This is a genomic window from Henriciella marina DSM 19595, assembly GCF_000376805.1.
Taxonomy (GTDB): Bacteria; Pseudomonadota; Alphaproteobacteria; order Caulobacterales; family Hyphomonadaceae; genus Henriciella; species Henriciella marina.
In genome coordinates this window covers 1,311,629-1,426,971 of sequence record NZ_AQXT01000002.1, presented here as the reverse complement: position 1 = coordinate 1,426,971, position 115,343 = coordinate 1,311,629, and the positions used below count along the sequence as shown (strand labels likewise).

Below are 115,343 nucleotides of genomic sequence, written 5' to 3'. Positions count from 1 at the left end.
GAACAACCGCGCCGAGAAGAGCCACTTGCCATTGCGGCGACGAGAGCGAGCAATGTTGAGATTCAGGCGAATGTCGAACCTGCAGAAATTCGCTTCGACGCACGCCTCGTTCCATAATCACTTTAACCTCGAGCGCCACATCAACCACCGCCAGACTTTCAAATTACGACGCGACGCTGCCCTTCTCGAATGGCGCCAACTTGTGGTTGGATAGGGCAGCGTGCGGCTAGCGATGCTGGAGACGGGTTCGCATTAGACTGACAGCACCGCCAGCCAGTTTCCCGAAAATCAGTGAATTCGAGAAGTCTCGGAATAGTTTCGACATTTCCGGGACTTGTCGGCGCTATCAGCGACTGATTTCGAGATTTCCCGTCTCCATTCCGGAGCAATTGTCGCCTTTCAGGCAAAAGTCTCCGTACCCGAATTTTTCAGTCAAGTTTGGCGGCAATTTCCCTGATAATGGGCGATTTACAGGGAATTTCGTCGAATTAACAGGGATTGTACGATTTTAGCTCCTCCAGACCGCCCGCCACCATTGGGGTTTTGCGGCGAAATTCCCCAAGCGCAGGAACAGGGAATTTAATTTCAGGAACAGGGAATTTTTCCGAGCATAACAGGGAATTTCCGCCGGCGTATCAGGGAACCCAATAGTGACGGGCCTTATCTCGGTTGCGGGTACATGGTTAGGTTTTGTGAGCGTTGGAATTAGCCGATAGAAAATCGGGATCGTTAACCTGACCGGAGGGCCAGCGAGATGTTCGAACATCGTGCTGGTACGGGCCCGATCGAGGTGATCAATCGGCGTTCGCCCTGTATCGCAGCGGGCTAAGTCATGGGTTAGTCATAGGCCAAGTCATACCTTAGTCATAGGCTAAGTCATATGACTAAGGTATGACGGATAAGGATGTCCGAGGTCCGCAGAGCACCGTGTTGAAGGTCTTGCAGGAAATGAAACGAGCGATCGCGCGGGAAGCTAGGGTAGGAAAATCGCGTCCTGCTCGGCCCATTTCACCGGGATCGAAATCTTTGAAAGCTGGTAGGCCGAGATGTGCGGAGCCTGCCGTCCTTCGCTGATCGCTTCGAGAATTCGAGGTGACAGGAAAGCCAGGTCCAGATTGTGCGTGATGTAAGACGGCGAGACGTTTTGATCATTGGCAATGTCGCCAATCGAGCGTCCGGCTTTGATGGAATCCAGCCAGTCCATGGCCTGGACGATACGGCGGACCAACACTTGATCAGGTTGTCGGCGAGTGTTCTGTCTGTCCAGAACGAGCTTGCATTCGACGCCGCGCCGGCGTTGCGAAAATGGTGTGCAGACGGGCGGCGTCTCCTCTTTTCCTGCAAGATGGATTGCGAGCTCGCCCGAGCCGACGATTAGACGTTCGACCTCGTTCAGCGTTTCGCGTTGTGATGGCTCGCCGGTGCTCGGCTGATGCTGGACTTGCAGGCGATTGACCAGCGCATTGGAGACAACCTGCTCAAGCTCGCTCGCTGGCAGACGGACCTGATCATCTGAGGAGACGTAGTAGCGATAACGTCGCTGCCCTTTGCGGGCATGATGCGCGTAGAAAGACCGGCCCTGATCATCGAACACCTTTCCAGCAAGCGGCGACGGGCTGGCGGCGTTTTTCCGGGTCTTTCTAGCAACCCGATTATGCGCCATCGTGTCTTGAACCCTTATCCAGAGCGCCTCTGAGATGATCGCCTCATGCAGGCCATCATAGACCTGGTCGCGATGCTTGATTTTGCCGCGATAGAGAGGGTTGGAAAGAAGCTGATAGAGATGGCCAGTCCTGAAGGGCTTGCCGCCCGTCACCCGGGCTGAGGCAAACGCATGCTGCTTGGTTCTAAGACCCACGACATCGGCATAGTCCTTCAGTTTCCGGACCGTGCCAAGATCGACATATGCCTGGAACAAGGTCCTGACGATTTCGGCTTCGGCTTTGTTGATCACGAGGCCTGCATCGGTCTTGTCGTAGCCAAGCGGCAGCACGCCGCCCATCCACATTCCCTTCTTCTTGGAGGCTGCGATCTTGTCGCGAATACGCTCGGCTGTGACTTCCCGCTCGAACTGGGCGAAGGAGAGCAGCACGTTTAGCGTCAACCGGCCCATGCTGGAAGCTGTGTTGAACTGCTGTGTCACCGAGACGAAGGACGCGCCTGTGGCGTCGAACCGCTCAACCAGCCGGGCGAAGTCTGCAAGCGAGCGCGTCAGGCGGTCGATCTTGTAGACCACGACCATGTCGATGCGACCGGCTTCGAGTTCAGCGAGCAGGGACTGCAGGGCAGGGCGGTCCATGGTTCCACCGGATATCCCGCCATCATCATATCGCTGCGGCAGAAGCTTCCAGCCTTCATGGCGCTGCGAACGAACATAGGCCTCGCAGGCTTCCCGCTGCGCGTCCAGCGAGTTGAAGGCCTGGTCGAGGCCCTCATCGGAGGACTTCCGCGTATAGATGGCGCAGCGAACCTTCTTCATGTCTGCACACCGAAGAAACGGGGCCCGGACCATTTCGTCCCGGTGATCTCCTTGGCGATAGCACTGAGCGATCGCCAGATCTTGCCATTCCAGAAATAGCCAGCCTCGGTGATATCGACTGTGTGTTCGACGCCGTTCCACTCCCGCACCAGGCGCTGACCGTTGCAAGCTGGCACCGCGCCGCCGGTCGTCTCTCCCACCAGCCGCCTAAGTTTTTTCACCAGGGCCGCACGAGGTTGGCCAGAGACCTGCCATTGCTGCTCGCATGTCAGGACCTTCACCATCATTGGCGAGCGAAGTTTGGGTGGTGGCGCTGAACCGATCATCTCGGTCCAGCACTCGATGAGTTCGTCTCGTGAGAGGCTGTCAAAGTGGACTTGGCTCACGCTTTGTCTCCCCGAAGTTTGAACCGGGCAGGGGACTTGTCGGTCTTTTCGATCCGATCAATGACATAGCCGCGCTTGCGGAGCCGGGTCATCGCGGCGCGGACTGTGTGCGGCTGCCAGGCAAGCAGGGTCGAAAGCTGCTTCAGCGTCTGGCCCTTGCCGGACAGGGCCTCGACCAGGCGGGCTTCCTTGGTGCCGTCTTTGGCGGCGTCGACTGTTTGTTGGTCGGTCATGGCTTGTCTCCTTTGGATGCGTGGGCGCGATCGTTCGCTCCCACTGAGACAAGCCCGGGCTGGACCGGGCGGCGCTTTATTATTGTCGAAGACAGCAATGCTCGGAACGCGCCTGAAGTCCAGCGGCTCGCAAAAAAGCTGCGTGGACTGTTACGGCGAAGGCGCGCCAAGTGGCCGACATGGACGAGCTAGACCCAATCCGCGAACTGGTTGTTGAAGCGATGGCGGAGCTGGAGCGGGCGCTGAATGACGGGCTGCCGGCTCAGGCGCCTCGGTCAGGGACGCAGGAGATCAAGCTTGGATTGGCGGCTCTGAAGCAGCGGATTGAAGTCGCTTCTCGCAAAGTTGAAGAGACTGAGCGCCGTCTTTCGGACGTCAGCTAGATCCCGATTGCAGACATGTGCGACGGGTTTTGAAATTCCTATTAGGAACAGTTGAAATGGCTTGGCAGCTCGATTGATAAGAGACGGAGACGTGGCCGTTTGCTAGCCTTCGCGACGGCGAGCAATGTCAGTGCAAACTGAAAGGCACGATCCGTCCATCATGCGGTCTCTGGGCGGAGGCGACTGGTGCGGCCCATTACCGAGCAGTCCGGCAACATGTTCACAGGCTTCTCGGAAAGCCGAAGGCAACCTGAATGAGGATCAAAGATTTTGGTAAATCCATTTACTAAACACGCAAGCCTACGATAATCGGCAGGAAAGCGGGTTTTCAGTAGTATAGAACACGGCTATCGAGATCAAATATCGCCTGAGGGTTGAGTATGTATAAACTCGGTAAGCGCGTGATTTCTCAGTACATCCGCACAGGATGTAAAAGGCGTCTGCGCCTTGATCTTTATGACGGACGACGCTCAAGAGCCGCCGCCAATGTTCCCGAAAAAGACGCGGCCCGGCCGGGGCTCGCACTTATCACTCAACAAGGTCGCGACTACGAACACCAAAAGTACGCTGAGTTGCAGGTGTCGTTTCCCGATTTGGCTATTGCCAATTCTGATGCAGCAGCACTACCTGGGACACCAGCGGCATATCGAACACTCGATTTAGAAACGGTGTTAGCAGAGGCACCGGAGAACGGTTTCTTGCTTGAGGCCGAATTTCCCGTGACTCAAACCTTTATTGCCGCCCACGATCTGAATGGCCTGTGCGGTGGAGATGGTCCCCTTATCGCGCTGGCGCAGGTCAGACCGGATATAATCCATTTGGTGCCATCAACTGGGAGTGCACGGCGGACAATTGCTCCGGATGGAACGCTGCAAACAATCGGAGCCGATGATGATCGCATCGGATTGCGAATCATTGATATCAAAGTCTCTGGTCAAGCCAGCCCCGCACATTTTTCCGAGCTTGCGTATTACGGTATGACGTTGGCAGGCTGGCTGGTCGATGCCGGCCGGTCTGAAGAGTTTGTTGTATTAGCGAATGCCGCCATCTGGCCTGGAAAGCATGAAGCTTCTAGCTTGCATGAGTTGGAAGAAACCGATCGGCGGAACTTAGTCTTTGATCGAGATCTCGGGTATTGTCAGGAGAACTGGGCGATTGAGCCGATAGCGCAAGGACGCTAGCATCGCTTGATGTCCCGCAATCCGTTCCGCTACTTCAAAACGTCGCCCGAGATCATCCAGCTTGCGGTGATGATGTATGTCCGGTTTCCGCTCTCGCTCCGCAATGTCGAAGACCTCCTTCATGAGCGTGGGATCGACATCTGCTATGAGAGCGTGCGGCTGTGGGTTGATCGGTTTGGGCCGATGTTTGCCGGTAAGATTCGCGTCCGCCGAGCGAGCTACATGCGCCAGATTACGCAATGGCAGTGGCATCTGGATGAGGTGTTCGTGAAGATCAATGGAGAGACCCATTACCTCTGGCGAGCCGTCGATCACGAAGGCGAAGTGCTGGAAAGCTATGTCACCAAAACCCGAGATAAATCAGCGGCTTTGCGTTTCCTTCGGAAGGCGATGAAACGATACGGTGCACCGCGGACAATCGTCACGGACCGGCTAAGATCGTACGGCGCTGCGATGAAGGAGATCGGGAATATCGACCGCCACGAGGTCGGTCGCCATCTCAATAATCGGGCTGAGAATAGTCATCTGCCGTTCCGGCGAAGAGAGCGCGCTATGAGCCGGTTCAGGCGAATGTCGAACTTGCAGAAATTCGTCTCGACCCACGCCTCTTTTTATAATCATTTCAACCTCGACCGCCACATCAACCGCCGACAGACGTTTAAAACACAACGCGACGCAGCCCTTCTCGAGTGGCGCGGGCTTTTGGCTGGCTAGGGCAGAGTGCGCCTGGCGATGCTGGAGACTGGTTCGCGTTAGACTGACAGCACCCACTCGAGGCAATCAACCGCCGCTCGTCCTTTATCGCAGCGGACTTAAGTCATGGGTTAGTCATAGGCCAAGTCATACCCTTAGTCATAGGCTAAGTCATATGACTAAAGGGTATGACGGATAGGGACATGCCAGGTCCTCAGAGGGTCGTGTTGAAGGTCTTCCAGAGAATGAAGCGCCTGATCGCGCCGGGAGCTAGGACAGAAAAATCGCGTCCTGCTCGTCCCATTTGACCGGGATCGAAATCTTTGAAAGCTGGTAGGCCGAGATGTGCGGGGCCTGGCGTCCTTCGCTGATCGCTTCGAGAATTCGAGGTGACAGGAAAGCCAGGTCCAGATTGTGCGTGATGTAAGACGGTGAGACGTTTTGATCATTGGCAATGTCGCCAATCGAGCGTCCAGCTTTGATGGACTCCAGCCAGTCCATGGCCTGGATGATACGGCGGATCAGCACTCGATCCAGTTTCCGGCGCGTGTTCTGTCTGTCCAGAACGAGCTTGCATTCGACGCCGCGCCGGCGTTGCGAAAATGGTGTGCTGATGGGCGGCGTCTCCTCTTTTCCTGCAAGATGGATTGCGAGCTCGCCCGAGCCGACGATTAGACGTTCGACCTGGTTCAGCGTTTCGCGCTGCGATGGCTCGTCTTTGCTCGGCTGATGTTGGACTTGCAGGCGATGGACCAGCGCATTGAAGGCAACCTGCTCCAGCTCGTTCGCTGGCAGACGGATTTGATCATCTGCGGAGACGTAGTAGCGATAGCGTCGCTGGTATTGTCAGGGAAACTGGCCGATTGAGCCCGTCGGCCGTCTTGGCTAGCATTGCCGGATGCCCCGCAATCCATTCCGATACTTCAAGACATCACCCGAGATCATCCAGCTCGCGGTCATGCTGTACGTGCGTTTCCCGCTGTCGCTCCGGAACGTTGAAGACCTGCTGCATGAACGCGGCGTCGACGTTTGCCACGAGAGCGTTCGGACATGGGTGGACCGTTTCGGGCCGATGTTCGCCGGCAAGATCCGCGCACGCCGTACAAGCTACATGCGGCAGTTCACGCAATGGCAATGGCACCTGGACGAGGTCTTTGTGAAGATCAACGGCGAGACGCATTACCTCTGGCGCGCCGTTGATCACGAAGGCGAAGTTCTTGAAAGCTATGTCACGAAATCTCGTGATAAATCAGCGGCATTGCGGTTCTTGAGAAAAGCCATGAAGCGTTATGGCGCTCCGCGCACGATCATCACCGACCGGCTGAGATCCTACGGCGCCGCAATGAAGGAGATCGGGAATATCGACCGTCAGGAGGTCGGTCGCCATCTCAATAATCGGGCCGAGAATTCGCACTTGCCGTTCCGGCGAAGAGAGAGGGCAATGTCCCGGTTCAGGCGAATGTCGAACCTACAGAAGTTCGCTTCGACACACGCCTCGTTTCACAATCATTTCAGCCTCGACCGCCACATCAACCATCGCCAGACCTTCAAAACGAAACGAGATGCCGCTCTCCTTGAGTGGCGTCAGCTACTGGCTGGATAGGGTAGGGTGCGCCGACAGTTGCTGGAGACTGGTTCGCATTAGACTGACAGCACCCCCTCGAGTCATGATTGCAGCCTCACATCGCAAAGATTGGTCTGCCCCATCAGCGATCATTACGCCGAGCATCATGCGCTCAATCCGATACGACCTGGTAGCGTTCAAGCGTCCGGGTGACGATGCTCCAATCGGGACGTAGCGTCCGCGCCAATTGCAGGTCGGCATACGCCAGCTCGATGTGCTCCATACGTTCATAGGCCAGTGCCCGGTTGTAGAGCGCTTCCGGCATGTGCCGTGTTTCCAGGTCAATGCTATGCGTCAGCGCCGCAATTGCGTCGTCCGGACGCTGAAGAAAAACAAGATTGGCACCTCGATTGAGATGCGCCTCTGCCAGCTTTGGTCGAAGTCTGATGGCCGCATCGAAAGCGTCCAGAGACTTGAGGTGGTCGCCGCGGCGCATCAGCAGAATTCCCATATTGACCAGAGTGGACGCCCGGTCGGTGCCAATCAGGGCGCCTGCGGACAAGGCTCGCTCGCACGTGCTTATCGTGCCGGACGAAGCCGTGTCGCCGGATTTGGCGCTCATATAGCAGTCATAAGCATCGCCGGTGCCGACGAACAGCTGGGCGTGTGCGGCACTGGCAGTGGCCGACACAAGCGCCCCGGCCAGTATTAATGGCTTCAACATCTTCTCATTTCCCTTTGTGAGTCCGGTTATCGGGGACGCGTTTCAAGCCGCGCAGCATGGTTCGTAATGTGCTCTTTGCTGCGTTCAGCGATTTGGCGTGTTGCGCAGAATCAGCAACCGTATGGGCCGCCTCGATGACCGCCCCGAGCAGGATCTGTGAGGTTATGTCGGGTGCATCCGTGATGATCAGCTTGGCCTCTGCCAGATCGCGCACAGTCGCCTGCATCAGGCCGAACGCATAGCGCACCTCGATCTCCCGCCATTCCCGCAAGCCGATGACAGCCGGAGCCTCGCGAAAGACAATTCTCATGATGTCGGGGCGGGCGCAGATGTCGAGCGTTTCGAGAACGGCCGTTTCAAACAGGTCCCAGGCGTCGCCCGTTCCGCTGACCCGCCTGGACACCTCGTCGAGAATTTCTTGCTCGAGGCTTTCAGCAGCCGCCTGGAAAAGGCCTTTCTTGTCTGTAAAATGATAATAGACCGCGCCGGTGGTCACGCCTGCCTTCTGGATAATCTCTGACAGGGCCGCGTCGGCGTAGCCCTCCCGGGCGAACACGTCACGCGCCGCCTCGATCATACGCGCCTGCGTCTGCTGGCTCTTGCTGCTCTTATGGTCGGTCATAGCGTCCATCGTCGAAATTATTCGGGCCAAAATCCATCTTGTCTTGACATAACATAATTATGTTATCTATTTCAAGTCCCGACAGAGAGGACCTGTAAAATGCCGCCCATCAATCGACGCGACCTCATGAGCAGCGCGGTTGCATCCATGCTTCTGGCCGGCTGCCGCGATGACCTTCTCGGTATCGCGCGCGCCACATTGCAGCCCCGTCACAGCAATTTGAGAGAGCCTGAAATGATTCCGTACGCTGACTTTTCCGCCGTCCGCAAACTCGCAGACACACCTTTCGGCAAGATTGCCTATGTTGAGATGGGCAGCGGCCGCCCCGCCCTCTTCCTGCATGGTCTCGGATTGAATGCCTATTACTGGACCGGACAGCTCACCGGCCTGTCTGGAGACCGCCGATGTATCGCGCTCGATCTTATGGCACACGGGGAGACCGAAATATCAGCGGAGCAGGATGTGACATTCACCGCCCAGGCTGAAATGGTCCTCGCCTTTCTGGATACGCTGGGCCTTGAGTCGATTGACCTGATCGGCAGTGACAGCGGCGGCGCGATTGCGCAGATCGTCGCCGTCAAGGCGCCGAACCGGATCAACTCGCTGGTACTGACAAACTGCGATGTGCACGACAACTGGCCGCCCGCTGCGCTCGAGGCGCTACGCGCTTCCGCGCCGGCGGGCGGACTGGCCGAGAGCTTTGCGGCCATCACCGGGACTCCGGGCTTGATGCGCGCCGAACAGGGTCTCGCACAGATGGTCTTTGAGAATCCGCAGGCTGTTACCGACGACCTCACCCGTATATTCCTGACCCCTCTCACACGGACACCCGAACGGCGCGCCGCATTCAACAAATATGTTGCCCCTCAGGATACAGCGCAGTTAACCCGGATCGAGCCGGACCTTCGCCGTCTGCAGGTGCCCTGTCTCATACTCTGGGCAACCGATGACATCTTCTTTGGCCTCGACTGGGCCTACTGGTTGCAAGACGCCCTGCTGAACGCCCGCCCGGTTATAGAATTCGACGGCGCGAAACTGTTTTTTCCATTCGAGCGGCCAGCCCGCGTCAACGCGGAAATCCAGTCATTCTGGACAAGCCTGTGAAACGGTAAAGAGCTCGATGTTCTCGTCACACAAGTGGTCGCAATGCACTGCGCCGGGCAGATTATGCGCTTGTCGCCTGCTGGATTTGTCCGTTGACCTCGCCGCTTGCGCGCCGTATCACCCGGCTTTCCGAGACCTAGAATGCCCAGGTGGCGGAATTGGTAGACGCGCTACGTTCAGGTCGTAGTGATCTTACGGTCGTGGAGGTTCGAGTCCTCTCCTGGGCACCATTCTATACTCCCAAGCAATCCAATAAACTCCATAAGCCCTTCTAAAGTAGGCGTTTTTAGAGATTACCGCTGTTCGCATCGTCCGATGCGGTGCGGGTATGTGCGTTGGCATGCGGGTGTTTTGCGGGTAGATTTGAGGGTATCGCGGGTATTTCTACCCGTTTTGCTGATCGAGATACCCGCAATGCCGCTCACCGATATTCAGGTTCGCCAGCTAAAATCGCGCGATAAGGACTATAAAACCGCTGATGGCGGCGGGCTCTATGTCCATGTCAGCAAGACGGGTTCGAAGCTTTGGCGGCTGCGTTATCGCTTCGATGGCAAGGAAAAGCTGCTGGCCTTTGGCGCGTATCCTGCGATCAGCCTGGCGCGGGCGCGTGAGTTGCGGGCCGACGCAAAGGCGCTGCTAGCTGAGGGCATAGATCCGGGCGCACATTCCAAAGCTGAGAAGCAGAAGCATGCAGCCCTCACCGAGCATACCTTTGCGAAGATCGCTGCTGAGCTGATCGAGAAGCAGCGCAAGGAAGGGAAGGCCGAAACCACGCTTAAAAAGAAGGAATGGCTTCTGGCTATGGCGAACGCCGACTTTGGCGATCGCCCAATTACCGCGATTTCCGCAGCTGACATACTGGTACCGCTTCTGAAAATTCAGGACGCGGGCAATTATGAAACGGCGAAGCGGCTGCGCTCGACCGTAGGGCAGGTGTTCCGCTATGCGATCGCCATGGCGCGCGCCGAAAACGATCCAACCTATGGCCTGCGCGGGGCGCTTATCTCTCCCAAAGTATCGCACATGGCCGCCATTACAGACTGGAAGGGCTTCAGCGCCCTTCTGAGGGCGATCTGGACCTATGAAGGTGGCTCACCATCGACGCGCGCTGCACTCAAGCTGATGGCACTGCTGTACACACGGCCCGGCGAATTGCGGCTGGCAATATGGGAAGAGTTCGACCTGGAGCGGGCAGTGTGGACGATACCGGCGGTGCGCACAAAGATGCGGCGTGAACATCAGAAACCGTTGCCGCCGCTGGCTGTTGAAATTCTGAAGGCGCAACGGGCAGAGACCGGCAGTAACTACCGCGTCTTTCCGTCTTCCATCGCTCGCGACAAGCCGATCAGCGAAAACACGCTCAATCAGGCGCTGCGGCGCATGGGGTTCGACAAGCATGAGCATACCTCGCACGGTTTCCGGGCGAGTGCCTCCAGCCTGTTGAATGAAAGCGGCCGCTGGAATGCTGATGCGATCGAGGCAGAGCTAGGCCATGCAGGCGCGGATGAAGTGCGCCGGGCCTATCATCGTTCGCGCTATTGGGAGGAGCGTGTAAAGATGGCAAACTGGTGGGCAGGGGAGATTGCGAAACGATGACGGATACGCCGGAAAACATCGTTATTACCTTGGGTGATAATCTCTATCAGCCGTCCACAGTGCTTTGGTTGTTGGCGGAAGAGTTGACGATCACAGAGGCCAGTCTTCTTTTTCTCAATCTTGATCCTGGAAAATACCACAGTGTTGAATATCAAAACGTAGACCAACAGCCTGCTGGCTACAGGGCAATTAGGCAGGTTCTGATAGGTGCTTTGCGCAAGCAAAAGATCAGCGGCCTGATTGTGCCGAATATGACTTACGAAGAAAATGAAAGGCCGATTGAGAACTCTGTCGATCCAGACCGTTCAACGGTCGATATGGATAGTCTTCGCGAATGGCTACGTTCAAAGAGAGTCGATATCAACCATCTATTCGAGCTTGTTGAGATACAACCTGACTATCTCAACCCCGATCATCCGCACTATGCGCCGAAGCTAGCTGCCACGATAGCTGCATGGGAGCATGTTAGCGCTAATCCTGACGAAAATCGCACCGTGAAGGATCAAGTTAAAGATTGGCTGACCGAGAATGCTTCCAAATTCGAACTTGTAGACGATGAAGGCAAAGTGACTGACCAGTTTCTCAATGACGCAGCTCGCATAGCCAATTGGAATCCGGGGGGCGGGAGGTTGGCCGCAAAGGGGGCGGATTCGTCGGCCGAAAGCAGTGTCAATACGACTTCAGTTCTCGCTCCCCGCAAGCTACGGTTGACTCCGTCAACAGAAGCGAAAGGGCTACAAGGTCCAGATTTTAATACGAATTTTGATGAGGAAATTCCATTTTGAGGTTCGCGGACCATAAAGGTCTTCACTAGAAGGCCGCAACCTATCCAAGAAAAAACGTAAGCTAACCATCTATTTTCACGATATGTTCTAACGCACCTTGTCACCGTCCTAACGACGGAGACACACCATGTCCTACATTTCAGAACTTCCTGAAACAGGCTTTCTGCGCCTGAAGTCTATTCTTGCGCCATACGGACCGATCCCTGTCAGCAAATCGACCTGGTGGGCTGGCGTCAAAGACGGACGCTTTCCGCAGCCGAAGAAGCTGGGCGCACGTGTCACTGTCTGGCGCGTGGAAGACATTCGCGAGCTGATCGAAAACGGCGCGGCATAATTTGCGGCGTTAGATCAGATGTCCCAACCCACATACCCTAGCAGTCGCCATGATCGACCTCACGCAAGGATTTACGATCACTGGCTAAAGCATCCAGCCTGGCTGAAGCTGTCACCTCCTGCCTTCAAGATCATATCGCTCCTGCTGGCGTCCTACCGCCCCGATGGCTTCAACAGGTTTCCTGTGGGGGAGCGTCGTATGGCTGAACTTTGCGGGTGTTCTCCAGCGAGTGCGAAGCAGGCCATAAATGAGCTGATTGCTGGCGGCTTCCTCAAGGAGGAACGCAAGGGCCGCAATCGAGGCAATGCGAGAAGCCGTGAACGTGTCGTGTCGCTTACCCGATACGATACAGAAGCTAAGGCGGGCGACCCAAATCTTCCAATCAAGCTTTGGCGAGAGAGCAACAAATCCGAACGCCTAAAATCTGTAGCATGAACGCCTCAAATCTGATGCGCCCGGAAAAGAGCTCGGACACTCCAAAACCTGAGAAAACCTCAATGTTGGCAGACGCCTACGCCGGATGCTGCCGGACGCGGAAATTCCCCGTCCACCCATATAGCGTTGCAGTAGACATGCTGAACCTAGCAAAACCTGATGCTGAGCCCAACGCCGCCCCGCCGCTCACACGAGCGGGGCAAGGCGGGCGGCGTGTCCGGCAGGCTCCGGCGCTGTCCACTTTCCACATGATTGCGAAAACGAAAGGCCGAAGTCATGGGCGGCTATGGATCAGGGCGGCATGCACGCGGGGCGGCCAGAAGCGATCAGTTTCACAAGCTGGATCTGGCGGGCTTTCCGCGTGAATGGTTTCACCGTCACCGCATCGGCACGCTGACCTGGTCGAGAGGCGATCACAAGACTGGCAGTGTCGGCTATCGCCTGTCACCCGATCGCATGGTTCTGCACTATTCGATCCCGAAGAGTGGCGAGCGCCAGCATATCGAAGAGAGCTTCGTCATGAGCGCCACTGAACAGCCTTTTGGCGGGCGGCGCTGGTGGATCGAATGCGGGGGCTGCGGGCGGCGCTGCCGGGTACTCTATGGCGGCGCGTACTTCCGTTGCAGGCGGTGCTACCGCCTCACCTATGAAAGCCAGTATGAGCGCATCTATGCACCGGGCGTGACGCGGGCGATGCGTGTGCGCCAGAAGCTGAAGGGCGAGATGGGCTTAATCCATGCGTTTCCTGACCGGCCAAAGGGCATGCACTGGCGCACATGGCTGCGCCTGCGCGATCAGGACTGGGATGCGGCGGCGCGTCTGGACGCTCTGTTGATGCAGGATTTTTTGAAGATGGGCAGGAAGAGGGGTTAGGGGGGGCGAACTTCAGCGTATTGTATACAGATACCGGCGGCAGACCTGATTTTTCGTGTCCACAGTTCAAGCTATAGCGGGGGCGAGCATATCTCTGGAGCATCTTTCCCCCCCGCCACTAGCGACCTTGTATCAAGAAAACGCTAACTCAGTTTTCTCGCGCGCGTGCGCAAGCGACGCAGCTAACCCGGAGTTTCAGGCTTGATGCCGCTGCCCGAATAGCCTTCGATGTGCCTTCAGGGATGGAATCGACTATGAGCGAATTTGTGAACGGGTGGGCGCCGCAAGCGCTGCTGACGATGGGCGTTCGACAATGTCACGCCTGACCGATCTAATAGCACAGACCAAGGCAAAGGATGAAGCGCTAGGACGTGAGCTGGAACGCGAGTTCAAAATGCTCGCTTCGCGCCGGTCTTTTGGCTTGAATTTCGAACGGCACCGCCCCGAGAGTGTAGAATTGCCGGGCCGCCCTGTTCGGCGGGGAGACAAGGTGAGAGTGTTGCCGGTACGCGCCGATACGTCGAAAGGCGATTCGCGCCTTTGGAAGGTTATTCGAATAGAGCGGTCCGCCAGCAAACGCCTAGCTCATTTGCAGGTATTAGATGGCGACGATGAGAATCTGTGCACGGTAGATGCTGCCGATCTGTGCGTGGTGGCAGAGTTTCGCGACTACATTTATCCGGGACTGGTCAGCACTGGCAAGGTCGAGCGCGGCGGCGACAAGCCTTTTCACACGGTGATCAATGGCGAGAATTTTCATGCGCTGGAAGCGCTGACTTATACGCATCGCGGCAAGATTGATGCGATCTATATCGACCCGCCATACAATACCGGCGCGAAGGACTGGAAATACAACAACGATTATGTCGAGGACGATGATCTCTATCGACATTCGAAATGGCTCGCCTTCATGGAGAGGCGGATCCTAGTCGCGCGGGAACTACTGAATGCGGAATCGTCGGTCTTGATCGTCACGATTGATGAAAAGGAATATCTGCGGCTTGGTTTGCTGTTGGAGCAGACTTTTCCCGGCGCACGCATCCAAATGATATCCAGCGTAATCAACCCGAACGGCACAAGCCGCCCGGATTCGTTTAATCGTGTCGACGAGTATATCTACTTTGTTAGGATTGGCCGCGCTCCTATTGCTGCTGATGTGTTTCTGGAAGAGAAGCCCAAAGAAGTTAGGTGGGATACTTTCCGCCGGCATAATCCAGCCAATACTCGAGATTCCCGACCTAATCAGTTTTATGCGATCTTCGTAGATCCGTCGGCCAAAAAAATTGTCCGGGTAGGTGAACCGTTGCCGCTTGACGTCGACCGTCATTCAATAACCGCCCCGGAAGGACTGGTCGCCGTTTTTCCCGTCCGCGACGATGGCACGGAAATGATGTGGTCTACGAGGCCAGAAGTTGCTTGGCGGCGAGCGCAGAAAGGGTATTTGAGGGTTGGGGCTTTCGCTCCTGATAAGCCTCAAGCATTCTCAATTGCCGGTATGTATGGCGGAGGAATTTCGGACATTGAGAACGGACGTGCCGAAATAACGAAGCGAATGAAAGATGGGTCAGTGCGGGCTCATTATACAAAGGGAAAAGCGCAATTACCGACCACAAATTGGACCCGGGCTTCTCACAATGCACGCACAGGAGGGTCCGACTTTTTGGCGGCCATGCTCCCAGGTCGTCGGTTTCCTTTCCCTAAATCTATTTACGCGGTTGAAGACGCTCTTAGATATTTTCTCGCTGAGAGGCCGAGAGCTATGGTCTTAGATTTTTTTGCCGGATCTGGCACCACGGCCCACGCGATAATGCGCCTGAACAAGCAGGATGGCGGAAGGCGGCAGTGCATTTCTGTTACCAATAATGAGGTCGCTGCCGACGAGCAGAAGGCACTGTGCGAAGCTGGCTTACGTCCGGGCGACACGAATTGGGAGACATGGGGTATTTGCGATCATATCACCAAGCCGCGTATCGCGGCGGCGATCACCGGCAAGACGCCGGACGGCAATCCGATCAAGGGTGACTACAAGTTCACCGACGAATTTCCTATGGCGGATGGGTTTGAAGAGAATGCCGAGTTTTTCACGCTGACCTATGAAGCTCCGATCTCCGTCGGCCATAACAAGGCTTTCGCCCGCATTGCGCCGCTTCTCTGGATGAAGGCAGGCAGCGAAGGCCGGCGGATCGAAACGCTGCCCGAAAATGGATGGGACGTTGCCGATACGTATGGCTTGCTGACAGATCTCGATCAGGCGGATGCTTATTGCGCGACGATCGGTAACAAGAGCGCGATCCGCATCGCCTATATCGTCACAGATGACGAGCGCCGCTTCCAGTCTGTCGCCCAGGACCTGCCCGACGGCGTCGAGCCTGTGCGTCTCTATGAATCCTACCTCACAAATTTCCGCTTCTCGATGGGGCGCTAGGCCATGAAGTTCACACTGAAAGACTATCAGGAAGAAGCGGTCGCTGATGTGCTGGTCAATTTGCGCAAGGCGCGCAAGCGCTGGCATGAAGACCAGGATAAGCAGGCATTCTCGCTGACGGCGACAACTGGCGCTGGCAAGACGGTCATGGCGGCGGCGGTTATCGAGGCGCTTTTCCACGGCAGCGCCGATTTCGAGTTCGAGCCTGACCGGGGCGCCGTAGTGATCTGGTTTAGCGATGACCCGTCCCTGAATGAACAGTCTAAATACAGGCTGATGGAGGCTTCCGACAAGCTGACCGTTTCTGATCTTGTGACGGTGGAAAGCAGTTTCGGGCGTGAGCGATTCGAACCTGGCAAGGTGTATTTCCTGAACACGCAGAAGCTGTCGAGAAACAGCCTGCTTGTGCGCGGCCATGATGACGATGAAAACGCTATTGTAACAGATGATGGGCGGCGACTGCTGCCCGATGCACGGTCTCATACGATCTGGGACACAATCCAGAATACGATCGAAGACCCGGAGCTGACGCTCTATCTTGTTCTGGATGAGGCGCATCGTGGTATGCGGGGAACAGCGACAGGCCGTCAGACGATCGTGACGCGGCTGATCGGCGGACAGGGCCGCGTGCCCGGTATTCCGGTTGTGTGGGGCATTTCCGCGACCGTGGAGCGCTTTGATAATGCGATCCGGGATATACCGGGCCTTTCGACCTTGCCCAACGTAGTGGTGGATTCAAAGAAGGTGCAGGATTCCGGTCTTCTCAAGGACACGATCAATCTCGATGTGCCGGAAGAGTCGGGCGATTTCTCGACGGTCTTGCTGCGGCGGGGCACGGCCAAGCTGCGCGAGATTTCGAAAGCTTGGACTAATTACGCCAAGCTGCAGGATGCACACAAAGCGATTAAGCCGTTGATGGTGCTGCAAGTGCCCAACAGCCCCGACCATGATGAAATCGGGCTCTGGCTGCAGACAATCTTTCATGAGTGGCCGGAGCTTGATCCCTCCAGCATTGCGAACGTGTTTGGTGAACACAAGAATGAGGGTTTCGGGCCATATGCAGCGCCTTACATTGCGCCGGAACGGGTGCAGGAGGCAGATTGGGTGCGCATTCTGATCGCCAAGGATGCGATTAGTACGGGCTGGGACTGTCCACGTGCGGAAGTCATGGTATCGTTTCGTGCGGCGTCTGATGACACGCATATCACCCAATTGCTGGGACGGATGGTCAGGACGCCGCTGGCGCGCCGCATACCTGGCAACGAATTGCTCAACTCAGTCGATTGCCTTCTTCCGCATTTCAACCGCAAGACGGTCGAGCGCGTAGTTGACCTTCTCATTCATGGCGGTGAATTGGGCGGCGATGGAACAGGTCGCAGAGTCCTGATTAATCCCGTCGACATGCTACCCAATCCGAATATCTCGGAAGCAGTCTGGCAGAAACTGGAATCGCTGCCGTCTCAATCGCCGCCCAAGCGACAAGCCAAGCCGGTCAAGCGACTAACGATACTTGCGCATCGGTTGGCAGTTGATGGTCTTCTGCCGGATGCAGGCAAAGAAGCACACCGCCGCATGCACAGCGTTCTGGATGGCCTCGCTGTGACGTACAGTGCGCAAATCCAAGAAGCTCGCGATTCTGTGTTGCAAGTGGAGGGGGCAACGCTGGTAGCCGATGTGTATACGCAACAGCGCAGCTTTAACGACTTTGTCGAAGATGCTGACTTTGCTGTAATCGATGACGCCTACAGGCGAGCCAGCCGCGCAATCTCTCCTGATCTAGCCAAGACCTACAGCGAACATCTCGCGGCGAAAAATGAAGACGCTGAAGACGATGAAGAAGCCTTGATCGAAGCGCACACTCATGTTGCCGCATTGGGCCTTGTCCCGGATATCAAGGCCAAACTCGACGCAGCCGCCGATGAACTGGCCGAACAGTGGCTCACGCAATACCGGGTCGCAATCAAGAGCCTGAAGGATGACCGGCAAGACGCGTACAGGGACATTCGGGCGATGAGCACCGATCCGATGGATATCGACCTGGTGCGCCCGAAAGTCTGGCAACAACAAACGAAGGCAAAAAATCCGGACGGTCAAACGGTTGATCTGCCGAAGTATGAAAATCATCTTATGTGCGATTCCGACGGACTGTTTCCGGGCGATTTGAACGCGGATGAAGTTTCGGTTCTTACGACAGAGATGAACCGGACAGGATTTGTGGCTTGGTATCGCAATCCGCCGGTAACGAATCAGCAGTCGCTAGGCATTTCTTACGAGATTGACGGCGTCGCCAAGATTGTCCGGCCGGACTTCATTTGTTTCTCCGAGATTGCTGACGGATCATTGGTTGCTGATATCGTAGATCCGCACGGCACATATTTGAGTGATGCTTTGCCCAAGCTTCAGGGGCTTGCCAGATATGCCGAAAAACACGCGGGCATGTATCGCAGGATCGATTCGATCGCTAAAATGCCAAGCGGCAATTTCAAAGTGCTCGATATGACGGAAGCTAGCGTACGGGATGCAGTTTTAACGACTTCGTCGGCGCGGAATGTATTCGCCAGCCCTGTCGCAAGCGACTTCACGGGGTAAGTGAACGCATGTGATTGCGGGTATATTTGCGGGTATTGCGAATAATCACTTGAAAAATAATCAAATATATCAAGGGAATATAAGGCTTCTTTGATGCCTCTCCTGGCACCATCTCATTATCCCAAACAATCCAATAAACTCCATAAGCCCCTCTAAAGTAGGCGTTTTTAAAAGCTGACCGGAGTTCTTTCGTCCGATCGGGTCCGGCGTAGTGTGTTGGTGTTCTGCTTAGATGTTGGTATTTGTGTTGGTAGTTGCCGTTTTTCGGGAGCCATTCATGAGGGCGGTACCAACAAAACGCCGCTAACAGACACGAAGCCGCGCGCTGGCACCGCAAGCTTAATCATACCGAAAAGCCTATGGTGGCGGGTTATTCATTGGTTGCGACCAAGGGATCCAGGCTTTGGCGCATGGCCTATCGCTTCGACGACAAACAGGAGCTACTTGCCGCTTGGGGCTTGTCCATCGATCAGCCTGGCGCGAGCCGAAGCAAGGACATTGCTGGAAGAAGGTATCTGCGAAGTTTATGGGTGATTTTATTCAATCAGATCGGCGGAAATCTTCTTAATTCTGTTCCAGTCTTCAAGGGTATCGAGTTCCGACCAGCTCATTCCCTCAATTGAGCAGGTGCCAATCGTCTCGCCAGATTTCGCCAGCGCATCTATCGCTTTCAGGAACCAGGCGGAAATACCTTCCTGCGTACGCAGCATCTCTTCTACCGTGTGGCGGAAGAGCGCCGCGCCGTCCGCGTCGAATTTGAGAAACCCGATCGACTCGGCATTGGTCTGTTCTGGCGGCAGCCGTTTGCCGATTGCCATCAGGCGTTCGCCGTCCAGCGTAACCTTCATGTCGTCCGCGTCGTAATCTTCCTTCCGGTCGACTGTGACCGAGACTGACCAGTCGTCGGCGGCCACCACACGGTCGACAATTGGCTGGCTGACCAGTGTGTCGCCATTGAGGAGTAGGAAGCCGCCCTCCATCGTTTCGCGGGCCATCCAGCAGCTCGCAAGATTGTCGGCCACCTGAAAAAATGGATTGAAAAGTGTCGATACTGACATGCGACCGTCCCACTTCCCGATATCTTCTTCCACGAGATCTGGAAGGAACCCGGTCACGACTGTTGCATGGTCGAGCCCAGCTTTATCCAACGCCGAAAGCTGGTGACGCAGCACGCTCTTGCCTGAGACTTCGAGCAGGCATTTGGGCTTGGTCTCGGTCAGCGGCAGCAGTCGTGAGCCGCGTCCGGCGCTCAATATAATGGCTTTCAAGTGTTATCCTCTAAGATGGTCGCCTGCGCGCCCGGCAGGTTTGCCTGGATCAGATCGAGATCGGTAATAGAAAGGCCGTTCTGTCGGGCCAGGTCTCGTAGTGCTTTCGACGGGTTAGCCGCCACGCCTTGGTTGGCCAAGATGAGCAACTGCAGATCGGAGACGTGGTCGCTATAAATTGTAAGTGGCCGCTTCACGTCCCCGCGCGCCAGCGCCGCCTGGATGCAGCGAAGCTTTTCCGCGCCATAGCAGTTGCGGCCATCGATCATATGATTTGTAGCGGCGCTCGTCTTCCAGACGGTCTGCGTGCAGAATACGCCGTCCACCCCCAGCAGGTCTGCGATGGGGTCTGCAATAAAGTCGCTGGCGGCGGTGGCGAGATAGATGCGATCACCCACGCCGCGATGGCGCACGATAAGGTCTCGCGCGCCGGGTCGCAGGCCAGTCTCTATTTCGCGAACCGCGAAGTCCCGGCCAGCGCGTTCAACCTGCTCCCGGCTGGCCCAGCCAAGGGTTGCAAGGAAATGGTTCTTGATCGCGGTTCGATCTATCAGGCCGGCCTTGTGCGCAATCGCGCAGCCGGCAAGCCATGGGATCTGAAACCAGAAGAGCGGTCTGCGCCGGTTGAACCGCCAGACGAAACGCAGCCATGTCGGCTGGCGTGTCAAAGTTCGGTCCAGATCGAAGATCGCCGTCCCGGCCACGCGCTACCTGTCCATCCAGGACGTGACTGGCTTCGAGGCGGCGAAGGCCTGCCCAAGCCGCACCCCGTGAAAGACAAAGCAGACGAGGGTCCATGTCGCGACGAGCAGGAAACCGGTCTCTGGAAAGCCTACCACCACAGCCAGCATGAAGATGAGCAGGTTTGGGTTTCGCCTTGCCGTGATCGTCCGCATGAAGGAATCGACGGGACGCCAGACATGAATATGGAAACCAAAGCGCCGCATGAAAGCGAGCTCTTCCAGCCTGTTTAGGACATAGATCAGGAGGATGATCGCGAGCGCGCCTGTCAGCCAGACGGAGGGATAGGCTGTGCTATCGCGCATCAGTCCGACATAGATGGCCCAGTACCAGAAGGGCGGGTGGATGAGGTCAATGCCGTGATCATAGACATTGCCCCACTTCGAATAGGTCATCGTCGTGCGGGCGAGTTTGCCATCGACCGTGTCGAGAAAGGTCATCGCCCAGCCTGCCATGATCCCCGGGATCCACGCGCCGGCCCAGAAGAGCTGGAACGCGACACAGACCAGCACCAGGCTGAGCGTGGTCACTGTGTTCGGCTTCATGCCGACTGCGGCCGCCCAGCGCGTGACGTGAAAGGCAGGCCAGGGCCAGGCATATTTCGTGACGATGTCTGTCACACCCTTATAGGAGCCCTCGAACTGGCGCTTTTCGATGACCCCCGGCGCGGTCGTGAAAATGGAGAGGGCATAGGGCGCCTCAGTCTTGCGTAGCGCCTTGTTATAGTTCGAAGCGAGGTCTTCTATCGAAACGGGTTCCAGGCCGAGCGTGTTGAGGGCGTCCATATCGGCTTGCTTGCTGATGAGCGCACTTGCCGCGGCGCGGTCTAACTTTGCCTCCTGAGGCAGATGGATCGCGGCGACGCGCTCATCGCCCGTATCGTCACGCACGATCAGCGCGGCCCCTTCATTGGCAAGCAGGCCCGATTGCAGGGCAGGGGAAAAGACCCAGTCGGTCCCCACCAGCAAGCGGCCATCGCGGCTCAAGCCGGCGGCGCCAATTTTCTGCCAGGCCCGGCGCTGCCATTCGCGCAGGTTGAGGCCCCACAGCTTTGCGGGTACGTCGCCGATCAGGGCCACTCTTGGCGTGGTTTCACTCATGCAGATTTCACGTATGCTTCTTGCTGATTTGAAGAGGCCTTACCGGGCAATCCGGCGGGCCGAAAGGAGGCAGGCATGCAAAATGACAGAAACGCAACATTTTCAAAGTTTGGTGGGCCAGATACGCTCATCGCTGACTATGAGCACTGGTGCGTTCTCGCGCGCCCCAAACAGGTCACGCTCGGCGCTATGGTTCTTATCTCCAATAGCGACCACGAACACTTTCCTGACCTGCCCGCAGCAGCCTTTACTGAACTTCAGGCGGTCACCAGCGACATTGAGCACGCGCTCAAAAGCCTCGTGTCCCCCGAGAAGGTCAACTACCTCATGCTGATGATGGTCGACCCGCACGTCCATTTCCATGTGCTGCCGCGTTATTCCGAACCGCGGGCGTTTTCAGGTGAGACCTTCCCGGATGCGGGTTGGCCCGGCCCCCCCGATCTTGCTTCAGGCATTAGCGGCGAGTCTGCGGTGTTGGCTGTGTGCGATGCGCTCAAATCGGTCTGGCCAGCACGCTGAAGGCATCTCAGCGCCAATGCCATGACCATGGCGAGCGCCACGAGTTCGCCGCCAATCGCGGCCCAGCCAAGTGCGTCTATGCCAAGGGGGCCGGAAAGCGCTGGCACGAGCGCCAGAAACAGAGCGATCCCGCAGATCCGGGCCGTAAGCGCGAGGCCGGGCCGCTTGCTGGCATAGAGAATTGGGTGAAATGGCATGGCCGCCGCCATGAGGCTCGCGCTTGCCAGAAGCAGCACGATGAGCCACGGCGAGCCGCCATAGTCGGCATTCAGCAGGCCTGCCAGAATGTTGGCCTGTGACAGCGCAAGCAAGGCGACGATAGAGAGACCGACGCATAAGAGGATGAGGCTGGAGCGCAGGACCAGCCGTGTCACACGCCCCGGTTCGCCATCATTCAGAAGCCGCGCGATTTCCGGGTGAATAACCTTGTCGAACTGGCTGACACCGCGCGCGAAGAGGTCAGCAATCTGACGCGATACGCGGTATATGGCGGCCGCGCCCGGTCCGAACAGCGCGCCCGCCAGTAGGGTTGGCAGGTGCTCGGCCGCCGTCTTGACGGTGGAGTCGAGATTGGACAGGAGGGCGAAGCGCCACATTCCGGGCTCGCTTGGCTGCATCCAGCGCCCGCCTCTGAACAGGCCGCCGATCAGTCCGCTGCGTGAAAGCTGTTTCAGCGCCAGAGCCGGAAGCGACACATAAGACAGGAACGACGCGGCGAACCAGACAATAATATAGCCAACAAGATCCGTGCCGATCAGGGCGCATATGATGACGCCGATGAGCCGGACCGCAGGCATCACCAGGGCCTGCGCGCTGAGCAGGTCGAAACGGTCAGACAGGCGCAGAAACCCCGTGGAGGCGGATGTCTGCCTGAAGAAGATGAGGGCGCAATAAGCCATGGCGGGCAGGAGATAGCCATCGGGCATGCCGATCGCCTTGTAGGCAACAGGCATCAATATCACCGCAAGGGCGGCCGCCAGCGAGGCGCCAAGGCAATCGAGCGATATTGCAAAGCGCATAAGGCGTTGCACGGCTGGCCAGTCGTCCCGGCCGAATGGAGCAACGCCGTAATTCACGACCATCTGCCAGGAATTGAAGCTCGCCAGTCCTGCGAAGGAGGCGGCGTAGGCGTGCAGCAGGATCAGGCCGCCAAACTGGGCAGGCTCAAGCACCTTCCCGAGAATGATAAGAACCAGCAGGCCGAGGAGCGCCGCTGTCAGTTTGCCGCCAAACAGCATGCCCGTATTGCGTGCGATACGCCCCGACAGGCTGCCGGACCGTGCCATTCGCAGGTCTGCTCTCGTCTGCGCGTCCTTCATCCTCAGCCCCTTGCGCGGATGATCTCGCGGACAAGCGAAAGGTCGTCCGGTTTGTCGACGTCGATCGCCGCTTCGGCAAACGGCATCATGACCGGACCGACCGTACAGTCCAGTCGCTGCGAGAGTATACGGAAAACGCCTTCAAAGCTCATGCCCGGCCGTAATACTCTAAGCATGCTGGGAAGGCCAAAGCGTCTTGCTATACGAACGGGGTGCTTCCTGTCCGCTTCCGCCTGGCGCCAGAACCGAACCGCTTGGAGGGCAGCCGGTGACCTCGCCAGAAAAAGATTACAGCCGGACACCTTCCGCCCACCAATCGGATAATATGTGCGCGAGGCGCGCGGATAGGCCGCTTCGAGAACGCCTTTGGCAGCGAGGCCTACAGTCAGGTCGGCGCCTGACGATAGCGAAGTCTCCGCAAAGGTGTCGATCATCTGGGGCGTCAGCAGCGGGTGGTCGCATGTCGTTATGAGGACAGGGTAGCGGTCGATCTCTTCCAGACAGGACAGAACAGTGGCGGCCGGGCCTTCGCGAGCGGGTAGGTGGGCGATCTCGCCATACTTGGCTGAGCCTGCAAGGCGCTCGCGTGTGATGGTGTGGGCGCCTGCTATATAGCAGGGTCCGACGACCTGGCTCGCCGACAGTGCATCAAGCACGCGGTCCAGCATGGCAATGCCATGGATATCAATTTCAGCCTTGCTGGGGACGCTCTCGGCCTCGCGTAGCGGGCTTGGGCCTTCTCGTTCTCCGGCAAGAACGAGGGCCACCATATCGCCCCCGGAAGCGCTCACAGCCCCTCCAGGCGCCGTTCATAGATGCGGTAGGTCTTGTAGCGCTCACAGTTCTGAAGACGCGTCAGACCGATGAGATCCTCATTATCCTCCAGCACCCAGGAGAGTTCGATGTCCCGCACGCCGCGCGCGTGCTGGGCGGCGATGGCTGCGTCAGAAGCGGCGGCAAAGGCAGCAAGCCCGCGCCTTGTCTTGTGATAGCTCTTTCGGACCCCTGCCAGCGGAATGCGTGCCGACGCCGGTCCTTTGAGCTTCAGCCGATGCAAAAGCTGGACCCAGCCGAAAGGTAGCAGCCGCCCGTCGAGGCCATCCACCACCTCGTTGATATTCGGGACGATCAGTGTGAAAGCCATGGGGGTATTGTCGACAGACGCAATCCACACACTGTCCTCGCGCAGGAGCGGTCGAAGCTCACCGGCCATGTGTCTGATCTGTTCGTCACCGAAAGGGACAAAGCCCCAATTGTCCGACCAGGCGTCGTTGAAGATCTCGAGGACCAGCGCGACCTCTTCCTTGAACCGCGAATGTGAAATCGGACGGATGGAAATGCCTTCGTCGCGCTCGGCAAAACGAACCATACGCTCCGTCAGCGGGAAGCGATCATAGACCTCGCCAAGGCGGCAGATATAGGCATGCATGTCCTTCGCCTTTCGGAAGCCGAGAGCCTCCAAAGCGTCGGCATAGTCCGGCCGTCCATGACCCATCATGATCATTGGCGGGGTATCGAACCCTTCCACAAGCAAGCCGCACTCTTCATTGACACTGAAATTGAACGGGCCGGCCATGTCTTTCATGCCGCGCATTCTCAGCCAGTCTGCCGCAGTTTCTATCAGTGCTTTAACCAGATCTGTGTCCGGCTCCAGAGTGTCCAGGAAGCCGAAATGCCCGCATTCGGGATCGTGGCGCTCCAGATGGGCACGGTTCACCAGCGCGGCGATCCGGCCAACAGGCGTCTCGCCGCGCCAGGCTACGAATAGCTGATGGTCCAGTAGGTCGAGGCCCGGATTGGACTTGGGATCAAGCTGCGCCTTTCTCTCGAAGCGAAGCGGCGCCCGCCAGTTCTCCATGCCGCGATAGGCGTCATAAGGCAGATCCACAAATGCCTGGCGCCCGCGTGCACCGGTGACCGGCTCGATCCTGATATTCGATGAAGCGTCAGGGTGAACTAGTCCTGCCGAGCTCAAAGCATTCATTCGCGGAGGTCCAGCGTCACGCGTCTGCCTTCAACGCCGACATCAAAGGCGGCGTCCTCGAAATCGGGAAAGCCGAAAGAGAGTTCCTTGTTGTTGGAGAGCGCGAAAGGCTCTGCCGGCATCCGGTTCCATTTCTGGTCCAGGTCGCGGTCCGCATCCTTGTCGTGATAGGCCGCGATCGCATAGGTGCCAGGCTCTGGAATATCGAAACAGACGGTCTGGCGCACATTGCCCGCAGCGACGCGAATGCGGTGAAGGCGGGATTCCTTGCGCAGGAAGTGGCGCTTGCTCGGCTCATAGAGTTCAACTGTGAGAATGCCGACGGGCTTAACGCCGGTGACCTCGACCTCGATCTGCATATCGGACGCACCGCACTCGGCGCTGCTCTCATAGGGACGAATGTCGAGGCTTGGCGCTGGCGACCCAATCGCTGGGAGCTGCACGATGGCGAGGGTCGATATCGCGAGAAATGACACTATCATTGCGACCTCTTGTTTCACAAATCTGTCGCGAGTCTAGTATGTCCCCGGTAAATGCTACAGGCAGGGTTGCAGTTGAGTCTGCGTTCAAACCTGTAGCGACGGTCTTTGACACAGTAGTAGCAAACAAATTCCCAGTGGGGGCGTCGGTATCAGCGGCCTGATTCACAAATACTTGTTCACCGAATGCGTGAGGCTGTTTGCGAGCCTGTGCGGGCTTGTGCTGTCCATTCTGCTGATCGAACGGCTGATCCGCATCGTCGAGGTTGTCGCTGACACGGAAAACGGCGCACTGGTCGCCGTCAGCATCATCGTCAATCTTATCCCGCACTATCTCCAGCTAGCGATTCCCGCAGCGCTGTTCCTGGCGATGATCATCTCAATCGACCGGCTGAGCCGGTCCGGCGAGCTGGTAACGATGCTGTCTGCAGGTCTGTCTCTGAAACATCTTTCGCGGCCCTTCTTCATTCTTGCGGGCATTGCGGCAATTGCCAGCCTGATCATCTCGGGCTTCCTGCAGCCACTCGGGCGCTACAGTTACCGTCAGACCGTCCACGGCATCCAGACCCAGTCCTTTGAGGCCGCTTTCCAGGAAGGGCGCTTCGTCCAGATCGACGATTACACCGTATGGACCGAGCATAGGGAGTTTGGTGGCGGCAAGCTCGGTAGCACCTTCATACTGGAAACTCCGCCTGATGGCCGCGAACGCTATATCTCCGCGCCGTCTGGTGCGTTGCTGGAATCCGAGCAAGGCACGGTGGGGCTTATTCTGGAAAACGGGCGCGGCGCCACGTTGCTGCCGCCTGACCGGCGCGATGGCACGGAGTCCCCCAGCGTCTCATTTGATCGCATTCGATGGCCTATCGAACCCGAGACGGCAAGTTTTCGCGCCCGGGGCAATGACGAGCGAGAGCTTACAGTATTGGAGCTGGGCGACGTCTCGGCTTTTCCGCGCGTTGAGCAGACAGCTGCCAGCGCATTGCTGCATGACCAGCTAAGCCGCGCCTTTCTTATCCTCATTCTGCCAGTCCTCGCCTTCCCGCCCGGCGTCAATCTTGGACGGCGGCCGCGTGCGGGCGGTATCGTGCTCGGCGTCATTGCGCTGCTCATTGTTCAGAAGGCGCTGGAATATGGACTGCAGACCGCCAGCACCGGCGCGATACCGGCGTGGGCGGGCTCCTGGCCAGTTCTTGTCGTCACGCTCTGCGCCGGGGGGTATGCATTCTCTCGGGTTGCCGGGGAGTCCATCCTCAAGCCCGACCGGGCGCCCAGCGCCCGCAATGACGACCTTGCCTTCACAGCTTCAGGTCAGGACGCATGAACCAAGTCAGCCTGTATCTCTCAAGGCTCTATCTAGGCAGACTTGCGGGCGTCGCCTTTGCGGTGCTCACGCTGGTGAGCCTGCTCGATTCGCTCGGCAACAGCGAGCTTCTGCCAACCGATGCAGGCCTTGTCGACCGGCTGCGCTTTGTTGTGCTGCGCCTGCCGCTCATCTTCGATAGCACTTTTGCCATCATCATCTTCCTGTCCGTGCTGGTGACTTATCTCTCGCTCATCCGGCGCAATGAAATTGTCGCCTTGTTTGGGACCGGCATGTCTGTCTTCGGGCAGCTGCGGGCCCTTGGTCCCTGCCTGTTCGTTGTCGGTGCGCTAAGCGCCCTGATCGTGACGCTGGTCAATCCACCCGCCGCGCGCAGCCTGACCGACTGGTTGGGCCCGGCCGCCCTCATGGAGCAGGCGGGTGATGAGCGGGCGGTTTGGGTGTCGGAAGCCGACCAGCTCGTGCGCATCGGGAACATTAGCGAGAATAACGTTGAGGACCTCACCTTCTTTGTCCTGTCGCCCGAAGGCTATGTCGAGTCGGTCAGTAAAGCAGCGAACGCCACCTACGAAGCGGGCGCCTGGGCACTTGCAGATACCGAAGTGCTGCACTCCCTGGATGGAGAGACCGTGGCTCCCCGGCTGTGGACGACGCGGCAGACGCCCGACAGCTTGTTCAAGCTGCAGACCTATCCTCGCTTCCTGTCGATCCCGGACCTCTTGCAGCTCTATGATCTTCGCGGCTCTGGCAGCCGGCCTTCCAGTGCTTATCTCGTCTGGCTGATAGACCGGTTCAGCATGCCCATCGTTGCGCTTGCCCTGCTTCTTCTGGCCGTGCCGCTGATGCAGCGCGCAGGACGCCGCGAAACCGGAGAAATCTCCGCAATGATCGCGCTCGCTATAGGTTTCGTCTACCTGGTCGCAGACGGCATCTTCACGACGCTGGCTGAAAGCGGTGCCTTTAGTGGATGGGTGGGGCAGCTGGTGCCGCTCGGTACGCTGATCTTTGTGGGTCTATGGCTGACATTGCGCACTGAGGAAGCCACGTGAAGGGCGGTGCCGCCCTTGTCGTCAACCAGCGCAGCCATCTCGTTTCCCGCAAGGGCTCAAGGCTGGAAGTGCTGGCGCGCCGCGACCCATCCCTGCCGCTTGTCCAGTTCGAAGCTGCACCGGCATTTGATGAGGCAATTGGAAACGTCTTACGCAAGGGGCGAGACACCTTCCTCATTGAGGGCGGCGATGGGACGGTGCTGGCGGTCCTTACCGCCTGTTACGCTTTCGACCCTGATTGCCTCTCCCGGCTCAAATTTGGTATCCTGCCCGGCGGCAGCACCAATCTCGCGCATGAGCGGCTCGGCCTCCGCAAAACCAGCTTGGACGACTTGGCGCGCCTTGCTGCTGCGGCCCCGGGGCCAGACGACCAACAACAGAGCCTGACCCGGCAGACAGCCCTGATTGTCGAAGGCGGCGGATTGCCTCGTCCACAGGTGGGATTTCTGCTCTCCACCGGCGCGCTGGCGCTGGCTATGGACCACGTTCAGCAGCATATGTTCGGCGAAGGTCAGCGCGGCCCGTTAGCGATTGCGTCGTCCCTCGTAAGGCTTGCTGCACGGCCCTACCATTTTCTGGCAGAGGATGGGCAGCCGCTGCTGCGGCCATCCCGCCTTTCGGCGGGCGAAAGGCATGCGGAGCTACCAGACGGCGAGCATGGTTTCCTGCTCGCCTCGACGCTCGACCGGCTTTCGCTGGGCCTGTCGCCATTCTGGGGCGATGATGGAAAAGGCGGGTTGAATGTGACTTATGCCCCATGGCCGCTGGCGGGTTTGCGCCGGGCACTTCTGCGGGTCGCGTCCGGCTGGGGTCTTCCAGCGCTGCAGGGGCGCGGCTATCGCAGCTTTGCCTCCTCGTCGCTTAATTTTACCGTCGACAGCCCCCTCATGTTGGACGGGGAGCTCCTTGCGCTGGACCGGCCCGCGTCTGTCCGTGTAAAGACGACTGAAGAAATCCAGTGGTTACGATGAACGAGACTGAAGTCCGGCCCGCGCTGAAATGGCTGATAAGGCAAGAGCAGGAAGTCCTGCCGCCAGCCGCGGCACAAATGGCTGACGCCATTCAGGCCAGACATGGCGGCTGTGTCAGGGCGTTCCTCTACTATGGGTCCTCACGCCGTGAGGGGGATTTGCCCACCAAAATGCTCGATTTTTATGTGCTGGTGGACGCCTACCGCGATGTCCATGGGCGCGGCCTCAAGCAGCTTGCGAGCATTCTGGTCCCGCCAAGCGTCCATTACCTGGAAATACGTACGGAGACCGGCGAGTTGCTGCGATGCAAGTATGCCGTGATGAGCGAGCGGGCCTTCCTCCGGCGGACATCTGGCGGCGCATTCGAGTCGATGCTCTGGGGACGTTTTGCTCAGCCCGTCCTTATCCGGGCCGACACCGATGCGCGCTACGAAAGACTGCTCGATACACTGGCGAGCGCCTGCTTTCACCTTGCCCGGGAAACATTACCTCTTCTACGCTCGTATACCGAGATTGATGATATCTGGGCACGCGGATTTTGTGAGAGCTATCGCACAGAACTCCGCCCCGAAGCACCGCTGGCGCGTTCGCGCGAGCTGGTCGCCTGTTTTGACAGGCGCTATGCCGCAATGACAGACGCTATTTTCGGCGTTGGACAGGAGACACGGAAAGCTGCGATCGCGCAGACCAGCTGGTTCGGCAGGCAGATAGCGCGGCTTCGCTGGGCCGCGCGGCGGGTCGTCGGCAAGGTCATGGCGGCAATCCGGGTCCTGAAGGCGGCTTTCACCTTCGATGCTGGGCTCGACTATATTCTCGAAAAGATCGAGGGCCACTCGACAGCGCGGATCAAGGTTACCGAGAATGAGCGACGTCATCCGGTCCTGCATTCGCCTGTTCTGGCCTGGAAGCTCTTTTGTGCGCGGGCCCTGCGCTAAGCTGGGCTGGCTTTAGGCGCGTTCGAGGCGGGCAAAAGCCTCAATGATCTGCGAAATATCGGCTTCGGAATGTGCCGCAGATACGCTGAGCCGCAATAGCGACATGGCTTGCGGCGTCGCTGGAGGAATGGCGAGGTTCACATAAATCCCGTCACGCAGCAGCTCATTCCATTGCGCGATTGCGGTTTCCTGATCTGGCCGGGGCAGGGCGATCACGGGGCCCGGCGCCGAAGCTGGTTCGAACCCAAGGTCTTTGAGCCCCGCATGTAGCTGGTTCGCGCGAGCCCAGAGATTGGTCCTCAGCTCTTCACGCGTTCTGATCTCATTCAGCGCCGCGTGGGCCACGGCGACATTCGACGGAGACCCGGACGCTGTGAAGAGATAGGGCCGGCTCATCAGACGGATGACCTCAAAGGCGTCATGGCGCGAGACGCAAAATCCGCCAATCGAAGCGAAGCTCTTGGAGAACGTACCGGACAGGAAATCGATCTTGTCCAGAACGCCCTGCGCTGCGGCGACGCCGCGGCCTTCTTCGCCGTAACAGCCGACGGAATGGGCCTCGTCGACATAGAGATAGGCGCCATTGCGGTGGGCGACGTCGACGAATTCGTCCAGCGGGGCGACATCGCCCAGCATTGAATAAAGCCCTTCCACGACAACCAGACGCGCGCCATCCTCGGGCAATCTCGCCAGTCGGCGCTCGAGATTTTCAGGGTCGTTGTGCCGGAAACGGATTGTTGTCGCTTCGCTCAGGCGGCAGGCATCATAGATGCAGGCATGGCTATCGGCATCGATCAGGAGATGATCGCCCTTGCCCGCCAGCGCGCTAATCGCTGCTAGATTGGCTTGATACCCGGTCGTAAAGATAAGTGCGGAGGCGGCACCGAAATAGTCCGCGAGCTCACGTTCGAGCGCCTCATGCAGGCCATAGGTGCCATTGGCGAGCCGGCTGCCCGTTGTCGCTGTGCCATGTGTTTCGAGGGCGCGATGCGCGGCATCCAGGCATGGCTCTGAATATGTCAGGCCCAGATAGTTGTTTGACCCGGCGAGCAGGATTTCCTTGTCGCCGATGCGCGCATGGGTGGCAGAGATGACTTCGTCAAAGCGAAGGCCAAAAGGCTGCTCGCCCGCTGACATGACCGCTTCCCGGCGTGCGGAAAGGGCGTCGAACTTGCTGAAGATCGAGGGCGCATTTTTGATCTCATCAAACATCAAGCTGTTGCTCCACGGCGTCTGCAAGGTCGCCGATTGTCTGGATCTCCGATGTGGTCTCCATAGGCAGGCTGATGTCGTAGAACTCCTCAAGCTCCATCACCATGTCGAACACTTCGACCGAATCGATCTCGATATCGGATCCGATTTTCATGTCCTCGGTAATGATTGCGTCGGACGGCAGGAATGGCGCCATAGCTTCGCGGATACGCGAAATGATGTCTGCCTTCCTCGTGCTGACTTTGACCCCAGTGTGGTTCACGCTGGCTCCCTCATATATGTCATTGCCCTTCGATCGACTTCATGTCGGCCTGTTTTCGCCCATTTGCAAGAAACAGCGACTGAGCGTTTCGTGCAATGGGGAGGGCACATCCACAGGCGTATCGCTCAGCCATTCGTCCTGAAGAAGCTCATTTGCCTTACCTTTAGACAGGATCAAGGGCTTGCGGGTGACTTTTGACACCAGACTGGCACAAAGGCCTGCAAATCTGATGAGCGGCGCGGACAGCCCTATACACGTCACCGTGCGTCCGCCCGCCTCCTCGCCAGCAGCTGCGATATCTGCCCAGCTAGCTGACCGGCCGCTATAGGGGGAGACGTCCAGTCGCTGCCCATCGGGGGGCGACTCAATCAACTGTATTGTAAATCGCGCAAGGTCGTCGACGTCGATCCACGAGAACGCGGTGCCGCGGGCACCGCCTGGGCAGGGGAGCCAGCCTCGTTTCAGAAGTTGCATGACATCTCGCGTTGCGCTGTCGGCCGGGCCGAGGACTGCGGATGGGCGAAGAATGATGAGCTTCATGTCCCCGGCAAGCGCCTGCGCAGCTGTCTCGCCGAGCGCCTTGGACCAGGCATATGGTGAGACATCGGGGCGGCTCGCAGCCAGCGATGAGACGAGGAGAAACGTCCGCACGCCTGCACGTCTGGCGGCAGATACGAGCATTGCAGTAGAGCGGGTATTGGTCGTGTGAAACTCATCGGCGTTGAGCGCGCGTGTCAGTCCCGCCAGATGAACCACTGTGTCCGCTCCGGCCACGAGGGCCTCGAGATCATTCCGGTCGGTCACGTCGCCCGGCACCCATTCAATCCCCGCCGCTTTGCTTGGTGCGCGACCCTTCTTCCTGCGTACAAGGCACCGCAGGCCGTAACGATGGGGCGCTCCGGCCAGCCTCTCGACAAGAGCGCGACCAGCGAATCCAGTCGCGCCGGTGATGGCGATTGTCTGCATGAGGCCGCGTATCAGGTTTCGGCGGGCGCGACTTCGAACCCGTGATCCAGGAACTTCGTCCGCGCGGCGGACCGGCTGAGCTTCCCTGAGCTGGTTACGGGCAAGGTCCGGGGCGGAACCAGCACGACTTCTACCGGCGCGCCGGTTGTGGTGCGGGCAGCGCTTGCAATATCCCGGCGAAGCGTTTCGCGATCATTTTCGTCGCGGCCGCGAAATTCTGCCAACAGAACGATGCGGTCGCCGATCACAAGTTGTGAGGCGTCGAAAACGACACAGCGGGATATTTTGCCGTCCGAAGATTCCTGGACGGACCATTCGACATCCTGCGGCCAGACATTGCGGCCATTGATGATGATGAGATCTTTCCAGCGGCCGGTCAAAACGAGTTGCCCGTCGAGCCAGTAGCCAAGATCGCCGGTATCGAGCCAGCCATCTTCATCTGTGAGAGGAATGACGCCAGTGCCGGCCCGATAGAGGCCTGCAGCTATGCTGGGGCCGCGAACTTCGATCGAGCCGATCTTGCGGTCTTTCAGGCTTTCGCCGCTGGCGGATCGAATACGGACGTCATGGCCCGGAATGGGCTTTCCGCACAGCACAAAGTCACGGACCTTTTCGGCTTCACGGTTGGGCGATGCGCTGCGAATCTCGTCATCAAAGCGAAGAGCGACGGCGTCCACACGGTCGCGCCGGCATCCTTCGCCAAGTGGCGCGAAAGACACCGCCAACGTGGCTTCGGCGAGACCATAGCTTGCAACAAATGAAGCGGCATCAAAGCCGACGTTCGAAAAGGTCTCGGCAAAGGTCTCAAGAATTTTTTCCTGCACCATGTCTCCGCCAATACCGGCTGCGCGCCAGCTGGAAAGATCGAGCTCTTCCCCGCGATAACGCCGAGCGCAGAGATCGAAGCCGAAGCTTGGGCTATAGGAGAGTGTGGCGCGGCGCTGGCTGATAAGTTTCAGCCAGGAGATTGGTCTGCGAGCAAAGTCAGATGTTTTGAGATAGTCCACCGACAGCTGAGACATCAGCGGGGCGATGAAGAAACCGACCAGGCCCATATCGTGATAAAGTGGCAGCCAGGATACGGCCCGATCACCATCGCTTACCTGTAAGCCATGGCGCGTTATGGCCTGGCAGTTCGCAACAACGCTGGCCTGGGTCGCGTAGATCCCTTTTGGCTCCGAGGTGCTGCCGGAAGAAAACTGGATGTAGCATGGGCTATCAGCGCTCCAGGGCCTAAGTGGCCCATCAGGCTGATCAGACCACCCGGAAGCCTTGATGGGCCGAATGGATTGGTCGTCTTCAACGCAAGCATCATAAATTGAGAAAAGATGGGACGGGGCTAGGGTAGCCGTCAGAGAAGCCGCCTCGCGCATACGCTTGAAGCGCACCTGATACGTTTCTTTCCCCCCAAAAGAAGGCGGCAGACTAACCGGTGCTGGTACAAGACCGGCATATTGGCATGCCATGAAAGCGATGACGAAATCTGGAGTGGTCTCCGCAACCAGGCCGATATGTGCGCCCCGGGGATATTCGCCCGCTAAGGATTTGGCAAAGTCCCGCGCCTGCTCCCGCAATGCGGTGTATGAAAGCAGACTTTCTATTTCGCCATGGGGCGTGTTGAAGGTCAGTTCACCGCTGCCAAGTGCAGCATAATCAAGGGCTTCAGTTAGCGTTCCAAAAGTCGCCAATCGTCTTCGCACTAAATACCCCTCATAAATGGCGCGGCCCATGTCTCAGGCGCTCTCCATCTTCCTTAAAGGCGTAGATTTGTGGTGACGTTACAAAAATGTCAAATTCGTCCATGAGCTGGGGAGCAACATCTGATACGGAAGCGTGAGGAAGTGGGTTGATCACTTCGATCCATGTCCCGTTTCACAAGCACTCAATCTCGACCGCCACGTCAATCGCCGCCAGACCTTCGAATCACAAGGTGAGGCTGATCTTCAGGAATGGTACCAGCTTCTGGCTGGATAGGGCGAGGCCGCTTAAAGATGCTGGAGACGGGCTCGCATTAGGCGGACAGCGCCGTTTTGACCTGGACCTGCGTCGGGCGCTCATTTCCGCGCCCATACAAATTTACCTCCAGCCGGGAGATGGCGTGGACGAGCGCGTTTGGGCCGTATTTTATATCGCCCGTGAACTCTATGTTCGGGAACCGCGCGAATAATTGCTCATATGCGACGCGCAGCTGCATTTGCGCCACGCGTGAGCCGAGACATTTGTGAACACCATGGCCGAAAGCGATATGCTTGCCGACATTGTCCCGCGTCATGTCGAAGACGTCCGGTTTCGGGAAAACTTCGGGGTCCCGATTGCCCGCACCATACCACATGACGACTTTCTCATCCCTGGCAACGCGCTGGCCGTTGATCTCGGTCTCTTCCAGAGCCGTGCGCCGCATGTGTTTGACCGGAGAGACCATCCGAAGGGCTTCTTCGGACATTTGCGGGATCATGGATGGATCATCCAGAACCATCGCCCGCTGATCAGGAAACTCGGTCATCAGCTTGATCGTCCCAGAGAGCGAGTTGCGGGTGGTGTCGTTGCCGGCGAAAATGATGAGCAACCAGGAGCCGTCGAGGTATTCCTGCGGCAGGTCCTCACCATCAAGCTTCGAATGAGCGATAACCGTGAGAAGGTCTTCGCGCGGATTGGCGCGCCGGTCAGCCATGACGCGAGCGCCATAGTCGAACATTTCCTCCACCACTTTCTTGAACCGGAACGGGAAGAGCGGTTCGCCGAGGAAGGTTCGGAGTGGATTGGACAGAAACTGACTGGCCATTTCAAGATAATGCATCCAGTAGACGATTTTCGGCCGATCTGCTTCATCCACGCCGAGCATTTCGCAAAGCGTGTAAAGCGGAAGTTCGTTTGAAAAGAGTTTGACGAAATCGACGACCGGGCCGTTTTCCTCCAGTTCATCACACAGGCTGTCAACTTTGGCCCGAACCTTCTCTCGAAGTTTGGCAACGTAAGCCGGAATGAAAAAATCCTTCTGCTGGATCCGCATCTGCATGTGCTGGGGCTCGTCCATGCTGATCAGATTATCCATCGAGGCACGGATCATGATTTCAGGCTTCCAGTGCTTGCGCTCAGGCACGGCGAGATTGATGCCTCCGCGCGCGGAAGAGAAAACACCCGGTTGAAGCTCAACAGTCTTGATGTCTTCATATCTTGAGACTGACCAGAACCCCGAAGCTGGGCTACGCATTTTCGACCACATGACCGGCGCCTCTCTGCGCATCCGCTCGTATAGTTCGTACGGGTGCCCGCGCTTCCAGGAGTTGGGATTCCATAGCTGGAAGTCGGTTTCGATCTCGGGGTAAATCGCCGGGAAGGCGGGTGTGGTCTTGCCTGTGTCTACGGCAATTTCGTCGCTGATCAGTTTCATTTTTACCTTCCGGATCATTCGCAATCGATAAGTCTCTGCCTCACCTTGGGGAAGTCAAAGGGTTCTTGGTGCCGATTAGGCAGGTGATGTGACAGGGGGCAAAGAACATGGCCGGCAAGGTTGGCCGCGAACGATAATCCTGAAGCAGGCAATCAAGCGTCCTCTGTGCCTCAGGGCCTTTGGCTGCCGTCGACTGATCGGCGCTCATAACCGGCTGTTTCAAACCAGACCTCGGAAGAGCCCATATGAAACTTGTCATGAAAACCCTCATCGTCGGCGCCGTTCTTGCTACTGACGCGGCCACCGCTGTCGCTCAGGCAGATCACCGTGTGAAGGCTAAGAAATAGGCAGAGTTTGTATTTCGAACGCTCGTTTTGCTTCATTTAGGCTTGTTTCGCCTCGACTGATGTCGAAGAGATAGTCAGGATGGGTTTTGCGGGGATGGCTTAGGGGATGCAGCAACAATCGCGGCTGACGGCCGTCATGATTTGTGGAGCCGGCCATTCCGGGTCCACTCTTCTTGGCATGATCCTCGGTAGTCATACCGATACCTTCTACATGGGCGAGGGCGGCAAGGCCCGCTACCTGGGGGATGGCAGCAAACCGCTGCGCAAACGGGTCTGCAAGATCTGCGGTGAAATCTGTCCGGTATGGGGCGGGTTCGACTGGGATGGCATCTCGCCGCTTTATGAGGCCGTCGCTATCCGTGTCGGCAAACAGGTGATCATCGACTCGACCAAGGATGAAGCCTGGATCAGGGCGCGGGCCGATGAAGTCCGGCGGGTAGGCGGAACAACCATATTGCTATTCCTGAGCCGCGACGGGCGAGCCGTCGTCAATTCACGCCTCCGCAAGTATCCGGACCGCGAGCCTGGCGCACAAATCCAGGCATGGGTCGACAAAATGGCGAGCGCCCAGGCGCTATTCGATGATTTCGAAGGTCTGAAGATGCGCGTGCGATATGAAGATCTGGCTGAGAACAGTGCAACCACGATTAAAACGCTGTGCGCACTGATCGGAGTCGACTACCAGCCCGCCATGGCTGATTTCACCGCCGCCGAGCACCACGTCCTTGGTGGAAACAGCGGCACGCAGTTCGTTGCCGCACGGTCACGGTTTGAAGACCCGGACGCAGCATTCGTCAGCCTCGGCCCGCGCACACGCGACTATTATGAAAATCATTCAGGCGGGATCGAGCTCGACCTGCGCTGGAAAGACGAGATGACGCGCGAACATGTGGCCTTGTTCGCCCAGATGGCCGGAAAGGCCAACAAGCCATTCCAGTGGGGGGAATAGACGATGGCGAAAGTAGATTTGGTTTTCCGGCAGATCGACGAGCGCACCCGAGACGTCGCGCTGGAGCTCGCGATCGAGAACATCCAGCCAGATTCCGTCCATATCATCGATAATGTTCGCCCGTTCACCGAGTGCGTCGCGCAGATGCTCCGGATCGACCATGATTGCGATTATGTCGTCTACGTCGATGCTGATTGCCTGATCCTTGAGAATATCCGCCCGTTTATCGACGGCTGCGACGCGCCTTATGTGGATGCCTATGTTTCCGACCGGTTTCGGGGGCGGCTTCACTGCGGTGTGCATATCACCCGCATCGACCTTGTCCGCGCCATGGCGGCCGTTGAAGTACCTGCAGATGATCTGAAATACGTGCTGCGCCCGGAATCGCGTCTGCGAAACCTTGCGATGAAGCCGATGGGCTCAGCCAAGCAGTTTCGCAACTTCGACATCCTGCATGACCATTTTCAGTCCTATCATCACATCTTCATGAAATACGCCCTGCGCCAGTTGCGCAGCCGCACCAAGGAACAGCGCCAGCGCCTGACCCGCTCCATGAAGAAATGGACGACGACGGACGGGATCTTCTGCGATCTCACAGTTGCGCGCCACGCCGTCGACTTTGCGCGTCGCAAGGTGCCGGAAACGGCCACGACTGATGAGGTGCATGAGTTCATCGCCGCACTCCCGCAACATGCCGAGGCGGAACTGGCAAAGCTCGGCCTCGATGGCGCCGAAGAGCCCTTCACGCAACAAGATCTTGATGACTGGCTTCAGGCCAATTGCGATCGCATCGCCTATGGTCAGAAGGCCGATAAGCCAAAAGTCTTCGGGCTTGGCCTGTCACGCACCGGCACGCGAAGCCTGACTGCGGGGCTTCAGATGCTGGGCTTTGATTGCAGTCATTATCCGATCGACGAGGACACCTATATCGAGATCGCCAATGCCCAGTATGACCTGACGCTGCTGCGCTATTTCGATGGTCTGACCGACATTACGACCATCCCGATCTACCAGCAGCTCGACAAGCAGTATCCGGGGTCGAAATTCATCCTTACCCTGCGCGACAAGGAAAGCTGGCTGGGCTCGGTCTCGCGTCATTATTATAATCGTCCGGCATTCAAGGATGTCGGCGATCCTGACGAGGAAGTGCATCTTCGTATGCGCCAATTCCTCCGCGCGGCCGTCTATGGTTGCTACAATTTCTGCCCTGAGCGGTTTTCCTGGGTCTATGCCCAGCACGTCCGGGAGGTGATGGCCTACTTCAAGGACCGGCCGGGTGATCTGCTCGTGATCAATATCTGTTCGGGCGAAGGGTTCGAGAAACTGGCGCCTTTCCTGGATCGCCCGGCGCCGGCAGAAGTCTTTCCTCACAAAGGCGCCGTCCTGTCGCGCCGGCTTGCCGAAGAGGCCGCCGCCCAGAAAGCAAAGGTTGCCTGACAGGCTATGCCAGACATCGAACCGGAGCGCACGCATGAACCGGTTCCGCCCTGGCGGGACAGGGCATCAGCGGCTTTCCGGACGCTGGCGATTATCGCCCGGACCCGTCCGGCGTTAGCCGCCTCAATTGCCGGGCTAACAATTCTTGCCGCCCTGCTGCCGCCAGCCGCGCTTTACGTCTCAAAGCTGTTGATTGATGCCGTCCTGGCCGCAATCGATAGCGGTCTTGAGGCTGATCGGTCTGCCGCCCTGGGCTGGGTTATTGTGGAAGCCGCTATTCTGGCAGTGCTTCTCGTACTGCGCCGTTTACTTGTCTTCCTGAAGGCACGGCTGCACGCCGAGCTTGGCTATACCGTGGCAAGGCTGATCCTGGACAAGGCCAGCCACTTGTCGCTCGCCCGGATAGAGGAGCCGCATGTGCAAGAAATGCTTATCCACGCAAAGCAGTTCGCGGCGGCGCGGCCCTACAGCCTGGTCATGCGCGGTTTCGACGTCCTGCAGTCGTCTGTCACGCTTCTGTCGATCATCATTCTGCTTGCGGCGGCTGCACCATGGCTCATCATCCTCATGCTGGTGGGCGGTCTTCCAGCCTTCATCGGCAATTTGCGCTTTTCCGGCGACGCCTACCGCTTTTACACAGCCCGCTCGCCGCAGATGCGAGAGCGCAACTATCTGGAAAGTCTGGTGACCAATGAAGCAGCCGCGCGCGAGCGGTTGCACTACGGTTTCGGTGAGGCGTTGCTGGGCCGGTTTTCGCAGCTTTTCCATGACATGCATGATGGCGACCGAAAGCTGCAGGGGCGCCAGGCGGTCATTGCTTCCTTGCTTGCCATTCTTGGGTCGGTGATTTTCCTCGGCGGCAAGCTCTGGATTGTGTGGGTAACGATCGCAGGACGTTTCAGCCTCGGCCAGATGACGATGCTGATCGGTCTCCTGAAGCAGGGCCAGAACGGCGTCAATTCGCTCCTGTCGGCCGTGACGGGCAGCATTGAGGATGTCCTCTATGTCACGCGGCTTTTCATCCTGCTGGATCTGGAAGACGGGCGGCCGGGTGGCCAATCCACCTGCGGTCCGGTTCCCGGCGATGGGCTTCGCTTTATCGATGTTAGCTTTCAGTATCCGGGCGCAGAGAGGCCTGCGGTCGATAGTGTCAGCTTTCATTTGCCGCCGGGCACACGTCTCGGGCTGGTCGGGGTCAACGGTTCCGGCAAGACGACGCTCATCAAGCTCGCCGCCGGTCTTTACCAGCCTGACAAGGGAGAGGTTCGGCTGGACGGACTTAGCCTGACTGAGTGGGCGCCAGAGGCAATTGCAACGCGGGTTGGCGTGATGTTTCAACCTCACGTCAATTTCAAATTCTCGGTTCGCGACAATGTCGAAGCCGGGACAGGAATGTCCGCCATGTCGACCTCTGAGATGAAGAGGGCGCTTGAGGCGGGGTTTGCTACTGAGCTCGTTGCTGAGCTGGAGAGCGGTGTCGATACACGCTTGTCCAAACGCTTTCCAGAAGGGGTAGACCTCTCCGGCGGGCAGTGGCAGCGCCTGGCCATTGCCCGAGCCCACGCCAATGCTGATGCAGATATCCTGATCCTCGATGAGCCAACGGCTGCGCTGGACGCGGAGGCAGAGGCGGCATTCATGGCACGCCCGCTCGCGCCGGGCCGATCGCTGATCTTGATCAGTCATCGGCTGTCTAACCTTCGAGCCGCAGACATGATTCTCCTGCTTGAGAAGGGCCAGATTAAGGAGACTGGCACCCACAAAAATCTGCTAAAAGCGGGCGGCGCCTACGCTGCTATGTTCGCGTTACAGGCCGAACCATATCGCGAATAATCTGCATGGCGAAATTCAGAACCCAGTCTGGAAGGCTTCGGGCATAACCTCATTCTTGCGCAGTTGCCGCAGTGTCGGCGGCAATGCGGAAGCCGATATGGTTTGTGGGAAGGCTGGCTTCCTGGCCCTGGCGCGCAGGTGGACGATAGCGTCTGCAGAAGTTGGCCGCGCAGAGATAGGAGCCGCCTTTGACCACCATGACCTGATCGGCCGTTTGCCGGCCGACCTGTTGGTAGGTGCTGGCTGTCCATTCCCAGACATTTCCGGTCATATCATGAAGCCCCCAGGGGTTTGCTTCAAAACAGCCAACGGGCGCGCGGCTCCTGAAACCATCTGCGCCCGTGTCGGCGACCGGGAAAAGGCCCTGCCATGTATTCGCCTTCGGATCGTCAGGCGTTGGCGGTGTATCGCCCCACTCATAGCGGGTCGCAGGACGCCCTGCGCGCGCAGCGTATTCCCATTCAGCTTCGGTCGGCAGGCGGGCACCTTTCCATGATGCATACGCCTTGGCATCCGCTAGCGAAACCTGGACAACAGGGTGGCTGTCCCTGCCATCTATGTCGCTTGCCGGCCCGTCGGGATGGCGCCAGTTTGCACCCGGAATATAGCGCCAGTTGCCTGCAGTGGATCCGTCCGGTGACAGAAAGACAGCCGCGCCCGGTTGGCGAAAACTGGAAGGGCTGTTCTTGGGCAGGAGGGCCGGATCAGGCGACTGTTCTGCCGTGGTCACATAACCGGTGGCCTCGACAAAGGCGGCAAAATCGCTGTTCGTGACTTCCGTGGTGGCGATCATGAAATCTGCGACCGCCTTTCGGTGTTGAGGCGCCTCCTCACGGTAATCGGTATCAGACCCCATCAGGAATTGCCCGCCGATCACCGGAACCATGCCTGACTGCGCCGGACCGCTGCATTGTTCAGACTGAGAGGGGGGCGGCATTGGAGATGGGGCGCAGGCAGTGAGGCCACAGCCTGTCAGAACGGCTGCAAAGCAGAGGCCTGATATCGTCCTGACACTCTTGGCCATTCACCACAATCCATTCAAATAGAATTGACACTATACGTGCCAAATTATACTCTCTACCGAGTAAGGGATCAATCGTCACGTGTCGTTGAAGAGCTTCATATCGGCCCACGTGAGTTCGCGATTGGCCGGCCCCAGAAGGCTGCAGCAGCGCAGGGTTGCAGCCGAAAAGAAGCGCGTACGGGAGGGACGGATGAGACAGGTTGAGTATTTTCATGATGTCGCCGATCCCTATTCCCAGTTGACAGCGCAGATATTACCAGAGTTCTGCAGGCGTTATGATGTCGAGCTGGCGCCTCGATTGGTGTCGCCCCCGCCGGACTGGGCTGCGCCTGACCGGGAAAAACTGATCAGCTATTCACGAAAGGACGCCGCGCTGCTTGCTGCGAAAGCCGGGCTTGTCTTCGAAGACCGAGGGGCGCAGCCGATCGATGACAAGATCGAGGTCGCGCTTGGCGCTCTGGCTGCAGCCATCGAGGCAGATCGCTTCGCAGAGGAGGCTGCCGCGATCGGAAGCTGGCTCTGGGCCGGGGAGGGCGAGGCGCCCAGCGGGTGGGCAAAGGCCGCGGACCTGGTTGAAGACGGGAATGCCCGGCGCGACAAGCTGGGTCATTATCTCGGCGCGACCTTCCATTATCAAGGCGAATGGTATTGGGGGCTCGACCGGCTTCACTATCTTGAAGCCCGCCTGCAAGATGAAGGGGCTGACCAGGACGTCAGACACGGGGAATTCCTGTTTGCTCCGCCAGCTGTGCTGGAAGCGATCCCTGTAGGCAAATTCGGTGGCAAAGCTGAGCTTCACTTCTACCTGTCATTCCGAAGCCCCTACACGGCAATCGCGGCCAAGCGCGCCAAAGCGCTTGCTGAGGCCTATGGCGCAACCCTCAGGCTCCGGTTCGTCTTGCCGATGGTGATGCGGGGCCTGCCAGTCCCGCGCATGAAGGGGCTCTATATCCTTAAGGACACGGCGCGCGAAGCGCGGCGCATGGACATTCCATTCGGAAAGGTCTGCGACCCTGTCGGCACGCCTGTCGAGCGCGGTTACGCAATCCTGCCTTGGGCGATCAAAGAGGGCAAAGGTTATGAGTTTACACAGAGCTTTCTAAGCGGGGTCTGGGCCGAGGGGCTGGATGCTGGCACTGATAAGGGTCTCAAGCAGATCACCGAACGTGCCGGCCTTCGCTGGTCGGACGCAAAGACGCTGATTGGCGGTGATCATTGGCGGGCAGAAGCAGAGACCAATCGTAGCGAGATGATGGCGCTCGGGATCTGGGGTGTGCCGAGCTTTCGGGTTGGCGATGGTTCCATCTGGGGACAGGACCGGCTCTGGGTAATCGAGGATGCTTTGAATCGCGCTCTGGACGTTTCGAATGCGGGTGCGATTGCAGGCGACAAGCCTGTTTGAGAGAGGGAAACATGGACGTCACCAATGAACTGATGCCGAGCGACTCCAAACAGGTCGAGGCCATGATGCAGCCAGGTCCGGACGGCCCGATCTACATGCTCAACCTCCTGAAATTCCGGGAGAAGGCCGAGTATGCCGATGGCCGAGAATCCGACCTATCGGGGCGCGAAGCCTACCAGATCTATGGGCGCGCCGTTTCAGAAATCCTGAAAGACTTTGGAGGCCGGGTTATCCTGGCGCTCGATGTGAATTTTCTGTCGCTCGGCCGTGTCGAAGAGCTTTGGGACGAGATTGCAATCGCCGAGTATCCGCGCCGGTCCGACATGGTGGCCATGTCCATGTCCGAAGCCTGGCAGGAGGCAGCGGTTCACCGGGCAGCGGGCCTGAAAGGTCAGTTGAACATCGAATGTGTGCTGCCGCCAGATCTTGGCGATGCCGATTGGGCGCGGCGTCTGTTGGCGAGGGATTGAGCGATGAGATGGGTGGTGCGGGGCGCGTTCGGACTGGCAGTGATCGGCCTTATCGCCCTCGCGGGGCTCTGGCTGTTCAGGATGCAGATCGGCGGGCATGTCTATGAGCGGATGGCCGGGCAGCTGGTTGGGGTTGATCAGAGCGAAGATCTGGACGACGGCCTCCATGTCTATCTCTGCGGGACTGGCTCCCCGTTGCCGGATGCGGACCGCGCAGGGCCGTGCGTCGGTGTTCTGGCGGGACGGATGGGATTTGTTTTCGACACAGGCTCAGGCAGTATAAGAAACTTGGCGCGGATGGGGTTTCCGGTTGGTGAGACCGAGCATGTCTATTTCACGCATCTGCATTCTGATCACATTGACGGTCTCGGTGAGTTGATGCTGCAGGCCTGGGTGGGGGGATCGCGGTCCAGCCCGGTCGAGATTTCAGGCCCGGTCGGGATAACCCCCGTGGTTGATGGGTTTATTCAGGCCTACCGCACCGATGCGGGCTACCGGATCGCCCATCATGGCGAGGACATTGCCAACCCGGCTGGGTTCGGCGCCGCCGCGACCGAGCTTGATCTGCCCCCGGATGGCAGCTCCCGGGTTGTGTTCGATGCTGTCGGCGCACGCGTTTCAGCGTTCCTGGTCGATCACAGCCCTGTCTCGCCGGCTTTTGGCTACCGCGTCGATTACGCGGGAAGGTCGGTCACAATCAGCGGTGACACGGTCAAGAGCGAGGCAGTTGCAAGCGCTGCGGCGGGCACTGACCTCCTCATTCACGAAGCCCTGAACCGGGAAATGGTGGCGACACTGGCGGATGCGGCGGCCTCGAATGGCGATGCATCTCTATCCAAGATCTTCAGGGATATTCTCGATTATCATGCAAGCCCTGTTGAAGCCGCCGAAACGGCCCAAGACGCGGGCGTGCGGGAACTGGTGTTCACCCATATGGTGCCGCCTTTGCCGAACAAATTCTTGCATGCCCCTTTCCTGGAGGGCGTTGATGATGCGTTCAATGGCCGGGCCGCGATTGGCGAGGATGGCCTCATGATTAGCCTGCCAGCGGGCAGCGATCGCATCGTTCGCCATAAACTGCTCGACTGAAGCGCTGCCAGCTCTAGAACACGCTGCATGACAGAGAAGCCAGATATCAGACTTGTCAGCGACGACACCTCCGGTGACGGCCGCAAAGCGCGTAGCCAGCGCAGCCGCGAACAGATCGTCGACGCGCTCTTCGCCTTGATCGAGGCGGGAGATATGGATCCGAGCGCCGCCAGCGTCGCCGAAGAAGCTGGCGTCGGGCTGCGGACGGTTTTCCGGCATTTTGACGACATGGACGGCCTCTACCGCGAAATGTCGGAGCGGCTTGAAAGAGAGATTTTGCCGATCGTGATGACGCCATGGGAAGCGCAGGGCTGGCGTGAGCGTATTCATGAATTGATTGGGCGGCGGGCCAGGATCTATGAGCGCATCATGCCCCTGAAAATCGCAGCAGGCCTACGGCGGTTTGCTTCGCCGCAACTTGGCTATGCCTATCGCCATTTCCTGATCATGGAGCAGGCCGGTCTGAAGAACCTCCTTCCGCAGAGTATCCTCGACGATGAGACGCTGCTTGGGGCACTTGAGCTTTTAACAGGGTTTCAGGCCTGGCGCCGCTTGCGACAGGACCAGGAGCTGTCGGCAGATAAAGCTGAGAGAGTGCTCACTCGGTCTGTGAATGCCCTTTTGAGGGACGTTCCTGACGAGGCCTAGTTTGGCCAGTAGATGATCTCTTCGCCCTGGCGAAGCTCGTCGGCGCGCGTGCTGTCGATCGCAACCGGGCCTTCCAATGTGTAGGGATAAAGCGGTGTCCGGGCGGTGCTCTGATGATCTTCCAGAAGGTGTTTCAAAATCTCGACCTTGTCGGGGCGCTGGCTCGCGAGATTCATGCGCTCGGTCGGGTCGTTTGAGAGGTCATACAGCCAGACCTTTTCTGGCCGCTCACTCACCTGAAGCTTCCAGTCCCCCTGCCGGACGACGCGGTAATAGGCGCTTTGCCAGAAGATGGGGTCATCGGCGCCGGGCACCGCTTCACCGGTCGCAAGACCAAGAAGATCCCGTCCATCGATCTCGACATTTGGGGGCAGCGAGGCCCCGCAGGCAGAGGCAAGGGTTGGCAACAGATCGATATGCGCGGCTGGCGCGGAAACTTCGGTGCCCGCCGGTATGCGAGCGGGCCAGCGCATGAAGAGTGGCACGCGGATACCGCCCTCGAAAAGCGTGAGTTTCCAGCCGCGGTAGGGCGCGTTGATGTCGGGCAGGCCGACATAATCGGCGCCGCCATTGTCACTGGAGAAGACCACGATCGTATTCTCAGAAAGACCCTCTTCCTCAAGCGTGTCGAGAATGTCGCCGACACTACGATCCAGCGCGCGGACCATGGCGGCGTAGACGCGCAAGCGGTGCGGTTCGATATCGCCCACGGCTTCATAGTCTTCACGCGTGGCCTGTAACGGCGTGTGGGTGCCCCAGTGGGCAAGATAGAGGAAGAATGGCCGGTTCTTATTGGCCCGAATGACAGACTGGGCTTCCTGCGTCCAATAGTCTGTCAAATAGCCCCCCGGCTCGAACCAGTCGCTTTCATTGTAACTGGCGGCGTATTGCATCCGCGCCCAGAGGAATTTGTCGATGGGGTCGAAATCCAGCCTTGCGTTGACAACGGAAGGATCAGATTCGGGCAGGTAGAGACCGCTCGCCATGAGAAGGCTTTCATCGAAGCCCTGTGCGTTCGGCCCAAATTCCGCCCCCCGTCCAAGATGCCATTTGCCGATATGCACCGTGTGATAATCGGCGTCGGCAAGGATTTCCGCAACGGTGACCTCAGAGCTTGGCAGACCTTGCTGGTTGAAGGGTGGCGAGCTTTCGGCTGCCGCCTGGTTCCACTCGATTGGGGGAAAGCTGTTGCTTTGGCCTCTTGAAACCATCGAAATGATGCGGCCCATGCCATCTGGCGTCGGCGTGAATTCAAAGCCAGTACGAGTTGGATAGCGCCCGGTCATCAGCATGGCGCGGGACGGGGCGCAACTTGCTGTCCCGGAATAGGCGTTGGTAAAAATCACGCCCTCGCGCGCCAGCCGGTCTATGTTCGGGGTCTGAACCGCTCCGCCAGCGACCCCGCCACCAAATGTCGAGATATCATTATAGCCAAGGTCATCGGCAAGGATAAAGACGACGTTGGGCGGGCGGTCTTTCGCGCTGAGGGCGGCTTCAGCCGGGCCCTGTTGCCAGTTGATTTCTCGGTTCGCCCCAACATCCTGTTTGCCTGAATGCGTAGCGATGAAAAGGACCACCGACTCGCGGTTGAGCCAGGCAAGTCCGATACATGCCAGGACGACTATGACGACGCCCAGAACGATTTTCTTCCACATGGCTCGGCACTCTCTGAAAAAGGGTCAGGTCTGTTGGGTATGGCGTAGGCGCCGCGCCAGACGCCATGCGCCCCAGAGCAGGGCCAACAGGAAGATCAGCAAGACAACGGGCACCCACCAATAGGTGCGCAGCTGACGTAGCTGTGTATTGCGGGTCAGGATGGCATGGCTGTCATAGCCTTCCGGCACGGCGAGCACGCCCATACCTTCGGCGTAGACGTCATAGTCTGCGAGCATGCTAGCCATCAGATCCGGCCGGGCTGCTGCAAGGTTGGTTGTTTCGCCGGGATCCTGCCTGAGATCGTAAAGACGCCATTGCGCGTCGCCCCAGGGGCGCTGATTGCGGGTAATCTTGTAATTGCCGCGAATAAGGGCCGAGTTGCCCGACACTTCGATGCCGATCGGTTCATCCAGTCCATAAACGGTCTCAGTGGTACCCGTCAGAAGTGGCAAAATACTGCGTCCCGTTATTGCGACGCCATCTGATGCGGCGGGGGCACCCGCCATCTCCAGGAATGTTGGCGCGATATCGGTGACCTGAACCAGTGCATCCTGTCTTATGTTTTCGGGCAGTCCCGGCCCGGCCATGATCATTGGCACATGGATGCCGCCTTCGGCTCCATAGAATTTGAACAGGTTTCCCGGCGACGCGGCCGCCATGGCGAATTCTGGGCCGATGAAAGCCCAGCTCCCCGCCTCACCAATACCATCAAGGCCGATATGATAGCCGTGCATCGCCATCCAGAGGCGAAGCCGCCAGTCATTGTCGCCGCGTGTCGGCTCTGGCCCATTGTCCGAGGTGACGAGGAAGACAGTGTTCTCATAGTCTCCAGACGCTTTCAGGTGATCGATAAGCCGTCCTATATGAACATCCATCGCTTCCAGCATGGCGGCGTTGACCGCCATCCGCGCCGCATAGAGCGCCTGCTCCTCCTCGCTAAGGTTTTCCCAGAGCCGCATATCGGGAGGCATAGGGGCAAGTGGCGCGCCGACCGGTACAAGCCCTAGCTCCTGCGCGCGCTGCCAGCGTGCCTCCCGCAAGGCCTGCCAACCATCCTGGTACGTGCCGCGATATTTTGCCGTGATCTCCGCGGGTGCCTGGAGAGGAATGTGAATAGCCTGAAATCCGAGATAGGCGAGGAACGGTGCCGTCTCGTCTGTTTCTTCCAGATAGCTGATCATCCGGTCGACGATGAATTCAGACGAGTAGAAGTCGTCCGGCAGGTCGGCGGGCGCGCCATCCTCATACCAGGGAGCGTCGCTATAGTAGGGCATGTAGGACTTGTCGTCCCAATTGTCCGCGCCGGATGCATCGAGGGCGAAAGACCGTTCAAACCCGTGATCCGAGGGAAGGGCGCCTTCACCGCTGCCAAGATGCCACTTGCCGGTAAAGAGCGTTCGGTAGCCGAGCGGCTTTAGTCTGGCCGCGATTGTTTGGACGCCAGGCTCCAGCTCCATTGTATAGCCAGGCTGACCGATATGTTCCGGCGGCAGGACCTCCGGAATGGTCGCAACGCCTGTGAGATGATTATCGACGCCCGTCAGCAGCATCGCGCGCGAGGGCGCACAGAGCGGCGAGGTATAATAACGCGTGAACATCACCCCGCGTGCGGCAAGCGTATCTATGTTTGGTGTTGCCGCCTCACCGCCATAGACGCCAAGGTCCATAAAGGCCGCGTCGTCGATCAGCAGGATGACGAAGTTCGGTCGGGTAATTGTTGCCTCTGGAGAAGGCGCCATTTCCGGTTGTGCTTGCCCGGAAAGCCCGCCGAAAAGACAGACGCCCGAAACAAGCACAACCAACCATCTGACCAACCGCATGCGCTGCCCCAACTTATGACACTTATAATGCCACAAGTAAGGGCCGTGGCAAGGGCTGAAGGCGGCCAGTGGATATCACCACGGGGCGGGGTAAGTTTCCTTCGAAAGGCCGATTCAGGAAGGTCGGCCAAGCCTAGCAGCGCCATCACGTCCACTGAAGTTCAGTTTGCGAACTCCTTGATTGTCACTTTCGAAATATTGACAGTGATGGGGTTGCTCGTTGGATTATGAATTGACGTTCGAACGCATTCAAAATCCTTGGAATACTGGTGTGAAATAGAACAGGACTGGCTGCCGTTGCTGGCCATGCAGTGCGTTTTCGTGAATTCAGGGTCGTTGGCCACGCCGCAATGAGCCATCAGGAATAAATCCAGTCGCCCTTCCGGGAATGACATCTGAACGGTCGTTTCGAGACGGTCACCGCCTTCAACGGGTAAATCTTCGAAAATGAAATGGATTAGACCACCTGCGGGCAGGTCAGCTTTGAGTTTCTCGGACCCTTTAACCTGATATTTCACGTCTGCATCTGATGGGACGATCCTGTATTCGCGGTCAAATACCACCGTAGGTCCACAGGCTGAGAGAGCGATAAAGCCCGCAAGCGCGCCGCAGCTTACGACTTTGAAAAGCGGTGCTTTCAGAGGTCTGTGCAGGCCCGAATTGGGGGAATGAGCGTTCAATTTCATTTGCATTCGGTCGCATCCGTTAGGGCGGATAGAGCCAGTCCGCCGTAAATGACGATCGGCCGGGTGTCCGCATAGCGTGGATCGCCTTGTTCCGCGATTACGAAATCTGCTGACGCCACATCATTATCCAAATTGAGCTGGGCCATCTGCGGGGCGTTATCTGTGAGGTATCCATCGGTATAGATGGGATGCAGCGGTGCCGTCTGCTCGACGACATACGCGGCCCAACCCCATTGTTGATGTACCGGATTGATGGAGACGATCAGGCCGCACGCCTGCCGCGCCTTGGCGGCTTCGATTATCGGCCTGATATCGAACTGTCTCTCTTTTTCGAGGAACGTCACGTAATTTGGATATTCATTCGAAACTGTGGTGACCGTTGCAACACCTCCAAACGTCGCGATCGCGCCCAAAGAGGCGATTGGTGCGATTGATAGAGATCTGACGGTAGCCGGATTGAAGTGGTGACGAGGGCTGGCGCGCTGAACTTCATTTGTGACCGCTGACAGCCAGACTGAGATGAGAACGGCCATGAATGGCGCCGCGATAGGCATACCTTTTAAAACGTAATACGGGTCCGGAAGCCAAACGCCATAAAATGCGACGATAATGCCAGCGCACATCAATGCATATGGAAAACGAAGAGCTGCATAGCGCCGAAGGAGCGTCAGAGGAGCCAGTGAAATCAGAACAAGGGTCGTAGCGAATGAAATCGTCCATTCGAGACTCGCGCCGATCCGCCAGTCGATTCCGGCGCCGCGAATGACACCATCAATCCATGCAAGACCGACTGTTGCCGTCATCAGATTCTGAAGCATGAATTCGTGGGTCGGATAATCCCCGATCGAGGAGTCGACGGAGGCGGCCAGATTCAGCTGTGCCATGAAAACCGCAATGTTATGAAACAGCTGATTTGAGAGAAGCAGTATCCCCACGGCTACGCCTATGGGCAAGCAGAACGCAGCAAGTGCCGGCAGGGGGCGGCTTTCCATTTTGGCGATGCTTATGAAGGCGGCCAAAAGCAGGGCGGCCAAGGCAAAGGGAAGCATCTCGATATAGGCGATGAACGTTGCGGCATAGAGGACCGAGATCGAGCCCAGGGCGACGATGGTCTTCGGCAATGCCTCCCGAAATCCCCGTTCAGACCCCGTTAGCCTCTCCCAGACGGACGGCCATATTGCAGCAATCGACAGCAGGAGTGGGAGCACGTGTGCCGTGCTGAAATTTTCCCGGTCAATGGCAACGAACTGCCAGTAGCCAGTCGCGACAGCCACGGATGCGAGCGCAGCAAAACGTGTTCCTGCACCCATGACGCGAGCCAGCGAAAATGCGGCGGCGGCTGAAGCTGCGCTAGTTACACCGCCAAAAATCCAGAGAATACTGGAAACGGGGAGCGATGTGAGATGTGCGAACCAGCCAAGTATCGAATAGGTGCCCAATCGCAGGCGATCAACAAAGCGAGCAGAGTACAAGCCGAGCGGATTTCGTTTTACCAACTCCGTTGCCGCAGGGGTTTGCCCGTCGGCCAGCAACTCTCCTCGGCCCGCGGCACGTAGCAGGTCGCGGTCAGCAACGCGTGTGTTTTCCGAAAGTGTCACATACATAAAGGCGTCGGATGAATCCGCGCGAATGAACACGGCGTCTGGACCAGACACAATCGGCGGCGTGGCATAGATGGCGGCGACACAAGCAATAGCGGCAATACCGAGCCCAGGCTTGAGCGAAACCTGAGAAGACTTTCTCTGCTTCCATAGCATGCGGCCTGCTAAAACCAGGGCGAGAACACCTGCAATTATCGTTACTGGCCAGGCCCAAAGCTGGGTGGCCCCCAGGTAGAAATAGCACGCCACCACAAGAATGGTGGTCACCGCGAGGCCAAGGGCAGGCGCACACAGAACCAGACTAGTGGCCGTCTTTGCATCTGATCGAGACGCTTCGCGAACAAGCGGGACAATCGCGACAAGCCCCAGCGCCGTGAAGAATCCAAAGAGGACGATTCCCGTAAAAACCTCGTACAGCATAAATTATCGCCCTAAGTTTACGGCTATGAATTCGCAGCCACAGTATTGGTCCGCCCGACCATGATCGCGAACGTATAAGGAATGGGGCTTAAATCCTCATGGACGTGTATTTCGACATCGTCGAATACGCTGCGCATGATGGCTTCATAAGACTTTTCGTCGCGAACGTATTCGCCGCGATCAAGGTCGAGCAGGACCTTCGCCAGACGTGACTGGCCTTGCTTGTAACACCCGTCGAGTGTGAAGACCAAACCGGTGTCGCCAATCGCTTTCTTGGCGGCCTGAAGGACGCTCAACGCGATCTCGTCATCCATATGGTGCAGGACACCATTGAACATGACGACGTCAGCCGGGCCGAACTCTTCGGCGGCAGCAAGATCGAACTCGCGGCAATGGAAAGTGTGCCGTCCGGCAAAGCGTTTCTGAGCCGATTCAATGTATGCGGGCTCCAGATCGAACCCGTGATAATCCATGTCGTCTGGAAGGTACTGGATGATGTTTCCCGGGCCGCATCCAATGTCGAGAACCCGACTTTTTGGAGGGATCGACAAGTGACGGTCGAAGGCTTTCTTTCTCGCTTGCGCGAAACCCAGTCGGGCCTGAAATCCTTCATACATGGCGGGGAGTTTCAAAAGGGATCGCATCAGCGCTCGCCTCCACTTTGCCGCGAGGTTTCGCGCGGCCTGTTTGAAAAGATGAGGGCCATCGACAAATAGCTGACGACGGAAATGGTGAGAATGACGCCAGCCCCGCCCACGAGCACTGGCGCCCCCAGCTGGTTTACCAGAACCGACATGGTGAGACCGGAGATAGCAATATTGACGGCCTGAAGCAGCAGATAAGGACCGATCTCCTGAACGGGCTTGTTCGTGGAGCGGAAGGTAAAGAGCTTTTGTCCAAGAAAGTTGGCCGGGATGGCGGCGCAATATGCAAGCGCACTGGCGAGGCCTGGGGAGATGCCTGCCAATTTCGAGAAGATGAAGACGGCGACGAAATAAACGGCACCGGAAAAACCGGCCACCATCCCAAAGCGAATAAAGCGGGCTTTCGTCAGAAAGTCGAACCATTCTCTGGCTCTGCCGAATACACCTGGGTTTTGTGCACTTTGAGCCATGCTCATGAGCCTGTTCGGCGGCCGGCGACATAATACTGTGCACCGAGGCCGATCCAGGACAGCATCTGGTCAACGCTTCGCAGCGCAGATCCGGCTGCTGGGATCGACAGAATGTGTTTGCGGCGCCAGATATCGAGACCGCTTTCGGTGATCAACCGCGAGGTTTCCTTAGAATTCAGGAGAACCGCATCGGCATCGAATGGGCAGTTGTTGACGACCCGCATTGTCAGCGGATTGCGCGGATTGTGCTCAAAGATGGCAACAAGACCACCGGCGCGCACAACGCGCGCCATTTCGGAGAAAAAATGCGGCCAGCTTTCCTGTGGTACGTGATGTACGACGCAAATCGCGAAGGCGAGATCAAAGCTCCCATCTTCGTAAGGGAGCGTCGCGCCGTCATAGGATTTATAGTTGACCGATGGATTGGATTCCTCGGCGCGCTTAAGACAGGCCTCGGACACATCGCAGCCGTGAAGGGCCTTCAGTTTGGGGGCGAGCATGCCGTGATAGACCCCGACCCCGCAGCCGACATCGAGGACGGTTTGCTGATCAACGGGGCCCAGCCCATCTTCGATCAGGTCGACGAGGTAGGCTTCTTTGACCTTTGTGAAGAAATCCGCATTCAGGGACGAGAATGCCAGTGCATCGTCGACGGCCGATTTGTAGTTTTCCTGATAGCGGTCAAACTCTTCAGCGACGGCTCTTTGTGCAGGATCCATGATTTACCAGACCTTCCAGGGGGCATTGCCGCTTTCCCATAGCGTTTCGAGTTCACGCTTGTCGCGCAGCGTATCCATAGGACGCCAGAACCCGGAGTGTTCATAGGCGGCAAGTTCGCCATCGGCCGCAAGTCTCTGCAAGGGTTCGCGCTCAAAACTCGTGGAATCGCCGTCGATATAGTCAAAGACGCTCGGTTCCAGAACGAAAAAGCCGCCATTTATCCGGCCGACTTCATCGTGAGGCTTTTCGCGGAACTGCTGCACAATTCCAGACCCGTCTGTCCCGAGCACGCCAAACCTGCCAGGTGCCGGAACAGCCGTTACAGTGGCTTTTCGTTTCATTTTCTTGTGGTGCGCGATCAGGGCCTTGATATCGATATCGGCAACGCCGTCTCCATAGGTCAGGCAAAAGGTCTCACCGTTCAGGTACTCGGCGACCCGCTTGACCCGGCCGCCAGTCATCGTGTGAAGGCCTGTGTCGATGAGAGAGACCCGCCAGGACTCCTGCGGCTTGCCATGAAAATCGAGAGTGTTGCGCGCGAGGTCGACGGTAAGATCGTAATTCTGCACAAAATAGTTGGCGAAATACGACTTTATCATCGAGGCCTTGTAGCCACAGCAGATCACGAACTCATTGAAGCCCGCCGCAGCGTAGACCTTCATGATGTGCCACAGGATTGGCTTCCCGCCGATTTCAACGAGGGGCTTGGGTCTGGCGTCAGTTTCTTCGGCCAGGCGCGTACCGAAACCGCCTGCAAGGATGACGACTTTCATGTGCGGTTCCCCGTCAAATCAGCGGCGCTCTCTGTTTGATCGCGCCCATTAACATGCTCTACGCGGTCTGTAATTACCGCCATAGGCAAGCCGCGGGTGTTATTGAATATCCGGCCAACGTATTCGCCTAACAGGCCGATGAAAAGAGAATTCAGACCAAGTGACGCAAGTCCGATTAGTATCAGTGTCGTGAAGCCGTCCGGCGTTCTTTCTGCACTGAATATGAAATTCGCAAGGTAGGCAAAGGCCGCCAGAATTGACGCGAAAGACACAAGGAAGCCGAACAGGGTGACGAAACGAAGCGGGCGGGTCGACTGGCTGGTAATGCCGTCGATCCCGAATTCTACCAGCTTCGCAATGCCGAATTTCGATTTTCCGGCCGTTCGTTTGTCGCGGTCATAAACCACGCCCGTTTGTGCATGTCCCATAGCGGCGATCGCACCGCGAAGATAAGGCGACTGCTCCTGCATGAGGCGCAGCTCTTCAATAATCGCACGGTCAATCAGCCGGAAATCACCCGCGTCCTTGGGAAGATCGGTCTCGCTGAGCAAGGTCACGAGGCGATAATACAGCCGCCGCCCCCACCGTTTGAGAAAGAATTCAGGCAGCCGGCGACGAACTCCGTAGACAACCTTGTAGCCAGTCTCCCACGCGCGGAGGAATTCGCTGATTAACTCAGGAGGGTCTTGCAGATCGGCATCAATCTGGACCGCGGCCTCGCCCCTGCAGTTGAGATAGTTGGTCAGAATCGACTTCTGAAAGCCGAAGTTTCGCGAAAACCGAAGCACCCGAACGCGCTTGTCCGCCACTGACAGCTCGCATAGACGCTCGAACGTGGCGTCGGTACTTGCGTTGTCGGTAAATAGAAACTCGAAATCGTAGCCCGGTTCCGCCTCGGTCATTGAGGCCAAACGCTCAACGAGGCGGTCAACATTCTCGGCCTCGTTGAAAACCGGGATGCAGATACTGATGAGCTTACGCGGCGAGGCCGCTTTTGAAAGATTAGCACGCTCCGTCATTGGAGGCTCTCAGAGTTTGGTGCTGCCTGCATGGCCGCGACCTTGGCCAGTCCTTCAGAGACACTGTGTCGGGCGGTCCACCCCAAGAGTGAAAAGGCCTTTTCTGGCGAGCCGACGATATAGGGAAGGTCGTCTGGCCGACGGCCGATCGTACCGAAAGAGAGTTGTTGCGGGGGCAATCCAAACGCGCTGGCAGCGATTTCAGCAAACCGGCGGACACTTGTCCCGTCCCCCGAGCAGACATTCACCGCCTCGACCAGTCCTGAACGCTGCCTGTTGGCCAGATGAGCAGCGGCGACCAGACTTTCGACCGCGTCTTCGATATAGACAAAATCTCTCACCTGAAGCCCATCTGATAGCACTGCTTTGTCGCCGGTCCTAGCTGCTCGCGCGAGGGTGGGCAACAGCCGATGCGCGGCCTCCCCATGCCCGTAAGTATTGAAGAGCCGAAGGTGAATATATGAGCAATTAAGCTGGCGGGCTGTAGCGCTCGCCCCTAGCCAGGCGGACGCTTTGGAGGCGCCATAAAGCGCCTGCGAACCGATTGGATCGGTCTCCTGAATCTGCTGCTCTACAACGTTGTTCGCCGTGTACTCGCTCTGCGAACCAACGCCAACGACCGCCGCTCCGAGGGCGCTCGCGGCCTGGACGATCGCGACTGGCGCCGCTGCATTCACATTAAACATGGCGACAGGGTCGCGCCTGTCCGGGCTCACACCATAGGCGGCAAGATTGATGATAATGTCAGGTGCAACCGAATTGATGACGTCGTGCACTTCGGTGCGGTCGGCAAGATCTGAAAGCCTGGTGGCTCGAGCTCCCTCAAACTGAACAGAATTAGGCGCGCGTATCGCCGCGACGGTTTCAACGGCGTCATCAGCCGCCAATCGGCGCGTCAGCCATCGACCAATAAACCCGTTTGCACCTGTGATTAGAACGCGCACTTTAGCTACCTGCAGCCGCAATCGCGTCTCGGTAGAAATCGATTTGCGATTCAGTCAGAGCCCGCGCCGAGCTGTCGTCTTTGGCATAACCCCGATACCATTCCGCTGTCAGACGAGCGGTATCTTCAAACTTCAGAGGTGGCACCCAGCCAAGGTCGCGGTGCGCTTTAGAGGAATCGACGCGAAGAAAACCAGCTTCTGGAAACCACCCTGGCTCCATGTCTGTGCTTACTGCGGGCCAATTCTTGTTGAGGGCATTGATCAGCTCGGCAACCGTAAACCCGCGTTGATCTGATGGTCCGAAATTGTAGGCGCCAACAAACTTGTCTCCGTTCTCGCCTATCAGACCGGCCGCCAGTGCGAGGTAGCCATGACAGAGAGCGAGCACGTGCTGCCAAGGCCGCACTGCGCCCGGGTTGCGGAGTGGAAGTCTGGATCCGCTAAGATGAGCGCGAACGAAATCTGGAACAATGCGATTATCGGCCCAGTCCCCTCCACCAATGATGTTTCCGCCGCGGGCGGTCGCGATGCGGACCCCGTTCCCTCGGCCAGAGAGTGTTTCCTGATAGGAGCGCGTGATGATTTCGGCCGCCGCTTTGGAGGCGCTATAAGGGTCCTTGCCGCCTAGCGTATCACTTTCACGATAAGCCCACGGCCAGGATTGCTCGTGGTAAACCTTGTCGGTCGTGATGCAGACGACAGCTTTGACGCTCTTGGACAGACGGGCTGCTTCCAGAAGGTTTGCAGTGCCAAGCGCATTAACGTGAAACGACTCAAGCGGGTCTTCAAAACCGCGCGAAACAATGGGCTGCGCCGCGAGATGGAAGATAATTTCCGGCTTTTTTTCGTCTACGAAATCGCGAATTTTCTCAAAATCGCGAAGATCGATCAGCCGGTCGTCGACTGCTTCACCAACCGATGCGGCCTCGTAGAGATTGGGCGTGGTCTGCGGCGCAAGCGCAAATCCCGAAGGCGCAACGCCGATCTTATTGAGCCAGACTGAAAGCCACCCGCCGGTGAACCCCGTCTGGCCTGTGACCAGGCATTTCCTGCCGCGAAGTGTGTCTTCGAATGATAGCACTTAGGCTTCCTCGTGGATTTCGATTGCAGGCAATTGGGTCAGAACAATTTTCCCAAGCGTGAATCGATGGGACTGATACCGCAACCGGAATCCTGAGTCACCCCGCCCTTGGAGACGTTGTGGTAGAGGCATGTTCGGAGGCATCCATCCAGCCACAAAAAGGCTATTGTTGCTTCTGTGAGCTTCGCCAGTTGGCCGGTGTAAACCTAAGCACGCTCGAAACCGGCCAGCGCGAGAGAGGGGCAGGGGATTGCGTCCGGGCTTGTGGTTTTGGCGTCCTTGCTGAAGGCGGCCTGTACGCAATCGAGGTCGAGGTCCTCCATCGCGTCATAGGTGTTGAGGTAGACGTTTCCGCTCAGCTCTTCGAGGAAGTGCGAGCGCTTCAGCCGGTCCATGACAGGGCCTTTTACTTCCGAAAGATGGAGGTCGACATTGGCGTCGCGCAGGCGTTCATTGATGGCTTCAAGGCTTTCCAGGCCACTCGCGTCGATCCTGTTCACGGCAGAGCACATGAGGACAAGATGTTTGAGGTCTGGCCGATTGCTGACGACGCAATAGACGGTGTCTTCTAGAAAGCGGGCATTCGCAAAATAAAGGCTTTCATCGATGCGGATGGTGAGAGCCGTGTCAGAGATAACAACGCGGTGACGGTTCACATTGCGGAAGTGATGGGTGCCGGGCACCTGACCGACCAGGGCAAAGTGCGGGCGGCTGGTATTATAGAGGTGCAGGAAGAGCGACAGGGCGACACCGGTCGTCACGCCGAGTTCGACACCTGCAAACAGGGTGACGAGGATGGTCGCAGCCATCGCGCTGAAGTCTGACTTCGAATAGGACCAGACCTGCCGTATGGCCTTGAGATCGACCAGGGAAAGTACGGCGACGATGATGGTCGCTGCCAGGACCGCTTGCGGCAGGAAAAAGAGATAGGGCGTCAGGAAGAGGGTCGCGAGGGCGATGCCGACGGCGGTGAAGGCGCCCGCGGCAGGTGTTTCTGCCCCAGCATCGAAATTGACCGCTGAGCGCGCGAGGCCGCCCGTTACCGGGTAGCCGCTGGAGACGCCAGCTGACAGGCTGGCGACGCCAAGCCCGATAAGCTCCTGGTTGGGGTCGACGCGCTGGCGTTTCTTGGCGGCCAGCGTCTGGGCAACCGAGACCGATTCTACAAAGCCGATGAGGCTTATCAGGGCGGCGGAGCCCATGAGCTGAAGCCAGATCTCCCGGTTGAATGCTGGAAGACCAAGCTCGGGAAGGTTGCGTGGGACGTCGCCGAGAATGCGTACGCCTGCCTCGTCAAGCTGGAGAAGGGCGACCGCGAGAATGCTTGCAATGACGGCGATGACCGGCCCCGTCCGCGCGATGATGGTGGCGGCCTTCTCGGATAGTCGGGCCCTGATCAAGGCAGGTTTAAGGAAACGGCGCGAGCCGAACAGGAAGATGAGGGAGGCAAGACCGATAATGACGGTCGCAAGGTTCATACTTCCAAGATTGCGGACAAGCGAGACGATGATTTCGAATAGATTGTGGCCGCCTGCATCAATTCCAAAGATGTGCTTGAGCTGCGAGGCAGCAATGATAATTCCAGAGGCGGTGATGAAACCGGAGACCACCGGGTGGCTCAGAAAATTGGCGAGAAACCCCGCTTTCAGCAACCCGAGAACTAGCAGCATGGCGCCCGACAGAACCGCAAGGATAAGCGCGGCCTGGATATATGCTTCGGTTCCCTGTGGCGCGATTTTACCGGCCGCCGCAGCGGTCATGAGTGAGAGAATGGCAACCGGGCCGACCGCGAGGGTCCGGCTGGTGCCAAAGATTGCATAGGCAATCAGCGGCAGGATGGACGCGTATAGCCCGATCTGAGGTGGCAGGCCCGCCAGCATTGCGTAGGCGAGCGATTGCGGGATCAGCATGATCGTCACGATCACCGCCGCGATCAGGTCATTGACCAGCGTATCGCGGCGATATTCGCGGCCCCATTCGAGGATGGGGAAGTATCTGGCGGGCCGGAATGCCATGGCTGTCTCAGGCTGCCTTGTCGAGATTTAAGTCTGGCTTGGCGAAAAGCTCATTACCAGACAGCATCATGTCGAAATAGATGCCAGGCAACATACGCTCTTTCAGGAACCAGGCTAGGCGGGTTGGTTTGGTGCCATCCAGCATCCAGGTCGGCATGGTCGGCTGAAGTTTTCCACCGTATCCGAACTCGGCCAGAACGATCTTGCCACGCTCCACGGTCAGAGGGCATGACCCGTAGCCGTCATAATGGGCGTTAGGCTCAAGCCCCTGCATCACGCGCAGAAGGTTATGTGAGACAATCGGGGCTTGCTTGCGAACCGCTGCAGCTGTCTTCGCATTCGGCGTCGATCCGGCGTCACCAAGTGCGAACACGTTTTCGTACCTGATATGGCGCAGAGTTTCCGGGTCGATATCGATCCAGCCTGCATCATTGGCAAGCGGGCTTGCGGCCACGAAATCGAGCGCCTTTTGAGGCGGCGTAACGTGCATCATGTCGAAGTCACGTTCGGTGCGAGATACATCGCCGTCTTTGCCAGTTACTTCAAATACTGCCCGCTTCGCCGGACCGTCCACAGCGACAAGTTTTTCACTGAGGCAGAGGTCGATGCCGTATTTCTCGACATAGCTCATCAAGGCGGGAACGTATTCCTGCACGCCAAACAGGACGCCGCCGGCATTGTGAAACTCCACCTCAATATCCTTGAGGACGCCGCGCCGCCTCCAGGCGTCGCAGGCCAGATACATAGCCTTCTGAGGGGCACCGGCGCATTTGATCGGCATGGGCGGTTGCGTGAAGAGCGCGCGGCCCGATTTCAGTTCGCTCACGAGTTTCCAGGTGTAGGGCGCAAGATCGAAGCGATAATTTGATGTGACGCCGTTACTGCCGAGCGTTTCGAAAAGCCCTTCAACGCCATCCCAGTCCAGTTTCAGGCCTGGAGCTGCAACGAGATACTTGTAGCCGATCTGGCTGCCGTCGCTGAGCGTGATCGTGTTCTGCTCAGGCTGAAAGCTTTGGCAGCCTGCCTTGATCCAGGTAGCGGCCTTGGGCATCAGGCCAGCCATCTTGCGAACAGTCTGTTCTGGTTTGAACACACCGCCGCCTACCATCGTCCAGCCAGGTTGGTAGTAGTGATCCTCGTTTGGCTCGACGATAGCGATATCCAGCTCGCTGTTACGCTTGAGCAGGCTCGAGGCAGTCCCGATACCTGCTGCCCCGCCGCCAATGATGACGATGTCGTGTGTTCTGATGGCCATTCTATCCTCCGATTAGCGCCCTTTTTGTTGTTTACCCGCTCACAAGGCGTTGATCGGGATCTTCATGTAGCGTTTGCCGTTTTCTTCGGCGGGTGGCATCTGGCCAGCGCGCATATTGATCTGGACGGAGGGCAGGATCAGCTTCGGCATCTCGAGGGTCGCATCGCGTTCCGTCCGCATTTTGACGAACTCTTCCTTTGAGATGCCCGTGTGAACATGCTTGTTGTGCGCCTTTTCCTCAGCGATGGTCGTCTCCCACACATACTCGTCGCGCCCGGGCGCCTTGTAGTCATGGCAGAGAAAGACGCGCGTCTCGTCCGGCAGGGCGAATAGCTTCTGGATGGAATCGTAGAGCGTACCGGCATCACCGCCCGGGAAGTCGCAACGCGCGGTGCCAAAATCAGGCATGAAAATCGTGTCGCCGACAAAAAGTGCGTCACCGATCAGGTGGCTCATACAGGCCGGCGTGTGTCCGGGCGTGTGGATTGCGCGGGCATCGATGTTGCCAACCTCGTAGGTTTCACCATCCTTGAAGAGATGGTCGAACTGGCTGCCGTCCGTGTGGAATTCCTGGCCTTCATTGAAGATTTCGCCGAAGACCTTCTGCACGGTGGCGATATGCTCACCAATGCCGGTGCGCCCACCAAGCTGGCTCTTGATATAGGGGGCCGCCGTAAGGTGGTCGGCATGGACGTGGGTGTCGATAATCCAGTCAACCTTCAGTCCAGCCTCCTTCACGAAGGCGATCATGAGGTCCGCTGACTTCGTCATCGTGCGTCCCGATGCCTGATCGAAGTCTAGCAACGAGTCGACGATTGCTGCCTGGTTGGTGGTGCTGTCCCAGACCACATAGCTGATCGTATTGGTGGCTTCGTCAAAGAAGGCTTTCACTTCTGGTTTTTGCATGGCTTGGTCTCCAATTAATCAATCGAGAATGCGGGCAAATTGCCCAGCACCCTCAGTCAGGTTCTTCTGTAGAAAAGCATTGCGGGCGACGCGTGATAGCGGACGTGAGCCGGGCACCACCTTGTCGAGCATGACGACACAGAGCGCATCAATCATTGCGCCCACGCGTGAATTGTCAGCGAGGCTGTAAAAGATGGACTTCGCTTCACGGCGGGTTTCGACGAGGCCTTCTTCGCGAAGCTTTGCCAGTTCGCGCGACAATCTCGGCTGGCGTATGTCCAGCGCGCTTTCGATTTCGCTGACGGACATTTCGCGGTCACGCAACTGGCAGCAAATCATCAGCCGCGCTGGGTGCGAGAGCGCTTTCAGCAGCCCTGCGGCCTCGTCGGCCAGCGGCTCCATCGTCTCTAGGGTCTGGGTCATTGCGGGCTGCCTTTCGGCGTCAGATACCAGGCCTGCCCGTCCATTGCGGCGCGCTCGTCGACTTGGCGCATATCCGTCGGTGCCGGAAGCACGGCATCGTCGCCCGGGCGCCAGCCTTCAGGCGTCGAGACACCATCGGCCTCAGATGTTTGCAAGGCGGCGAGAACCCGAAAGATCTCCTCGACCGACCGGCCCACAGCAAGCGGATAATGTATAAGTGCGCGGATAATGCCGTCCGGGTCGATGAAGAAGACAGACCGCACAGACGCGGTCGAACCAGACGCTGAGTGGATCATGCCGTAGGCGCGGGCAATCGCCATGGAGATGTCTTCGACGATCGGAAAGGAAATCCGGACGCCAAATCTGGTTTCGATGTCCTTCACCCAGGCGAGATGGGAATAGAGGCTGTCGACGGATAAGCCGAGCAGGTCGCACTCAAGATTGCTGAAGGCGTCGATCTGTTTCTCGAAGGCGATGAATTCCGATGTGCAGACCGGCGTGAAGTCTGCCGGATGGGAAAAGAACACCAACCACCGGCCCCGATAGTCCGAAAGGCGGACATGGCCCTCAGTTGTGCGGGCATCGAAATCCGGCGCGGCTGAGCCGATCTGTGCGACCTGATTGTTTGACGGAATGTCCGGCATGATCAGTCCTCCCAAATTCACTTGCTCTTTTATATTATACGTTTTACAGAAACGTCAATTGTAAATGATCGGGAATATGGCGTATGGAAAACTTCACACCTGTCAGTGCGAGTGTCGGCGGGGCCCTTATCGGCCTCTCCGCTGTCCTGCTCATGGCGTTTCATGGTCGGATCGCCGGAATCAGTGGCCTTTTCTCAGGCACGGTGTTCGCAGATCGCGGCGACCGCCTCTGGCGCGTCTTCTTTGTCGCGGGACTTCTTGCCGCGCCGCTCGTTTACTGGCTCGTTGCGGGTGAACGCCCGGCTTTCGACATGCAGGCAGGCGTGCCGCTGATCATTGCAGGCGGGCTGTTCGTGGGGTTTGGAACCCGTCTCGGATCAGGCTGCACCAGCGGCCACGGCGTTTGCGGTTTATCTCGCCTCTCGCCGCGCTCAATGGTGTCAGTTGCCCTCTTCATGGCAGCCGGAATGGCGACTGTTGCCCTCATCAAACCCATGATTGGAGGATAGGCCCATGGCACGAAACCTGATTGCGCTTGTGGCTGGTCTTGTCTTTGGACTGGGCCTCGTCATCTCGCAGATGATAAATCCAGAAAAAGTCATCGCTTTCCTCGACCTGTTTGGAAACTGGGATCCGTCGCTCGCCTTTGTCATGGGCGCGGCATTGATTGTTACCGCAATCGGCTACCGCCTCGTCTGGACACGCGCACGGCCCGTTCTCGCAGACCGGTTTCAGGTGCCGGGCAACAAGAAAGTGGATGCCCGGCTCGCGGTCGGCGCGGTTCTCTTCGGGCTCGGGTGGGGGCTTGTTGGCCTCTGTCCGGGGCCAGCCATCGCGGCGCTAACGGTTGGCGGCATGCCGGCCCTGTTGTTTCTCGCCGCCATGGCAATCGGGATGCTGGCGTTCGAGCTTTTTGATCGGCGCTTTGCCCGAGCCGCCTAACGGCGCTCAAAGTGAGGGGGCGTTTCTCAATAATGCTCGCCACGCCCCCCTTTTGACGCACTATCATCAGCGCGCTACCAGCCGATGCGGGCCTGGAGCTTGCCGGCCGAATGGCCATTGGCGTGGGCCGCAGTCAGGCCGAAGGTCCAGTTCTGGTTGGCACGGACCGCTATCGCCGTACCGAAGCCGATATTGTCATCATATCCGCCTATACTTGCCGCCGCCGACATTTTTTCCCCTTTTTCAAGATAGAGGTCCGGCATAGAGGAAACAGCCGCAAGCCCGCCTTCCACGTCGCTTATTCTGCGCGTTGTCGCGCGAACCGAGTCATTAAGCATGACGTACTGGCTTTCCAGCGAGCTGATGCGCAATGAATTCCCCTCGATTCCAACCGAATTCAGACGAATGGCGTCTTCATTCTGACGGATGGAAGACGTGTTCATATTGATTGCGCCGACGATTGTTCGTTGGGACGCATTGGAGGCCGTCTCAGAGCTGGGGGCTGAATGACCCATTTCCGCCCTGGCTTGCTGGCCGTTTCCGCCGACCTGCACCGGCGCACTGACCTGAGGCAGGTCGCGAGGCGCGACCGCTGTTTCAGTGTCTTCAGGATCGTCGAACACGTCGAGGTCTCCAACGTCGCCCATTGTCCCCTGGATCAATGTGATTTCATTCACGATAGTGGTGACGGTCTCCACGATTTCGGCATTGTCACCGGGTGGTCCCGGCGGCCCGGCGGGGCCGGCCGGACCTGCTGGACCCGCCGGGCCTGCTTCGCCATCCTTACCGTCGGTCCCGGCAGGGCCGGCTGGCCCCTGCGCGCCATCTTCGCCGTCCTTCCCGTCGTCACCATCTTCGCCATCCTTGCCGTCAGCTCCCTTGGCGCCATCCGCGCCAGCGGGTCCGGCGGGACCTTGCGTGCCTGGCGAACCGTCAGCGCCAGCCGGGCCGGCTGGTCCTTGCGCGCCCGCCGATCCGGTCGCTCCTTGCGGACCCGCGGGCCCGGGAGAGCCGACCGGACCTGCTGGTCCTTGAGCACCTGACGCGCCCGTTGTCCCTGCAGGGCCAACTGGGCCTGCCGGTCCTGCTGGTCCGGCGCTTCCAACGGGGCCACGCGGTCCAGCCGGCCCGCGTGCACCGTCGTTGCCTCGTGGTCCGGCGGGCCCTTGAGGCCCTTGCGGGCCGGGTAAGCCATCGTCACCGGGGTCGCCTTTTGGGCCTGGTGGTCCCGAAGGGCCGGTTGCCCCATCATTACCTGCTTCGCCTTGCGGTCCTGTTGGGCCAGGCCTGCCGGGCGCACCCTCTTCACCGGGGTCGCCTTTTGGGCCTGGTGGTCCCGAAGGGCCGGTCGCCCCATCATTACCCGCTTCGCCTTGCGGTCCAGTTGGGCCAGGCCTGCCAGGCGCGCCCTCTTCGCCGGGGTCGCCTTTTGGGCCTGGTGGTCCCGAAGGGCCGGTCGCCCCATCATTACCTGCTTCGCCTTGCGGTCCTGTTGGGCCAGGTCTGCCGGGCGCACCCTCTTCGCCGGGGTCGCCTTTTGGACCTGGTGGTCCAGATGGTCCTTGCGGTCCGGGTGGCCCTGGAGGTCCTGGAGGCCCTGGGGGGCCGACTTCCTGTGCATAGCCCTTCATGAAGTCACAAGGCAGAAAGAAGGGGACGACGGCGATGGCCGAAGAGGCAAGCAGGGTCCGAAGGACAAACCCGCCCTTGCGTTCGCTGCCCCTGATGTGAGTTTTCTTAACTTTGTCTGCCACGCCTGTAGGCCCCCCGGTTGCTCTGGCAACCAATGCTGCCGTCGATGGAGGGGAGGCTAGAAAGAAATTCCGGCGCTGGCGTCACCCGAAAGGGTGAAGATCGGAATGAAAATTTTGTTTAAATTACAGGCATATCCGGGTCTTACTTTATATATTGGTGTAGGTCTGCCCTGTCTGTTCGTCCTGCGTTCCGTCAGCTCGTGGCCGTATACGGACGGTCAGGGAGAGGTCTCGTTCTCGACATCCCTGACCCGCAAGACACCTACTCGGCCGCCTGCCCACTAACATTTGGCAACGGCGCCTCTTTCCTGTTTGACACGACCTTGTAAGGTAAAGAATTAGTTGCGTTGAGATTGGGGGAATCGGGTTGTTTAATCCAAGTTCGGTGAGACTTTGGGCTGGTCTGACAGCTCTGGCTGCAGTGGTTTCGGTTACAGCCATGCCTTCGAGCGCGCAGAGCCAAACTGGCGATCAAGCCAGCTCGGTCGACATATTCGACAAGTCGGAATGTCAGGCTGCGTCGGACCCGATCTGGGTTGTTCCGAATACGCATGGCACGGCGACGGGCTGGCTCACCGGTTTTGCGTCCGAGCGAAACTACATGATCAACAACTATATCTCTTTCCTGGATTCCGGTGATGAGTCCGGCTTCCCATTCTCTTTCTCAGAGGTCCCAACGGCAATTGCCCTTGAAAGCCTGGCGCCAAATGATTTCGAGAGATTCAGGTCCGCATTGGCTGCGGAGAAGGCATCAATCGCCAACGCATTTACAGTGGAGTTTGAGCCTGCTCTTGTTCAAGCGGCGACCGCTCTAAACATGGGGCGTACTGCGCGCGGATGGTATGGCGCGGCACTCGACGAGCAGCCGAGCAACGCCTGGTTCATCGACGTGCTTGGTATCACGCCCAATATGGCAGAGTTGTTCGATCTGGTTGGTATCGACAGCATGGTTCATATTCGCAACGCCGAGACTTTGGATCAGCTCTATATATTGAAAGCGGCAAGCGGTGCCGAAACACTGGTCGCGTCGATCGCGAATTATTCCAAGTGGCGCATCGCGTTTCGTGAGACGGGCCCACTTCCGGAGCACTGGGTAGACCACCTTTTTCTGGAGATCGTGCCCGAGCTTGTGTATCAGCCTGACCTCCCGTTTCTCTGGGGCGTCGGCGGCCATGACTATGCACGAAAGCCTGACGACCCGGGCCGGCTTTTGGAGATAGCGCAGGAAACGACTGCCAGAACGGGCAGGATAGCTTGCCTTGGTACACTTGACGATTACTGGGAAAGCGTTCGATCGGTTGACCTCGCTAATCATGATATCGAGACGATCACGACCCCGAGTCTATTCGCTTACAATGCGTTCTGGGGAAACCTGCCGCAGCTCAAGCAATCTTTCAGATCCACCGAGTCCGGTCTCATCGCTACTGAATTAGGGGCTTCAGTCCAGTCTCTATCAGGCCGGATGGACTACCCATCACAGACAATCGATGATGCCTGGTGGCTTGTTCTTCTGAATGCAGATAGGGCACTTCAGTGGGGTGCTGGCGCCGGGGACGTGTTCACAGGCACGAAAGACTGGAATTACATCGACCGGGATATTCTCACCCGAGAGAAAACAGAAGAAATTCAGCTTGCGCAGGGCGAAGACAACGCTTTCGACCCGGTCGCTTGGCAACGCGGCGAAGCGTATTTCTGGCTGGATGTCTCAACCCAGCCGGACACCGCGGTGTGCGAACCAGCGATGACCGAAGCCGCATTATGGTGTGTTGGCGGGCTTACTCCTTTTGCAACAGAGCCGCTTTCTACTAGCAAGGCGATACAGGCTGAAGTCGAACCGTTTACTGGACGCGTTGAAGCAGACGACCTCATTGTTGAGTTCGATGAACGCACAGGCGACATCCTCTCTATTGGCTTTGCCAATCATACCAGCGCAGTCGAGGGTCGGCTCAACGAGCTGGTTTGGATGGTCGACCACGGCGTTCCAGCAGCGAACTTAAGTCTGACCGACATTCTCTCGCCGCCTAATCGCAGAGAGATTATTGGTCGGACATCGGAATACGAAGCTGAGTTGACCCAGTTTGATGGCCCGGTCTTCACGACGGTGAAAGCCGTGACGTCGACCGCTGAAGGAATTGAGATTGAGCGGTGGGTCCAGATCCCCAAACAGGGCGAGCGGATCATCTTTCAAACGCTCACGCGAGGTATACCAGATGGCTTGCTTCTCGTCGCACGCCATGACCTTGGCGGCGAACTGGCTCAATCGTTGAGGGGAACGCCATTTGGCTTTGACCGCGACTTGCCTCGCCCGCCGCGAAAGCTCGAAGACGTGCGCGCCTCGCATGATCACAAAATGCTGGGTCTGAATAACGAAATCGCGCCGGCATCGCTCTGGTCAAGCCACCATACTGAAGATGGCTCAGGAATTGTCCTCATCGACCAGGGAATGCCCGGACGGGAGTGGGTTGATGGGCACATCGATCATTTCCTGATGAACGCCCAACCTAATTATCGAGGCAAACCCAATCCCCTCTATTCGGGGATGCCTGTCCGTCGATTCAGTTATGCGATTCTGCCATCCGATGCCGAAACACCTGCGCGCTCAGCACGCGCCGCCAAGTCGTTCAATTACTGGCCTTTTGAGGCTGGGCAGGTTGAAGGTGGCTTCGCGGTTTCCGAGACGTTGACGATCGAAGCGTTTTCCCGGCAAGGCGACACCGCCCGCATCCTTGCGCAGAATATGGCTGACGAAGAGGTTTCTGCGGAAATCACTGTGCCTTGGACGCACGAAGGAGCGCGGATAGTCGGGTCTGAACGTCAGGCTGATGGGACGCTCGCGCCTGCTGAAGTCAACGGCGCCAGCAAATATTCGTTCAAACTCGCCCCGCGGGATGCCTTCGAGTTGCTACTACGCACGCCTCAATCGGTCGCAGAGGTGCCTGTGCGCTATTCGTGGGAGGATCTGGTTCCTGCGGACAAACGGGACACGCTTACACTCCGTGACGAGACGCTCATTGGTCATCCGCCTGAATGATCTGAAACAGAAAGGCAGCAATGCTCGTTGCTCGCGACGACCGCCCTACCGCCCCTTAAAGTTGGGTGGGCGCTTTTCGAGGAAACTTGCGACGCCTTCCTTGTGGTCGTCGGTCTGCATCAGGGCGCGGATCGTCTCGATGGCCCAGGCGCCAAGCTCGCGCGGATCTCCATAGGTGCCTTTTCGGATGCCTTCCTTCATATAGCGAAGGGCGAGCGGCGGGTTTTCGGCGATGCGGCCGGCGAGGGCGCGGGCCTCTGCCATCAGCTCGTCATGCGGCACGGTCCGGCTGACCAGTCCAATGCGCTCAGCTTCTGCGGCGTCGATGACATCGCCGGTAAAAAGCAGCTCGGCCGCCTTTGCGGGGCCGACGATTGAGGGCAGGCGATAGAAGCCGCCGACATCGCAGACCAGGCCCCGCTTGATGAACATCTCGGAGAATTTCGCCTTGTCGGAGGCGAGACGGATATCGGCATAGAGCGCCAGCTCCATTCCCCAGCCAATCGCTGCGCCATTGATCGCGGCGATCACTGGCTTGTCGCATTCCAGCGCCGCCATGGCGGCCGGGGTCGGATGGTGGCGCACCGTAGGCGAGCGAGGTTCTGCATTGGCGGGCGTCGGCGCCGCCATGATTTCTCTTACATCGTCGCCCGAACAGAAGGCTGGATCTGCGCCCGTCACGATGACGCATCGCACATCCGCGTCCGTCACAGCGCGCCTCAGCGCCTTTTCCAGCCGGTCATAGGCTTCGAAGTTCAACGCATTGCGCCGATCGGGCCGGTTTAAGGTGATCGTCGCGATATGGTCTTCGACCTCATAGAGGACGCTGGGCGTGGCTTCGGCATCGGACATTGGATTTCCTTCCCTTGTGTCGGTGTGCACTCTTTCGGCGCATCTGACATCAATCGCTAACCGGGTGACGCTAGGACGGGTCAAGCCGGAACTGACTGAAGGGATATCGCTGGGGCTCTGGCAGCACCTAGCTGTCGCGGAAGAAAGCCGCGTCGCTGACATAACCCGCAAATGCTGTTATCTATCAGGACGATCACGCTTCTGCTCCTTGCCGGCCCCTGATTGCTTTTGAAGTCCGGATCCTCAATGTCGCATGCCTCTGTACTGATTGAAGACATAAAGCCGCTGCTCGACGCAGCCGGCGAGTATGGGCTTGATCCGGAGTCGCTTTTGCAGGGCGCTGCAACCGACACGGCCACCGATGGCCGCGCCATGATCTCAATTGCCGACTATTTCAGGGTGCAGCGAACCATTGCGCTGGCGTCCGATGATCTGACGGCGGTTCTGTCCAGCCGCAAACTGACCTTCAAGACGGGCCAGTTCCTGATGTCGCAAATGCAGAATGCCAACTCTCTTCTGGCGACGATCGAGACGCTGGCCGAGCACATGAACATGATGCACGGCGATGTGTACAATACGGTTCGCTATGGCGATGACCGCCTGTCGCTGATCGTCGACGACAGCCATTTTCCCTACAGATCGCGCGAGAATGCTGAGTTCGTAGAGCTGGTCGGCGACTGTCTCATCATCAAGATCCACTGCCTGCTGGACAGCCTGACCCATGGCGTTGCGGAAACCGCGCTGAAGCGGATCAAGCTGACGCGCAAGCGCGGCGAAAGCAGGCGGCCGCAGAACAGCTTCTGGTCGGTGCCGCTGGAATATGGCGCGTCCGCCTATGAACTCGTCTATGATTTCGACCGGGCGTGCCAGCCGACGAAGATAGGCGACGAGATCGATCTCAGCGCCGATGGGCTGTTCTCGCGTTTATTGTCCTACCTTGAGGCACGTGAGCCATCGACGGCCGGGCAAAGTGTCACCGCGCGGACGCTCGACCTGATCGATGACGGTCTGACTCGTCAGATGGATATTGCCCAGAGGCTGGATATGAGCGTCGCGACACTCCGTCGGCGGCTCTGCGAGGAAGGCAGCCATTTCCGGGACCTTCTGCTGAATGCAAAGCTCAGGCGGGCTGAGGCGATGCTGAAACGTGGTTGCTCTGTCGCGCAGGCAACCGAAGCGCTCGATTACTCTGATGTGCGCGCCTTCAATCGCGCGTTCAAGCGCTGGAAGGGCAAGACCCCTGCCGCGTTTGCGCAGGAATTTCAGTCATGAGATCCTAGGCTTGAGCGAAAGTGTTCACTCTGCCTGACGATAAGTGTCATGGCGGCACCTGAATGAAATGAGACACCTGCCTGCAATGCGCAAAGATGCATGAAGGGAGGAACTCATGAAACTCTATACCCCGCATTCCGTTCGCCTGGCCCTTGTTTCGGCCATAGCTCTCACAGCTGGCACGACTGCCTATGCTCAGGAGACCACCGAGGCCGAGGAGGCCCAGGATCAGCGCCGCTTCAATACCGTCACCGTGACGGCCCAGCGCCGCGAGCAGAGCCTGGTCGATGTGCCGCTGTCGGTGTCAGCCTTTGATGGTGAGCTTCTGGCTGACCTCGGCGTTGCCGATCTCACCGAGATTGCGAAGATTACGCCAAACGTCACGCTGGAGGTTTCCCGCGGCACGAATACGACGCTGTCCGCGTTTATTCGCGGTGTCGGTCAGCAAGACCCTGTGGCTGGCTTTGAAGCCGGCGTCGGCATCTACGTCGACGACGTCTATCTCAACCGCCCGCAAGGCGCTGTTCTGGATGTTTATGATGTCGAGCGCGTTGAAGTTCTGCGTGGCCCGCAAGGCACGCTTTACGGTCGCAATACAATCGGCGGCGCGATCAAATATGTAACGCGCGGCCTCTCCGATGAGCCGACCTATGAGATCAACCTGAAGGCGGGCACCTATAACCAGCTTGATGGTGTCGTGACGACATCGCTTCCGGTGACTGACACGTTCCGGGTTGGCGCCGCCGCCGCGAGCTTCAACCGCGACGGTTTCGGTGAGAACATCGTCACCGGCGACGAAAATTACAACAAGAAGCTCTTCGGCGCACGTCTGTCAGCAGAGTGGGACGCTGCGGATAACTTCCAGCTTCGTGCCGCCGCTGATTATTCGCTCGACAAATCCAACGCCCGCCAGGGACACCGGCTCATCCCGGACCAGTTCCCGCCATTTACCTATCCTGTGCTTGGCGATGTCTTCGACACGCGGGCTGGCCTGGAAGCGGTTGAACAGCGCGTTGAGGCTTTTGGCGGCTCTCTTGTCGCTGAATGGGACCTCAATGACAATTGGACCATCAAGAACATCCTTGCCTATCGCGAAGATGAAAGCACCTCGCCAATCGACTTCGATTCCCTGCCTGAAGCCGACCTCGACGTACCGGCGATCTATGAGAACGACCAGTTCTCTGAAGAGCTCCAGTTTCTTTATTCGAGCGATAATCTGAATGGGCTCGTTGGCCTCTACTATCTCGATGCCAATGCCTCGACCGTTTTTGACGTTCTGCTTGCAACGACGGGTGCCGTTCTTGGGCTTCCAGGGCTCAACGCACAGACCTTTGGCGATGTCGGCACGGAGACCTGGTCCCTGTTCGGTGATTTCACCTACGACCTCACCGATCAACTCTCTGTCTCTGTCGGGGCGCGTTACACCGAAGACACCAGAACATCGCAGGTCCTCCGCCGGACCTATATTGGCGGGTTCTCTGAGTTCTTCGGTGGCAATCCGACCCTGATCGCGACGACGTCAGACTTCAATGGCGAGGCCGATTTCGACGATTTCAGCCCGCGCCTCTCTGTAGGCTACAAGGTGACGCCGGACTCGAATGTCTACGCAACCTATTCGCAGGGCTTCAAGGGCGGCTCCTTCGACCCGCGTGGCCAGACCACTGCGGCGCCTGACCTCAATCAGGACGGCACGGTTTCGAATGATGAAGTCTTCACCTTCATGCAGTTCGATCCTGAAGAGGTGGATTCCTACGAGGTTGGTTACAAGGCCAGCCAGTTCAACGGCCGGATCAATTACAGCCTCGCTGCCTTCTATTCCGACTACAAGGATGTGCAGGTTCCAGGCTCTATTGGTGTCGATACCGATGGCGACGGGGTCAACGACTCCTTCTCGGGTGTGACCACCAATGCCGGTGCCGCCACAATCCGCGGTGTGGAGTTCGAAGGTACGGCCACGGTTGCCGAGGACATGGCGAATGCCGGAGACCTCCTCAATATTGGCTGGTCGCTCGGTTATCTCGACGCAGAGTACGATGAGTTCATCGATGCTTTCGGCAATGATGTCTCTGACCAGCGCGTCATCCAGAACACGCCAGACTGGACGGCCAATGGCCGGATCTCCTACGACACGCCATTTGCAGGCGGTAATCTGCTTCTCAATACGCAGCTTTCCTATCGTGGTGAGTCCAGCCAGTTCGAGGTGCCTAATCCGTTCCTGGATCAGGAAGCGTATACTCTCTGGGATGCGAGCGTCCGCTGGGAAACAGCAGACGGGCGTTGGGGCTTCAGCCTGACCGGCAAGAACCTCACCGATGAAGAATACATCGTCGCTGGGTATAACTTCGTGACCGTCAATCCGAACGGTACGTTCACGCCGACGCTTGGCCTGGAAGGGACCCTGACGGGGTTCTACGGTGACCCGCGCACAGTGACGGCCGGTATCGACTACAAGTTCTAGCTTGTCATCATTCCTCCCATGGGGTGCGGCCCGCGTCTTCGAGACGTTGCCGCACCCCGTTTTTTGAGGCCGGGCAGAACATTGACCGACATTCATTATACATCCGCTGACGGACTTGATCTGTTCGCCAGATCCTATGGGCCTGAAACTGCTGAGCTAACTGTGCTCTGCATGCATGGGCTGACGCGAAATCATAAGGACTTCGAGCCTATGATTTCGAGACTGGGCGACCGCTACCGGTTTATTGCGGTCGATGTGCGCGGGCGGGGGCGGTCGCAGCGCGCAGACAAACCAGAAACGTATTCGCCGCAGATCTACGCGCAGGACATGTTCGCGCTCGCCGACAAGCTTGAGCTCTCAAAGATGGCTCTGATCGGCACGTCGATGGGCGGGCTGATGGCCATGATCATGGCGCGCATGTCGCCTGAGCGTATCGGTGGACTGGTGCTCAACGATGTCGGGCCTGTGGTGAACCCGGCAGGCCTTCGCCGGATCGCGTCTTACTCCCAGGACCCGCAGCCCGTGGACAGCTGGCAGGCCGCGGCGGAAAAGGTAAAGGCGGCCCAGTCTGAAGCATTTCCGGACTTCGAGGCTGACGACTGGATGGAATTTGCCAGGCGCACCTGGCGAGAGACCGACGACGGGAAAGTCGTCGCCGACTATGACCCCGAGATCACAAGGTCGCTCGGTGAAGCGAAAGCCGGTCTGATGACCAAATTCGCGATGTGGCGGGTCTTCGGCGCCCTGAAGTCTCACCCCATGCTGATCGTCCGGGGCGAGACGTCCGATATTCTTTCAAAAGGCACAGCAAAGCGCATGGTCCGGCGCCATCCTGATGCGCGTCTCTTCACAGTGCCTCAGCGCGGCCACGCGCCTCTGCTCGATGAGCCGATCGCGATCGATGCAATTTCCGACTTTCTCGAACGACTGGAGACATAGTCATGACCCAGCAGACCCAGACCTCGACCATTCCTACCGTGCCGGGCCGCGCTTGGGTCCTCGCTGTCCTGACGCTTGTCTATACATTCAACCATGTGGATCGGCAGATCCTCGTCATCCTGCTGGAGCCGATCAAGCTTGAGCTTGGGCTTCGCGATAGCCAGCTTGGCATGCTGACCGGGATCGCATTTGCCGCTTTCTATGCGACGCTCGGCATTCCTGTGGCGATGTGGGCTGACCGAGGCAACCGGAGAAACATCATCGCGCTGGCGCTCACCATCTGGTCCGGCATGACCGCGCTATCGGGGATTGCCCAGACATACTGGCATCTTCTCTTTGCGCGGATGGGCGTCGGTGTTGGCGAAGCTGGCGGCACGCCGCCCGCGACCTCAATGATCGCAGACCTCTATCCGCCGCAACAGCGCGCGACGGCGCTAGGCATCTATACCACCGGCATCGGTCTTGGGATTCTCGCTGGTTTTGCGCTGGGCGGGTTCATCTATGAGCTTTATGGCTGGCGGGTCGCGTTCTTCGCGGCGGGTGTACCGGGCCTCTTACTGGCGCTCATTGTCAGGTTCACCCTCAAAGAGCCAGTCCGGGGCGGGTCTGATGCGACGATCGATGATGGCGACGCACCCAGCCTTGGCGAGACGCTGCGTTTCATCTTCGGTCAGACATCCTATCTCTGGCTGCTCGCCGGGTGCCTCTTGATCTGCATATCGGCGAACGCCTTCCTTGTTTTCACCTCAAGCCTCCTGCAGCGGACCTATGACCTGTCGCCAGGCGATGTCGCCCTGCCGCTCGGCCTGCTGATTGGCGGTATAGGCAGCATTGGGGCTGTTGTTATCGGCGCGGTCTGCGACCGGCTGTCGAAGCATGATCTTCGCTGGCGCCCGCTTATCATCGCAGCCTGCGCAGCGATCGCGCTGCCGTTTGCCTGGATGTTCCTGCGCGCGGATACGGTCTGGGGGGCCTATGCCTGGAATGTCGTGCCGAGCTTCGTGGGTCTCATCTATGCTTCGATTGCCTATACGGCCTCTCAGGAGCTGGTGATGCTCCGCATGCGTAGCTTTGCCTCCGCCTTCATGCTGTTCTGCCTGACGCTGATCGGCATTGGCTGTGGCCCGTGGATTGCAGGTCTGCTGAGTGACTGGTTCGCCTCATCCGGGACCGAACGGCCGCTCGCAAGCGCGCTTCAGGTGATACTTCTGTTTAACGCAGCGAGTATCGGCTGCCTCCTGATGTCGGCGCGTAATTATCGCCGTGATGCAGCGCGGGCAACGAAGGCGAGCCGGCCGGCCTAGAGGTGGTTGGTCGCCTTGTAGGGGAGGGGTCTGGACTCCGATGAAAATCAGAGGTTAGTCTGATCGCTTAAAGGGAGGTGGGGACCTTGAAACTTGTAATATCGGATGGCGAAGCTGTCCTTCTGAACATCGAGGATCACCGGGTCGATTTACCCGATAGTGAGAGCGACCGCGCGACGTCGATGCTGCTTTTAAGCGAGGCACTCGTCCTGCTTGCGAATGCTTGCGAGGCGGATGCGATTGAAGATGCCGCGTCCGAAATGAGCGATTCAATACGCGCCAGCATGACCAAGCGCATGCTTTCGGCGCGGTCGCGCGCCGAAGTGCAGCACTAGCCAACTTCGTGAACTGTGATGACCGCACTGCTCTGCAGTGCAGGCATCGTCTTCCTTCACACAAGACAAAACGGGACCGGTTTGAGGCCGGTCCCGTTCTCATTTTCAGACTAAACGCGCTTAGTAGCGGTAGGAAATTGTCGCACCATAAGTCCGCGGACGACCGGCAAAGCGCATGATCACGTTCGCATTCGATGTGATCTGCTGCCAGTAATACTCGTCCGTGAGGTTCTTGCCCCAGATCGAGAACTCCCAGCCATTGTCCATCGAGTAGAGCCCGATCGAGCCATTGAGCAGACCATAGCCATCAATGTCGTAGAGCTCATTGTCCGGGTCGCCAGCGGTCGAGTCGCTCTGCCAGCGTCCATTGAGGGCAGCCTGGAAGCCGAGGCCATTATTCAGCGGACGATCATAAAGGAAGGTCAGGCTTGCAGCGGTTTCCGGGCTGTAGAGGAAAGGATCGCCCTCAACATTCGTTGGAAGACCAGCAAAGTCGAACGTCTCGAAGCTGGCATACTCGGTATTGAGCAGGGTGAGGCCACCAATCGCGGTGAGCTCATCGGTCAGGAGCCAGGTCACCTCGGCATCGAGACCGTAGGCCTCTGCCTCAGGCGCGTTCTGGAGCTGTGAGAGCGCCGTATAGATCGGGTCCGGGAAGAACTGCGCACCCTGCTTGTCGGTGTAGTCATAGTAGAAGAGCGCGGCGTTCGCCTGCATCCGTCCGTCAAGCAGACCAGCCTTCATGCCGACTTCATAGGCCAGCAGGCTTTCCTGCGTGGCCGGGAAGTTCTGTTCCGCCTTGGAAGCTGCGTTGACCGGCGTTGCGGCCGATTTGTAGCCCTTGGAGACCGAGGCGAAGAGGAGGAGGTCCTGGAACCGGTCCGGTGTATAGTTGGCCACGACCCGCCAGGAGACATTGTCTTCCGTAAGATCGCTCACGACGGGACCGAATTCGTTCGTGATATTGCTGTAAGTGTTGCAGCCATTTTCAAGAAGCGGCGCCGGAGGCTGCGTGACGTTCGGATAGAAGTTCACGAAGAAGAACCGGTTGAAGACGTTGACGTTCGGCTGCATCGATCCGTCGATGTCTGCTGAACACCCCACATACTCCTGATTGTCTTCAGTGTAGCGGACGCCCGTGATGAGTTCCCACTCCGGGGTCAGGCGCCAGTTCGCATTTGCAAAGATGCTCGCGCTGGTTGATTCAAATTCGCCAATGTCGCGGTACTTCTGGAACGAACCGATGAGCTCTGCCGGAGAGTAGGGACGGCCCGTCTCAGGATCGACGTTGAGTCCGGCAATAAAGGCCTGGGTCTGCGCGATCAGGGCAGGCGGCAGGGCGCTAACCGGCACGCCGTTCAGAAGCGCAAGCGTATTGGCGGTATCATAGGCAAGACCGGTCGCCACACCGCTGATGAAGTTGCTGTTGGCGTTGTCGCGCAGCAGCGTCTGGTTGGAGTCGGTAATCTCATCTTTGCTGTAATAAGCGCCGACCATCCAGTCGAACTGCTCGTTTGAGCCTTCGAGGCGAAGTTCCTGGCTGAACGAATCGATTTCCGCATCGATGTCCTGAAGCAGGATTGCTGCCGGGGCACCGGACCAGTCGAGAAGTGCTTCGCGTTCGAGCTGGTTGTAGCCCGTCAGCGAGACGATCCGCAGACCATTGTCGAGGCCCCAGTCGATGCCGAGCTTGTAAGCGTTGAAGGTCGAGTCTTCTTCCAGTGGGCCATCAAAACCTGTGATGCCAAACTGGGTGCTCGCGCGTGCAGAGGTCGGGGCCCACTCAGCGGTTTCGGCGCTATTGGGGTTGTTGTTGACGACATAGTCGACGACGCCCGGCGCGTTGGCCCCGGCAGCGCCGCCGGCAAACGGGCTGAAGGGGTTGGTCGCCGGGGTAAGTCCGATGGCCTGCCCGCCAATCGAGTCCGACTTATTTGTCCAGCCATTCCAGGAGAGGTCCACGTCGAGATTGCTCGTTGGCTGCCAGGCGAGGGCGGCGCGGTATCCTGTCTTGTCGATCGTCCCACGGTCCTGGCCGGTGAGGTCAGATTTTTGCCAGCCTTCGTCACTGCCTTCGTGGCGCGCAGCGAAGCGGGCCTGCAGTGTGTCGGAGATCGGGATGTTGATCATCCCCTCATAATTGACGGTGTCATAGTTGCCGACATCGAGCGCGACGCGGCCTTCAAACTCGTCACCTGGCTTGTTCGTCACAACGTTGATCAGGCCCGCGGTCGTATTCCGGCCGAACAATGTGCCTTGCGGACCTTTGAGGACCTCAACACGGTTCACGTCGAAGACGGGTCCCGAATTCATGAACGGGAAGGGATAGGCGACTTCATCGACATAGGTGCCGACGGTAGATGTGGCCGAAACGTTGATCGTGTTGAAGCCGATGCCGCGCAGCGTGTAAGTCGGCACCCCCTGATAGGATTGTGAGACCGTGAAGCTCGGGATTACGGACTGAAGGTCGTCAACGCTGTTGACGCGGAGGTCAGCCAGCTGGTCCTCACCGAACGCCTGAATGGACATTGGAACGTCGAGAACGGACTCCTCGCGGCGCTGGGCTGTGACCTGGATCGAGGTCAGGCGGCGCTGGCCTTCTTCGGCTGCTGGAGCCGGAGTGGACGCTGCGGGCTCATTTGCTGGAGCCTCCTGCGCGAAAGCAGGCGACAGTCCGGCACCGAGTGCGATGGCTGTCGTCGAGATGAGGGTGTGACGTAGTGTGGCGCGATGGATCAAATTTTCCTCCCTGGGGTACCGGCTTTTTGCCAGTTGTTTTGTCCAGGGAGGGTCGCCAAACCGGCATGCCAAAACAAGCTATCGAAAGTGACAGGGGATGCAGATCCGCAACAGTCGCTACAGGCTCAGAAGCAGCTTTGCCATCACGTTTCTTTGCACCTCATTCGACCCGCCATAGATCGAGGCGGCCCGGTTGTTGAGATAACGCGGCATGGCGGTGAGGCTGTGGGCCGGACCAACTGGCTCTACGTTGGAGCCGGGCTGGCGTGCGCCCATCTGATCGACATTGCCATAAAGACCGGCCGTCTCAATGCCGAGCGTATCAATACGTTGCAGCATTTCGGTGCGCGCGGTTTTCAACATTGAGGAAGCGGCGCCGGGGTTCTGGCCGCCAGCGAGGGCCGAGGCTACGCGCTGTTCGGTCACGGTGATGGCTTCGAGGGCAATCTTCGTGTCCGAGAAACGGCGCATGAAGGCCGGATCGCTTGCGAGCGATTTGCCGTCTGAGCCGGCTTCGGCATGGGCCATGACCCGGATGCGTTCGAGTGCCGCCTCGATACCCGCCGAAGATCCACCGCCCCGCTCGAATTCGAGCAGGTATTTGGCGACCGTCCAGCCATCATTTTCGTCCCCGAGTCGGCCCGATTTCGGCACGCGGACATCGTCAAAGAAAACCTGGTTCACTTCATGCTCGCCAGCCATGGTGATGATCGGCTCAACGCGGATGCCGGGCGTTTTCATGTCGAGCAGAAGGAAGGTGATCCCCTGTTGCAGCTTGCCGTCGGTGGAGGTGCGGACAAGGCAGAACATCTTGTTGGCGTGATGGGCCTGCGTCGTCCAGATTTTCGATCCGTTCAGAACGTAATCGTCGCCATCAGAAACAGCACGCATCTGAAGGCTTGCAAGGTCAGAGCCTGACCCCGGTTCTGAATAGCCTTGGCACCAGTAGTCTTCGCCGCGAAGGATGCGCGGCAGGTAATAGGCTTTCTGCTCCTCGGTGCCGTAACCCATGATGCAGGGACCAACCATCTGAAGGCCCATCGGTGAGAGCGGCGGCGTGCCAGCCTTGGCGCATTCGGACGCGAAGATGTATTTCTGCATCTCATCCCAACCGGTGCCGCCGTATTCCTTCGGCCAATGCGGCGCGGCCCAGCCTTTCTCATTGAGAATCTTGAGCCAGGGAAGATTATGCTGCGGCTCGCTGAAGGAGCTGGTCGTCAGGCGGCCTGCCTCGGCGAGCTCCGGCGGCAGGTTCTCTTTCAGGAATGTGCGCACTTCCTCACGGAAGAGCTCGTGTTTCTTTTCCAGTGCCAGCTTCATCCCTTATGCCCTCTTTTTTTATGACCGGTGACGGCTTGTCTCTGCGGTAAGCTTGCAGAAAACAATGCGGGGGGACAAGCTGATAGTAATAATAGGTCAGAAAATGCCCGATACATTATCCTCCCAGCCGCTTGAGCAGAACCTGCTCGACCTTGCCGATACCGTCGCCGAAGCCGGCAAGCGGATAGGCTTGCCTTATGTTGCGGTGAGCGCAGATATCAGCAGCCCGCAGCCCATGTGCGATGCCGAAGGCCGTCCTTTTGCAGAGACAATTTTCCGATGGATCGATCCCGAGCTTGAATACTGGAAGGACAGGATGTTCGCGCTTCGCTCCACACTGGTGCATGCGACGCGCACATGCGCCGAGCCTTTTTACTATTCCGGGGGAGAGGTTTTGAGCTGGCGGCGCAACGATGCGCTCGTGGCAGCGACCGACCCGAAGCAGTATGAACAGGCAAACATTGGCGCAGCGATTATATCTCCGGTTCACTTGCCCGGGGGTGCAATTGGTGCAGTCGTGTGGGCTTCAGCCGAAGCGATCAATCTCAGAAGCGCTTTCGCGGCCGAGGCGGAACACCTTCATGCGCTGGCGCTGAAATTCATTGCGACCTATCAGGATGCGCGCGCGCTTGGGCCTCAGGGGCCTGCAGTCTATCTCACTCGCCGCGAAATCCAGTGTCTGAAATGGGCGTCGGCTGGCAAGACCGACGCGGAGATTGCGACAATCATGCACATCTCGGTGCCGACCGTGCGCTTTCACATCACCAATAGCGCGACCAAGCTTGGCGTTGCGGGCAAGGCGAGAGCCATCCAGCGTGCCTCAACACTTGGTTACATCGGTCACGACTGACGGCGCGGCGCGGAAGCCTGCGAAGTCAGACGATCACACTTTCTCGCTTAGCCGGTCGCGCAGTTCCCGCTTGAGGAACTTGCCGCTCGCATTGCGGGGCAGGGGTTCATCGAGGATCCAGATGTAGCGGGGCACTTTGTGCTTCGCCATGATCTCAGAGCAATGCGCGCGAATGTCGTCTTCGGTCAGCGTGCGTCCGGGCTTGGCAACGATGGCGGCAGCCACTTCCTCGCCGAGGCGCTCATCAGGCAGGCCAAACACTGAGCATTCAGCGACGTCATCGTGGCGGTAGAGCGCCGCTTCGACTTCCGCGCAGTAGATGTTCTCACCGCCGCGCAGCACCATGTCCTTCTTGCGGTCCACAATATAGATGAAGTCGTCCTCATCCATGCGGGCGATGTCACCTGTATGGAGCCAGCCGCCATCGGTGATGCTTTCAGCCGTCGCGTCGGGGCGGTTGATGTATCCCTTGATGACGGAGGCCCCGCGGACCCAAAGTTCGCCGCGTTCGCCGGTTGGAACTTCATTGCCATCAGGGTCGACACATTTGGCTTCGTAAACCGGCATTGCCGGGCCGACGCTGTCAGGCCGGTCGACATAGAAATCGGCGGCGACGGACGTGATGATCCCGCATGTTTCGGTCATGCCATAGCCGGTGTTTGGACGTGCGGTGGAGACTTTCTTCTCGATCGCAAGGACGAGGTCAGGCGGCACCTGCGCGCCGCCGCCGCCAAGGGCGAGCAGGCTGGACGTGTCGGTTTTCTCGAAGTCTGGGTGGTTGATGATTTCACGGGCCATGACCGGCACGCCGCTCACCGTCATGATCTTGTGCTTCTCAATAAGGCGCAGGGCTTCGCCAGCGTCCCATTTGTACATCAGCACCATTGCGCCACCGGCCGCAGTAACGGCATAGGCCGCGCAATTATTGGCTGTGACGTGAAACAGTGGCGTGTTGATTAGCGTAACCGGTACCGGTGGGGGGTCTGGCGGCGCTTCCCCGGTCGCTGCGTGCACGGCCAGGGCAGACGAGGCGCGCGCGTACAGCATGTTCATGAGGTTGGAGACGCAGCCGCGATGGGTGAGCTGTGCGCCTTTTGGAAAGCCTGTCGTGCCTGAGGTGTAGAAGATGCAGGCGTCACTGTCGGGGTCGATGGCGACCTCCGGCATGGCTCCGCCGCCCGCGATCACATCGCTCCACGGCGTTACGCCTTCGGCATCTTCCTCAAACCGGACGCCAACCAGTTTCGCGCCCTTGGCCATTTCAGGATTCTGGCGAACGCGTGCGAGGCGCTCTGAGTCGAGGAAGAGAACGGCGGGTTCAGAGTCCTTGAGGGCGTAGGCCATCTCTTCGGCGGTCCACCAGGCATTCATGCCGACGACAGTGATACCGACCGAGCAGCAGGCCCAGTAGATGATCATCCATTCGGGATAGTTGCGCATGGCGATGGCGACGCGGTCGCCCGTCTTGACGCCCTGAGCGAAAAGCCAGTTGGCGACGGCACCGGTCAGCTCATGGGTTTCTTCATAGGTGAGCTTTTCGTCGTGATAGATGAGGTAATCGCGATCCGCGAATTCACGTGTCGCCAGCCATACCTCGCGAACGCTTGGCGGTGCGTTCTTCCACGTCCGGATCTTGTTTCCGAGGACGTCCCCAACAACGATTTCAAAATCGCCGCCCGGTCCGGTGAGTTGCTTTTTGGCCTGCGCAAGTTCTGCGTAATACATGTTCCGCCCTGTCGTTTCTCGTTGGGCGCATCCTTACACCGACTTTTTCGTCAGAAAACAGTGGACGCGGCGTCAGCCACCAAATGCATTGTACACCTGAACCCGTCTGCGAAGAGCTTCATAGCGTGACTGTATCTCACCATCCTGGGACGAAAGGGTCTGGCGTTGGGCGTCGATCAGGCTGAGCAGGCTTTCAGCGCCTTCGCGATAGCGGATTTCGATGAGGTCGCGGGACCTTGTCGCTGAGGCAAGGGCCGACGCGCGAAATGCCGTCTCCTCCACCGCATAATTATAGGAAAGAAGCGCCGCGTCTGTTTCAGTGAGCGCAGAAAGGACGGCGCTCTCAAATCCGGCCCGCGCTGCCTCGACATCGGCCTCGGCCTGATCGATCTGAGCCCGTGTAAGCGGAAGGTTGAAAATGCCCCAGCTAAGACGCGGCCCGAAATTGTATCCGAGCGCATCTGCGCTGAAGAGCTCGCCCGGTTCATTCGCCGTAAAAGTCCCCTGACCTGAAAGTGTCAGGCTGGGATAAAGGTCTGCGGTTTCCACGCCCACCCTGTAAGTCGCCGCGGCCAGCTGGCGCTCTGCGGCGCGAATATCAGGGCGCCGACGCAAGAGATCTTTCGGTGACCCGATCTCTACCGGGCCAAACGCCTCAACAGGGTCGAGACGGTCCGACGCGAAGGGCTCCAGCGACGGGTAGGCGTCATAGAGGGCGGGCAGGGTGTGGCCGGTGAGCTGCGCGAGGCCAGAAGCCGCCTCACTGCGCGCGGCCTTCAGCGCGCTAATGCCGGCCCTGGTTGTCTGCACAAGATTGGTCTGGCGCTCGACGTCTATGTCGGCGACCTCTCCTGCTTCACGCAGCTGCCGGGTGAGATCAAGCACGTCGCTCTGGCGCTCGACATTCTCTTCATTCACGGCGATCCGGGCATCGAGTTCGCGAACGGTCAGATAGGTCCGGGCGGTTTCAGCGAGGATCGCTCGCGCGGTATCTGCGGCAACAGCCGCGCGTCCGCCGAGCGCCGCTTCGGCTTGGGCAAGGCTGTTTGCGGTGCGCCCGAAGAGATCAGCCTGCCAGCTTATTTCGGCGCCTGCCGAATATTGTGTCTGGGCTTCAAACTCGAAAGGCACGTCAGCGCCGAGGCTCGCGGCGGATTGTTTCTGCCGAACCACTGCGGCATTTAGCGCGCCCATTGGAAAGCCTGCCGCGCGGGCCGCATTCACGCTCGCCTGGGCATTGGCGACGTTTGCCGCGGCTTCCTCAAGGCTCGGATTGCGTATCAAAGCATCACTGACAAGACTGTTCAGGAGCGGGTCATCGAAGGCGGTCCACCAGTCAGAGCGGGGCAACTCGCCAGGGCCAAGCACAGAAACATCACCGGCGACCCAGCTATCCTGATATATGTCGATCTCAGGAGTTTCATAGTCCGGGCCAACGGTCATACAGGCCGCAAGGGACAGACTGGCCGCCGCGGCGATGTGCATTCGAAGCATTAAATTCATTTTATCAGTCCCGGCGGCTCGATAGCGGTCTTGATTGTACCATGTTGACCTTTAACCACAGGGAACAAGACATTCCTGCTAGGGATTCCATACATCATGCCTGAAGATTACGCCCACAAGCAGGATTCAGATAGCCGCCCGAGCTGGATATGGATACTGGCCGGCATCGCGGCCCTCGGTATCGGTGTCGCCATCATGATGATCGCTGGCGCTGGAGGCGGCCCGGAAGAGGGCGCTGAGGCACAGGAAGACAGTGTCCCATACGTAGAGACGATCCAGCCGCAGCAGGCCGGGGCAACGTTTCCCGTGCGGGCGCCCGGCCGGATACAGCCGCGCGAACGTCTCGATCTTGTCGGCGAGGTGTCCGGCAAGGTGACGGGGGTCAATCCGGACCTGCAACCAGGTGGACGGATCGGGCGCGGCGAAACCATCCTGCAGATCGATGATGGCGACCTTCGTGCCGATCTTGAACGGGCAGAGGCCCAGCTTGCCACCGCCGAGGCGCGGCTAAGTCAGGCCGAAGCCGAACGCGACCGCCAGATCAATCTGTCCGAGATCGGCGCGGCACCGGAGAAAGCCGCTGAGCAGGCTGTCGCTAATTTCGAGGACGCAGAAGCCGGTGTCCGTCAAGCGCGCTCGCAGGTGACGATCGCCCGGCGAAACCTGCAGAAGGCTTCGGTCGTCGCGCCGTTTGACGCCATCGTGGTATCGGAGAATGTCGCGCCGGGCACATTCGTGTCACCTGGCCAGCCGCTTGCCCGCCTGATCAGTGCAGGCGAGGGCGAGATCCAGGCAGGGCTGCCGTTGAAGGATATTGCGGCCGTAAGAAATGCGCTCGCCGCACGCGGGGATGAGCGGCTTCCTGTGCGCGCCGTGCCGAACTCCAGCTCGCTCGGCAATGTCGAGCTTGAAGGCTATCTGGCTGAGCTTTCGCCTGAGATCGACCAGCAGTCCCGCACAGCCACCATCATTTCTGTCTTCCCGCGTGCGTTTCTTGCCGAGAACCAGGGCAACGTCTTTGCTGGCGACTATATGGATATCCTCATTGAGGGGCGCTCCGATATCCCGATGTGGCGTATCCCGGACGGCGCGGTCCGCCAGGATGACTATGTCTGGGTCGTCGGCTCTGATGAGCAGATCCGGAAAGTGGAAATAGACACGGTCGACCGGACCGAAGATGGCGTGCTGGTCCGTGCACCGGGACTTTCCGAGGGCGACACCATCATGTTGACGGTGCTGGCCGAAGAAATCGACGGCATGCGTGTCCATGTAGAGGGGAAATCGCCTTGATCCGGATGATCGAAGGCGTTCTAGGCAACCGGGTCGCAGCGAACCTGCTGATGATCTTTCTTGTCATCTCTGGAATCGCATCGTTGTCGGCTCTCAATATCCGCGTCTTTCCACCGATCGACACCTACAAGATTTCCGTCACCGTGCCTTATCCGGGCGCGACACCTGAGGATGTTGAAACATCGATCGTTCGCCCAATTGAGGAACGTCTGGAAGGGCTTGAGGGCGTTGAGAAGATCACAAGCCTTGCCGCCTCCGGCGTCGGAAACGTCATCGTCGACATCCCCGAAAGCGAGGATATGTCGGAGATGCTGGACGAGGTAAAAAACGAGATCGGGCGGATCACCGTTTTCCCCCAGGCGTCCGAAGCGCCGCAAATCGCCGAAGTGGAGACGGATGAACTCGTCACCCAGATCGTCCTGCACGGCGATGTCGAGCGCCGCACGCTGAAGCAGACCGCAGACCGTGTCCGACGAGAGCTCGCCGCCAAGGAGGGGCTGTCGCTGGTCGAGATTGGCGGTGTTGCCGACTACCTCATCGAGATTGCGATCCCTGAAGAGGAACTGCGCGCGAGAAACCTTACCCTCACATCAATCGCGCAGACCATTTCCCAGCAAAGCCTCGATCTTTCGGCGGGTGAAATCGAGAACAACCGGCAGCTTCTCAGGGTACGCGCCGTCGGTGAACGCCGTTCAGGCGCCGAGTTCGAAAACATCGTTGTCGGGGCAGGGGCGAATGGATCGCCGGTCTATCTCGGCGATATCGCCGAAATCCGCGACGGTCTCTCTGATGCTCCGGTCGAGGCGAACTTCAAAGGGGAGCCTGCGGTCACGGTATCGGTGTTTCGTGTGGGCCGCGAGAAAACCCTCGATAACGCCGAAATCGTAAGGGAATACCTCGACACCGAAATCGAAAATGCCTTGCCTGGAAATGTCGAATACGTCCTCTGGCGCGATGAGGCCGTTAATCTTCGTTCGCGCATCGACCTGCTTGTCAGGAATGCGATCCTCGGCCTTGTTCTTGTAACGCTTTTGCTTCTGCTCTTCCTTGATCTCAGGATCGCCTTCTGGGTCGCGCTCGGTGTGGGCGTGAGCTTTGTTGGCGCTTTTTTCCCGATGCTCATTTTTGGCATCACGATAAACCAGTTGTCGCTTTTCGGGTTCATCCTTGCCATTGGCATAATCGTCGATGACGCCATCGTCGTGGGTGAGAACATACACGCCAACTGGCGGAAGGGGGCCGGACCGCTGGAGTCCGCCCGTCTCGGCGTGACGCGTGTTGCGCGGCCTGTCCTCTTTTCCGTATCGACCACAATGACGGCCTTCGTGCCGATCCTTCTTGTGCCGGGGCTTTTCGGACAATTCCTTGGACAGGTCTCTGCCGTCGTCATCGTGCTTCTCTTCCTGTCGCTGGTGGAAAGCCTCTTCGTCCTGCCAAGACATCTCTCTCATCTGAGCGATGATCCGCCGGGGCGTTTCTCACCAAGGCGTCTCGCCGACCCGGTGCGTGACCGCGTTGCCGCAAGCCTGCGACGTTTTTCAACCGGCCCTCTCAAGAAGGCGATGCAATTTGTCGTGCTCCGGCCGGTCATGGTGCTGCTTATTGGCTTCGGCATCCTTTTCGCCGCGCAGTCCCTGACCGCCAGCGGATATGTGAAGTTCATCTTCTTTCCGGCGGTTGAGGGCGATTATGTCACGGCCGAACTGGAGCTGGCGGAGGGCACCTCCGAAGAACAGACGCGCCGCTTTGCCCAGCAGATTGAGAATGCAGCAGCAAGCGCCATCGAGGATGTGACGAACCGCGAAAGTGGCCTGCAAGGCGTGCTCTGGCAGATCGCGGAGCCGCTTGGCGGAAATGAAGCCAATGCCACAGGGGGCGCCGCAGGCGCGTCCTCCGGCAACAAGGCCTTCATCGTTGCGAGAATGCAGGACTCCAGCGCACGTGACTTCTCGGCCCGACAGTTTGAACGGGCCTGGCGTGAACGGGTTGGCCGTATACCCGGCGCCGAGAAGCTGACCTTCACATCTGATCTCGTAAGCCCCGGCGCGCCGATCCAGCTTCAGATTTCAGCGCAGACTGACGAGCGAACCCGCGAAGCCGTGCTTGAATTGCGCCGTGCCCTGGAGAGCAGGCCGGGTGTCTATGATGTGCGCGATGACCGGTTCCGCACTACCGAAGAAGTCCAGATCAAGCTAAAGCCGCTGGCGCGCAATTATGGCCTCACCCAGGGCGATCTCGCCCGCGAGGTCCGTGCGGCGTTTTTCGGGGCTGAGGCTGTCCGAATTCAACGCGACCGCGAGGAAATTCCGGTTCGTGTGCGACTGCCGGAGGGCGAGCGCTCTTCGCTCGAAACGCTGAAGCGGCTGCGGGTGCGTGTTGGCGATGGGTATGTGCCAATGCGCAATCTGGCCGATCTCACCATCGCCCCGGCGCCTGCCGCGATCAACCGTGTGAATGGACGCCGCATCTACTCGCTCAATGCCTTCGTTGATGAGGATGTGACGACGGCCGATGTTGTCTCGAGCTACATGTTCGACGATGTCCTGCCAGAGCTACAGGGTGAATATGACGGTCTGACCATGCAGGTCTCTGGCGATCAGGAAGACCAGGCAGAGGCCCAGCCGGTCCTCGCACGCAACTTCATGCTTGCGCTGATCGTGATCTACAGCCTGCTGGCGCTGAACTTCCGTTCCTACAGCCAGCCGCTCGTCATCATGCTGGCCATACCGTTTGGATATGTCGGCGCATTGATCGGCCATGGCCTGCTCGGCGCTGACCTTACCCTGCTATCCTTCTTCGGGATCATTGGCCTCTCAGGCGTGATCATCAATGCATCGCTGATGGTCACCGACTTTCTCAATGAAAGGCTGGAGAACGGAGAGAAGCCGGTCGATGCGGTTATCGCCGCCATGCTGGACCGGTTCCGTGCCATCCTTCTGACGACGCTGACCACATTCCTGGGCGTGACGCCGATCATTCTGGAAACCAGCATTCAGGCGCAGTTCCTTATTCCGACCGCCATTTCGCTCGGTTTCGGCATTCTGATCGGCACCTTCCTGCTGGTGTTCATGCTGCCTGCGCTGCTCACCATACATCTGCGCATCTTCGGGCCACCAGCGGTGAAAAAGCCGGACACGCGGAACTCGTCGCCGCCAGCGTCTTCATAGGGCTTCGTGCTAGTTTCCGAAGCCGTCGCCGACACCGAAATCACGCCGCGCCGAAACGATGCTCACGATCACGCCGACCATGACATCCATCAGCGTCATGATGGTGAGTAGAAAGAAGGTGGCGGTCGCGAAGTTGGCGAACAGAATGAAGCAGATGAGGCAAGCGAGTAGGACGCCCATCGAGGCCATGTGATTGACCATCGCGCTGGAGCGGGAGCTGGTCGACTTCATGATCTCAATCGATAGCAATATTAGCGACAGCAACAGGATCGAGTCGCCGACGCTCATTCGCCAGCTGACGTCTGAAACCATGGGCACAGAAAAGAGGATCGTGTTCAGGCTGCCGGTAATCGCGGCCGCATCGCCAAGATGGTTTCCGCCAGACAGGACAGCGATGACGACATAGATGATGAGAGGGAAGACAAGCAGCGGTGTGATTGTCTCGATACGCCGGAAAAGGCCCATCTGCTTGCGCGACCCGCGCCGTGTTCCAGATTGATCGCTCATCGTGTATTCCTTTTTATGCGACGGCGTCCCCTGCGCAGTCTTGGCTCTACTCTAGTCAAACTTCATGAAACCGTCGATTCATGGTTTTTCGGTGGCGCGGTTCTCGCAGGTGAGACCTGACCATCCTGGTTTGCACCTGGCTGGAATTATGGTCTTCGCTGGAGGCCAAAGCGAACTAAGTGAGACGCTGAAGCAGAATGCGAAAGTTGGGGCAGTTTCATGGCGGAACGCGAATTCAAGGGATTTGGAGGACTGACGCTTCGCGCCGATGTGCGCGGCAAATCCGACGATCCATCCGTGCTTCTGCTGCATGGCGGCGGTCAGACACGCGCTGTCTGGACCGACATCGCAGACGCTCTCGTCAAGGCCGGCCGACACGTCATCAATCTGGATCTTCGCGGTCATGGCCGGAGCGACCGGTCTGAAAATTCCCGTTATGAATTCGATGCTTGCGTCGAAGATCTCAGGGCGGTTCTGGCGCAGCTTGCCTCGCGGCCGGTCGTCATCGGCGCGGGTCTTGGCGGGTGGGTTGCCGTCGCCGCGGTCGGCGAAGACGGCGCGCATCTGGCGTCCGGGCTGGTGCTTGCAGACGCCCCTCCGGAAATCGATATCCAGACCGCCCGCATCCTCGCAAAGACCCTGCGAGATACGCCTTGCCGGCCTGAGGACTTTGATCCCGCCTTTCCGGCGGCGATTGATCTTGAGGCAGCAAGCGAGCGTATTTCTGCCGCCGCGACGGAGCTGAAAGTTCCGGTCCTGTTTGTCCGGGGCGCCCTCAGCGGCCTCGGTGACCGTGACGCTGCCAGCCGCTTCGTCAGGAAGGTCGCCTCAGCCGAGTTCGCAGAGATTGAGGACGCAGGCCACCTTGCCGTCTTTGACCGCGCCGATGCGTTCAGCGCCGTCCTTCTGGACTTCCTTGAGCGGCGCGTCCCTCGCATGCTGCCGGACTATAAGCAGGGCTCGGATGCCCGCACCTTGCGCGATGCGCTCGGTTGCTTTGCGACAGGTGTGACGGTCGTTACGACGATGACGCCAGAAGGAGCGCCCGTTGGCCTCACGGCGAACTCGTTCACGTCGGTCTCGCTGGATCCGCCGCTGCTGCTCGTCTGTATCGCGAAGAGTTCGTCGAGCCTCAAAACGCTGGAAAGCGCGGAACGGTTTGCGGTCAATGTGCTCCATATCGGCCAACAGCCGGTCTCCAACCTTTTCGCAAAGCCGGGCGAGGACAGGTTTGCCGAAACACCCTGGGAGCCGGGCCAGCATGGCTCGCCGCTTCTATCTGGGGCGCTTGCCAATTTCGAATGCGCGCGTTCCGACATGCATGATGGCGGGGATCACATCATCCTCGTCGGCAAGGTGGAGCGCGCCAAGTACGAACCCCGCCGCGACCCGCTCCTCTATTTTAAAGGCAAGTATCGGCGCCTGCACTTTGCGTGAGGCCTAGCGGTAGTTTTCCAGAACCGGGCCGAGCGCGTCTTTCAGCGGACCAAGATGCGGCTCGAAATTGCGCCACTGATCCAGACCAGACCGGCTGATTGGCTGACGCACCTGTTCGGAGCTCGCGGTTCGTACCGCCCGGTCGGTCTTGTGGAAATCGACGCAGGCTTGCTCAAACGGCAGGCCGCAATAGTCCAGCAGACGGCGAACTTCGCCTTCCAGATCGTCGATGACGTCTTCATGCTGGACCCGTAAAATACGCCCTGGCAGCACTTCGTCCCAGTGCGCAATGAGGTCGATATAGCTGCGATAATATTGCCCGATATCCTCCAAACTGTAGCTGAACTCCTGACCTTCGGCGAAAAGCTGTTTGTAGCCTGAAAAGCAACACGCCATCGGCTCGCGGCGAGCGTCGATGATCTTGGCGTTCGGCAGGATCAGGCTGATCAGCCCGATATGCCTGAAATTGTTCGGCATCTTGTCGGTAAAGAAGGGCGCGCCGCGGCGATGGATCGCCGTATTGGTTATGTAGTCCTCGCCAAGCCCCTTGAGCTCTTCATCCGGTAGATCATGCAGGATGCGTGGATAGCGGTGTCTGTCGCTGACCTGCTTGCGGCCCCTCAGCCGATGAGCGAGCGACAAGATGTTCGGCAGCTCCAGCGTCCCGTCTACCTGGCTATGGGAGGCAAGGATCTGCTCGATCAGGGTAGAGCCGGCGCGCGGCAGGCCGACGATAAAGATAGGGGCAGGGTCTTCAAAGCCGGTACCGAGACGCTTTTCAAAGAGATCGGCGGTGCAGTGTCGCTTCTGGCCGGCAAATTCCTCTCGCATCTGCTCAGTGGTGTAACGGACCTGCTGTTTCTTGAGCCTGTTGCCCTCTGCGTAATTGGCGAACGCTTCGTCGAACGCCTTTCGGTCCTCGTGCGCCTTGCCGAGTGCAAAGGAAATATGGATGCGGCCCATATGGGAGATGTTTGGATCGTGAACGGCTGCCTGCATGGCTTCGACTTCACTCTCGTCGAAGCGATACGTCTTCAGATTGGCGAGGGCGTACCAGGCGTCTCCGTGAAGCGGGTAAACGTCGACCGCGTGGCGGTAGGACGCGATCGCATCTTCGCTACGGCCAGCCGTCTTCAGGGCATGTCCTCGTGAGGTCAGAGTGGCCAAATCGTTTGGCAGGGTTTCGAGGACGGCGTCGAAAATTTCCAGCGCTTCGTCGTAATTGCCGGCCTGCATACTTTCGATCGCATAGAGCGATTTGAACATCGGGTTGTCGGGCGCGCGTGCCAGCAAGGCCTGCGCCTGCTCAAGAGCTGCCGCGTATTTCTGGCGCTTGCGCAGGACCTGTATGTGGTCAATCCGCAGCTGGAGGTTATCGGGCTCCAGTTCGATCGCTGTTTCCAGAAGTAAATCCGCATCCTCATGAACGCCAAGCCGTGTCCCGATATCGGCGAGCAGGCGCATGCCTTCGATATGGCGCGGATTCTTCTGCATGAAGGCGCGGGCGAGCTGTTCGGCCCGAAGGATCTGGCCTTCGTGAATATAGTTGGTCACTGCAAAGAGCTCGCGTGGCAGCGTTTTCAGGCGCTCTGCCTGCGCGAGTGCCTCGTCTGCGGCGGTCGCGTTCCCGCTCGCCCTCAATATCTCAGCCTGCGCGACCCAGCTTGCTGAGAGGGCGGGGTTGTATCTTGTGGCAAGCTGGAAGGCGCGGAGGGCGCCAGCCATGTCGCCCATCTTGCGGTGCAGATGGCCTTCTTCCTGAAAGGCCCGGCCAAAGTCGGGCGTGACCCGTTTAAGCCGCGTCAGCAGGTCCAGTGCTTTATCATGGCGATCAAGATAACGCGCGCAAACCGCCGCCATATAAAGCGCGTCGCGCGAGTCCGGATGATCCTCCAGCAAGGTCGATAGCGCGCGTGCCGCCTGTTCAAATCTGCCGCCCTGAATATCCACCTGAACGGACTTCAAGGTTTTGCTGATTGATGTCTCTGGCTCTGTCATGCGGATCCCAACATCAGATAAAAAGGCAGCGCCCCGCATAGCAGGGCGCTGCCGGTTTCCCAAACGGGGTGAGCCGTGGCTAGTAGCTGTAGCTCAGGCGGACGCCGATTGTGCGCGGACGCAGCGGGGTGACGCGCTCGCGGTCGAAGACGAAGTCGCTCGAGATTTCCGCATACTCGTTCGTGATGTTCGTCGCGAAGAGTTCAGCGCCCCAATTGTCGCCCGTGACACCGGCCGTGGCGCCAAGCGTCACATAGCCTTCGAGATCGGTCTTGTTGATCTCGACGATGTCGCTGACCGAGTCGTCAGAGAAGACGAGCTGCGGCATGACGTGAGCCGTCATACGCTGACCGGCGATCTCGCGCTCGAGATCCCACTCATAGCGCACGCGCAGATTGCCCTGGAAAGACGGCGCGAATGCGAGCTCGGAGCCTTCGACAACGTCATTGGTCGGTACCAGAACGTCCGTGATCTCGGAATCGAGGATCGAGAACGCGCCGGCGACCGTCAGGCCGTCCACGCTGGCGGGTGCCCAGGTGAAGTCGCCTTCGATACCCATCAGCTCTGCATCCGCGGCATTATCCGAGAAGAACAGGTTCACGATGGACGGATCGAAGATGGTCGTCTGAAGACCTTCGATATCGATGAAGAAGGCTGCACCGTTGAGGCGAAGCGAATTGTCGAAGAGTTCGGTCTTCCAACCGGCTTCGTAATTCTTCACTTCGTCGGTATCGACTTCAAACGGCACCGTGTAGCTGCCAGGACCGTTTGCGCCGCCTGGACGGTTCAGCAGACCGGCCCGGAAACCTTCCGAATAGGTCGCGTAGAACAGGAGATCTTCTGTTGGCGTCCATTCACCGGTTAGCTTGTAGATGAAGCCGTCGGTCTCAGCCTTGTCAGGTGCACCGAACGGATTGTTGGGCGCATACTGGGCCGAGATGTTCGTCCCAAAGACCTGCTGGTCGGTGTCGGCAAAGAGGTTGAAGAAGGACGAGTTGGCGCTGCCTTCCAGATCAACTTCGATGTCGTAGTAACGGGCACCGAAAGTCAGGGCGAACGTGTCGCTGACGTCGAATGTCGTCTCACCGAAGAAGCCAAGCTGCTTGTCCGTGCGAAGCACGTCATTGCGGAAGATAACGCCAGCCGGGAATGGGCCAGGCTCACTGAAATAGCCCTGGGTTTCATTGCCGACATCGCCTGGCGTTGCCTGGGCGTTTGTCAGCGGGAAGTTCGGTGCGAAACCGACCGAGCCATCTGTGTAAACGACCTGCGTCGACCCTGGATAGACGAAGTCATTGCGCTCAGCGAGCTCAAGATCGCTGTAGAAAGCGCCGAAAGTGGCGCGCCAGCGGTTCTCTGACGGTGTGTTGAAGCGCAGCTCATGCGTCTGCACCTCGGTTTCGGAATGTGAGTTCACCGAAAGATTTGGTGCATAGCAGGTACCTGCGGGCGCCGCCCCCGTTGGATAGGTCACATCATAGTCGCAGATGTAATAAGGCAGGTACTGGCCAACAAAGAGATAGTCGGAATAGTCGACGATCTGGTCGGTCGTCCGCTCCGTGTAGGCGCCGGTGTACAGCGCTTCCAGAAAGCCGATCCGGCCTTCAAGCGTCCAGGCGGTCGAATGGAACTCGTCTTCGATTTCTTCTGGCGTGAAGCGGACGATGTCATAATCGTCGAGCTCGGGATCGGCGAAGAAGACGCCGTCGGACTCGATCGACTGCTGTGAATGCTGGATCAGAAGATCCCAGTCCTGATTGAACTCATAAAGCCCGCTTAGGCGGAAGCCCTGATAGTTCGTATCGTTGATATCATCTTCAACGATCGTGCCATTGTTGGCCGCGATGAAGTTGACGCCCGACAGATCATCGCCGGCCTGGAAGCCTGCGCGGTCTGAATTGACCGGCACGCCGTTGGCGCGGACGGTACCTTCCGCACGGAAGCGAGCCGACTGGCGCACGTCCAGCGTGCCGCCGACATTGTCGATATAGCCGCCCTGGGTGTCATTGTAGACAACGCCGCGCAGCGCGAAATTGTCGGTGACGGGGATGTTGAGCATAGCTTCGACGCTATTGCTCATCTCGCCGCCTTCGGTGAACGAGGTCGACGCCTTGAAGTTGGCATCGAACCCGGCAAGCGACGGCTTGTTGGTGATAAGGCGAACGGTACCGGCCTGCGAGCTGGCGCCAAAGAGCGTGCCTTGTGGACCGGACAGGACCTCAACCCGCTCAAGGTCAGCGGCATAAACATCGAGGTTACGGCCAGGTTGTGCCAACGGCTGCTCGTCGAGATAGAAGGAGACGTTCGGCGCCAGACCGGCAACGCCGGCGACCGTGAGGTTAGGCGTCGTGGAAGCCAGGCCCCGGATATAGATCGTGTTCTGGCCAGGGCCGGAGCCGCCAGCGGTCACACCTGGAAGCTGAACGAGATAGTCCGTGAAATTTTTCACGCCGAGCTGTTCAAGCTCCTGCTCGCCAAGCGCCGTTACGGTAACAGGAATGTCCTGCGCGCTTTCGGAACGCTTGGTCGCCGTCACCGTTACAGTGTTCAGGCGGCGGTTATCCTGTGCGGCTGTTTCCTGTGTCTGCGCCATGACCGGACTTGCCGATACGATTGCGCCGATAGTCAGCAGAGATGCTCCGCCGAAAAGCTTTTTCATGATTTTCCCCATCAAGTGTGCGGTTCGCGCTAGTATTAGCGCATGGCCCCTCGCGCGCGTTTCTTGTCCGAAACCCTCCGCGCCTGAGCACCGGCTTCACATAGTGTCATAGTTCCGCAAAGAAAATAAACTTGCCAACATTCTGTCGCTTTTTGACCACTGTTTACCCCAGAAAGCGCAAAATAAATATATAAAACAGTGTGTTTAGGCATGGTTGCAGGTTTGCAACAGGTCTGCGAATTTGTTCGCGGGTTGAAAGTATCTGCCGAATGTTAACTTCATGAGGACCGAATCGTTCGGCCTTCAATATATTGGCGGTATCCGCTGAAAGGGAGATTTCTAGTATGAGCGAGCCAGACTCAGAGTCTGAGTACAGTACCGACTACGAGGTCGGACAGGACAATGTTGAGTGGTTTGGACTGGACATTCACAATCCGGTCTTCTTCCTCAGCGCAGGTCTGGTCCTGCTGTTTGCGGTTACTTCGCTCATCTTTCCGCAAGCCAGCGGATTTGCCTTGCAGGCCTCTCGCACATGGACGCTGGAAACGTTTGACTGGCTGTTTGCGCTTACGCCGCCGCTCGTCCTTCTCTTTTGTCTGGCACTTGCCTTTTCGCCGCTTGGCCGCATCCGGCTTGGGGGGCCGGACGCCAGGCCTGAATTCAGCATACCATCGTGGATTGCCATGCTCTTTGCAGCCGGCGTCGGTATCGGTTTCATGTTCTACGGCTCGGCAGAACCGTTGGCTTATTATTCGAACTGGTTCGGGACACCGCTGAACTCTGAAGCCGGATCAGAGGAGGCGCGCAGACTGGCTTTCAGTGCGACACTTTTCCATTGGGGCATTGCGCCATGGGGCGTCTATGCCGTCGTTGGTCTGGCGCTCGGCTTCTTCGCTTACAATAAAGGCCTCCCCCTTACGATCCGGTCCGCATTCTACCCAATCCTCGGTGATCGCGTCTGGGGTTTCTGGGGCCATGTGATCGATACGTTCGCCGTCATCTCGACGGTCTTCGGCCTGGCAACAACGATCGGCATCGGGGCCGCGCAGGCCAGTAGTGGCATCGGGTTCCTGACAGGCATAAAAGTCAGTGTCGGAATGCAGACAGCGCTCATCGCCGCCATTACCGGGCTTGCCGTCATTTCGGTTCTTCGTGGTCTCGATGGAGGGGTGAAGCTCCTGTCAGACATCAATATGAGTATCGCCGTCCTGCTGATGCTCTTCGTCTTCATCATGGGCCCGACCCTGGCGATCGTCACGGGGTTAGGGGAAAACTTCCTTGCCTACCTGGTCGATACGCCGGCCCTGACAAACTGGTTCGGGCGAACGGATGAGGCCTGGTTCCACGACTGGACAATCTTCTACTGGGCGTGGTGGATTTCCTGGTCACCCTTCGTCGGCATGTTTATCGCCCGCATTTCAAAGGGCCGGACCGTTCGCGAATATTTCAGCGTGGTCCTGCTCGCGCCTGTCGCGATCTGCGTTATCTGGTTCACGACCTTTGGCGAAACCGCGATCCAGCAGTTCGAGAATGGCGATGGGGAGCTGGCGGACGGCATGACAACGGCCGCCCTGACGCTTTTCCAAATGCTGGATAGCCTGCCATTTTCCATCATCACCTCCTGCACGGCGATCCTGCTGCTAATCGTCTTCATCGTGACGTCAGCGGACTCTGGTGCATTGGTGATCGACAGCATCACATCAGGCGGCAAGACCGACGCCCCGGTGCCTCAGCGTGTGTTCTGGGCGTGTATGCTGGGCGTCACGGCATCCATGCTGCTTTATGGCGGTGGACGCGACACGCTCAATTCCCTCCAGGCCGGGACGATCACGGCGGCGCTGCCGTTCACATCGATCCTGCTTGCAAGTTGTATCAGCCTCTTCCTCGGCATGCGGCACGAACACCGCCTCATGAAGGAGATTGAGGCCGCTGCAAAAACGCCTGCTGTCTAGGCGCTCATGTGGGATCGCTTCAATTGGGGCAGGGGTCTTCAGTGTCGAAGGTAATGCTCGAAAACACCGTCTGAAAGTCGGCGTTTTCCAGAAGCCCTTCTGCTGGTTCAGCCCAGACGGTATGAACCAGCCAGCGGCCTTCGGTCAGTGAGGCGGCGATATCCGTCCTGCCGTCACTACCTGTTTCCGCGCTGAAGGTGAGGGTGTCATCATCGAGGTTGGTGATGTGCAAGGTCGCGCCGGCCACCGGCTCGCCATGAAACATCACTTTCAGGGGCATCGGGTCTTCGGTGTCCCACTCTACCGGGTTTTTGCCGGGAATGATCTCCAGCGTCAGACCGATTTCCTGCTTCCATGCACCATTATCTGAGGACGGACACCCGACCTGAACCACCGCCTTGCCGCGCCTTGAATAGAGTTCGCGCCCTGGCGCGTCTTCCATGCGCTGACGTACGCGTTCCAGTGCAATCGGACGAATGCCTTCATTGGCGACGTAGTCGTTGAATTTCTCTGCTTCCAGCTCGCTAAAGCTATTGGTCGTTTCCACAAAGACCACATGCGTTCCGACGTCATCAAGCTTGGCTGAGAGGGGCGGTCGAAGCGAAGCAGCGCCGCTTGCCTGATTGACCAGGCCGTCCGGGCCGACGCTGCGCAGGCCGATGACCCGGTGCGATTTGACAGGCCAGCCGGATTTTTCCGCGCCGTGTCCGACAAACAGATTGAGGGCCACAGACTGGCCTGCTTCAGGCGTGAAGGTCTCCGGCTCGACCCAGAAGTCGTGCGCTGACGCGATGCCTGCTGCGCCAGATGCTGCCATCAGTGAGAGTGTGAGGGTTCGCCACATGAGATCGACCTTTCCTGTTTCATCAAGTTACGCGCTGACTAGCCGTCCGGATGCAAGGACATGGCGACGATCAAACAAGAAATCGCGCACACAAAAAACTTTCCGGTGTGCGCACCCGCAAACCTTTCCGGTTCGTAACTGTCCCCGCGTTCGATCGAATGAGCGCCGACAAGTCTGGAAGGGAACGTCAAATGAAATTATCGCATGTCTCAATCGCGGCGCTTAGCATCGCTGCCGCAGGGGCGGTTCTGATGCCCGCACTGGCATCAAGTCACCGCGAAGCGCCCGGAATAACTGAACAGCCGAAGGTCGACGGTACCGACTTCTACATGTTTCGCAGCTATGAGAGTGGCCGCGCTGACTATGTAACCTTCATCGCGAACTACCAGCCAATTCAGGCTCCTTATGGCGGCCCGAACTATTTCACGATGGACCCGGACGCGCTCTACGAAATTCATGTCGATGTTGACGGCGATGCCGTCGAGGACCTGACCTTCCAGTTCAACTTCGACAATAATCTGCGCGACGGCACCGGCATCACCGTGCCGGTTGGCGATCTGAACCTACCGATTGCGCTTCGCCAGGCGGGGCAGATCACGGCTGGTAGCCAGGACGCTCTTGGCGAGCTTGAAACCTATGAGCTCTCGCTTGTCACAGGTGATCGCCGGAGCGGGTCGAGCACGAAGCTCGGTAGCTTTACAAAGCCTGTCGACAATATCGGCAATAAAACGCTGCCAGACTATGCAGGCTATGCGAATAGCTACATCTCGACCGTCGACATTCCGGGCTGCGGAACCGGCCGGGTCTTTGCCGGCCAGCGTGCCGAAGCGTTTGCCGTCAATCTGGGTGAAATCTTCGACCTTGTGAACCTGGTGCCAATCGACGGCGATAGCTCTGCAGGTAATGGCGACGGCAACGGCTTTCCAGGCGGTATTACGCAGGATCGCGCCAATGATGATCTTGTCGGCAAGGCCAATGTGACGTCGCTTGCACTGGAAGTTCCGATCAGCTGTCTCGACAATGATGGAGACGGCATTATCGGCGCATGGACGACGGCCAGCCTGCCGCAAGCCGAAATCGAAGATCCGTCACCATCCTATGAGCAGACCTCGCTCTATGGCGGTGCCTTCGTGCAGCAGTCGCGCCTGTCTGCGCCTCTCGTCAATGAGGTCGTGATCGGTCTGCCGGACAAGGACCTCTTTAATGCAGCAGAACCGACTCAGGATTCTGCCCTTGCAGACTACGTCACGAACCCGACTTTGCCGGTGCTTCTGGACATTCTGTTCCGTGACGCCGTCAACGGCACGCTCGGCACCAACTTCGAGACGATCGCGCCAACCAATCTGCCGCGACAGGACCTGGTCGCCGCCTTCCTGACCGGTATCGAGGGGCTTAACCAGCCAGCCGGTGTGACGGCATCCGAAATGATGCGTCTCAACATGGGCGTGCCTGCAACCCCCCGAAATGCGCAGAGCAATCTCGGTGTTATCGGCGATGACCTTGCAGGTTTCCCGAATGGCCGCCGGCCGGGCGACGATACAGTCGACATCGCGCTTCGCGTTGTGATGGGCCGTCTTTGCTATGATGTGCCTATCAATGGGACGCCGACCGACCTCGGTCTCTGCGATGAGAGCGACGCTAATGTTGGCAACGCCGCCTTTACCGACGGTGCGCCGATTACTGCGCTCGAGCTGCAGGACCGCTTCCCATACCTCAATTCGCCGATCCCCGGTTCGCCGAACAACTAAGGAGAACCGATCATGAGACAAGCAAGACACTCCTATCTGAAGCTCGCACTGCTGGCCGGCGTCGCCGCCATGGGCATCAGTGCGTGTGGTGGGGGCGACAACGGAGGTGGCGGCCAGATAGTGCCCCCCCCAGCACCACCTCCGCCGCCTCCACCACCCCCACCTCCGCCGCCACCGCCCCCGCCGCCCGGCGGAAACGTGGACCCGGGCACCAGCTTCGGGGCAGGCTTTGGGACGGCGTTCAACACGGCCCGTTTCGGCGCACCGGTCGATCCGGATACCATCACGATCACACCGGTGGATCCATCGAGCGACCCTCTCGACGTCCCCAATAACTAAGCGGCCAGGCTGCAAGCTTGAGAGAGAGAACGGCGAAGCTTCGGCTTCGCCGTTTTCATTTCGAGCTGGCGAAATACGACCCGCGCGGAGGCCCACTTCATAAAGATTGCATTGAGGCCTCCGAAACGGCAGGCTCACCCAAAAAAGGGAGGGCGAATCTTGAACGAGGAAGAACGTGCCAGCGTGGGGCGTGCCTATTGGCAGGCTACGATACGCCTGACGATCGGACTGCTGATCATCTGGTTCGCCGTGTCATTTGGTGCCGGGATCCTGCTTCGAGACTTCCTGGACCAATGGTCTGTCGGCGGCGCGCCGCTCGGCTTCTGGTTCGCTCAGCAGGGCGCCATCTACGTCTTCGTTGTTCTCATATTCGTCTATTGCTGGGCGATGCGCCGCATCGAGCGCAGATTTGGCGTGAGGGTCTGACATGCTGGACGCCTGGACACTCTTTTTCGTTATCACGACCTTCTCGCTTTATATCGGCATCGCCATCTGGGCGAGGGCCGGTTCGACTAACGATTTCTATGTCGCCGGTCATGACGTTCACCCGACGGTCAACGGCATGGCGACAGCGGCGGACTGGATGTCGGCGGCGTCCTTCCTGTCGATGGCAGGGCTTATCGCCTTCATGGGGTATGGCGGCTCTGTCTACCTCATGGGCTGGACGGGCGGCTATGTCCTGCTCGCGCTCCTGCTTGCCCCCTTCCTGAGAGAGTTTGGCAAGTTCACTGTTCCTGACTTTGTCGGCGACCGTTACTATTCGACGGCCGCCAGGGTGATCGCCGTTGTCTGCGCGCTGTTTGTCTCATTCACTTACATCGCCGGACAGATGAAGGGCGTTGGCGTCGCCTTCTCCGGCTTCCTCGGTGTCCCGTTCGAGTGGGGCATTGTGATCGGCATGGTCATCGTCTTCTTCTACGCCGTGCTCGGCGGGATGAAGGGCGTCACCTATACGCAGGTTGCCCAGTATTGCGTCCTGATCTTCGCGTTTACTGTTCCCGCTATTTTCATGTCGCTGATCATTACCGGCAATCCGGTGCCCCAGCTTGGCTTTATCGGCGAGGCGAAGGGTGAGGGCATTTCCATGCTCGCAAAGCTGAACGGGGTCGTCACAGACCTTGGCTTTGGCGAGTACACCCAGACAAACAAGTCCATGATCGACGTCTTCTGCATCACGGCGGCGCTGATGTTCGGGACGGCGGGCCTGCCGCACGTCATCATCCGCTTCTTCACCGTGAAAAGCGCTGATGCGGCGCGTGTCTCGGCGGGTTGGGCGCTCATTTTTATTGCGATCCTCTATACGACCGCCCCCGCCGTCGGCGCCTTCGCCCGCATCAACTTCATCGATACGGTCAATGAGAGCACATACATCGCAGACGACGAAGACTACGACGCCCGCGCCGCAGAGATTGAGGCAGCTGGCGGCCAGCCTGTGCCGCGCTGGTACAAGGACTGGGAGCCGACCGGGCTCGTTGCATTCGAGGACCAGAATGGCGACGGCGTCATGCAATACCGCGGACCGGATGCGCCGGATGGGCTCCAGAACGAGGTGACGCCAAACAATGACATCTTCGTCCTGGCGAATCCTCAGATCGCCAATCTGCCAGGGTGGGTAATCGGGCTCGTCGTGGCCGGCGGTCTGGCAGCCGCGCTGTCGACAGCTGCAGGTCTGCTCATGGTCATCTCGTCTGCTGTCAGCCATGACCTTTGCAAGCGAACACTCTTCAAGTCCATGGACGACAAGACAGAGCTTCGCGTAGCCCGCGGTGCAGCGGCAGGGGCCGTTTTCGCCGCTGGCGTCCTCGGCATCTTCTCTAACAGTCTTGGCTTCGTGGCACAGGTCGTCGCCTTCGCCTTCGGGCTCGCGGCCGCCTCACTCTTCCCTGTGATCTTCCTTGGTATTTTCTGGACGCGGATGAACAAGGAAGGGGCGATTGCCTCGATGCTCACAGGTCTCATTACCACGTTTGGCTACATCTACTGGTTCAAATTCGTCGATACTAATCCGGCCAACTGGTGGTTCGGCGTTTCTCCCGAAGGGATCGGCTTCGTTTTCATGTGGGTGGCCGCCGCCGTCGGGGTCGTGACGACGTTAGCGACCAAGGCGCCGCCGCGTGAAATATTGGAACTTGTTCAAAAAATACGTATGCCTTCGACGTAATATCGGCTGCAATGCAGGTGCGAGGAGCTCTGTATGACTTGCTCTGTTTTCGGGTGCTCAGACCAGAATGGAAACAATCATCGATAGACTAGGAACCCAGAAGAGGCTTCTGCGCTTTTATCCGTTAATACAGCCCACGAGACCGGTAGTAAGTCACGGTCGCGGCTGCTACAAAGCCGTAGGATGATGAGCCCAGCTTCTCTAGACAAACTTGATGACGCCATGAGCGGGCTTCGGCTTGGGCATCATGAGGCTCTGAGACAGGTCTTTGAGCTGACGTCACCAAAGATTTTCGGCAAACTGATTGCACTTCTGAAGACACCGGAACTTGCGCGCAGCGCCCTGACCACCACCTATCTTCGTCTATGGCAGAACCATGCTTCGATACCTGCTGATGGATGCGATTACATGCATTTTATTGCAGCATTAGCGCATCGAACCGCAGTTGATATTCGTTTCAGTGGTGCAAGCGGCGGTGAAATATTTAATCATACCTCGCGTGCATCAGGTTATGGAGCGACACATTCGGACGCTTCTGTCTTTGAGGGTTTGAGTGAGGCCGATCGCGACATGCTGACCGCAGCGTATCTGCAATTTGAAAGTGTCGAGCAGATCGCGAACCGCGCTGGCCTGTCGATTGAGGAGACGCAACGTCGTCTCTCCGAGCTAGCATTTCCAAAATCTGGAGGGGCGACATGAGCAATCCTTCCAGCCATCACCAGCAGCTTGCAAGCGCCGTTCTTCTCGGCCAGGCCGATGAGGCGCAGCTCCGCGAGTTCGAGGCCCTTCATGCCAATGATCGCGACTTCCGCAATCTCGTCGAAGAGATGGAACAGTTTCTCGCGCCGCTAAGCACGCTCAGCCCGGATGCCGAGCCGCCTGAAGGTGTGCTCGACGACATCATGGCGGAAATTACCGGCGGCGCAGACCAGGCAGCGGCGACCACGCCTGCGCCTGTACCACCCGTTCGTCCGGCAGCGCGCCAGGACGCGCCATCTGCCGGTCGCGGCGAACGTAGGTCGCGCCATCCAGAACGGCCCTGGCAGTTCGCAACGGCAGCCTCGCTTCTCCTTGCGGCCGGGACACTGTTTCTGCAGCCGACCCCAGACAGCGAAGCCCCGCCAGCGACTGAGGTGGCGAGCGTTCAAGAAGAGCTGCTCACCCTCATGACATCAGGCGATCAAGCGCCGACGGTCGTGGTACTGCTCTATGACAAGGACAGAAACCAGATTACGGGTCGCCTTACCAATACAGCACCACCAGCTGATGGCGTCTGGCAGCTATGGCTGCTCCGTGAGGGGATCGATGCGCCGCAATCGCTTGGACTGCTGACGGAACTGTCAGAGGACGGCGTGATCAACCTGTCGATTGCAACAGAGCTCGCCGCCGGGTCTGATACACTGGCGATCAGTGTTGAGCCTGATGGCGGGTCTCCTGAGGCGGGACCAACGGGGCCCATCGTCTTCACGGGCCAAGTGTCGCCAATCTAGGATTTTCTGCTTTTCAGAAGGCTGCTTCAGAGGGCCGCGCCAACATTTTCAATTGGGAGCTCGGCGCGCAAGCGGCTGAGGCCGCGCCTGACCCATGCTTTCACCGTGTTTGGCGATACCTCGAGAATGCGTCCAATTTCCCGGCACGTCATGCCCTGGACGACGTTCAACGAAATCGACATCGACACATGGTCCGGAAGCTTTGAGAGATGTTTGTCGAGGAGCGTCCCCAGATGGGCGTTACGCGTGCACTGTTCCGGGCGGGCCGCCTCATCTGGAACGGTTTCCGCGATCTCTTCGGTTACCGGCGCCCTTGCCTGGGCGCGCAGCCTGTCGAGACCCCGATTGCGCATGATGACAAGCATCCAGGTAAACGGGTTACCCTTTTCAGCATCGAAACGCCCGGCATTTTTCCAGATGGACACATAGGCTTCCTGCAAAACGTCCTGCGCCGCCTCAGCGTCTTTCAGCTGGTTCTTCAGAATGGCGAAAAACTTCGGAGCGGTGAGGCTATAGACTTCCTTGAAGGCATTGGCATCGCCCTCGGCGCATGCGGCGAGGGCTGCCTTCAGGTTCAGATTAAGCTGAACATAGTCCGGTCTGCTCATGGATTTCCTCGCGTCGTTTCACAGAAAACTAGCTCTGGTTCAGAAAAGTAAAGTTCCGTATGGTGTTTTTCACCGGGCTGTCGCGATGCCTGGCCAGAAATTTCCGACACACCTTCCAGAAAATTTTCGTGAAAGCGCACCTCTGGCAATGGCCGCAACGTAGCTGTTGGCGATGGGCGTGTGTCCATTCTCGGTGCGCGCATTCAGACGTGCCGAGCCAGGTCAGGGAAACAGGGAAGGCACTCATGAAACTCTACAATTTGAAAAAGACGGTCAGCGCGCTCACGCTCGCCAGCGCGGCATGGACCGTTCTGCCAATGACAACGGCATCCGCTGATGCGACCCCGGACTGTAATGCGGGCGCTGTTGATGCGACCTCTCTCGAGTGCGGCGTCAATGCCGACGCTGATGGATCCGACGCGCTCGCGGTTGGCACAGATGCCAATGCAGATGGCACATCGACGACCGCCGTCGGCGGCGAGTCGAACGCAACCGGCACGGCGGCCACGGCCTTCGGATGGCAGTCGTCAGCGACGGCTGAACGCGCCCACGCCATTGGTCACCTTGCGAATGCATCCGGTGTGAGAGCCACTGCTGTCGGTGAAGCGGCAAACGCGACCGGCCAGCAATCTGTCGCACTCGGCAATCAGGCTTCAGCCGCTGATACCAATTCCATCGCCATCGGCAGCACCGCCTCGGCTACGGGCGGCGATGCCATCGCAATCGGCGGCAATCGCGACGGCACGGAGGGCCGCGCAACGACCGCCAGCGGTCCTTCGACCACTGCTGTCGGCGGTCAGGCCGTCGCCATGGGCCCAGGCGCGAGCGCCTATGGCTGGCGTGCTGAAGCCACGGCTGAGCGGGCCCAGGCTTTTGGCCACCTCGCCAAGGCTTCGGGCGTACGCTCGCTCGCGGTTGGTGAAGCCGCCAGCGCCTCAGGTCTTGAAAGTATTGCGCAGGGCAATCTCGCTGTCGCATCCGGTCAGGACGCTGTTGCCATGGGCACAGAAGCAATTGCCTCGGGCACGTCCTCCACGGCTGTCGGCGGCGAGTCCGTCGCCAATGCAACGGCTGCGACCGCCTATGGCTGGCGCTCCTCTGCCACTGCAGAACGCGCGCATGCCTTCGGCCACCTGGCCAGCGCATCGGGCGTCCGCTCGACGGCAGTTGGTGAAGCGGCCAATGCCAGCGGACTTGGCGCCGTCGCCATCGGCAACCAGGCGTCTGCGGCCGGTGCCAATTCCATCGCGATCGGGAATGGTGCGACCGCGACTGGCGACAATCAGGTTGCCATTGGCGGCGCGGATGCAACCTACAATCTCGGCGGCGTCAACTCGGCAGCAAGCACGGCTGCGCAGTCAGGCGAGGTCGGCGTCGTCACGACCGACCGCAGCGGCAATCTTGCCGCAGATTACAGCCTGTCTTCAGGTCTGGCGCAGAACACAGGCCTGATTGGCCGTGCCAGAGAGGATATCCGGGAAAACCGGGGCGGTATCGCTGCGGCGATGGCGCTCGATACGCCTTATGTCCCGTCCAACAAGCAGTTCGCGCTCAGCGGTGGCTATGGCCACTATGAGGACGAAGGTGCCTTGGCAATGGCGGCCGCCTACCGGCTCAATACGACATGGCAGCTGAATGCCGGTGTCGCTTCCGGCATCGACAGTGGAGGCACGGGTGCCCGTGTCGGTTTCCAGGCCGCCTGGTAAGAACTTGCCTGATCTGACCCATGTCGGTCAGACTTAAAAACAAACCCCCGCATCAGCCGATGCGGGGGTTTTCTTATATGCTAGCAAGGTTTGAGCGACGAAGCGCTACTTGCCCTTCCAGACAGGGGCCCGCTTTTCAAGGAAGGCGCGAGGACCTTCCCGGGCATCTTCGCTGGAAAACACGACTGCGGAGGCTTCATTCGACGCCTTCCAGAGATCCGTTTCGGTGCCGTCATACGCCTGACGGGCCACTTCAAGGCTCTTGCGCACGGCAAGCGGCGCGTTGACGCCGATCTGCTTGGCAAGGGATTGCGCCTCACCCATGACCTCTTCGGATGGCACCATCCGGTTGATCAGGCCAAGCTGGTAGAGCCGCTCGGCAGGCAGCGGATCACCCGTTGCCACAATCTCAAGCGCGATGTTGCGGGGCAGGGCACGTGGCAGGCGGAACACCCCGCCTGCACCGGCAAAAATACCGCGTTTTACCTCGGGCAGGCCGAAGCGCGAATTGTCCGCCGCCACAATCATGTCGCAGGCCAGCGGAAGTTCGCAGCCACCGGCCAGCGCGTTGCCGCGCACAGCAGCGATCCATGGCTTGGTCCGCGGATACTTCACGAACCCTGCAAATCCGCCCTGCTTGGTGGAAAGCGCAGCGCCGTTGCCCTTGGAGATTTCTGAAAGGTCTGCGCCCGCGCAGAACGTCGATTCCAGCGACGAGGTCAGGATACATGCGCGCACATCATCGTCACGCTCTGTTTCTTCGCAGATCCATCCCAGCGCACTTGCGACCGCGCCGTTGACGGCATTGCGCTTGTCCGGACGGTTAAGCGTTACCACAGCAACGTGGTCGCTGACTTCATAAGTAACTTCGTTTCCGACGCTGTCTGGCTTGTCTGTCATGGGATCCTCCAACATTTCCGATATTGGCTGAAAGAGCATGCAGGGCGGGGCTGAACAAGTCTCACGTTGGGGCAGCTGGAGGCGCGTGCCTGTGACCATCCATGTCCTGTCAGGAAGCAACCCGGCGGGGGGCTTCATCCTGTATCAGGCGCTTTTCAAGCTTCTGGCGGCGCACAGGCTTGCCGGTGTCTAGAGGCGCCTCTGCACAGTCGACACGATTGCGTCCGTTGGATTTCGCCGAATAGAGCGCAGCGTCCGCCACCGGATAGGCGTCCTCGAAAAGCATGTCGCGGCCAAGTTCGGCGACGCCGAAACTTGCCGTCACCGACAGACCCTCGGGGAATGCGTCCTCTGCCAGCTCGCTGATGCGGAGACGAAGCCGCTCGGCAAGGGTGGTGGCGCCTTTAAGGTCGGTGCCCGGCAACAGAAGACAGAACTCCTCGCCGCCCATGCGGCCGCACATGTCGCTTGTGCGTGTCTGTCGCGAGAGGAGAGAGCCGACCGCGCGGATCACCGCATCACCTGCGGCATGCCCGAACTGGTCGTTGACAGCTTTGAAGTGGTCGAGATCAATAATGATGACGCTGGCGGCATAGTCGCCCGAACGGGCCTGACAGTACTGCCTGGCCGACTGATCGAATGCGCGCCGGCTTCTCAGGCCTGTCAGGAAGTCGTTCTCCGCATCGTCGCGAAGCGCCTCGAGCCGTTGCATGACGCAGACGGAGACGAGCGCGCCGCCCATTGAAAGCACAGAGAGTATGCTGATCAGATTGATGATCTGCCAGTAAGCTGACTGGAAGAATGTCGCGTCCCTGATCGTGTTTCCGTATACCGTTATCGGTGAGACCAGAACGAAGTTGATAATGCAGAGCGCGAGCGCGGCCAGCACCGCAGTCCCGGTCCACGAACGGTCCCACACGCCGCGGAGCGTAATGGCACTGACGATCAGCATCGATCCGTGAATGAAATTGATCGTCACGATGCGGACACTGAGACCGACAAAAGACGTCTGGATGATGCCCGCGGCAATAACGCTTATCACGCCCAGTGTGGCCAGCGCGATGCGGGGCGGGTTCCTGTCGAATGCCCGGTGAATGCCTTCAGAGAGCAGGAAAAGCCCCAGGGCATAGCAGGCATTGTGAACCATTGCGTTGGCGATGGATTCCTTCGGAAGGACGAAATGGTTCAGCGTGAAGCCGACGGCGCACATGGTGAAAGCGCCCGCAAAGATGAGCGCAGCCCTGTCTTCACGGTTGTAATACCAGAAACACAGAAAGATCGCGCACATGCCCATGGCAATTGCGGGAACAGTCAGTCCGATAGCAGCGGCCTGGTCCAATATTCGAGGTCCCTCACCCTTCCGATCGGCTTCGATACTAGCAATGCGAGCAAAAGCAATGATTAATGCCGACCGTAAATTTCCGGCTTCCGACCCATTCTTCCAGTTTAGCTTTTGACCCCGAGGTCAATGCCGAGACGAGATATGGCATGTACGAAATTGTTCGGTGCAATATCGATGTCTCCCGTCCATTCCACATCGGGAAAACGTGCCAGGATTTGCCTGTAGGCGGATTCCAGCTGCATGTTCGCAACGCGCTGCCCGAGGCAGACATGGGGGCCCATACCGAAGGCCAGATGATCCTTCGCGTTTGCGCGCTCGACGTCGAATCGGTCCGGATCGGCAAAGACAGACGGGTCCCGATTGGCGGCGCCGTAATACATCACGACTTTTTCGCCCTCAGCGATCTTCTGACCATTGATCTCAGCATCTTCTGCTGCGGTCCGGCGCATGTAGATAACCGGCGAAACCATGCGGATCGCCTCATGGACCATATTCGTAATACGCGAAGGGTCTTCGATAAGCTTCTGCTTCTGCTCGGGAAACTCGGTCAGGAGTTTCATTGTACCGGACAGCGAATTGCGGGTGGTGTCATTGCCTGCGAACACGATCAGCAGCCAGGAGCCATCCAGCATTTCATCCGAGAGAAGCTCGCCGTCCACTTTCGCATTCGCAATGGCAGAGAGAAGGTCCGGCTTGGGGTTCGAGCGGCGGTCGTAGAGGACGCGTTTGCCGAACTCGAACATTTCCAGCACGTTCTGGACGAAATCACCGAAGAATTGCGGATCAAGCGCCTCGCCCTTGCGCATCGTGTCTGCCGAGACTTCTAGATAGTGCATCCATTTGATCAGCTTCGGCCGGTCCGCTTCCTCAACGCCGAGAATTTCGCAGAGCGTGAAAAGCGGCAGCTCGGCAGAGAACATCTCCACCATATCAAGGGGCTTGCCGGTCTCGCGCGCTCTGGCTTCCATCGCATCGAGCAGCGACGTCACCTTGGTATCGACGCGCTTTCGCAGATCGGAAACATAAGCCGGCGTGAAGAAGGGCATATGCTCGCGCCGCAGCGGGAAATGATAGGGCTGATCGAGGTTGATCATGGCATCCAGCGACGCACGGTGGAGCAGGGGGTGGCGGGCATCGGCGTGACCGTAATTCATCAATATGCCGCCCTTCTGCGAAGAGAAGGACTTGGTGTCGAGTTCGGTCGCGCGGACATCGTGATAGCCGGTCAGCGCCCAGAACCCGGCGCCTTCGGCTTCCTCGTGCCAGCAGACGGGGGCGGCTTCGCGCATACGCGCAAATGCGTCGAAGGGCTGGCCCTTGGCGAAAAGATCGAGGTCTGTGAGGTCTGCCGCAGGCGACGCTGGATAGGCCCGCTCATATTTGTGGCCCTGGGGCGCGTTGACTTCTTCCTGTGCGGTCTCGCTCACATTGGCTAGCATTTCATTTCCTCCCGGATTTTCCCGTTTTCTAAATGCTTTCAGAAATTCTGCCGAAGGTGAAGCGGTGACGTGGCGTGCGGCATATCCAAAGCCGTCGCCGCGTCTTCAACTTTACGAAACGGGCCATCGCATGAGAGGAGGGATGATCCGCTCTTTTTCAAGAAAGCCATCGCTGCCCCATGTCCGAAAATGATCAGCCCTGGTGGAAGGGCGCAACAATCTACCAGATCTATCCGCGTAGCTTTGCTGACAGCAATGGCGACGGCGTGGGCGACCTCCAAGGTATTATTGATCGGCTGGATCATGTCGCGTCCCTCAATGTCGACGCAATCTGGCTATCGCCCTTCTTCACCTCGCCGATGAAGGATTTCGGCTACGATGTGGCTGATTATTGCGGCGTGGATCCCCTGTTCGGCACAATCGACGACTTCGACCGGCTGGTCGCCGTTGCCCATGCGCGCGGCCTCAAACTCATCATCGATCAGGTCTATTCCCATACCTCCGATGCCCATGACTGGTTCAGGCAAAGCCGAGAGAGCAAGATTGAGCCAAAGGCCGACTGGTACGTATGGGCCGACCCGAAACCGGACGGGTCGCCGCCGAATAACTGGCAAGCTGTCTTTGGCGGCCCCTCATGGGAATGGGACGGACGCCGCCAGCAATACTACATGCACAATTTTCTGGCCTCACAGCCTGACCTGAACGTTCGCAACAAGGAGGTTCAGGACGCGCTCCTTGATGCGGCCCGTTTCTGGCTGGAGCGGGGCGTTGACGGGTTTCGTCTCGATGCCATCAACTTTGCGATCCATGATGCAGACCTGACGGACAATCCGCCGTCGGGCCTCGACATGTCCAGGGTCACCAGACCCTTCGATATGCAGCACCACATTCACAACATGTCACAGCCCGAAATCCCGGACTTTCTCGAGCGGGTCCGAAACCTGCTGGATGAATATGAGGGGAGTTTCTCTGTCGCCGAAGTTGTCGGCCCCGATCCCGTGCCTGAAATGAAAGCCTTTACCGAGGGCGGGCGACGGCTCCATTCGGCCTATAATTTTGACTTTCTCTACGCCAGAACGCTGACGCCAGCGCGCGTGCGCCGGTCACTTGAGCAGTGGAGCGGAGAGGCAGGAGAGGGCTGGCCAAGCTGGGCCTTTTCCAATCACGACGCCCCGCGCGCGGTGTCTCGCTGGGCGAGCGCTGACTTTCGCAAACAGGCGGCGGACCTTCTCATCCTTCTGCTTCTCTCCTTACGCGGCAACGCCTTCATCTATCAGGGCGAGGAGCTTGGACTACCGCAGGGCCACGTCGCCTTCGAGCATCTTCAGGACCCCGAAGCGATCGCAAACTGGCCGCGCACATTGGGGCGGGATGGCGCGCGCACACCGATGCCGTGGGAGCGTCACAGTGCCCAGGCTGGATTCTCCGAAAGCGACCCATGGCTACCGGTTGATCGGGCCCAGCAGGCGCTGGCGGTCAACAGCCAGAAAGATGCCGCGTCGACGCTCAATCTGACGCGGGCGCTTGTGAAATTCCGGCAGACCTCGCCTGCCTTGCGGGTTGGAGATATCGAATTCCTGGAGGCACCAAGGGAGATCCTCGCCTTTCACCGCAAACACGGTGGAGACCAGATCCTATGTGTTTTCAATCTGACGGAGGAGGATGTTCAGCTCCCTGCCGCGTTGAAGCCGACAGGCCCTGTATTCGCGACTGAAGCCGGTCTTTCTGAAGACGCTTACAGTGTCTCGGATACACTCGGACCGTGGAGCGGCTTCTGGGCCCGCACATGATTGATCATTCAGCGGGCTGATTGCTCTGATTTTCTCTGGCCTCGTCCAGCTCTTCTTCAAGCGCACGTGTTTCCACCGTTCTTGCTTTCGAGAATTGCGCAACGCCGAGATAGATGACCGGCGTCAGGAAAAGCGTGAAAAGGGCCGCAAGGCCAAGGCCGCCAAAGACGACCCAACCGATGGAATTGCGCGATTCCGCGCCCGCGCCGCTTGAGATGATCAGCGGCACTGACCCGAGCACCGTAGAGATCAGCGTCATGGCAATCGGGCGAAGGCGAATGGTCGCCGCCTCATAAACCGCATCACGGACGCTGCGGCCCATTCCGCGAAGCTGGTCGGCAAACTCGACCAGAAGAATACCGTTCTTGGCCATGAGGCCGATCAACATGATGAGGCCGATCTGCGAATAGATATTCAGCGATGTGCCCGTCAGGAAGAGGGCGAAAACGGCTGCAGCCAGCGCGAACGGGACGCTGAGCAGCACGACAATCGGGCTGGTGATGCTTTCGAACTGCGCGACCAGGACAAGGAAGACGATGACGAACGCAAAGCCATAGGTCAGGAGAAGGTCCTGATTGCTTTCTTCGAGCGTTGCCGCTTCGCCCTGCAGGACCATACTGATGCCAGATGGCAGGATGTCATCGGTCAGGCGCTCGATTTCCGCGATCGCGTCTGCCAGCGGCAGGTCTGGCGCGGTATCCATCTCCACTTCGATGGCGCGGCGCTGCTCGGTTCGGTCAAGCTCTGCGGCAACCCCTTCCTCGCGGATCGTGGTCAGCGTGGAGATCGGGACGAGGTCGCCGGTGCGCGACCTCACATAGAGATTGCGAAGGTCGCCCGGGTCACGGATCGTTCCGGTTTCGGACTCCAGGATAATCGGAATGGACTGATCGTCGACGTTGAGATCGATGAGGTCTTCGCCGTCCACCATGGCGCGAAGCGTTACTGACAACTCATCGAGCGGGATGTTGAGGTCTGCGGCGCGCCGACGGTCGACCTGAACCGACAGCTGCGGCTGGGTCGGCTGATAGGAAATCTCGGGATTGGAGAGGATTTCGCTGTCCTCGATCGCGTTCGAGAGCTCTCTTGCGGCAACATAGATATCCGAATAGTCGCTTCCAGTGAGTGCCACCTGTAGCCCGCCGCCGCGGCCACCACCCCGGCTGGACAGGCTGGACCTGCCAAAGACCGAGACGCGTGATCCGGGGATTTCGGACATCGGGCCCTGAAGCTCGGTGATGATATCTTCCTGGCCCTTGGTCCGTTCCTCCCACGGCGCGAGCCAGGCCGTAATGCCGACCCTGTTCGGGTCATAGCGACCGACAATGGTGAAGAGCGACTCGATCGTGCCATTCTCCACATAGGGCTGAAGGATCTGTTCAATCTCGTCGGCTTCCTGATCCATAAACGCCAGACCGACGCCATCCGGGCCGGTGGCAAACACTTCCACCACACCGCGATCCTCAGACGGCACGAGCTCCTTGGCGATCGACGTATAGAGAAGGCCGGATGCCCCCGCTGCACCAAGGCAGACCAGTCCCACAATGATAGGGTGGCTGAGACAGACACCGAGCGCACTGCCATAGGCATTGGAGAGGGTGCGCCCGCGTTTCTCCAGCCAGCTATCCTTGCGGTCTGCGGGGTCTCTCGGAATGAAGCGGAACCTCGAGGCGATGGCGGGTGCCAGCGTCAGCACGGCGACAGACAGAACGAACCCGAACTCCCGGAAGAGGCGGCCCGTCGTCGACGGCAGGAAGGAGATCGGCACGAAGACGGCCACGAGAACAGCGGTCGTCGCGATGACTGCAAAAAAGACCTGTTGGGTGCCCAGCACGGCGGCCGCGCGCCTGCGAATACCTTCGGACTGGCGGCGCTGTATATTCTCCAGAACCACGATCGCGTCATCGACAATCAGACCCGTCGCAAGCACAAGCGCCAGCAGGGTCAGGAGATTGATGGAAAAGCCGAGCATCCAGATACCGGCAATCGTACCGATCAGCGACACCGGAATGGCCACGGCTGGAATGATGGTCGCTTTCAATGACCCGAGGAATATCCAGATCGTGATCACCACGATGAGCACTGTGATCGCGAGGCTGGTCAGCACTTCTTCAACGGACTTTTCGATAAAGACAGCCTCGTCGGAGGTGACGCGCAGCTCCACATCATCGAGACGCCGGTTGAGCTGTCGGAGCTTCTCCTTGGCGGCCTCCGAAATCTGGATCGTGTTCGACGACGCCTGCCGGATAATCCCGAGGCCAATGATCGGCTCACCATTGAGGCGCAGGAAGTTCTCCGCATCGGCCGGGCCTAGAACCGCCTCTGCAACATCGCCGATCTTGGTGTTGCCCTCGATATAGATGTCCTTGATGAGTGCCGGCGTCGCTGCGGTTGCCTCGGCGCGGACGATCAATTCCTGGCTTTCTGACCGGAAGCTGCCAACTGGCACATCGAACGGCGCCTGTCGCAACGCGTCGGCCACATCGGCGATGGTCAGCCCGAACCGGTTCAGCCGGAGCGGATCGACCAGAACCCTCATCTGTCGTTCGCGAGTGCCAAACTGCTGCACCGTTGCGACACCGTCGATGGCCAGGAATTCCGGCATGATGTCGTTCTCGACAATCCGGGAAAGCTCTTCCTCGCTATAGGCATCGCTGATGACCGCTATGGTCAGCACGGACTGGCCCCGATCATCGGCCTTTGTGACGAACAGATTTTCCACCCGGTCGGGCAGTTCGCGCGTCACGCGGCTGACAGCCTCGCGGACATCGGAGGCGGCGGTATCGAGGTCGATACCCGGATTGAACTCGATCCGCATCCGCGAGCTGTTTTCCTCGCTCGATGACTGGATTTCCTTGACGCCGGACACCGTTGCGACCGCACCTTCGAGGATGCTCGTGACTTCTGCGTCGATCGTTTCGGGCGCAGCGCCCGGAAGCGTTGCACGGACCGAGACGATCGGGCGATCAACGTCTGGAAGTTCGCGCACTTCGACGCCGAGAATGGCGGCAAGACCTGCGATCACGATCAGCAGGTTGAGGACCGCCGCCATCATGGGGCGTCGGACCGCTAGTCCCGGTAGACCCTCGCCGGGCGGCGTCATGGCTGTGCAGCGGCGCGGCCGCCAGACGACACGCCGTCACCTGCAACCGGGCGTGGATCACGGCGGGTGGCCGGCATCTCCACCTTCGTGCCCTGACGCACTTTCTGAACGCCTTCCTCAATAATCCAGCTGCCCTCGGTCAGACGATCGCTGCGCACGAGCACATAACCTTCCTGTCGGCTCACAATCGTGACCGGGACACGCGTTGCTTCGCCGTCACGCACAGCCCAGACGAAGGCGCCGTCCCCGCCCCAGACGATTGAGGCCTCAGGCACAGCTGGATATCTTTGCCCGGGCAGCTCAAACCCGATGCGGAAACTCATGCCTGGGCGCAGGCTGTCTTCGGAATTGTCGATCGCAGTGCGGACGACATAGGCGCGCGTCTGTGTGTCGATGGCGCTATCGACCGTGAGCACTTCTGCCTCATAGTTTGCGTCCGGGTTCGAGAAGGGCTCAACGTCAAATATGTCGCCTTCTGTAATGCGGCCGAAGGTCTGCTCCGGGACCGGGAAATCCACATAAAGGACCTCGCGGTCGTCAAGCCGCGTAATGACCGTATCGGGGGTAATGCGCGCGCCGGGGTCGATATCTGTCAGACCGACATATCCAGAGAAAGGCGCGCGTATGGTCCGGTCATTGAGGGCGTCCCGCGCAATGCTGAGATCAATTTCGGCCGCGTCATAGGCGGCCTCGGCGCGGTCGAGTTCATTGCCGGCAATGACGCCGGGGGTGGAAACGGAATTGTATCTGTCGATGAGGCGTTGGGCGTCGGCCCGGGCGACTTCGGCCTGATCGACCGCTAGCCGTTCGGCACGCGATTCAAGCCTGACCAGAACTTCGCCTTCTTCAACGCGTTCGCCGGCGGTGAAAGTGATCGCGGTCACTTCGCCGGCAACCTCGGCCTGGATGGTTGCCGAGGCGCGGGCGCGGGCTGTGCCGACGGCTTCAACGCGCACCGTGTCGGTCTCATAGGCGATCTCATGCGGGACTATATTCACAGCCTGCGGTGCCCGAGACTGCGGCGCGCCTTCGCTTTCGCCGCCCCCGCATGCGGCAAGCAAAATCACGGCTGTTACAGCCAGTATCTGGAGCGAATAATCGATCACGATAAACCCTGAACAGATCGCACAATACCATGTCTTGGCGTTGTGCGAAGAGACTTGATTACACGGCATGATTGCGGGTCTGAAACCTGCAGTTTTTGCCTTCGTGGAAGTTAGGGCGAGTCTTGCCGAAGGCGAGGGCAGACGGCTCGCAAGCTGCAGTAGGCTCAATGGAAGTCGCGGCTATTGGGGATCACCCGGACATTGCGTGGGTGCGCATGCATGGGTCTTGGCGGCGGCCCACGTCTGTCCGGAACGGGTTTGACGACTTCATCTGCATTCGACAGCACGCCCTTCATCGGATCGTTGAAGCGGGTTTCGGAAAGCAGCCCAAGATCGTCTGTGCGGTCCACAAGCTGCTCTGCGACAAGGTGTGTCACGCCTTCGGCCCGCTGGATCCGCCCTTTCACCAGAATGATCCGCGCGCCCATGACGATGGCGCGAAACCGCTCAAAGACATTCGGCCAGACGACGAGGTTTGCAACGCCTGTCTCATCCTCGATCGTGATGAAGCAGACACCGCTCGCAGACCCGGGG

General features: G+C 58.7%; 97 protein-coding genes and 1 tRNA gene (2 of these 98 running past the window's edge). 46 read left to right on the top strand and 52 right to left on the bottom strand.

Annotated features, from left to right (window positions below; all coding sequences use genetic code 11):
• A protein-coding gene (locus F550_RS0106980; protein ID WP_026180626.1) for an IS6 family transposase crosses the window boundary here: on the top strand, nucleotides 1–214 show its end. 491 nt of this gene lie to the left of the window's left edge; only the last 214 of its 705 coding nucleotides appear in the window; the start codon falls outside the window, past its left edge; its stop codon occupies nucleotides 212–214.
• 759 nt (nucleotides 215–973) lie between these two features.
• Here F550_RS0106980 and F550_RS0106975 read toward each other — a convergent pair.
• Genes F550_RS0106975 through F550_RS17135 form a run of 3 tightly spaced genes read right to left on the bottom strand, consistent with a single transcriptional unit; the run spans nucleotide 974 to nucleotide 3,098 of the window.
• Nucleotides 974–2,479 carry a recombinase family protein gene (locus F550_RS0106975; RefSeq protein ID WP_018147822.1) on the bottom strand — a complete coding sequence of 502 codons (1,506 nt, stop codon included), beginning with the start codon at nucleotides 2,477–2,479 and terminating at the stop codon, nucleotides 974–976.
• Nucleotides 2,476–2,865, bottom strand: a complete 390-nt coding sequence (locus tag F550_RS0106970) for a DUF2924 domain-containing protein (protein WP_018147821.1) — start codon at nucleotides 2,863–2,865, stop codon at nucleotides 2,476–2,478. Before F550_RS0106970 ends, F550_RS0106975 begins: the two co-directional genes overlap by 4 nt.
• A complete protein-coding gene (locus F550_RS17135; protein ID WP_018147820.1) occupies nucleotides 2,862–3,098 on the bottom strand; it encodes a DUF3489 domain-containing protein in 237 nt (78 codons plus the stop codon). The genes F550_RS0106970 and F550_RS17135 overlap by 4 nt, the downstream gene beginning before the upstream one ends.
• Before the next feature lie 179 nt (nucleotides 3,099–3,277).
• On the opposite strand from F550_RS17135, the gene F550_RS0106960 reads away from it, so the two are divergent.
• From F550_RS0106960 to F550_RS0106950, 3 genes are all read left to right on the top strand, one after another.
• Nucleotides 3,278–3,481, top strand: coding sequence for a hypothetical protein (locus tag F550_RS0106960; protein WP_018147819.1), 204 nt, complete (start codon nucleotides 3,278–3,280; stop codon nucleotides 3,479–3,481).
• A gap of 380 nt (nucleotides 3,482–3,861) precedes the next feature.
• Nucleotides 3,862–4,662, top strand: a complete 801-nt coding sequence (locus tag F550_RS0106955; RefSeq protein WP_018147818.1) for a hypothetical protein — start codon at nucleotides 3,862–3,864, stop codon at nucleotides 4,660–4,662.
• A 9-nt stretch (nucleotides 4,663–4,671) separates the two neighbouring features.
• Nucleotides 4,672–5,376, top strand: a complete 705-nt coding sequence (locus F550_RS0106950; RefSeq protein WP_018147817.1) for an IS6 family transposase — start codon at nucleotides 4,672–4,674, stop codon at nucleotides 5,374–5,376.
• Between the two features lie 249 nt (nucleotides 5,377–5,625).
• Here the strand turns inward: F550_RS0106950 and F550_RS19385 are convergent, their stop codons facing one another.
• Nucleotides 5,626–5,883, bottom strand: coding sequence for a hypothetical protein (locus F550_RS19385; protein ID WP_018147816.1), 258 nt, complete (start codon nucleotides 5,881–5,883; stop codon nucleotides 5,626–5,628).
• A 370-nt stretch (nucleotides 5,884–6,253) separates the two neighbouring features.
• On the opposite strand from F550_RS19385, the gene F550_RS0106935 reads away from it, so the two are divergent.
• Complete coding sequence (locus tag F550_RS0106935; RefSeq protein WP_018147814.1) at nucleotides 6,254–6,958, top strand: IS6 family transposase; 705 nt, start codon at nucleotides 6,254–6,256, stop codon at nucleotides 6,956–6,958.
• A 133-nt stretch (nucleotides 6,959–7,091) separates the two neighbouring features.
• Here F550_RS0106935 and F550_RS18485 read toward each other — a convergent pair whose 3' ends face one another.
• Together F550_RS18485 and F550_RS17125 are read right to left on the bottom strand one after the other, a co-directional pair.
• Nucleotides 7,092–7,643 (bottom strand): tetratricopeptide repeat protein, encoded by a 552-nt coding sequence (locus F550_RS18485; protein WP_018147813.1) that lies wholly within the window; start codon nucleotides 7,641–7,643, stop codon nucleotides 7,092–7,094.
• 4 nt (nucleotides 7,644–7,647) lie between these two features.
• A complete protein-coding gene (locus F550_RS17125) occupies nucleotides 7,648–8,265 on the bottom strand; it encodes a TetR/AcrR family transcriptional regulator (protein WP_040500875.1) in 618 nt (205 codons plus the stop codon).
• A gap of 99 nt (nucleotides 8,266–8,364) precedes the next feature.
• Between F550_RS17125 and F550_RS0106920 the strand changes: the two genes are divergently transcribed.
• The 8 genes from F550_RS0106920 (at nucleotide 8,365) to F550_RS0106885 (ending at nucleotide 18,406) form a co-directional block, all read left to right on the top strand.
• A complete protein-coding gene (locus tag F550_RS0106920; RefSeq protein WP_018147811.1) occupies nucleotides 8,365–9,369 on the top strand; it encodes an alpha/beta fold hydrolase in 1,005 nt (334 codons plus the stop codon).
• 143 nt (nucleotides 9,370–9,512) lie between these two features.
• A tRNA-Leu gene (locus tag F550_RS0106915) sits at nucleotides 9,513–9,599 on the top strand.
• A 184-nt stretch (nucleotides 9,600–9,783) separates the two neighbouring features.
• Nucleotides 9,784–10,965 (top strand): tyrosine-type recombinase/integrase, encoded by a 1,182-nt coding sequence (locus tag F550_RS0106910; RefSeq protein ID WP_026180624.1) that lies wholly within the window; start codon nucleotides 9,784–9,786, stop codon nucleotides 10,963–10,965.
• Nucleotides 10,962–11,750: a hypothetical protein gene (locus F550_RS18480; RefSeq protein WP_018147809.1), complete on the top strand. Its 789-nt coding sequence runs from the start codon at nucleotides 10,962–10,964 to the stop codon at nucleotides 11,748–11,750. Before F550_RS0106910 ends, F550_RS18480 begins: the two co-directional genes overlap by 4 nt.
• A gap of 127 nt (nucleotides 11,751–11,877) precedes the next feature.
• Entirely contained in the window at nucleotides 11,878–12,084 is a 207-nt protein-coding gene (locus tag F550_RS0106900; RefSeq protein WP_018147808.1) for a helix-turn-helix transcriptional regulator, read from the top strand.
• Nucleotides 12,085–12,795: 711 nt separating this feature from the next.
• On the top strand, nucleotides 12,796–13,392 hold the full coding sequence (locus F550_RS17115; RefSeq protein ID WP_018147807.1) for a hypothetical protein: 597 nt from the start codon (nucleotides 12,796–12,798) through the stop codon (nucleotides 13,390–13,392).
• Between the two features lie 313 nt (nucleotides 13,393–13,705).
• On the top strand, nucleotides 13,706–15,817 hold the full coding sequence (locus F550_RS0106890; protein WP_040500867.1) for a site-specific DNA-methyltransferase: 2,112 nt from the start codon (nucleotides 13,706–13,708) through the stop codon (nucleotides 15,815–15,817).
• Between the two features lie 3 nt (nucleotides 15,818–15,820).
• The gene (locus tag F550_RS0106885) at nucleotides 15,821–18,406 is read left to right on the top strand and encodes a DEAD/DEAH box helicase (protein WP_018147803.1); all 2,586 of its coding nucleotides are present in this window, start codon (nucleotides 15,821–15,823) and stop codon (nucleotides 18,404–18,406) included.
• Nucleotides 18,407–18,942: 536 nt separating this feature from the next.
• On the opposite strand, the gene F550_RS0106880 is transcribed toward F550_RS0106885, so the two are convergent.
• From F550_RS0106880 to F550_RS0106870, 3 genes are read right to left on the bottom strand one after another with little or no spacing between them, the layout of a single operon-like run.
• On the bottom strand, nucleotides 18,943–19,674 hold the full coding sequence (locus F550_RS0106880) for a phosphocholine cytidylyltransferase family protein (protein WP_026180622.1): 732 nt from the start codon (nucleotides 19,672–19,674) through the stop codon (nucleotides 18,943–18,945).
• Nucleotides 19,671–20,378, bottom strand: coding sequence for an HAD family hydrolase (locus F550_RS18475; RefSeq protein WP_018147801.1), 708 nt, complete (start codon nucleotides 20,376–20,378; stop codon nucleotides 19,671–19,673). The genes F550_RS0106880 and F550_RS18475 overlap by 4 nt, the downstream gene beginning before the upstream one ends.
• Before the next feature lie 3 nt (nucleotides 20,379–20,381).
• On the bottom strand, nucleotides 20,382–21,515 hold the full coding sequence (locus F550_RS0106870; RefSeq protein ID WP_018147800.1) for a CDP-alcohol phosphatidyltransferase family protein: 1,134 nt from the start codon (nucleotides 21,513–21,515) through the stop codon (nucleotides 20,382–20,384).
• 75 nt (nucleotides 21,516–21,590) lie between these two features.
• Here F550_RS0106870 and F550_RS19560 point away from each other — a divergent pair, with 75 nt between their 5' ends.
• Complete coding sequence (locus tag F550_RS19560; RefSeq protein WP_083910933.1) at nucleotides 21,591–22,034, top strand: HIT family protein; 444 nt, start codon at nucleotides 21,591–21,593, stop codon at nucleotides 22,032–22,034.
• 1,321 nt (nucleotides 22,035–23,355) lie between these two features.
• Here the strand turns inward: F550_RS19560 and F550_RS0106855 are convergent.
• The 3 genes from F550_RS0106855 to F550_RS0106845 are packed head-to-tail and all read right to left on the bottom strand — an operon-like array spanning nucleotide 23,356 to nucleotide 25,819.
• Nucleotides 23,356–24,144 carry a nucleotidyltransferase family protein gene (locus F550_RS0106855; RefSeq protein WP_156807856.1) on the bottom strand — a complete coding sequence of 263 codons (789 nt, stop codon included), beginning with the start codon at nucleotides 24,142–24,144 and terminating at the stop codon, nucleotides 23,356–23,358.
• Entirely contained in the window at nucleotides 24,141–25,337 is a 1,197-nt protein-coding gene (locus tag F550_RS0106850; protein WP_018147796.1) for a hypothetical protein, read from the bottom strand. Before F550_RS0106850 ends, F550_RS0106855 begins: the two co-directional genes overlap by 4 nt.
• Complete coding sequence (locus tag F550_RS0106845; RefSeq protein ID WP_018147795.1) at nucleotides 25,334–25,819, bottom strand: DUF2141 domain-containing protein; 486 nt, start codon at nucleotides 25,817–25,819, stop codon at nucleotides 25,334–25,336. Before F550_RS0106845 ends, F550_RS0106850 begins: the two co-directional genes overlap by 4 nt.
• Before the next feature lie 172 nt (nucleotides 25,820–25,991).
• Here F550_RS0106845 and F550_RS0106840 point away from each other — a divergent pair, with 172 nt between their 5' ends.
• From F550_RS0106840 to F550_RS0106825, 4 genes are read left to right on the top strand one after another with little or no spacing between them, the layout of a single operon-like run.
• Nucleotides 25,992–27,137: an LptF/LptG family permease gene (locus F550_RS0106840; RefSeq protein WP_018147794.1), complete on the top strand. Its 1,146-nt coding sequence runs from the start codon at nucleotides 25,992–25,994 to the stop codon at nucleotides 27,135–27,137.
• Entirely contained in the window at nucleotides 27,134–28,186 is a 1,053-nt protein-coding gene (locus F550_RS0106835) for an LptF/LptG family permease (RefSeq protein ID WP_018147793.1), read from the top strand. The genes F550_RS0106840 and F550_RS0106835 overlap by 4 nt, the downstream gene beginning before the upstream one ends.
• Nucleotides 28,183–29,157 carry a diacylglycerol/lipid kinase family protein gene (locus F550_RS0106830; protein ID WP_018147792.1) on the top strand — a complete coding sequence of 325 codons (975 nt, stop codon included), beginning with the start codon at nucleotides 28,183–28,185 and terminating at the stop codon, nucleotides 29,155–29,157. The genes F550_RS0106835 and F550_RS0106830 overlap by 4 nt, the downstream gene beginning before the upstream one ends.
• On the top strand, nucleotides 29,154–30,092 hold the full coding sequence (locus F550_RS0106825; protein ID WP_018147791.1) for a hypothetical protein: 939 nt from the start codon (nucleotides 29,154–29,156) through the stop codon (nucleotides 30,090–30,092). Before F550_RS0106830 ends, F550_RS0106825 begins: the two co-directional genes overlap by 4 nt.
• A gap of 12 nt (nucleotides 30,093–30,104) precedes the next feature.
• Here F550_RS0106825 and spt read toward each other — a convergent pair whose 3' ends face one another.
• The 5 genes from spt to F550_RS0106800 all read right to left on the bottom strand — a co-directional run bounded on the left by spt (nucleotide 30,105) and on the right by F550_RS0106800 (nucleotide 35,923).
• Nucleotides 30,105–31,304 (bottom strand): serine palmitoyltransferase, encoded by a 1,200-nt coding sequence (gene spt / locus F550_RS0106820; RefSeq protein WP_018147790.1) that lies wholly within the window; start codon nucleotides 31,302–31,304, stop codon nucleotides 30,105–30,107.
• Nucleotides 31,297–31,566, bottom strand: coding sequence for an acyl carrier protein (locus tag F550_RS0106815; protein WP_156807855.1), 270 nt, complete (start codon nucleotides 31,564–31,566; stop codon nucleotides 31,297–31,299). The genes spt and F550_RS0106815 overlap by 8 nt, the downstream gene beginning before the upstream one ends.
• 39 nt (nucleotides 31,567–31,605) lie before the next feature.
• The gene (locus F550_RS18470) at nucleotides 31,606–32,532 is read right to left on the bottom strand and encodes an NAD-dependent epimerase/dehydratase family protein (RefSeq protein ID WP_018147788.1); all 927 of its coding nucleotides are present in this window, start codon (nucleotides 32,530–32,532) and stop codon (nucleotides 31,606–31,608) included.
• Between the two features lie 11 nt (nucleotides 32,533–32,543).
• Nucleotides 32,544–34,262 carry a fatty acyl-AMP ligase gene (locus F550_RS0106805; protein WP_156807854.1) on the bottom strand — a complete coding sequence of 573 codons (1,719 nt, stop codon included), beginning with the start codon at nucleotides 34,260–34,262 and terminating at the stop codon, nucleotides 32,544–32,546.
• A 281-nt stretch (nucleotides 34,263–34,543) separates the two neighbouring features.
• On the bottom strand, nucleotides 34,544–35,923 hold the full coding sequence (locus tag F550_RS0106800; protein ID WP_040500858.1) for a cytochrome P450: 1,380 nt from the start codon (nucleotides 35,921–35,923) through the stop codon (nucleotides 34,544–34,546).
• Between the two features lie 453 nt (nucleotides 35,924–36,376).
• Between F550_RS0106800 and F550_RS0106790 the strand changes: the two genes are divergently transcribed.
• Genes F550_RS0106790 through F550_RS0106780 form a run of 3 tightly spaced genes read left to right on the top strand, consistent with a single transcriptional unit; the run spans nucleotide 36,377 to nucleotide 40,489 of the window.
• Nucleotides 36,377–37,219, top strand: a complete 843-nt coding sequence (locus tag F550_RS0106790) for a sulfotransferase family protein (RefSeq protein WP_040500465.1) — start codon at nucleotides 36,377–36,379, stop codon at nucleotides 37,217–37,219.
• 3 nt (nucleotides 37,220–37,222) lie between these two features.
• Complete coding sequence (locus tag F550_RS0106785) at nucleotides 37,223–38,656, top strand: sulfotransferase family protein (protein WP_018147783.1); 1,434 nt, start codon at nucleotides 37,223–37,225, stop codon at nucleotides 38,654–38,656.
• 6 nt (nucleotides 38,657–38,662) lie between these two features.
• On the top strand, nucleotides 38,663–40,489 hold the full coding sequence (locus tag F550_RS0106780) for an ABC transporter ATP-binding protein (protein ID WP_018147782.1): 1,827 nt from the start codon (nucleotides 38,663–38,665) through the stop codon (nucleotides 40,487–40,489).
• A 49-nt stretch (nucleotides 40,490–40,538) separates the two neighbouring features.
• On the opposite strand, the gene F550_RS0106775 is transcribed toward F550_RS0106780, so the two are convergent.
• Nucleotides 40,539–41,375 (bottom strand): formylglycine-generating enzyme family protein, encoded by an 837-nt coding sequence (locus tag F550_RS0106775; protein WP_018147781.1) that lies wholly within the window; start codon nucleotides 41,373–41,375, stop codon nucleotides 40,539–40,541.
• A gap of 328 nt (nucleotides 41,376–41,703) precedes the next feature.
• Here F550_RS0106775 and F550_RS0106770 point away from each other — a divergent pair, with 328 nt between their 5' ends.
• From F550_RS0106770 to F550_RS0106755, 4 genes are read left to right on the top strand one after another with little or no spacing between them, the layout of a single operon-like run.
• On the top strand, nucleotides 41,704–42,915 hold the full coding sequence (locus F550_RS0106770) for a DsbA family protein (RefSeq protein ID WP_018147780.1): 1,212 nt from the start codon (nucleotides 41,704–41,706) through the stop codon (nucleotides 42,913–42,915).
• Nucleotides 42,916–42,926: 11 nt separating this feature from the next.
• A complete protein-coding gene (locus tag F550_RS0106765) occupies nucleotides 42,927–43,385 on the top strand; it encodes a DUF1330 domain-containing protein (RefSeq protein ID WP_018147779.1) in 459 nt (152 codons plus the stop codon).
• Nucleotides 43,386–43,388: 3 nt separating this feature from the next.
• Nucleotides 43,389–44,474: an MBL fold metallo-hydrolase gene (locus F550_RS0106760; RefSeq protein ID WP_040500463.1), complete on the top strand. Its 1,086-nt coding sequence runs from the start codon at nucleotides 43,389–43,391 to the stop codon at nucleotides 44,472–44,474.
• Nucleotides 44,475–44,501: 27 nt separating this feature from the next.
• Nucleotides 44,502–45,122 (top strand): TetR/AcrR family transcriptional regulator, encoded by a 621-nt coding sequence (locus tag F550_RS0106755; protein ID WP_018147777.1) that lies wholly within the window; start codon nucleotides 44,502–44,504, stop codon nucleotides 45,120–45,122.
• Here the strand turns inward: F550_RS0106755 and F550_RS0106750 are convergent.
• The 16 genes from F550_RS0106750 to F550_RS0106675 all read right to left on the bottom strand — a co-directional run bounded on the left by F550_RS0106750 (nucleotide 45,119) and on the right by F550_RS0106675 (nucleotide 62,199).
• A complete protein-coding gene (locus F550_RS0106750) occupies nucleotides 45,119–46,777 on the bottom strand; it encodes a sulfatase (RefSeq protein WP_018147776.1) in 1,659 nt (552 codons plus the stop codon). The two genes, F550_RS0106755 and F550_RS0106750, sit on opposite strands and share 4 nt — an antisense overlap.
• A 24-nt stretch (nucleotides 46,778–46,801) precedes the next feature.
• Nucleotides 46,802–48,517, bottom strand: a complete 1,716-nt coding sequence (locus F550_RS0106745) for an arylsulfatase (protein ID WP_018147775.1) — start codon at nucleotides 48,515–48,517, stop codon at nucleotides 46,802–46,804.
• Between the two features lie 242 nt (nucleotides 48,518–48,759).
• Nucleotides 48,760–49,290 carry a hypothetical protein gene (locus F550_RS0106740; protein WP_156807852.1) on the bottom strand — a complete coding sequence of 177 codons (531 nt, stop codon included), beginning with the start codon at nucleotides 49,288–49,290 and terminating at the stop codon, nucleotides 48,760–48,762.
• On the bottom strand, nucleotides 49,281–51,305 hold the full coding sequence (locus tag F550_RS0106735; protein ID WP_018147773.1) for a hypothetical protein: 2,025 nt from the start codon (nucleotides 51,303–51,305) through the stop codon (nucleotides 49,281–49,283). Before F550_RS0106735 ends, F550_RS0106740 begins: the two co-directional genes overlap by 10 nt.
• Nucleotides 51,306–51,328: 23 nt before the next feature.
• A complete protein-coding gene (locus F550_RS0106730; RefSeq protein WP_026180618.1) occupies nucleotides 51,329–51,949 on the bottom strand; it encodes a class I SAM-dependent methyltransferase in 621 nt (206 codons plus the stop codon).
• A complete protein-coding gene (locus F550_RS0106725) occupies nucleotides 51,949–52,425 on the bottom strand; it encodes a GtrA family protein (RefSeq protein ID WP_018147771.1) in 477 nt (158 codons plus the stop codon). The genes F550_RS0106730 and F550_RS0106725 overlap by 1 nt, the downstream gene beginning before the upstream one ends.
• On the bottom strand, nucleotides 52,422–53,138 hold the full coding sequence (locus F550_RS0106720; RefSeq protein WP_018147770.1) for a class I SAM-dependent methyltransferase: 717 nt from the start codon (nucleotides 53,136–53,138) through the stop codon (nucleotides 52,422–52,424). The genes F550_RS0106725 and F550_RS0106720 overlap by 4 nt, the downstream gene beginning before the upstream one ends.
• A gap of 3 nt (nucleotides 53,139–53,141) precedes the next feature.
• Nucleotides 53,142–53,912, bottom strand: coding sequence for a glucose-1-phosphate cytidylyltransferase (rfbF, locus tag F550_RS0106715; RefSeq protein ID WP_018147769.1), 771 nt, complete (start codon nucleotides 53,910–53,912; stop codon nucleotides 53,142–53,144).
• The gene (locus F550_RS17100; RefSeq protein ID WP_018147768.1) at nucleotides 53,909–54,931 is read right to left on the bottom strand and encodes a glycosyltransferase family 2 protein; all 1,023 of its coding nucleotides are present in this window, start codon (nucleotides 54,929–54,931) and stop codon (nucleotides 53,909–53,911) included. Before F550_RS17100 ends, rfbF begins: the two co-directional genes overlap by 4 nt.
• On the bottom strand, nucleotides 54,928–55,875 hold the full coding sequence (locus F550_RS17095; RefSeq protein WP_169332256.1) for an NAD-dependent epimerase/dehydratase family protein: 948 nt from the start codon (nucleotides 55,873–55,875) through the stop codon (nucleotides 54,928–54,930). Before F550_RS17095 ends, F550_RS17100 begins: the two co-directional genes overlap by 4 nt.
• A 1-nt stretch (nucleotide 55,876) precedes the next feature.
• Nucleotides 55,877–56,956, bottom strand: coding sequence for a CDP-glucose 4,6-dehydratase (gene rfbG, locus F550_RS0106700; protein WP_018147766.1), 1,080 nt, complete (start codon nucleotides 56,954–56,956; stop codon nucleotides 55,877–55,879).
• 206 nt (nucleotides 56,957–57,162) lie between these two features.
• The gene (locus tag F550_RS17090) at nucleotides 57,163–58,971 is read right to left on the bottom strand and encodes a SulP family inorganic anion transporter (RefSeq protein WP_018147765.1); all 1,809 of its coding nucleotides are present in this window, start codon (nucleotides 58,969–58,971) and stop codon (nucleotides 57,163–57,165) included.
• Nucleotides 58,972–58,978: 7 nt separating this feature from the next.
• On the bottom strand, nucleotides 58,979–60,226 hold the full coding sequence (locus tag F550_RS0106690) for an NAD(P)/FAD-dependent oxidoreductase (protein WP_018147764.1): 1,248 nt from the start codon (nucleotides 60,224–60,226) through the stop codon (nucleotides 58,979–58,981).
• A 39-nt stretch (nucleotides 60,227–60,265) separates the two neighbouring features.
• Nucleotides 60,266–61,132, bottom strand: a complete 867-nt coding sequence (locus tag F550_RS0106685) for an MBL fold metallo-hydrolase (RefSeq protein WP_018147763.1) — start codon at nucleotides 61,130–61,132, stop codon at nucleotides 60,266–60,268.
• Nucleotides 61,133–61,150: 18 nt separating this feature from the next.
• A complete protein-coding gene (locus tag F550_RS17085; RefSeq protein ID WP_018147762.1) occupies nucleotides 61,151–61,555 on the bottom strand; it encodes an ArsR/SmtB family transcription factor in 405 nt (134 codons plus the stop codon).
• Nucleotides 61,552–62,199, bottom strand: a complete 648-nt coding sequence (locus F550_RS0106675; RefSeq protein ID WP_018147761.1) for a peroxiredoxin — start codon at nucleotides 62,197–62,199, stop codon at nucleotides 61,552–61,554. The genes F550_RS17085 and F550_RS0106675 overlap by 4 nt, the downstream gene beginning before the upstream one ends.
• Before the next feature lie 83 nt (nucleotides 62,200–62,282).
• Here F550_RS0106675 and F550_RS0106670 point away from each other — a divergent pair, with 83 nt between their 5' ends.
• Nucleotides 62,283–62,708, top strand: a complete 426-nt coding sequence (locus F550_RS0106670) for a YeeE/YedE family protein (protein WP_018147760.1) — start codon at nucleotides 62,283–62,285, stop codon at nucleotides 62,706–62,708.
• Nucleotides 62,709–62,712: 4 nt separating this feature from the next.
• The gene (locus F550_RS0106665) at nucleotides 62,713–63,141 is read left to right on the top strand and encodes a DUF6691 family protein (protein ID WP_018147759.1); all 429 of its coding nucleotides are present in this window, start codon (nucleotides 62,713–62,715) and stop codon (nucleotides 63,139–63,141) included.
• Between the two features lie 74 nt (nucleotides 63,142–63,215).
• Here the strand turns inward: F550_RS0106665 and F550_RS19380 are convergent, their stop codons facing one another.
• On the bottom strand, nucleotides 63,216–63,788 hold the full coding sequence (locus F550_RS19380; protein WP_051076819.1) for a hypothetical protein: 573 nt from the start codon (nucleotides 63,786–63,788) through the stop codon (nucleotides 63,216–63,218).
• A gap of 26 nt (nucleotides 63,789–63,814) precedes the next feature.
• On the bottom strand, nucleotides 63,815–64,762 hold the full coding sequence (locus tag F550_RS19375; protein WP_051076818.1) for a hypothetical protein: 948 nt from the start codon (nucleotides 64,760–64,762) through the stop codon (nucleotides 63,815–63,817).
• Between the two features lie 572 nt (nucleotides 64,763–65,334).
• Here F550_RS19375 and F550_RS0106655 point away from each other — a divergent pair.
• The gene (locus tag F550_RS0106655; protein WP_018147757.1) at nucleotides 65,335–67,926 is read left to right on the top strand and encodes a glycoside hydrolase family 38 N-terminal domain-containing protein; all 2,592 of its coding nucleotides are present in this window, start codon (nucleotides 65,335–65,337) and stop codon (nucleotides 67,924–67,926) included.
• A gap of 45 nt (nucleotides 67,927–67,971) precedes the next feature.
• Here the strand turns inward: F550_RS0106655 and F550_RS0106650 are convergent, their stop codons facing one another.
• Complete coding sequence (locus F550_RS0106650) at nucleotides 67,972–68,778, bottom strand: enoyl-CoA hydratase/isomerase family protein (RefSeq protein ID WP_018147756.1); 807 nt, start codon at nucleotides 68,776–68,778, stop codon at nucleotides 67,972–67,974.
• Nucleotides 68,779–69,024: 246 nt separating this feature from the next.
• Here F550_RS0106650 and F550_RS0106645 point away from each other — a divergent pair, with 246 nt between their 5' ends.
• The 5 genes from F550_RS0106645 (at nucleotide 69,025) to F550_RS0106625 (ending at nucleotide 75,086) form a co-directional block, all read left to right on the top strand.
• Nucleotides 69,025–70,050: a helix-turn-helix domain-containing protein gene (locus tag F550_RS0106645; RefSeq protein WP_018147755.1), complete on the top strand. Its 1,026-nt coding sequence runs from the start codon at nucleotides 69,025–69,027 to the stop codon at nucleotides 70,048–70,050.
• Between the two features lie 115 nt (nucleotides 70,051–70,165).
• Nucleotides 70,166–72,508 carry a TonB-dependent receptor gene (locus tag F550_RS0106640; RefSeq protein WP_018147754.1) on the top strand — a complete coding sequence of 781 codons (2,343 nt, stop codon included), beginning with the start codon at nucleotides 70,166–70,168 and terminating at the stop codon, nucleotides 72,506–72,508.
• 63 nt (nucleotides 72,509–72,571) lie between these two features.
• On the top strand, nucleotides 72,572–73,447 hold the full coding sequence (locus tag F550_RS0106635; RefSeq protein ID WP_324603046.1) for an alpha/beta fold hydrolase: 876 nt from the start codon (nucleotides 72,572–72,574) through the stop codon (nucleotides 73,445–73,447).
• 2 nt (nucleotides 73,448–73,449) lie between these two features.
• A complete protein-coding gene (locus F550_RS0106630; protein ID WP_018147752.1) occupies nucleotides 73,450–74,751 on the top strand; it encodes a spinster family MFS transporter in 1,302 nt (433 codons plus the stop codon).
• A gap of 86 nt (nucleotides 74,752–74,837) precedes the next feature.
• Nucleotides 74,838–75,086 carry a hypothetical protein gene (locus F550_RS0106625; RefSeq protein WP_018147751.1) on the top strand — a complete coding sequence of 83 codons (249 nt, stop codon included), beginning with the start codon at nucleotides 74,838–74,840 and terminating at the stop codon, nucleotides 75,084–75,086.
• A gap of 120 nt (nucleotides 75,087–75,206) precedes the next feature.
• Here the strand turns inward: F550_RS0106625 and F550_RS0106620 are convergent, their stop codons facing one another.
• Nucleotides 75,207–77,825, bottom strand: a complete 2,619-nt coding sequence (locus F550_RS0106620) for a TonB-dependent receptor (RefSeq protein ID WP_018147750.1) — start codon at nucleotides 77,823–77,825, stop codon at nucleotides 75,207–75,209.
• Nucleotides 77,826–77,942: 117 nt separating this feature from the next.
• Nucleotides 77,943–79,145 carry an acyl-CoA dehydrogenase family protein gene (locus F550_RS0106615; protein ID WP_018147749.1) on the bottom strand — a complete coding sequence of 401 codons (1,203 nt, stop codon included), beginning with the start codon at nucleotides 79,143–79,145 and terminating at the stop codon, nucleotides 77,943–77,945.
• Nucleotides 79,146–79,248: 103 nt separating this feature from the next.
• On the opposite strand from F550_RS0106615, the gene F550_RS0106610 reads away from it, so the two are divergent.
• On the top strand, nucleotides 79,249–79,995 hold the full coding sequence (locus F550_RS0106610) for a helix-turn-helix transcriptional regulator (protein ID WP_018147748.1): 747 nt from the start codon (nucleotides 79,249–79,251) through the stop codon (nucleotides 79,993–79,995).
• A 33-nt stretch (nucleotides 79,996–80,028) separates the two neighbouring features.
• Here F550_RS0106610 and F550_RS0106605 read toward each other — a convergent pair whose 3' ends face one another.
• On the bottom strand, nucleotides 80,029–81,720 hold the full coding sequence (locus F550_RS0106605) for a class I adenylate-forming enzyme family protein (protein WP_018147747.1): 1,692 nt from the start codon (nucleotides 81,718–81,720) through the stop codon (nucleotides 80,029–80,031).
• Between the two features lie 72 nt (nucleotides 81,721–81,792).
• Nucleotides 81,793–83,205, bottom strand: a complete 1,413-nt coding sequence (locus tag F550_RS18460; protein WP_018147746.1) for an efflux transporter outer membrane subunit — start codon at nucleotides 83,203–83,205, stop codon at nucleotides 81,793–81,795.
• 114 nt (nucleotides 83,206–83,319) lie between these two features.
• Here F550_RS18460 and F550_RS0106595 point away from each other — a divergent pair, with 114 nt between their 5' ends.
• Both F550_RS0106595 and F550_RS0106590 read left to right on the top strand, forming a co-directional pair.
• Nucleotides 83,320–84,513: an efflux RND transporter periplasmic adaptor subunit gene (locus F550_RS0106595; RefSeq protein WP_018147745.1), complete on the top strand. Its 1,194-nt coding sequence runs from the start codon at nucleotides 83,320–83,322 to the stop codon at nucleotides 84,511–84,513.
• Between the two features lie 5 nt (nucleotides 84,514–84,518).
• Nucleotides 84,519–87,680, top strand: a complete 3,162-nt coding sequence (locus F550_RS0106590) for an efflux RND transporter permease subunit (RefSeq protein ID WP_018147744.1) — start codon at nucleotides 84,519–84,521, stop codon at nucleotides 87,678–87,680.
• 9 nt (nucleotides 87,681–87,689) lie between these two features.
• On the opposite strand, the gene F550_RS0106585 is transcribed toward F550_RS0106590, so the two are convergent.
• Complete coding sequence (locus F550_RS0106585; protein WP_018147743.1) at nucleotides 87,690–88,187, bottom strand: hypothetical protein; 498 nt, start codon at nucleotides 88,185–88,187, stop codon at nucleotides 87,690–87,692.
• Between the two features lie 219 nt (nucleotides 88,188–88,406).
• On the opposite strand from F550_RS0106585, the gene F550_RS18860 reads away from it, so the two are divergent.
• Entirely contained in the window at nucleotides 88,407–89,624 is a 1,218-nt protein-coding gene (locus tag F550_RS18860) for an alpha/beta fold hydrolase (protein WP_018147742.1), read from the top strand.
• Between the two features lie 3 nt (nucleotides 89,625–89,627).
• On the opposite strand, the gene F550_RS0106575 is transcribed toward F550_RS18860, so the two are convergent.
• Together F550_RS0106575 and F550_RS0106570 are read right to left on the bottom strand one after the other, a co-directional pair.
• Nucleotides 89,628–91,622 (bottom strand): tetratricopeptide repeat-containing sulfotransferase family protein, encoded by a 1,995-nt coding sequence (locus F550_RS0106575; protein WP_040500843.1) that lies wholly within the window; start codon nucleotides 91,620–91,622, stop codon nucleotides 89,628–89,630.
• Nucleotides 91,623–91,701: 79 nt separating this feature from the next.
• Complete coding sequence (locus F550_RS0106570) at nucleotides 91,702–94,281, bottom strand: TonB-dependent receptor (protein ID WP_018147740.1); 2,580 nt, start codon at nucleotides 94,279–94,281, stop codon at nucleotides 91,702–91,704.
• Between the two features lie 344 nt (nucleotides 94,282–94,625).
• Between F550_RS0106570 and F550_RS0106565 the strand changes: the two genes are divergently transcribed.
• On the top strand, nucleotides 94,626–96,233 hold the full coding sequence (locus F550_RS0106565) for a BCCT family transporter (protein ID WP_018147739.1): 1,608 nt from the start codon (nucleotides 94,626–94,628) through the stop codon (nucleotides 96,231–96,233).
• Nucleotides 96,234–96,252: 19 nt separating this feature from the next.
• Here the strand turns inward: F550_RS0106565 and F550_RS0106560 are convergent, their stop codons facing one another.
• Nucleotides 96,253–97,077, bottom strand: a complete 825-nt coding sequence (locus tag F550_RS0106560) for a DUF4198 domain-containing protein (protein WP_018147738.1) — start codon at nucleotides 97,075–97,077, stop codon at nucleotides 96,253–96,255.
• A 191-nt stretch (nucleotides 97,078–97,268) separates the two neighbouring features.
• On the opposite strand from F550_RS0106560, the gene F550_RS0106555 reads away from it, so the two are divergent.
• The 6 genes from F550_RS0106555 (at nucleotide 97,269) to F550_RS0106535 (ending at nucleotide 102,815) form a co-directional block, all read left to right on the top strand.
• A complete protein-coding gene (locus tag F550_RS0106555) occupies nucleotides 97,269–98,825 on the top strand; it encodes a DUF4331 domain-containing protein (protein ID WP_018147737.1) in 1,557 nt (518 codons plus the stop codon).
• A 12-nt stretch (nucleotides 98,826–98,837) separates the two neighbouring features.
• On the top strand, nucleotides 98,838–99,164 hold the full coding sequence (locus F550_RS18855) for a hypothetical protein (RefSeq protein WP_018147736.1): 327 nt from the start codon (nucleotides 98,838–98,840) through the stop codon (nucleotides 99,162–99,164).
• Nucleotides 99,165–99,323: 159 nt separating this feature from the next.
• Nucleotides 99,324–99,590 carry a DUF4212 domain-containing protein gene (locus tag F550_RS0106550; RefSeq protein ID WP_018147735.1) on the top strand — a complete coding sequence of 89 codons (267 nt, stop codon included), beginning with the start codon at nucleotides 99,324–99,326 and terminating at the stop codon, nucleotides 99,588–99,590.
• Between the two features lies 1 nt (nucleotide 99,591).
• A complete protein-coding gene (locus F550_RS0106545) occupies nucleotides 99,592–101,325 on the top strand; it encodes a sodium:solute symporter family protein (RefSeq protein ID WP_018147734.1) in 1,734 nt (577 codons plus the stop codon).
• 222 nt (nucleotides 101,326–101,547) lie between these two features.
• On the top strand, nucleotides 101,548–102,024 hold the full coding sequence (locus F550_RS0106540; protein WP_156807849.1) for an RNA polymerase sigma factor: 477 nt from the start codon (nucleotides 101,548–101,550) through the stop codon (nucleotides 102,022–102,024).
• Entirely contained in the window at nucleotides 102,021–102,815 is a 795-nt protein-coding gene (locus F550_RS0106535) for an anti-sigma factor (RefSeq protein ID WP_018147732.1), read from the top strand. The genes F550_RS0106540 and F550_RS0106535 overlap by 4 nt, the downstream gene beginning before the upstream one ends.
• A gap of 26 nt (nucleotides 102,816–102,841) precedes the next feature.
• On the opposite strand, the gene F550_RS0106530 is transcribed toward F550_RS0106535, so the two are convergent.
• A complete protein-coding gene (locus tag F550_RS0106530; protein WP_018147731.1) occupies nucleotides 102,842–103,423 on the bottom strand; it encodes an RNA polymerase sigma factor in 582 nt (193 codons plus the stop codon).
• 245 nt (nucleotides 103,424–103,668) lie between these two features.
• Between F550_RS0106530 and F550_RS0106525 the strand changes: the two genes are divergently transcribed.
• Entirely contained in the window at nucleotides 103,669–105,129 is a 1,461-nt protein-coding gene (locus F550_RS0106525) for a YadA C-terminal domain-containing protein (protein ID WP_018147730.1), read from the top strand.
• A gap of 105 nt (nucleotides 105,130–105,234) precedes the next feature.
• On the opposite strand, the gene F550_RS0106520 is transcribed toward F550_RS0106525, so the two are convergent.
• The 3 genes from F550_RS0106520 to F550_RS0106510 all read right to left on the bottom strand — a co-directional run bounded on the left by F550_RS0106520 (nucleotide 105,235) and on the right by F550_RS0106510 (nucleotide 108,810).
• Nucleotides 105,235–106,029, bottom strand: a complete 795-nt coding sequence (locus F550_RS0106520; protein ID WP_018147729.1) for an enoyl-CoA hydratase-related protein — start codon at nucleotides 106,027–106,029, stop codon at nucleotides 105,235–105,237.
• Between the two features lie 109 nt (nucleotides 106,030–106,138).
• Entirely contained in the window at nucleotides 106,139–107,368 is a 1,230-nt protein-coding gene (locus F550_RS0106515) for a GGDEF domain-containing protein (protein ID WP_018147728.1), read from the bottom strand.
• A 107-nt stretch (nucleotides 107,369–107,475) separates the two neighbouring features.
• Entirely contained in the window at nucleotides 107,476–108,810 is a 1,335-nt protein-coding gene (locus F550_RS0106510; protein ID WP_018147727.1) for a cytochrome P450, read from the bottom strand.
• 179 nt (nucleotides 108,811–108,989) lie between these two features.
• Here F550_RS0106510 and F550_RS0106505 point away from each other — a divergent pair, with 179 nt between their 5' ends.
• Complete coding sequence (locus F550_RS0106505) at nucleotides 108,990–110,600, top strand: alpha-glucosidase family protein (RefSeq protein WP_018147726.1); 1,611 nt, start codon at nucleotides 108,990–108,992, stop codon at nucleotides 110,598–110,600.
• Between the two features lie 4 nt (nucleotides 110,601–110,604).
• On the opposite strand, the gene F550_RS0106500 is transcribed toward F550_RS0106505, so the two are convergent.
• The 3 genes from F550_RS0106500 to F550_RS0106490 all read right to left on the bottom strand — a co-directional run.
• Nucleotides 110,605–113,703, bottom strand: coding sequence for an efflux RND transporter permease subunit (locus tag F550_RS0106500; protein ID WP_026180615.1), 3,099 nt, complete (start codon nucleotides 113,701–113,703; stop codon nucleotides 110,605–110,607).
• Nucleotides 113,700–114,878 carry an efflux RND transporter periplasmic adaptor subunit gene (locus F550_RS0106495; protein WP_156807848.1) on the bottom strand — a complete coding sequence of 393 codons (1,179 nt, stop codon included), beginning with the start codon at nucleotides 114,876–114,878 and terminating at the stop codon, nucleotides 113,700–113,702. Before F550_RS0106495 ends, F550_RS0106500 begins: the two co-directional genes overlap by 4 nt.
• Before the next feature lie 95 nt (nucleotides 114,879–114,973).
• Nucleotides 114,974–115,343, bottom strand: partial view of an error-prone DNA polymerase gene (locus F550_RS0106490; RefSeq protein WP_018147723.1) — the 3' end only. Its footprint extends 2,888 nt past the window's final position; only the last 370 of its 3,258 coding nucleotides appear in the window; its start codon lies beyond the right edge, outside the window; the stop codon is at nucleotides 114,974–114,976.

Coding starts and splice junctions, on each gene's coding strand:
- F550_RS0106825 (WP_018147791.1), top strand. CDS start 29,154: ATGAACGAGACTGAAGTCCGGCCCGCGCTGAAATGGCTGATAAGGCAA.
- F550_RS0106500 (WP_026180615.1), bottom strand. CDS start 113,703: ATGACGCCGCCCGGCGAGGGTCTACCGGGACTAGCGGTCCGACGCCCC.
- F550_RS0106745 (WP_018147775.1), bottom strand. CDS start 48,517: ATGGCGCCTTCTCCAGAGGCAACAATTACCCGACCGAACTTCGTCATC.
- F550_RS0106585 (WP_018147743.1), bottom strand. CDS start 88,187: ATGAGCGATCAATCTGGAACACGGCGCGGGTCGCGCAAGCAGATGGGC.
- F550_RS0106670 (WP_018147760.1), top strand. CDS start 62,283: ATGGAAAACTTCACACCTGTCAGTGCGAGTGTCGGCGGGGCCCTTATC.
- F550_RS0106610 (WP_018147748.1), top strand. CDS start 79,249: ATGCCCGATACATTATCCTCCCAGCCGCTTGAGCAGAACCTGCTCGAC.
- F550_RS0106950 (WP_018147817.1), top strand. CDS start 4,672: ATGTCCCGCAATCCGTTCCGCTACTTCAAAACGTCGCCCGAGATCATC.
- F550_RS0106900 (WP_018147808.1), top strand. CDS start 11,878: ATGTCCTACATTTCAGAACTTCCTGAAACAGGCTTTCTGCGCCTGAAG.
- F550_RS0106800 (WP_040500858.1), bottom strand. CDS start 35,923: ATGAAACTGATCAGCGACGAAATTGCCGTAGACACAGGCAAGACCACA.
- F550_RS0106890 (WP_040500867.1), top strand. CDS start 13,706: ATGTCACGCCTGACCGATCTAATAGCACAGACCAAGGCAAAGGATGAA.
- F550_RS17135 (WP_018147820.1), bottom strand. CDS start 3,098: ATGACCGACCAACAAACAGTCGACGCCGCCAAAGACGGCACCAAGGAA.
- F550_RS0106535 (WP_018147732.1), top strand. CDS start 102,021: ATGAGCAATCCTTCCAGCCATCACCAGCAGCTTGCAAGCGCCGTTCTT.
- F550_RS18485 (WP_018147813.1), bottom strand. CDS start 7,643: ATGTTGAAGCCATTAATACTGGCCGGGGCGCTTGTGTCGGCCACTGCC.
- F550_RS0106835 (WP_018147793.1), top strand. CDS start 27,134: ATGAACCAAGTCAGCCTGTATCTCTCAAGGCTCTATCTAGGCAGACTT.
- F550_RS0106530 (WP_018147731.1), bottom strand. CDS start 103,423: ATGAGCAGACCGGACTATGTTCAGCTTAATCTGAACCTGAAGGCAGCC.
- F550_RS0106780 (WP_018147782.1), top strand. CDS start 38,663: ATGCCAGACATCGAACCGGAGCGCACGCATGAACCGGTTCCGCCCTGG.
- F550_RS0106775 (WP_018147781.1), bottom strand. CDS start 41,375: ATGGTTCCGGTGATCGGCGGGCAATTCCTGATGGGGTCTGATACCGAT.
- F550_RS0106975 (WP_018147822.1), bottom strand. CDS start 2,479: ATGAAGAAGGTTCGCTGCGCCATCTATACGCGGAAGTCCTCCGATGAG.
- F550_RS19380 (WP_051076819.1), bottom strand. CDS start 63,788: ATGGGCGACGTTGGAGACCTCGACGTGTTCGACGATCCTGAAGACACT.
- F550_RS0106505 (WP_018147726.1), top strand. CDS start 108,990: ATGTCCGAAAATGATCAGCCCTGGTGGAAGGGCGCAACAATCTACCAG.
- F550_RS0106565 (WP_018147739.1), top strand. CDS start 94,626: ATGAGCGAGCCAGACTCAGAGTCTGAGTACAGTACCGACTACGAGGTC.
- F550_RS0106725 (WP_018147771.1), bottom strand. CDS start 52,425: ATGAGCATGGCTCAAAGTGCACAAAACCCAGGTGTATTCGGCAGAGCC.
- F550_RS0106525 (WP_018147730.1), top strand. CDS start 103,669: ATGAAACTCTACAATTTGAAAAAGACGGTCAGCGCGCTCACGCTCGCC.
- F550_RS0106850 (WP_018147796.1), bottom strand. CDS start 25,337: ATGAATGCTTTGAGCTCGGCAGGACTAGTTCACCCTGACGCTTCATCG.
- F550_RS0106630 (WP_018147752.1), top strand. CDS start 73,450: ATGACCCAGCAGACCCAGACCTCGACCATTCCTACCGTGCCGGGCCGC.
- F550_RS0106645 (WP_018147755.1), top strand. CDS start 69,025: ATGTCGCATGCCTCTGTACTGATTGAAGACATAAAGCCGCTGCTCGAC.
- F550_RS0106785 (WP_018147783.1), top strand. CDS start 37,223: ATGGCGAAAGTAGATTTGGTTTTCCGGCAGATCGACGAGCGCACCCGA.
- F550_RS0106790 (WP_040500465.1), top strand. CDS start 36,377: ATGCAGCAACAATCGCGGCTGACGGCCGTCATGATTTGTGGAGCCGGC.
- F550_RS0106520 (WP_018147729.1), bottom strand. CDS start 106,029: ATGACAGACAAGCCAGACAGCGTCGGAAACGAAGTTACTTATGAAGTC.
- F550_RS0106935 (WP_018147814.1), top strand. CDS start 6,254: ATGCCCCGCAATCCATTCCGATACTTCAAGACATCACCCGAGATCATC.
- F550_RS0106545 (WP_018147734.1), top strand. CDS start 99,592: ATGCTGGACGCCTGGACACTCTTTTTCGTTATCACGACCTTCTCGCTT.
- F550_RS18860 (WP_018147742.1), top strand. CDS start 88,407: ATGGCGGAACGCGAATTCAAGGGATTTGGAGGACTGACGCTTCGCGCC.
- F550_RS17085 (WP_018147762.1), bottom strand. CDS start 61,555: ATGACCCAGACCCTAGAGACGATGGAGCCGCTGGCCGACGAGGCCGCA.
- spt (WP_018147790.1), bottom strand. CDS start 31,304: ATGTTTGATGAGATCAAAAATGCGCCCTCGATCTTCAGCAAGTTCGAC.
- F550_RS17090 (WP_018147765.1), bottom strand. CDS start 58,971: ATGGCATTCCGGCCCGCCAGATACTTCCCCATCCTCGAATGGGGCCGC.
- F550_RS0106740 (WP_156807852.1), bottom strand. CDS start 49,290: ATGCAAATGAAATTGAACGCTCATTCCCCCAATTCGGGCCTGCACAGA.
- F550_RS0106605 (WP_018147747.1), bottom strand. CDS start 81,720: ATGTATTACGCAGAACTTGCGCAGGCCAAAAAGCAACTCACCGGACCG.
- F550_RS0106730 (WP_026180618.1), bottom strand. CDS start 51,949: ATGCGATCCCTTTTGAAACTCCCCGCCATGTATGAAGGATTTCAGGCC.
- F550_RS17100 (WP_018147768.1), bottom strand. CDS start 54,931: ATGACGGAGCGTGCTAATCTTTCAAAAGCGGCCTCGCCGCGTAAGCTC.
- F550_RS0106920 (WP_018147811.1), top strand. CDS start 8,365: ATGCCGCCCATCAATCGACGCGACCTCATGAGCAGCGCGGTTGCATCC.
- F550_RS0106665 (WP_018147759.1), top strand. CDS start 62,713: ATGGCACGAAACCTGATTGCGCTTGTGGCTGGTCTTGTCTTTGGACTG.
- F550_RS0106615 (WP_018147749.1), bottom strand. CDS start 79,145: ATGAAGCTGGCACTGGAAAAGAAACACGAGCTCTTCCGTGAGGAAGTG.
- F550_RS0106590 (WP_018147744.1), top strand. CDS start 84,519: ATGATCGAAGGCGTTCTAGGCAACCGGGTCGCAGCGAACCTGCTGATG.
- F550_RS18855 (WP_018147736.1), top strand. CDS start 98,838: ATGAGACAAGCAAGACACTCCTATCTGAAGCTCGCACTGCTGGCCGGC.
- F550_RS0106805 (WP_156807854.1), bottom strand. CDS start 34,262: ATGGGCCGCGCCATTTATGAGGGGTATTTAGTGCGAAGACGATTGGCG.
- F550_RS0106755 (WP_018147777.1), top strand. CDS start 44,502: ATGACAGAGAAGCCAGATATCAGACTTGTCAGCGACGACACCTCCGGT.
- F550_RS0106845 (WP_018147795.1), bottom strand. CDS start 25,819: ATGATAGTGTCATTTCTCGCGATATCGACCCTCGCCATCGTGCAGCTC.
- F550_RS0106955 (WP_018147818.1), top strand. CDS start 3,862: ATGTATAAACTCGGTAAGCGCGTGATTTCTCAGTACATCCGCACAGGA.
- F550_RS0106510 (WP_018147727.1), bottom strand. CDS start 108,810: ATGCTAGCCAATGTGAGCGAGACCGCACAGGAAGAAGTCAACGCGCCC.
- F550_RS17125 (WP_040500875.1), bottom strand. CDS start 8,265: ATGACCGACCATAAGAGCAGCAAGAGCCAGCAGACGCAGGCGCGTATG.
- F550_RS18460 (WP_018147746.1), bottom strand. CDS start 83,205: ATGCACATCGCCGCGGCGGCCAGTCTGTCCCTTGCGGCCTGTATGACC.
- F550_RS19560 (WP_083910933.1), top strand. CDS start 21,591: ATGCAAAATGACAGAAACGCAACATTTTCAAAGTTTGGTGGGCCAGAT.
- F550_RS18480 (WP_018147809.1), top strand. CDS start 10,962: ATGACGGATACGCCGGAAAACATCGTTATTACCTTGGGTGATAATCTC.
- F550_RS17115 (WP_018147807.1), top strand. CDS start 12,796: ATGGGCGGCTATGGATCAGGGCGGCATGCACGCGGGGCGGCCAGAAGC.
- F550_RS0106750 (WP_018147776.1), bottom strand. CDS start 46,777: ATGTGGAAGAAAATCGTTCTGGGCGTCGTCATAGTCGTCCTGGCATGT.
- F550_RS0106675 (WP_018147761.1), bottom strand. CDS start 62,199: ATGCCGGACATTCCGTCAAACAATCAGGTCGCACAGATCGGCTCAGCC.
- F550_RS0106575 (WP_040500843.1), bottom strand. CDS start 91,622: ATGACAGAGCCAGAGACATCAATCAGCAAAACCTTGAAGTCCGTTCAG.
- rfbF (WP_018147769.1), bottom strand. CDS start 53,912: ATGAAAGTCGTCATCCTTGCAGGCGGTTTCGGTACGCGCCTGGCCGAA.
- F550_RS0106910 (WP_026180624.1), top strand. CDS start 9,784: ATGCCGCTCACCGATATTCAGGTTCGCCAGCTAAAATCGCGCGATAAG.
- F550_RS0106540 (WP_156807849.1), top strand. CDS start 101,548: ATGAGCGGGCTTCGGCTTGGGCATCATGAGGCTCTGAGACAGGTCTTT.
- F550_RS18470 (WP_018147788.1), bottom strand. CDS start 32,532: ATGCAGACAATCGCCATCACCGGCGCGACTGGATTCGCTGGTCGCGCT.
- F550_RS0106570 (WP_018147740.1), bottom strand. CDS start 94,281: ATGAAAAAGCTTTTCGGCGGAGCATCTCTGCTGACTATCGGCGCAATC.
- F550_RS0106650 (WP_018147756.1), bottom strand. CDS start 68,778: ATGTCCGATGCCGAAGCCACGCCCAGCGTCCTCTATGAGGTCGAAGAC.
- F550_RS0106870 (WP_018147800.1), bottom strand. CDS start 21,515: ATGAGTGAAACCACGCCAAGAGTGGCCCTGATCGGCGACGTACCCGCA.
- F550_RS0106595 (WP_018147745.1), top strand. CDS start 83,320: ATGCCTGAAGATTACGCCCACAAGCAGGATTCAGATAGCCGCCCGAGC.
- F550_RS0106560 (WP_018147738.1), bottom strand. CDS start 97,077: ATGTGGCGAACCCTCACACTCTCACTGATGGCAGCATCTGGCGCAGCA.
- F550_RS0106720 (WP_018147770.1), bottom strand. CDS start 53,138: ATGGATCCTGCACAAAGAGCCGTCGCTGAAGAGTTTGACCGCTATCAG.
- F550_RS0106760 (WP_040500463.1), top strand. CDS start 43,389: ATGAGATGGGTGGTGCGGGGCGCGTTCGGACTGGCAGTGATCGGCCTT.
- F550_RS0106655 (WP_018147757.1), top strand. CDS start 65,335: ATGCCTTCGAGCGCGCAGAGCCAAACTGGCGATCAAGCCAGCTCGGTC.
- F550_RS0106960 (WP_018147819.1), top strand. CDS start 3,278: ATGGACGAGCTAGACCCAATCCGCGAACTGGTTGTTGAAGCGATGGCG.
- F550_RS0106735 (WP_018147773.1), bottom strand. CDS start 51,305: ATGCTGTACGAGGTTTTTACGGGAATCGTCCTCTTTGGATTCTTCACG.
- F550_RS0106765 (WP_018147779.1), top strand. CDS start 42,927: ATGGACGTCACCAATGAACTGATGCCGAGCGACTCCAAACAGGTCGAG.
- F550_RS19375 (WP_051076818.1), bottom strand. CDS start 64,762: ATGCACAGGAAGTCGGCCCCCCAGGGCCTCCAGGACCTCCAGGGCCAC.
- F550_RS0106885 (WP_018147803.1), top strand. CDS start 15,821: ATGAAGTTCACACTGAAAGACTATCAGGAAGAAGCGGTCGCTGATGTG.
- F550_RS0106555 (WP_018147737.1), top strand. CDS start 97,269: ATGAAATTATCGCATGTCTCAATCGCGGCGCTTAGCATCGCTGCCGCA.
- F550_RS0106495 (WP_156807848.1), bottom strand. CDS start 114,878: ATGCCGTGTAATCAAGTCTCTTCGCACAACGCCAAGACATGGTATTGT.
- F550_RS0106640 (WP_018147754.1), top strand. CDS start 70,166: ATGAAACTCTATACCCCGCATTCCGTTCGCCTGGCCCTTGTTTCGGCC.
- F550_RS0106690 (WP_018147764.1), bottom strand. CDS start 60,226: ATGGCCATCAGAACACACGACATCGTCATCATTGGCGGCGGGGCAGCA.
- F550_RS0106685 (WP_018147763.1), bottom strand. CDS start 61,132: ATGCAAAAACCAGAAGTGAAAGCCTTCTTTGACGAAGCCACCAATACG.
- F550_RS0106770 (WP_018147780.1), top strand. CDS start 41,704: ATGAGACAGGTTGAGTATTTTCATGATGTCGCCGATCCCTATTCCCAG.